This is a genomic window from Pseudoduganella umbonata, from assembly GCF_014192225.1.
GTDB classification, from domain to species: domain Bacteria; phylum Pseudomonadota; class Gammaproteobacteria; order Burkholderiales; family Burkholderiaceae_D; genus Rugamonas; species Rugamonas umbonata.
Window position 1 is genome coordinate 56,622 of record NZ_JACHXS010000013.1, and the last position, 113,471, is coordinate 170,092.

103 protein-coding genes and 1 riboswitch (2 of these 104 cut by a window edge) are annotated in these 113,471 nt (G+C 65.2%); of the genes, 59 read left to right on the forward strand and 44 right to left on the reverse strand.

What is annotated here, in order from left to right; genetic code table 11:
* The 7 genes in view from FHS02_RS26655 to argS are tightly spaced (at most 47 nt apart) and all read right to left on the reverse strand, a layout consistent with a single transcriptional unit that may run on beyond the window.
* Window positions 1-609, reverse strand: the 5' portion of a protein-coding gene (locus FHS02_RS26655; RefSeq protein ID WP_137316074.1) for an SPOR domain-containing protein. It extends 75 nt beyond the left edge of the window; 609 of the gene's 684 nt are visible here — the first part of the coding sequence; the start codon lies at window positions 607-609; the stop codon falls past the left edge of the window.
* Between the two features lie 7 nt (window positions 610-616).
* Window positions 617-1,396, reverse strand: coding sequence for a type III pantothenate kinase (locus tag FHS02_RS26660; RefSeq protein WP_137316075.1), 780 nt, complete (start codon window positions 1,394-1,396; stop codon window positions 617-619).
* Window positions 1,393-2,190, reverse strand: a complete 798-nt coding sequence (locus tag FHS02_RS26665) for a biotin--[acetyl-CoA-carboxylase] ligase (RefSeq protein ID WP_137316076.1) — start codon at window positions 2,188-2,190, stop codon at window positions 1,393-1,395. Before FHS02_RS26665 ends, FHS02_RS26660 begins: the two co-directional genes overlap by 4 nt.
* Window positions 2,187-2,993, reverse strand: a complete 807-nt coding sequence (locus FHS02_RS26670) for an SDR family oxidoreductase (RefSeq protein ID WP_137317662.1) — start codon at window positions 2,991-2,993, stop codon at window positions 2,187-2,189. Before FHS02_RS26670 ends, FHS02_RS26665 begins: the two co-directional genes overlap by 4 nt.
* A gap of 47 nt (window positions 2,994-3,040) precedes the next feature.
* Entirely contained in the window at window positions 3,041-3,724 is a 684-nt protein-coding gene (locus tag FHS02_RS26675) for a thiol:disulfide interchange protein DsbA/DsbL (RefSeq protein WP_137316077.1), read from the reverse strand.
* 22 nt (window positions 3,725-3,746) lie between these two features.
* Complete coding sequence (locus FHS02_RS26680; RefSeq protein WP_137316078.1) at window positions 3,747-4,430, reverse strand: SPOR domain-containing protein; 684 nt, start codon at window positions 4,428-4,430, stop codon at window positions 3,747-3,749.
* Window positions 4,431-4,457: 27 nt separating this feature from the next.
* Complete coding sequence (gene argS / locus FHS02_RS26685; protein WP_137316079.1) at window positions 4,458-6,170, reverse strand: arginine--tRNA ligase; 1,713 nt, start codon at window positions 6,168-6,170, stop codon at window positions 4,458-4,460.
* A gap of 517 nt (window positions 6,171-6,687) precedes the next feature.
* Here argS and rsmB point away from each other — a divergent pair.
* From rsmB to FHS02_RS26735, 10 genes are all read left to right on the forward strand, one after another.
* Window positions 6,688-8,079 (forward strand): 16S rRNA (cytosine(967)-C(5))-methyltransferase RsmB, encoded by a 1,392-nt coding sequence (gene rsmB, locus FHS02_RS26690; RefSeq protein WP_137317663.1) that lies wholly within the window; start codon window positions 6,688-6,690, stop codon window positions 8,077-8,079.
* A 177-nt stretch (window positions 8,080-8,256) separates the two neighbouring features.
* Window positions 8,257-8,793 carry a DUF4390 domain-containing protein gene (locus FHS02_RS26695; RefSeq protein WP_137316080.1) on the forward strand — a complete coding sequence of 179 codons (537 nt, stop codon included), beginning with the start codon at window positions 8,257-8,259 and terminating at the stop codon, window positions 8,791-8,793.
* The gene (locus FHS02_RS26700) at window positions 8,794-11,088 is read left to right on the forward strand and encodes a sensor histidine kinase (RefSeq protein ID WP_137316081.1); all 2,295 of its coding nucleotides are present in this window, start codon (window positions 8,794-8,796) and stop codon (window positions 11,086-11,088) included.
* 81 nt (window positions 11,089-11,169) lie between these two features.
* Window positions 11,170-11,892, forward strand: coding sequence for a response regulator (locus tag FHS02_RS26705; RefSeq protein ID WP_137316082.1), 723 nt, complete (start codon window positions 11,170-11,172; stop codon window positions 11,890-11,892).
* Between the two features lies 1 nt (window position 11,893).
* On the forward strand, window positions 11,894-12,307 hold the full coding sequence (locus tag FHS02_RS26710; protein WP_137316083.1) for a GTPase: 414 nt from the start codon (window positions 11,894-11,896) through the stop codon (window positions 12,305-12,307).
* A gap of 111 nt (window positions 12,308-12,418) precedes the next feature.
* Window positions 12,419-12,676, forward strand: a complete 258-nt coding sequence (locus FHS02_RS26715) for a BTH_I0359 family protein (protein ID WP_130186215.1) — start codon at window positions 12,419-12,421, stop codon at window positions 12,674-12,676.
* 90 nt (window positions 12,677-12,766) lie between these two features.
* Window positions 12,767-13,573 (forward strand): class II glutamine amidotransferase, encoded by an 807-nt coding sequence (locus tag FHS02_RS26720; RefSeq protein WP_137316084.1) that lies wholly within the window; start codon window positions 12,767-12,769, stop codon window positions 13,571-13,573.
* Window positions 13,574-13,599: 26 nt separating this feature from the next.
* A complete protein-coding gene (locus FHS02_RS26725; protein WP_137316085.1) occupies window positions 13,600-14,892 on the forward strand; it encodes an EAL and HDOD domain-containing protein in 1,293 nt (430 codons plus the stop codon).
* A gap of 65 nt (window positions 14,893-14,957) precedes the next feature.
* Entirely contained in the window at window positions 14,958-15,899 is a 942-nt protein-coding gene (locus FHS02_RS26730) for an ABC transporter ATP-binding protein (RefSeq protein ID WP_137316086.1), read from the forward strand.
* A 10-nt stretch (window positions 15,900-15,909) separates the two neighbouring features.
* Window positions 15,910-17,067, forward strand: a complete 1,158-nt coding sequence (locus tag FHS02_RS26735; RefSeq protein ID WP_137316087.1) for an ABC transporter permease — start codon at window positions 15,910-15,912, stop codon at window positions 17,065-17,067.
* Between the two features lie 136 nt (window positions 17,068-17,203).
* On the opposite strand, the gene metH is transcribed toward FHS02_RS26735, so the two are convergent.
* The 4 genes from metH to def form a co-directional block, all read right to left on the reverse strand.
* Window positions 17,204-20,974: a methionine synthase gene (metH, locus tag FHS02_RS26740; protein WP_137316088.1), complete on the reverse strand. Its 3,771-nt coding sequence runs from the start codon at window positions 20,972-20,974 to the stop codon at window positions 17,204-17,206.
* Window positions 20,975-21,240: 266 nt separating this feature from the next.
* The gene (locus FHS02_RS26745; protein WP_137316089.1) at window positions 21,241-21,828 is read right to left on the reverse strand and encodes a PEP-CTERM sorting domain-containing protein; all 588 of its coding nucleotides are present in this window, start codon (window positions 21,826-21,828) and stop codon (window positions 21,241-21,243) included.
* A gap of 329 nt (window positions 21,829-22,157) precedes the next feature.
* Window positions 22,158-23,114 carry a methionyl-tRNA formyltransferase gene (gene fmt / locus FHS02_RS26750; RefSeq protein WP_137316090.1) on the reverse strand — a complete coding sequence of 319 codons (957 nt, stop codon included), beginning with the start codon at window positions 23,112-23,114 and terminating at the stop codon, window positions 22,158-22,160.
* A gap of 11 nt (window positions 23,115-23,125) precedes the next feature.
* Entirely contained in the window at window positions 23,126-23,665 is a 540-nt protein-coding gene (def, locus tag FHS02_RS26755; RefSeq protein WP_137316091.1) for a peptide deformylase, read from the reverse strand.
* 492 nt (window positions 23,666-24,157) lie between these two features.
* Between def and FHS02_RS26760 the strand changes: the two genes are divergently transcribed.
* The 4 genes from FHS02_RS26760 (at window position 24,158) to FHS02_RS26775 (ending at window position 30,140) form a co-directional block, all read left to right on the forward strand.
* Entirely contained in the window at window positions 24,158-25,252 is a 1,095-nt protein-coding gene (locus tag FHS02_RS26760; RefSeq protein ID WP_137316092.1) for a LysM peptidoglycan-binding domain-containing protein, read from the forward strand.
* A 244-nt stretch (window positions 25,253-25,496) separates the two neighbouring features.
* A complete protein-coding gene (gene dprA / locus FHS02_RS26765) occupies window positions 25,497-26,486 on the forward strand; it encodes a DNA-processing protein DprA (protein ID WP_371870590.1) in 990 nt (329 codons plus the stop codon).
* Between the two features lie 54 nt (window positions 26,487-26,540).
* Window positions 26,541-27,017, forward strand: a complete 477-nt coding sequence (locus FHS02_RS26770) for a Smg family protein (protein ID WP_137316093.1) — start codon at window positions 26,541-26,543, stop codon at window positions 27,015-27,017.
* A 453-nt stretch (window positions 27,018-27,470) separates the two neighbouring features.
* Complete coding sequence (locus tag FHS02_RS26775; protein ID WP_137316094.1) at window positions 27,471-30,140, forward strand: DNA topoisomerase III; 2,670 nt, start codon at window positions 27,471-27,473, stop codon at window positions 30,138-30,140.
* A gap of 103 nt (window positions 30,141-30,243) precedes the next feature.
* On the opposite strand, the gene FHS02_RS26780 is transcribed toward FHS02_RS26775, so the two are convergent.
* From FHS02_RS26780 to FHS02_RS26795, 4 genes are all read right to left on the reverse strand, one after another.
* Window positions 30,244-30,693, reverse strand: a complete 450-nt coding sequence (locus FHS02_RS26780; RefSeq protein WP_137316095.1) for a DUF3597 domain-containing protein — start codon at window positions 30,691-30,693, stop codon at window positions 30,244-30,246.
* A 98-nt stretch (window positions 30,694-30,791) separates the two neighbouring features.
* The gene (locus FHS02_RS26785; RefSeq protein ID WP_137316096.1) at window positions 30,792-31,298 is read right to left on the reverse strand and encodes a hypothetical protein; all 507 of its coding nucleotides are present in this window, start codon (window positions 31,296-31,298) and stop codon (window positions 30,792-30,794) included.
* 153 nt (window positions 31,299-31,451) lie between these two features.
* Window positions 31,452-35,033: an ABC transporter permease/M1 family aminopeptidase gene (locus FHS02_RS26790; RefSeq protein ID WP_137316097.1), complete on the reverse strand. Its 3,582-nt coding sequence runs from the start codon at window positions 35,031-35,033 to the stop codon at window positions 31,452-31,454.
* A gap of 9 nt (window positions 35,034-35,042) precedes the next feature.
* Entirely contained in the window at window positions 35,043-35,933 is an 891-nt protein-coding gene (locus FHS02_RS26795; protein WP_137316098.1) for an ABC transporter ATP-binding protein, read from the reverse strand.
* Between the two features lie 265 nt (window positions 35,934-36,198).
* On the opposite strand from FHS02_RS26795, the gene FHS02_RS26800 reads away from it, so the two are divergent.
* From FHS02_RS26800 to ypfJ, 3 genes are all read left to right on the forward strand, one after another.
* On the forward strand, window positions 36,199-36,645 hold the full coding sequence (locus tag FHS02_RS26800) for a hypothetical protein (RefSeq protein WP_137316099.1): 447 nt from the start codon (window positions 36,199-36,201) through the stop codon (window positions 36,643-36,645).
* A 299-nt stretch (window positions 36,646-36,944) separates the two neighbouring features.
* A complete protein-coding gene (gene coq7 / locus FHS02_RS26805) occupies window positions 36,945-37,592 on the forward strand; it encodes a 2-polyprenyl-3-methyl-6-methoxy-1,4-benzoquinone monooxygenase (protein ID WP_137316100.1) in 648 nt (215 codons plus the stop codon).
* 97 nt (window positions 37,593-37,689) lie between these two features.
* Window positions 37,690-38,571 (forward strand): KPN_02809 family neutral zinc metallopeptidase, encoded by an 882-nt coding sequence (gene ypfJ, locus FHS02_RS26810; protein WP_137316101.1) that lies wholly within the window; start codon window positions 37,690-37,692, stop codon window positions 38,569-38,571.
* Window positions 38,572-38,674: 103 nt separating this feature from the next.
* Here the strand turns inward: ypfJ and FHS02_RS26815 are convergent, their stop codons facing one another.
* The 4 genes from FHS02_RS26815 to FHS02_RS26830 form a co-directional block, all read right to left on the reverse strand.
* A complete protein-coding gene (locus FHS02_RS26815; RefSeq protein ID WP_137316102.1) occupies window positions 38,675-39,097 on the reverse strand; it encodes an OsmC family protein in 423 nt (140 codons plus the stop codon).
* 80 nt (window positions 39,098-39,177) lie between these two features.
* Window positions 39,178-40,422, reverse strand: a complete 1,245-nt coding sequence (locus tag FHS02_RS26820; RefSeq protein ID WP_221403958.1) for an ABC transporter permease — start codon at window positions 40,420-40,422, stop codon at window positions 39,178-39,180.
* Window positions 40,419-41,153: an ABC transporter ATP-binding protein gene (locus FHS02_RS26825; RefSeq protein ID WP_137316104.1), complete on the reverse strand. Its 735-nt coding sequence runs from the start codon at window positions 41,151-41,153 to the stop codon at window positions 40,419-40,421. The genes FHS02_RS26820 and FHS02_RS26825 overlap by 4 nt, the downstream gene beginning before the upstream one ends.
* 22 nt (window positions 41,154-41,175) lie before the next feature.
* Complete coding sequence (locus FHS02_RS26830) at window positions 41,176-42,609, reverse strand: alpha/beta fold hydrolase (protein WP_137316105.1); 1,434 nt, start codon at window positions 42,607-42,609, stop codon at window positions 41,176-41,178.
* A 310-nt stretch (window positions 42,610-42,919) separates the two neighbouring features.
* On the opposite strand from FHS02_RS26830, the gene rplM reads away from it, so the two are divergent.
* From rplM to erpA, 4 genes are all read left to right on the forward strand, one after another.
* Window positions 42,920-43,348, forward strand: a complete 429-nt coding sequence (rplM, locus tag FHS02_RS26835) for a 50S ribosomal protein L13 (RefSeq protein ID WP_107140762.1) — start codon at window positions 42,920-42,922, stop codon at window positions 43,346-43,348.
* Between the two features lie 9 nt (window positions 43,349-43,357).
* On the forward strand, window positions 43,358-43,750 hold the full coding sequence (gene rpsI / locus FHS02_RS26840; protein WP_107140763.1) for a 30S ribosomal protein S9: 393 nt from the start codon (window positions 43,358-43,360) through the stop codon (window positions 43,748-43,750).
* Window positions 43,751-43,920: 170 nt separating this feature from the next.
* The gene (gene argC, locus FHS02_RS26845) at window positions 43,921-44,958 is read left to right on the forward strand and encodes an N-acetyl-gamma-glutamyl-phosphate reductase (protein ID WP_137316106.1); all 1,038 of its coding nucleotides are present in this window, start codon (window positions 43,921-43,923) and stop codon (window positions 44,956-44,958) included.
* 119 nt (window positions 44,959-45,077) lie between these two features.
* Window positions 45,078-45,440, forward strand: a complete 363-nt coding sequence (gene erpA, locus FHS02_RS26850; RefSeq protein WP_137316107.1) for an iron-sulfur cluster insertion protein ErpA — start codon at window positions 45,078-45,080, stop codon at window positions 45,438-45,440.
* 134 nt (window positions 45,441-45,574) lie between these two features.
* Here the strand turns inward: erpA and FHS02_RS26855 are convergent, their stop codons facing one another.
* A complete protein-coding gene (locus FHS02_RS26855; protein WP_137316108.1) occupies window positions 45,575-45,988 on the reverse strand; it encodes a DUF2061 domain-containing protein in 414 nt (137 codons plus the stop codon).
* 240 nt (window positions 45,989-46,228) lie between these two features.
* Here FHS02_RS26855 and FHS02_RS26860 point away from each other — a divergent pair, with 240 nt between their 5' ends.
* Window positions 46,229-46,438 (forward strand): DUF4287 domain-containing protein, encoded by a 210-nt coding sequence (locus FHS02_RS26860; protein WP_137316109.1) that lies wholly within the window; start codon window positions 46,229-46,231, stop codon window positions 46,436-46,438.
* Window positions 46,439-46,441: 3 nt separating this feature from the next.
* Here the strand turns inward: FHS02_RS26860 and FHS02_RS26865 are convergent, their stop codons facing one another.
* Both FHS02_RS26865 and FHS02_RS26870 read right to left on the reverse strand, forming a co-directional pair.
* Entirely contained in the window at window positions 46,442-47,539 is a 1,098-nt protein-coding gene (locus tag FHS02_RS26865) for an anhydro-N-acetylmuramic acid kinase (RefSeq protein ID WP_137316110.1), read from the reverse strand.
* Between the two features lie 175 nt (window positions 47,540-47,714).
* Window positions 47,715-49,100, reverse strand: a complete 1,386-nt coding sequence (locus FHS02_RS26870; protein WP_137316111.1) for a M23 family metallopeptidase — start codon at window positions 49,098-49,100, stop codon at window positions 47,715-47,717.
* 323 nt (window positions 49,101-49,423) lie between these two features.
* On the opposite strand from FHS02_RS26870, the gene tyrS reads away from it, so the two are divergent.
* From tyrS to FHS02_RS26890, 4 genes are read left to right on the forward strand one after another with little or no spacing between them, the layout of a single operon-like run.
* Window positions 49,424-50,584 (forward strand): tyrosine--tRNA ligase, encoded by a 1,161-nt coding sequence (tyrS, locus tag FHS02_RS26875; RefSeq protein WP_371861433.1) that lies wholly within the window; start codon window positions 49,424-49,426, stop codon window positions 50,582-50,584.
* Window positions 50,581-51,030 (forward strand): D-aminoacyl-tRNA deacylase, encoded by a 450-nt coding sequence (gene dtd / locus FHS02_RS26880; RefSeq protein WP_137316113.1) that lies wholly within the window; start codon window positions 50,581-50,583, stop codon window positions 51,028-51,030. Before tyrS ends, dtd begins: the two co-directional genes overlap by 4 nt.
* A gap of 23 nt (window positions 51,031-51,053) precedes the next feature.
* Window positions 51,054-51,692 carry a YbhB/YbcL family Raf kinase inhibitor-like protein gene (locus tag FHS02_RS26885; protein WP_137316114.1) on the forward strand — a complete coding sequence of 213 codons (639 nt, stop codon included), beginning with the start codon at window positions 51,054-51,056 and terminating at the stop codon, window positions 51,690-51,692.
* On the forward strand, window positions 51,689-52,330 hold the full coding sequence (locus FHS02_RS26890) for a histidine phosphatase family protein (RefSeq protein WP_137316115.1): 642 nt from the start codon (window positions 51,689-51,691) through the stop codon (window positions 52,328-52,330). The genes FHS02_RS26885 and FHS02_RS26890 overlap by 4 nt, the downstream gene beginning before the upstream one ends.
* A 242-nt stretch (window positions 52,331-52,572) precedes the next feature.
* On the opposite strand, the gene FHS02_RS26895 is transcribed toward FHS02_RS26890, so the two are convergent.
* Window positions 52,573-54,957: a glycoside hydrolase family 31 protein gene (locus FHS02_RS26895; protein WP_217496857.1), complete on the reverse strand. Its 2,385-nt coding sequence runs from the start codon at window positions 54,955-54,957 to the stop codon at window positions 52,573-52,575.
* A gap of 274 nt (window positions 54,958-55,231) precedes the next feature.
* Between FHS02_RS26895 and dusB the strand changes: the two genes are divergently transcribed.
* From dusB to FHS02_RS26935, 8 genes are all read left to right on the forward strand, one after another.
* Window positions 55,232-56,248 (forward strand): tRNA dihydrouridine synthase DusB, encoded by a 1,017-nt coding sequence (gene dusB / locus FHS02_RS26900; RefSeq protein WP_137316116.1) that lies wholly within the window; start codon window positions 55,232-55,234, stop codon window positions 56,246-56,248.
* Between the two features lie 42 nt (window positions 56,249-56,290).
* Entirely contained in the window at window positions 56,291-56,524 is a 234-nt protein-coding gene (locus tag FHS02_RS26905) for a helix-turn-helix domain-containing protein (RefSeq protein WP_131147721.1), read from the forward strand.
* Between the two features lie 91 nt (window positions 56,525-56,615).
* Window positions 56,616-58,214, forward strand: a complete 1,599-nt coding sequence (gene purH / locus FHS02_RS26910; protein WP_137316117.1) for a bifunctional phosphoribosylaminoimidazolecarboxamide formyltransferase/IMP cyclohydrolase — start codon at window positions 56,616-56,618, stop codon at window positions 58,212-58,214.
* Between the two features lie 117 nt (window positions 58,215-58,331).
* Window positions 58,332-58,862: a crossover junction endodeoxyribonuclease RuvC gene (ruvC, locus tag FHS02_RS26915; protein WP_137316118.1), complete on the forward strand. Its 531-nt coding sequence runs from the start codon at window positions 58,332-58,334 to the stop codon at window positions 58,860-58,862.
* A 35-nt stretch (window positions 58,863-58,897) separates the two neighbouring features.
* Entirely contained in the window at window positions 58,898-59,479 is a 582-nt protein-coding gene (gene ruvA, locus FHS02_RS26920) for a Holliday junction branch migration protein RuvA (RefSeq protein ID WP_137316119.1), read from the forward strand.
* A 15-nt stretch (window positions 59,480-59,494) separates the two neighbouring features.
* Complete coding sequence (ruvB, locus tag FHS02_RS26925; protein ID WP_137316120.1) at window positions 59,495-60,544, forward strand: Holliday junction branch migration DNA helicase RuvB; 1,050 nt, start codon at window positions 59,495-59,497, stop codon at window positions 60,542-60,544.
* A gap of 13 nt (window positions 60,545-60,557) precedes the next feature.
* Window positions 60,558-61,010 carry a YaiI/YqxD family protein gene (locus tag FHS02_RS26930; RefSeq protein ID WP_137316121.1) on the forward strand — a complete coding sequence of 151 codons (453 nt, stop codon included), beginning with the start codon at window positions 60,558-60,560 and terminating at the stop codon, window positions 61,008-61,010.
* Between the two features lie 40 nt (window positions 61,011-61,050).
* A complete protein-coding gene (locus FHS02_RS26935) occupies window positions 61,051-61,821 on the forward strand; it encodes a glutaminyl-peptide cyclotransferase (protein WP_217496858.1) in 771 nt (256 codons plus the stop codon).
* Window positions 61,822-62,241: 420 nt separating this feature from the next.
* Here the strand turns inward: FHS02_RS26935 and FHS02_RS26940 are convergent, their stop codons facing one another.
* The 4 genes from FHS02_RS26940 to FHS02_RS26955 form a co-directional block, all read right to left on the reverse strand.
* Window positions 62,242-62,700: a DUF2147 domain-containing protein gene (locus FHS02_RS26940; RefSeq protein WP_137316122.1), complete on the reverse strand. Its 459-nt coding sequence runs from the start codon at window positions 62,698-62,700 to the stop codon at window positions 62,242-62,244.
* A gap of 99 nt (window positions 62,701-62,799) precedes the next feature.
* Window positions 62,800-65,613 (reverse strand): valine--tRNA ligase, encoded by a 2,814-nt coding sequence (locus FHS02_RS26945; protein WP_137316123.1) that lies wholly within the window; start codon window positions 65,611-65,613, stop codon window positions 62,800-62,802.
* Between the two features lie 280 nt (window positions 65,614-65,893).
* Complete coding sequence (locus tag FHS02_RS26950; RefSeq protein WP_137316124.1) at window positions 65,894-67,495, reverse strand: methyl-accepting chemotaxis protein; 1,602 nt, start codon at window positions 67,493-67,495, stop codon at window positions 65,894-65,896.
* Between the two features lie 194 nt (window positions 67,496-67,689).
* The gene (locus FHS02_RS26955; protein ID WP_137316125.1) at window positions 67,690-68,358 is read right to left on the reverse strand and encodes a hypothetical protein; all 669 of its coding nucleotides are present in this window, start codon (window positions 68,356-68,358) and stop codon (window positions 67,690-67,692) included.
* Between the two features lie 97 nt (window positions 68,359-68,455).
* Window positions 68,456-68,562: riboswitch (TPP riboswitch) on the forward strand.
* Window positions 68,563-68,626: 64 nt separating this feature from the next.
* Here FHS02_RS26955 and thiC point away from each other — a divergent pair.
* The 9 genes from thiC to FHS02_RS27000 all read left to right on the forward strand — a co-directional run bounded on the left by thiC (window position 68,627) and on the right by FHS02_RS27000 (window position 78,365).
* Complete coding sequence (thiC, locus tag FHS02_RS26960) at window positions 68,627-70,507, forward strand: phosphomethylpyrimidine synthase ThiC (protein ID WP_137316126.1); 1,881 nt, start codon at window positions 68,627-68,629, stop codon at window positions 70,505-70,507.
* Between the two features lie 98 nt (window positions 70,508-70,605).
* Window positions 70,606-70,806 carry a sulfur carrier protein ThiS gene (thiS, locus tag FHS02_RS26965; protein WP_137316127.1) on the forward strand — a complete coding sequence of 67 codons (201 nt, stop codon included), beginning with the start codon at window positions 70,606-70,608 and terminating at the stop codon, window positions 70,804-70,806.
* 17 nt (window positions 70,807-70,823) lie between these two features.
* The gene (locus tag FHS02_RS26970; RefSeq protein WP_175424909.1) at window positions 70,824-71,615 is read left to right on the forward strand and encodes a thiazole synthase; all 792 of its coding nucleotides are present in this window, start codon (window positions 70,824-70,826) and stop codon (window positions 71,613-71,615) included.
* Between the two features lie 10 nt (window positions 71,616-71,625).
* Complete coding sequence (thiD, locus tag FHS02_RS26975) at window positions 71,626-72,429, forward strand: bifunctional hydroxymethylpyrimidine kinase/phosphomethylpyrimidine kinase (RefSeq protein ID WP_137316129.1); 804 nt, start codon at window positions 71,626-71,628, stop codon at window positions 72,427-72,429.
* A gap of 12 nt (window positions 72,430-72,441) precedes the next feature.
* The gene (gene thiE, locus FHS02_RS26980) at window positions 72,442-73,056 is read left to right on the forward strand and encodes a thiamine phosphate synthase (protein ID WP_137316130.1); all 615 of its coding nucleotides are present in this window, start codon (window positions 72,442-72,444) and stop codon (window positions 73,054-73,056) included.
* Window positions 73,057-73,230: 174 nt separating this feature from the next.
* Window positions 73,231-73,860 carry an ANTAR domain-containing response regulator gene (locus FHS02_RS26985; protein ID WP_137316131.1) on the forward strand — a complete coding sequence of 210 codons (630 nt, stop codon included), beginning with the start codon at window positions 73,231-73,233 and terminating at the stop codon, window positions 73,858-73,860.
* Window positions 73,861-74,077: 217 nt separating this feature from the next.
* Window positions 74,078-74,476, forward strand: a complete 399-nt coding sequence (locus FHS02_RS26990) for a response regulator (protein ID WP_221403959.1) — start codon at window positions 74,078-74,080, stop codon at window positions 74,474-74,476.
* Between the two features lie 108 nt (window positions 74,477-74,584).
* Window positions 74,585-75,691, forward strand: coding sequence for an S-(hydroxymethyl)glutathione dehydrogenase/class III alcohol dehydrogenase (locus FHS02_RS26995; RefSeq protein WP_131147700.1), 1,107 nt, complete (start codon window positions 74,585-74,587; stop codon window positions 75,689-75,691).
* Between the two features lie 349 nt (window positions 75,692-76,040).
* A complete protein-coding gene (locus FHS02_RS27000) occupies window positions 76,041-78,365 on the forward strand; it encodes a M56 family metallopeptidase (protein ID WP_137316133.1) in 2,325 nt (774 codons plus the stop codon).
* 160 nt (window positions 78,366-78,525) lie between these two features.
* On the opposite strand, the gene FHS02_RS27005 is transcribed toward FHS02_RS27000, so the two are convergent.
* The 4 genes from FHS02_RS27005 to FHS02_RS27020 all read right to left on the reverse strand — a co-directional run bounded on the left by FHS02_RS27005 (window position 78,526) and on the right by FHS02_RS27020 (window position 83,140).
* Complete coding sequence (locus FHS02_RS27005; protein WP_137316134.1) at window positions 78,526-80,832, reverse strand: UvrD-helicase domain-containing protein; 2,307 nt, start codon at window positions 80,830-80,832, stop codon at window positions 78,526-78,528.
* Window positions 80,833-80,917: 85 nt separating this feature from the next.
* Window positions 80,918-81,697 carry a BPSS1780 family membrane protein gene (locus FHS02_RS27010; protein WP_137316135.1) on the reverse strand — a complete coding sequence of 260 codons (780 nt, stop codon included), beginning with the start codon at window positions 81,695-81,697 and terminating at the stop codon, window positions 80,918-80,920.
* Window positions 81,694-82,653 (reverse strand): homoserine kinase, encoded by a 960-nt coding sequence (locus FHS02_RS27015; RefSeq protein ID WP_137316136.1) that lies wholly within the window; start codon window positions 82,651-82,653, stop codon window positions 81,694-81,696. The genes FHS02_RS27010 and FHS02_RS27015 overlap by 4 nt, the downstream gene beginning before the upstream one ends.
* A 70-nt stretch (window positions 82,654-82,723) precedes the next feature.
* Window positions 82,724-83,140 (reverse strand): hypothetical protein, encoded by a 417-nt coding sequence (locus tag FHS02_RS27020; RefSeq protein ID WP_175424910.1) that lies wholly within the window; start codon window positions 83,138-83,140, stop codon window positions 82,724-82,726.
* A 167-nt stretch (window positions 83,141-83,307) separates the two neighbouring features.
* Here FHS02_RS27020 and polA point away from each other — a divergent pair, with 167 nt between their 5' ends.
* The 4 genes from polA (at window position 83,308) to FHS02_RS27040 (ending at window position 90,257) form a co-directional block, all read left to right on the forward strand.
* A complete protein-coding gene (gene polA, locus FHS02_RS27025) occupies window positions 83,308-86,058 on the forward strand; it encodes a DNA polymerase I (protein ID WP_137316137.1) in 2,751 nt (916 codons plus the stop codon).
* 262 nt (window positions 86,059-86,320) lie between these two features.
* Complete coding sequence (locus tag FHS02_RS27030; protein WP_137316138.1) at window positions 86,321-87,196, forward strand: dienelactone hydrolase family protein; 876 nt, start codon at window positions 86,321-86,323, stop codon at window positions 87,194-87,196.
* A 178-nt stretch (window positions 87,197-87,374) separates the two neighbouring features.
* Window positions 87,375-88,127 (forward strand): ZIP family metal transporter, encoded by a 753-nt coding sequence (locus tag FHS02_RS27035; protein WP_137316139.1) that lies wholly within the window; start codon window positions 87,375-87,377, stop codon window positions 88,125-88,127.
* Between the two features lie 462 nt (window positions 88,128-88,589).
* Window positions 88,590-90,257, forward strand: coding sequence for a subtype B tannase (locus FHS02_RS27040; protein WP_137316140.1), 1,668 nt, complete (start codon window positions 88,590-88,592; stop codon window positions 90,255-90,257).
* Between the two features lie 64 nt (window positions 90,258-90,321).
* On the opposite strand, the gene FHS02_RS27045 is transcribed toward FHS02_RS27040, so the two are convergent.
* From FHS02_RS27045 to FHS02_RS27055, 3 genes are all read right to left on the reverse strand, one after another.
* Window positions 90,322-91,176, reverse strand: a complete 855-nt coding sequence (locus FHS02_RS27045; protein ID WP_137316141.1) for a sulfurtransferase — start codon at window positions 91,174-91,176, stop codon at window positions 90,322-90,324.
* A gap of 9 nt (window positions 91,177-91,185) precedes the next feature.
* Window positions 91,186-92,109, reverse strand: coding sequence for a DMT family transporter (locus FHS02_RS27050; protein ID WP_137316142.1), 924 nt, complete (start codon window positions 92,107-92,109; stop codon window positions 91,186-91,188).
* Window positions 92,110-92,285: 176 nt separating this feature from the next.
* Entirely contained in the window at window positions 92,286-93,386 is a 1,101-nt protein-coding gene (locus FHS02_RS27055) for an aromatic ring-hydroxylating oxygenase subunit alpha (protein WP_137316143.1), read from the reverse strand.
* A gap of 308 nt (window positions 93,387-93,694) precedes the next feature.
* Here FHS02_RS27055 and FHS02_RS27060 point away from each other — a divergent pair, with 308 nt between their 5' ends.
* The 3 genes from FHS02_RS27060 to dxs are packed head-to-tail and all read left to right on the forward strand — an operon-like array spanning window position 93,695 to window position 96,726.
* Window positions 93,695-93,961: an exodeoxyribonuclease VII small subunit gene (locus FHS02_RS27060; RefSeq protein ID WP_137316144.1), complete on the forward strand. Its 267-nt coding sequence runs from the start codon at window positions 93,695-93,697 to the stop codon at window positions 93,959-93,961.
* Window positions 93,958-94,854, forward strand: coding sequence for a polyprenyl synthetase family protein (locus FHS02_RS27065; RefSeq protein WP_137316145.1), 897 nt, complete (start codon window positions 93,958-93,960; stop codon window positions 94,852-94,854). Before FHS02_RS27060 ends, FHS02_RS27065 begins: the two co-directional genes overlap by 4 nt.
* Window positions 94,855-96,726, forward strand: coding sequence for a 1-deoxy-D-xylulose-5-phosphate synthase (gene dxs / locus FHS02_RS27070; RefSeq protein ID WP_137316146.1), 1,872 nt, complete (start codon window positions 94,855-94,857; stop codon window positions 96,724-96,726).
* Between the two features lie 128 nt (window positions 96,727-96,854).
* On the opposite strand, the gene FHS02_RS31730 is transcribed toward dxs, so the two are convergent.
* Both FHS02_RS31730 and FHS02_RS27080 read right to left on the reverse strand, forming a co-directional pair.
* Window positions 96,855-97,580, reverse strand: coding sequence for a PEP-CTERM sorting domain-containing protein (locus FHS02_RS31730; RefSeq protein ID WP_229422346.1), 726 nt, complete (start codon window positions 97,578-97,580; stop codon window positions 96,855-96,857).
* A gap of 167 nt (window positions 97,581-97,747) precedes the next feature.
* Window positions 97,748-99,055, reverse strand: a complete 1,308-nt coding sequence (locus FHS02_RS27080; RefSeq protein ID WP_137316147.1) for an SGNH/GDSL hydrolase family protein — start codon at window positions 99,053-99,055, stop codon at window positions 97,748-97,750.
* A 103-nt stretch (window positions 99,056-99,158) separates the two neighbouring features.
* On the opposite strand from FHS02_RS27080, the gene FHS02_RS27085 reads away from it, so the two are divergent.
* The 4 genes from FHS02_RS27085 (at window position 99,159) to FHS02_RS27100 (ending at window position 103,042) form a co-directional block, all read left to right on the forward strand.
* Complete coding sequence (locus FHS02_RS27085; RefSeq protein WP_137316148.1) at window positions 99,159-100,064, forward strand: LysR family transcriptional regulator; 906 nt, start codon at window positions 99,159-99,161, stop codon at window positions 100,062-100,064.
* A gap of 259 nt (window positions 100,065-100,323) precedes the next feature.
* A complete protein-coding gene (locus FHS02_RS27090; protein WP_137316149.1) occupies window positions 100,324-101,493 on the forward strand; it encodes a sialidase family protein in 1,170 nt (389 codons plus the stop codon).
* On the forward strand, window positions 101,490-102,197 hold the full coding sequence (locus FHS02_RS27095; RefSeq protein WP_137316150.1) for a hypothetical protein: 708 nt from the start codon (window positions 101,490-101,492) through the stop codon (window positions 102,195-102,197). The genes FHS02_RS27090 and FHS02_RS27095 overlap by 4 nt, the downstream gene beginning before the upstream one ends.
* An 11-nt stretch (window positions 102,198-102,208) precedes the next feature.
* Window positions 102,209-103,042 carry a hypothetical protein gene (locus FHS02_RS27100; protein WP_137316151.1) on the forward strand — a complete coding sequence of 278 codons (834 nt, stop codon included), beginning with the start codon at window positions 102,209-102,211 and terminating at the stop codon, window positions 103,040-103,042.
* A gap of 19 nt (window positions 103,043-103,061) precedes the next feature.
* On the opposite strand, the gene FHS02_RS27105 is transcribed toward FHS02_RS27100, so the two are convergent.
* Window positions 103,062-103,616 (reverse strand): cob(I)yrinic acid a,c-diamide adenosyltransferase, encoded by a 555-nt coding sequence (locus FHS02_RS27105; protein WP_137316152.1) that lies wholly within the window; start codon window positions 103,614-103,616, stop codon window positions 103,062-103,064.
* 186 nt (window positions 103,617-103,802) lie between these two features.
* On the opposite strand from FHS02_RS27105, the gene FHS02_RS27110 reads away from it, so the two are divergent.
* A complete protein-coding gene (locus tag FHS02_RS27110; protein WP_137316153.1) occupies window positions 103,803-105,305 on the forward strand; it encodes an FAD-linked oxidase C-terminal domain-containing protein in 1,503 nt (500 codons plus the stop codon).
* A 4-nt stretch (window positions 105,306-105,309) separates the two neighbouring features.
* Here FHS02_RS27110 and FHS02_RS27115 read toward each other — a convergent pair whose 3' ends face one another.
* The 3 genes from FHS02_RS27115 to FHS02_RS27125 all read right to left on the reverse strand — a co-directional run bounded on the left by FHS02_RS27115 (window position 105,310) and on the right by FHS02_RS27125 (window position 108,072).
* The gene (locus FHS02_RS27115) at window positions 105,310-105,789 is read right to left on the reverse strand and encodes a glutathione peroxidase (protein WP_137316154.1); all 480 of its coding nucleotides are present in this window, start codon (window positions 105,787-105,789) and stop codon (window positions 105,310-105,312) included.
* Window positions 105,790-105,882: 93 nt separating this feature from the next.
* Window positions 105,883-107,019 (reverse strand): PilT/PilU family type 4a pilus ATPase, encoded by a 1,137-nt coding sequence (locus FHS02_RS27120; protein ID WP_137316155.1) that lies wholly within the window; start codon window positions 107,017-107,019, stop codon window positions 105,883-105,885.
* 9 nt (window positions 107,020-107,028) lie between these two features.
* On the reverse strand, window positions 107,029-108,072 hold the full coding sequence (locus FHS02_RS27125) for a type IV pilus twitching motility protein PilT (RefSeq protein WP_137316156.1): 1,044 nt from the start codon (window positions 108,070-108,072) through the stop codon (window positions 107,029-107,031).
* Window positions 108,073-108,097: 25 nt separating this feature from the next.
* On the opposite strand from FHS02_RS27125, the gene FHS02_RS27130 reads away from it, so the two are divergent.
* The 3 genes from FHS02_RS27130 to FHS02_RS27140 are packed head-to-tail and all read left to right on the forward strand — an operon-like array spanning window position 108,098 to window position 109,973.
* On the forward strand, window positions 108,098-108,829 hold the full coding sequence (locus tag FHS02_RS27130) for a YggS family pyridoxal phosphate-dependent enzyme (protein ID WP_371861434.1): 732 nt from the start codon (window positions 108,098-108,100) through the stop codon (window positions 108,827-108,829).
* 50 nt (window positions 108,830-108,879) lie between these two features.
* Entirely contained in the window at window positions 108,880-109,716 is an 837-nt protein-coding gene (gene proC / locus FHS02_RS27135; RefSeq protein ID WP_137316157.1) for a pyrroline-5-carboxylate reductase, read from the forward strand.
* Between the two features lie 32 nt (window positions 109,717-109,748).
* A complete protein-coding gene (locus FHS02_RS27140) occupies window positions 109,749-109,973 on the forward strand; it encodes a hypothetical protein (RefSeq protein ID WP_137316158.1) in 225 nt (74 codons plus the stop codon).
* 71 nt (window positions 109,974-110,044) lie between these two features.
* Here FHS02_RS27140 and FHS02_RS27145 read toward each other — a convergent pair whose 3' ends face one another.
* The 3 genes from FHS02_RS27145 to FHS02_RS27155 all read right to left on the reverse strand — a co-directional run bounded on the left by FHS02_RS27145 (window position 110,045) and on the right by FHS02_RS27155 (window position 112,391).
* Window positions 110,045-110,413, reverse strand: a complete 369-nt coding sequence (locus tag FHS02_RS27145; protein WP_137316159.1) for an ElaB/YgaM/YqjD family protein — start codon at window positions 110,411-110,413, stop codon at window positions 110,045-110,047.
* 121 nt (window positions 110,414-110,534) lie between these two features.
* Window positions 110,535-111,428: a 4-hydroxybenzoate octaprenyltransferase gene (ubiA, locus tag FHS02_RS27150; RefSeq protein WP_137316160.1), complete on the reverse strand. Its 894-nt coding sequence runs from the start codon at window positions 111,426-111,428 to the stop codon at window positions 110,535-110,537.
* Window positions 111,429-111,440: 12 nt separating this feature from the next.
* Window positions 111,441-112,391 (reverse strand): hydrogen peroxide-inducible genes activator, encoded by a 951-nt coding sequence (locus FHS02_RS27155; RefSeq protein WP_137316161.1) that lies wholly within the window; start codon window positions 112,389-112,391, stop codon window positions 111,441-111,443.
* 207 nt (window positions 112,392-112,598) lie between these two features.
* Here FHS02_RS27155 and rfaE2 point away from each other — a divergent pair, with 207 nt between their 5' ends.
* Complete coding sequence (gene rfaE2, locus FHS02_RS27160; RefSeq protein WP_137316162.1) at window positions 112,599-113,096, forward strand: D-glycero-beta-D-manno-heptose 1-phosphate adenylyltransferase; 498 nt, start codon at window positions 112,599-112,601, stop codon at window positions 113,094-113,096.
* On the opposite strand, the gene FHS02_RS27165 is transcribed toward rfaE2, so the two are convergent.
* Window positions 113,071-113,471, reverse strand: the 3' portion of a protein-coding gene (locus FHS02_RS27165; protein ID WP_137316163.1) for a DUF421 domain-containing protein. The gene runs 64 nt beyond the window's last position; the window shows 401 of its 465 coding nt (coding positions 65-465); the start codon falls outside the window, past its right edge — the gene reads right to left on this strand; it ends in the stop codon at window positions 113,071-113,073. The genes rfaE2 and FHS02_RS27165 overlap by 26 nt on opposite strands.

The following is a 113,471-nucleotide window of genomic DNA, read 5'->3' on the forward strand; positions in this document are numbered from 1 at the left end:
GATGTCGCGGAACTGAAACACGAGCTGTTTCGACGGCACGTAGCGCGGCGTGATGCGCACGCCGGCGACGCCTTGCTTGACCAGCGCGGCGAGCTGCGTTTGCGCGGCGGCTTCCTGCTTGAAGACGCCCAGCGAAATCGCCAGGTGCATCGGCTGGCCGTCGGGGATGATGTAGAAGTTGTCGATGCCCTTCGCGCGCAGGTCGGCGGCCCTGCGGTTGGCTGCTTCGCGGTTGGCGAAGGGCGGGATATTGACCACGTAGCTGGAGATATCCTGGCCCGGCACGTTGCGGCGCGACTGGCGGTCGCCCAGTTGCAGCGCCGCCAGCTCGGCCTCGAAGCGGCGCGCGTCGGCCAGCAGGAAGTTGCCGACCTCGATGCAGGCGACGGCCACCGCTTCATTCTTGGGCGGCGGTCCGGGCGGCGCGGCGGCTGCGGCGGTGGCATTGGCCTGCGCGGGAGGAATCACTTTCAGCGCCCTGGCATTGAGCTGCTTCGCCAGGCGCGCGGGCTCCCGTTCGCCATCGGCCATGTTGCCCACCAGGCCCTGGCCCAACGCAAACACCGCCACGTTCGCGGCCAGCAGCGCAAAGAAGCAGAACTTCAGCATCGCAAACTCAGCATGTCTGGTCCATTCCCCCGTCCAGCAGCGCCGCGTGCAGGCCGAGCATCACGATATTGTCCACGTGGCGCGCCGGTACCGTCAGTACCGGGGCGATCAGTGGAGCGGCTCCGCCGGAAATGATACATGGCGCGCCGCCGTGCGCGGCAATCGCGCGCTCGATCGCGCCGGCCTGCGCCGCCAGGCAGCCGGACAGGATGGCGTCATGGGTATTGTCGGCGAACGTGGCAGGCAAAGCGGTGTCCGCATCGATCTGCGGCAATTGCGCCGTATTGCGCGCGAGCGCGCCGGACATCAGCCGCAGCCCGGGCAGGATCATGCCGCCGATGAAGGCGCCATCCGCCGTGATCGCATCGACGGTGGTCGCCGTGCCGCAATTGGCGATGACCAGGTCCTGCCCCGGCGCCAGCGCGCGTGCGCCGATGGCGGCGGCAAAGCGGTCGCAGCCCAGTTGCGCGGGATTGGCATAGCCGTTCCGGATGCCCGCGCGCGACGGCACGGAGGCGAACCATTCGACCGCGGCATCCGGCGCGCAGACCCGCAGCGCGCCTTCGATCGCCGCGCGCACGGCGCCGCCCGCCACGTTGGCCGCCAGCACGCGCGCAGGCTCGAGGCCCGCCTCGCGCCAGGTGTCGATCAGCGTATCGAGCATGCCTTGCGCCATCGCGCCCTGCAGGCGCCACCGACCCACGGGTGCGCCGGCATCGGCCAGCGCCCACTTGACGCGGGTGTTGCCGGCATCGATCACGAGCCAGGTACCGGCGCCAGCGCTCATGCGAGCCTCAGCGAAACGTCGCCGGACAGTACCGCCACGCGGCCGGCCGGCGTATCGAGCAGCAGCCGGCCGGCGTCGTCGACACCGGCGGCCAGTCCCTGCTGCACCACGCTGCCGTTGTCGAGGATATTCACGGGCTGGCCGCGCCAGGCCTGCAGCGCGTTCCACCGGTCGCGGAACGGCGCAAAGCCGGTGTCGTCGAACTCCGCCAGCACCGCGGCAAGGCGCGACAGCAGCAGCGCCACCAGTTCGTTGCGGTCCATCCGCGCCAGCCAGGGCGCCGACGATACCGCGCGCCCGATGGCTGCCTCCATCTCGTCCGGCATCGTCAGGTTCATGCCGCAGCCGATCACGGCCCACGGCGTGCCATCCGGCGCGGTACCCGTTTCAACGAGGATGCCGGCCAGCTTGGCGCCATCCTTCATCAGGTCGTTCGGCCATTTCAACTGCACCGGCACGTCCAGCGATGTGACCGTTTCGGCCAGCGCCACGCCGACCGCCAGCGGCAGCCCGGCCAGGCGGTGCAGCGGCCCCTTGAACGGCCACGCCAGCGAGAACGTCAGCGATGCGCCGGCTGCCGACAGCCACGGCCGGCCGGCGCGGCCACGGCCCGCGGTCTGTACCTCGGCGATGCGCAGTACAGGGCCGGACAGCTCGCCGGCAGGCAGCCGCGCCAGCAGGTCGGCATTGGTGGAACCCGTCTGCGGCACCGCTTCGATGGCGACGTGGGAAGCGCTGGTGGCGCAGCGTGCGCCGATCCTGGCGGCGTCGAGGAGGGCAGTGGAATCGTTCATGGTGCGCTCTTGCGCGCCTTGCGGGGCGCGCGGGCAAAGGCGAGATCATACAGCGCGTCCGGCAGCCAGCGCAGCAGCTTCGCCACGACCCCCATCTGCCACGGGATCACGCGGTAGCGCACGCCGCCGCCGATGGCCCGTACCGCCCGGTCGGCGAAGCGTTCCGGCGCCATCAGGAACGGCATATGGTACTTGTTCTGCCGCGTCATCGGCGTGTCGATATAGCCGGGCGCGATGGTCACCACGCGGATGCCGTGGCGGCGCATTTCCAGGCGCAGCGCTTCGCAATACGTGACGACGGCAGCCTTCGACGCGCTGTAGCCGCCGCCACCGGGCAGTCCGCGCACGCCGGCCACGCTGGCGATGCCGACGAGCGTGCCGTGGCCCTGCTCGCGCATCGCCTCGATGAACGGAGCGAACGTGGCTACCGTGGCGGTGACGTTGGTGGCGATGATGGCTTCGAATACCGGCAGGTCTTCCGCCACTTCGGTCAGGGTGCCGTGCGAGATGCCGGCATTGGCGATCACGATGTCGATGCCGCCCGCATGGGCGATGAAGTCGTGCGCCGCGGCGGCAAGCGCCGCATGGTCGCAGACGTCGCCGGCATAGATGCGGTGCTGGCTGGAAGAGGGAAGCGAGGCGGCCAGTTCGCGCAGCGCCGTTTCGCGGCGCGCAAACAGCCCGATGGTGGCACCATCCCGGGCATAGCGCACCGCCAGGGCCGCACCGATACCGCTCGAAGCGCCCGTGATGAAGACGCGCGGCCCGCTGGAGGCCGCAGTTTCGGCTACCGCGCCGGCCAAGGTATCGGCCACAGTATCGGCCACAGTATCGGCCACAGTAACGGTCACTACTTCTTCTCGGCCTTTGCCTTTGCTACCAGGAAGTCGAGCACCTGCGTGGTGGCCTGCTGCTGCGCGGCTTCGGTGGTCAGGTTCTTGTTGGCCTCGCCCGTCAGGCTCGGCGACGCCTGCCAGCGGCCGTCGACGATGATCAGCGGCCAGTACTCGACCTTGTAGTTCTCCATCAGCGCGGACGAACGGCGCACCTTGCCGGCCACGCCGAACGAGCGGTACGCATCGATGAACTTCTGCCTGTCGACGCCGTTCTGCGCCACCCAGTCGAAGACTTCGTCGTCGCTGGTGAACCGCTGGCCGCCACCATGCAGCGCGGCCAGTACCTTCGCCTGCAGCGCGTCGGCCAGGCCGAGCGATTCGAGCGCGTAGTACAGCTTCTGCTGCGGCGCCAGGCGCTCGTTGTATGGCACGTGTACGCGCTTGAAGACGATGTTGTCGCCCTGTTTCTTCACCCAGGCCGAGAGGATCGGGTCGAACGTGTGGCAGTGCGGGCACCAGTACGCGAAGAACTCGATCACTTCCACCTTCTTGCCGGTGTCGGTCGGCTGCGGCGCAGGCAGCGCCTTGTACTCGGCGCCTTCCTTCGGCGCGGCGGGCGATGCGGCCGCGCCGCCGGCAAAGGCCAGGCCGACTGCGCAAAACACGGTGGCGGACAGGATCTGTTTCAGTAAGCGCATAGATTCTCCAACATTCGCTCCATCATTTCTGGTTGCGGACCACGGCGACGTCGACGCCGTTTTCGGACAGCTTGCTGCGGACCTTGTTCATGGTCTCGACCTGCGTGAACGGGCCCACGCGCACGCGGTGCAGCACGCCCGAATCGGTGGTGCGGTCGGTCACGGAGGCTTCGAAGCCCAGCAGCGCCAGCTTGGCGCGCACGGCTTCGGCATCGGCTGTTTCTCGGTAGGCGCCGGCCTGCAGGTAATACACCCACTTGTCTTCACCGGCCGGGGAAGGCGCCGGGGCGGCCGACTGGGTCGGTGGCGCGGCCGTATTCGGCGGTACCGGTGCAGCCGGTGCCGCGGCTTTCTGCTCGGCGCCGTTCTGGATCCGGTCCACCACGGCTTGCAGCGGATCGGCGGCCGGCGCCGGCTGCCGGTCTTCCTGCGGCGCCTGCTTCTGCTCGCGTTCGAAGTCGCGGTTGGCGCTACGCGCCGCTTCGCGGTTGCCGTACATCGGCTTGTTCGGATCGGCGATCTGGCCGGAGGATTCGGCCGGCTTGCTGGCGCGCGCCGTGCGTTCGGTGAACGGGGACTGCCCCTTGGTGATCATCAGCGCCACGATCACCGCGATGACCAGGCCGATGACGAGACCGATGATGATGCCGACCAGCGTGCTGCCCTGCTGGCGCAGCGGCAGCCGGGGGGAAGAGCGGAAACTCATTGTGCGGGAAGTCCTTTTCAGATCGTCTTACATTTTCTCCGGCGCGGATACGCCGATCAGTGCCAGGCCGTTGCGCAGCACCTGGCGGGTGGCGAGCGCCAGCGCCAGGCGGGCCAGCTTCAGCGCTTCGTCGTCGTCGAGCAGCCATTTGTGCGCGAAGTAGTAGCTGTGCAGTTCGCTGGCCAGGTCGCGCAGGTAGAACGCGACCTGGTGCGGGCCCAGCTCGGCCTGGGCGCGCTGCAGCATTTCCGGGTATTCCGCCAGCTTGGCCAGCAGGCTGGCTTCATGCGGCTGGGTCAGCAGCGACAGGTCGACATCGGCCAGCTGCGCTTCGTCGCCACCCCAGTTCGCCAGCGCGGAGCAGATGCGCGCATGCGCATACTGCACGTAATACACCGGGTTCTCGTCATTGGTCTTCAGCGCCACGTCGACGTCGAACACGAATTCGGTATCGGCCTTGCGCGAGATGAGGAAGAAGCGCACGGCGTCGCGGCCCCTGGCGATGTCGCCGCCGCCGGACCACTCGATCAGGTCGCGCACGGTCACGTACGAACCGGCGCGCTTGGAGATCTTCACCTCGGCGCCATCCTTCATCACGGTGACCATCTTGTGCAGCACGTAGTCCGGGTAGCCCTGCGGGATGCCCATGCCGACCGCCTGCAGGCCGGCGCGCACGCGGGCGATGGTGCCGTGGTGGTCGGAGCCCTGCACGTTGATCGCCTGGGTGAAGCCGCGCTGGAACTTGACGATGTGGTAGGCCACGTCCGGCACGAAGTACGTGAAGGTGCCGTCGGTCTTGCGCATCACGCGGTCCTTGTCGTCGCCGTAGTCGGTGGTGCGCAGCCACAGCGCGCCGCCGTCCTCGTACGTGTGGCCGTTGGCCACCAGCGCGCCGACCGCCGCTTCCACCTTGCCGTCCTTGTACAGCGACGATTCCAGGTAATAGTTATCGAATTTGACGCCGAAGGCCTGCAGGTCGATGTCCTGCTCGTTGCGCAGGTAGGTCACGGCAAAGGCGCGGATCGATTCCAGGTCGTCCACGTCGCCGGAAGCGGTGACGGGGGCGCCATCGCTGGCCGAGACGGTCTTCTTCAGCAGGAAGTCGGCGGCGATGTCGGCGATGTAGTCGCCGTTGTAGGCCGGTTCGGGCCACTCGGCATCGCCCGGCTTGAAGCCGCGGGCGCGCGCCTGCGTGGAGGTGGCCAGCGTGTGGATCTGCACGCCCGCATCGTTGTAATAGAACTCGCGGGTCACGCCGAAGCCCTGCGCCTCGAACAGCGACGACAGCGCGTCGCCCAGTGCCGCCTGGCGGCCATGGCCGACGTGCAGCGGGCCGGTCGGATTGGCCGACACGAACTCGATGATCACGCTCTTGCCGGCGCCGGCTTCGCTGCGGCCGTAGACGGCGCCCTGCGCCAGCACGGCCTTGACGACGGCCTGCTTGGCCGCGTCGGCCACGCGCAGGTTGATGAAGCCGGGGCCGGCGATGTCGGCCGAGGCGACCAGCGCCTTGCCGTCGGGGTTCTCCAGCAGCGCGCCGACGATTTTCGTGGCCAGCTCGCGCGGGTTCATTTTCAGCTGCTTCGCCAGTTGCATGGCGATGTTGCAGGCGACGTCGCCATGCGCCGGGTCGCGCGGGCGCTCGAGCACCACGTTGGCGGTCACGGAAGTGCCTTCCAGGAGCGGGGCGAGGGCGGCCTGGAACAGGGCGGCGATCTGTTGTTTTTGTTGGGCGAGCATGGCGGATTCGGTCGGATCTGGACGGAAGTAAATCGGTGTAAAAAACGCGCAAAACGCGTCTCGAAGATCGGACATTATACCGGTTTGCGTTCCCCTTTGATAATTGACAAGTGCCGTCCGGAAGTCGCTGCACTGCTACAATCCTGCCCTTGACAGAGCACCACGAAAGTACACGATGAACAAGCGCCCGACGCTGTCGCTGAAGAATAAGCCAGCCCCGGCCACGAAAAAGCCGGCCGCCCGCAAGCCGGCGGCCGCCAAAACCGCCGGCGCCGCTCAACCGGGAGGCAAGCCTGCCGGGAAACCGGTGGCGCGGCCCGCTGTCAAGCCGGCCGCGCCGGACGCCGCGCAGCGGGTCGCGCCCGCCGCCGCGCCGGCCGGGCGCCCGCAGCCGGCTTCGCGGCCCGTGGCCGCATCGGGGCCCTGGGACGCCACGCGGCCCAAGGGCGCGGCGCGCAAGGCCGAATCCCGTCAGGGAGAGCAAGCAAGGGACGAGCAACCCAGGGACAAACAACCCATGGACGAGCAACGCCGGGCCCGGTCCGAAGCGCCGTCCGGCCCGCGCGCCAGCCACCACCGCGACCTGAAGCCGCGGCTGCAAACGGAATTCCAGGCCGAGCTGAAAGCCGATTCGCTGGCCTTCGCGCTGCTGGGTGCGGCGACCGCCGTGGTGCAGGTCCGCGCCGGCATGGCGCTGCCTCAGGCGCTGGCCGGCGCGTTCGCCAATCCCGCCGCCACGCCGCAGGCGCGCGGCGCGATCCAGGACGTGGCCTACCGCGCGATGCGCCAGCTGGGCCGCAGCGAAGCACTGGTGGCCGCGATGGCGCCGAAGGCGCCCGATCCGCTGGTCGGCGCGCTGCTGGCCGCCGCGCTGCCGCTGATGGGGGCGGGCGAGGATGGCCCGGCGCCGTACGAAGCCTTCACCGTCGTCGACCAGGCCGTGACCGCGGCCGGCGCCCACCCGGATACCGTGCGGGCGAAAGGCATGGTCAACGCGCTGCTGCGCCGCTTCCTGCGCGAACGCGAAGCGCTGCTGGCCGACGTGCTGCAACAGCCGCAGGCGCGCTGGAACTACCCGCAATGGTGGGTCGATGCGGCCATCACGGCGTATCCCCAGGAGTGGCAGCAGGTGCTCGAGGCCGGCAACGTGGCGCCGCCGCTGACATTGCGCGTGAATACCCGCAAGGGCACGGTCGAGGCTTACCTGGAGCAGCTGGCGCAGGCCGGCATCGGCGCGCGCCGCATCGGCCCGTCCGCGGTAAGGCTGGACAAGCCGGTCGGGGTGCACCTGATTCCCGGCTTCGACAGCGGTCTCGTGTCGGTGCAGGATGCCGCCGCCCAGCTCGCCGCGCAACTGCTCGATGTCCATGACGGCATGCGCGTGCTGGACGCGTGCGCCGCACCCGGCGGCAAGACCGGCCACATCCTCGAACTGGCCGACGCGGACGTTACCGCGCTGGACGTCGACCCGCAGCGGCTGGCCCGCGTGCAGGAGAACCTGGACCGGCTGGAACTGTCGGCCACGCTGCGGGCGGCCGGGGCCCAGGGCCGCGACTGGTGGGACGGGCAGCCGTTCGACCGCATCCTGGCCGACGTGCCCTGCACGGCGTCCGGCATCGTGCGCCGCCACCCGGATATCCGCTGGCTGCGCCGCAAGGGCGATACGCTCCAACTTGCAACACTTTCCGCGCAAATTCTCGACAATCTTTGGCAGATGCTGCAGCCCAATGGTAAATTGCTGTTCGTGACATGTTCGTTGTGGCCGCAGGAATCCGAGGCGCAGGCGGCCGCTTTCGCGGTGCGCAATCGCGCCACGCGACTCGATGCGCCCGGTCAGCTGCTGCCTGCGGGCGGTGCCGAACAGGATCACGATGGACTGTTTTACGCGTTGTTCCAGAAGGATGCATGAAGTTGCGGATACATGATCCGCAGAAGCATGACTTCAGGGGATGCGTAGCAATTCCGGCCAGCCAGCGGGGTGCATTTGCTGTATCACCGCTGCGTCAAGTTCCTGGCTCCTGTTTTCGGCCCTAACCACATACAAGCGCAAGTGATCCCCCGATTCGTTCGATTCCTCTGCTGGCAAATGCTGCTGATGCTGGCCTGCGCCCTGCCGCAGGCTGCCCGTGCGGAAGGAACCGTCGAAATCACCCGCGCTTACATCGAAGCGGCGGAAGAGGGCTACCGCTTGTCCGCCGCGTACTCGTTCGACCTGAATCACGGGCTGGAAGATGCGCTGCAATATGGCGTGGCGCTGAACTTCGCGACGCAGATCACGTTCACGCGGCCGCGCTGGTACTGGTTCGACGAGAAGGCGGTGACCGCCAGGCGCACCCACAAGCTTTGGTATGATGTGCTGACGCGCCAGTACCACGTGCGCATCGAAGGCAGCGTGCGGCAGAATTTCGATTCGCTGGAGGACGCGCTCTTCTTCATCCGCCGGCCGACGCGCTGGGTGGTGGCGCCGCGCGGCGCGCTGAAGGTGGGCGAAATCTACAACGTCACTCTCAGCATGGGCATGGACCGCGATTACCTGCCCAAGCCGATCCAGGTGAATGCCTTCAACAACCGCGACTGGAACCTGGCTTCGCAAAAGAGAACCTTCCAGTACAGGGCGGAGTAAGTGACCAAGGCATTGCGGTATCTGTTCGTCGTTGCAGGCGCCGTGTGCAGCATCCTGCTGTTCCTGCTGGCGTCCGCTTCCGACAGTTCCGGGTTCTTCGAGCGGCATTATTCCTGGCTGCTGGGCCTGAATGCGGCGGTGGCCGTCGCGCTGCTGCTGCTGGTCGGCGTTTCCCTGTTCCGGCTGTATTCACGCTACAAGAGCGGCAAGTTCGGCTCGCGGCTGATGACGCGGCTGGTGATGCTGTTCGCCGCCATCGGCGTGCTGCCGGGGCTCGTGATCTTCCTGGTTTCCGTGCAGTTCGTGTCGCATTCGATCGACTCGTGGTTCAACGTGCGCGTCGAGGAGGCGCTGGAGGCCGGCCTGGACCTGGGCCGCTCGGCGCTGGACGCGTCGCTGACGGAGCTGAAGGTGGAGGCCGACAAGACGGCGCAGGAACTGGCGGCGCTGCCGTTCTACGCGGCGCCGTCGGCGCTGGCGCGCTTCGTCAAGGAACACCCGCGCACGCAGAGCGCGATCATCGTCGACGCTGAAGGCGGCCTGGTCGTGTCCGCCATCGGCGAGCGCCGTACCAACCTGTCCGGCGACCTGCCGAGCGCCGCCATGATGGCCAAGGCGCAGCAGGAGCCGCCGTACGCGGTGCCCGAGGGTGGCAGCGAAGCGCGCGACGAACGCACGACCGCTACGCTGCCCGATCCCAACAACGTGCTGCGACTGCGCGTGCTGATGCCGGTGCCGGACCCGGTGCAGCCATCCGGCGGGCGCCTCGCGCCGCGCTACCTGCAGATCATCCAGGCCGTCGCGCCGCAGCTGGCGAACGACGGCGAAATGCTGCGCACCGCCTACAGCGAATACAAGGAGCGCTACGTGGCCCGCCGCGGCTTGCGCAACATGTACATCTACACGCTGACGCTGACGCTGCTGCTGGCCGTGTTCGGCGCGATCGCCGCCGCCTTCCTCATCGCCAATGACCTGGCACAGCCGCTGCTGCTGCTGGCCGAGGGCACCCGCGCGGTGGCCGAGGGCGACCTGTCGCCGCGCCCGATCGTCGCCAGTTCCGACGAACTGGGCACGCTGACCCAGAGTTTCAACACGATGACGCGCCAGCTCTCCGAGGCGCGCAGCGCGGTGGAGCGCAACCGCATCGCGCTGCAGAACGCCAAGGCCCACCTGGAATCGGTGCTGGCCAACATGTCCGCCGGCGTGATGGTGCTGGACTCGGAATTCCGGCTCGTGACCTGCAACGACTCGGTCGAACGGATCCTGCAGAAGGCCGGCGTGACGCTGATCGGCAAGCCGCTGGCCGACGTGGACGGCATGCACGAATTCGCCGGCGCCGTGATTGCCGCGTTTTCCGCCCAGAGCGCGCAGTCGGCCGCCGGCCGCAACGTGCAGCGCCTGCACTGGCAGCGCCAGATCGAAATCCCGCGCCTGGCCAGCAACCCGGACGACAGCGACCTGATCCTGCTGACGCGCGGCTCGCGCCTGCCGCTGGAAGGCGGCGGCGGCTACATCGTGGTGTTCGACGATATTACCGACGTGATTTCCGCGCAGCGTTCGATCGCCTGGGGCGAGGTGGCGCGCCGGCTGGCGCACGAGATCAAGAATCCGCTGACGCCGATCCAGCTGTCGGCCGAGCGGCTGCAGATGAAGCTCGAAAGCAAGCTGGGGCCGGCCGACGTGGAGTTGCTCAACAAGAGCGCCGGCACCATCGTCAACCAGGTGGCGGCGATGAAGCGGATGGTCGACGACTTCCGCGATTACGCGCGCACGCCGCCGGCCCAGCTCGAACCGCTCGACCTGAACGACCTGGTCGAGGAAATCCTGCACCTGTACGTGGCCGGCGACGGCAACGACATCATCCACCCGCACCTGGCGCCGTACCTGCCGATGGTGATGGGCGACCAAACCCAGCTGCGGCAGGTGATCCACAACCTGCTGCAGAACGCCCAGGATGCGCTGGCCGACCTGCCCGAGGTGCTCGACGGCAGCCGCGCGCCGCGCGTCGACGTCGTCACCGAGGCGATCCACTACCAGAGTGCCGACGGCGGCACGCGCATCGCGGTGCGGCTGTCGATCTCGGACAATGGCCCGGGCTTCGCGCCGAAGATCCTGGCGCGCGCCTTCGAACCGTACGTGACGTCGAAAGCGCGCGGCACGGGCCTGGGCCTGGCCATGGTGAAGAAGATCGTCGACGAGCATGGCGGGCGCATCGACATCCAGAACCATCCGGACGGTTGTGGCGCTTCGGTACTGATTTTGCTGTTAAAGTTGGCACCGGTGCAGTTGGCATAATATTGAAGGACACATAAAATCGTTGTCACGACCAGCACAATGCCGGGCAACCGGTGCAAAAGAACAGAAGGGCAGGGATAGATGGCAAACATTCTCGTAGTTGATGATGAAATGGGTATCCGGGAGCTGCTCTCGGAAATCCTCGGTGACGAGGGGCATGCGGTGACGCTGGCGGAGAACGCCCAGCAGGCGCGCCAGGCCCGCGCGGCCGGGGCCCCCGACCTGGTCCTGCTCGACATCTGGATGCCGGATACGGACGGCGTCACGCTGCTGAAGGAGTGGCAGCGCGACGGCCTGCTGACGATGCCGGTCATCATGATGTCCGGCCATGCGACGATCGATACCGCAGTCGAGGCCACCCGCATCGGCGCGCTCAATTTCCTCGAAAAGCCGATTGCCATGCAAAAGCTGCTGAAGGCGGTGCAGGCCGGCCTGGCGCGCGGCCAGGAAGTGGTGCGCGCGCCCGTGATGGCGCAGCGGCCGGCCGCCTTGCCGCCCGTCGAGGAAGCGGCACCGCCCAGCTTCGGCGTGCCGCCCCTGCCGCCGCAGGGCGCGCACGGCATCGCGGTGGCGCGCGGCAGCGGTGGCGAAGGCCACATGTTCAGCCTGTCGTTCGACCTGCCGCTGCGCGAGGCGCGCGACGCGTTCGAGCGCATGTACTTCGAGCACCACCTGGGGCGCGAAGGCGGCAGCATGACGCGCGTGGCCGAAAAGACGGGCCTGGAACGCACCCACCTGTATCGCAAGCTGAAGCAGCTGGGCGTGGAGCCGGGCAAGCTCGCCAAGAAAAACCAGCAAGCCTGATTTGTCGTCCCCCGTCATTACCACGTTGGTGACCGGCCGGCGTGCCGTCGATCGTGAAACCGCGATCGCGGCGCGCCTTGCCGCTCTTTACGTGGGCGGCAGCGCCGCCACCGGCGCTGCCCCTTCCCAGCCAGTGGCCATTGTCATCGAAGGCCTGGCCGATCCGCATTCCCCGCTCGCCGATGCAGCGGGCGTGCAATTGCACCGCATCGCCCCCGGCTGCCTATGCTGCGCCGGTAACGTGGTTTTGCGTGTTACATTGAATCGTCTCTTGCGGCGCCCGCCGGCGCAGCTTTTTATCAGCCTGGCTGATGCCACCCATGTCGGACAGTTGCGTGCCATGTTGTCAGCGCCGCCCTACGATACGCTGCTGTCCCTGTGCGACGACGTCGCGGCACCTGCCCTCGCTTCCTGACTTCGCCGGCTCGCCTCTTGAAATGGGCTGCCACAGCCCCACCTCGAAAGTGAAATGGAAAGCCCAACAATACGGAACCCGCCGGTTTCGTCCTTGAGAGAAGGAAGCGACATGAACCTCATCTACAACAGCGAGCAGTACAGCGTCGTCGAGTTCGGACCGGATCGCGATCTCGAATCCTTGCGCTTTGGCGGCTATGAAATCGTCGACAAGGGTGGCAAGCGCGAAATCTTCATTGCCGGCGTACTGGCGCAGAACTTCCGGCGCGACGTCAACCAGCTGATCGCCAACGAACCGACGATGGAAGAGATCGACGAATTCCTCGGCAACTATGATTCACTGATGAGTCAACCCGTGCTGCTGCATTGAACGCCTTCCGCGAACCATATCCGGCGCCCGGATCCCCAGTGGCGCACCTGTGGTAAGGTGACGGTCGGCAATACCTTACCACGTCATACCATGTGCCAACTCCTGGGAATGAACTGCAATGTGCCGACCGACATTGTGTTCAGCTTTACCGGCTTCGCCCTGCGCGGCGGCCAGACCGATGTCCACCACGATGGCTGGGGCATCGCGTTTTTCGAAGGCGCCGGCGTGCGCCACTTCGTCGATCACCAGAGGGCCGTCGATTCGCCGGTGGCCACGCTGATCAAGACCTATCCGATCAAATCCCGCAATGTCATTGCCCACATCCGCAAGGCGACGCAGGGCGAAGTAGCGCTCGAGAACTGTCATCCGTTCATGCGCGAGCTGTGGGGCCGTTACTGGGTCTTCGCCCATAACGGCGACCTGAAGGCATTCAATCCCGTACTCGACGGCCCATACCGCCCGGTCGGCACCACCGACAGCGAGCGGGCATTTTGCTGGCTGCTGCAGGAATTGCGCAGCCGCTTCGGCGATACCCGCCCGGCACTGGCCGATCTCGGCGCGGCGCTGGGCGAACTGGTACCCGCCATCGCGGCCCACGGCACGTTCAACATGATGCTTTCCGATGGCTCGGCGCTGTTTTCGCATTGCTCCACCAACCTGTTCTGGCTGGTGCGCCAGCACCCGTTCGACACCGCCATCCTGTCCGACGAAGACGTACGGGTGGATTTTTCGCAGGTGACCACACCGCACGACCGGGTCGCCATCATCGTCACGCAACCGCTGACGACGAACGAGCGCTGGACCGCTTGCGCAGCCGGGGAAATGCTGTGTTTTGTGGATGGATTACCTCAGAAAAACATATTTCCGCCCCCTGTGGCGCCGGGGCTGTCAAAATAACAAAAAAATAGAGAGAACGTTTTCCCATGATCGACCTGTCCGGCGCCAGCCTGTCTCCCAGCCTGCGCGTGCGCGAGTTCTATCTCGGCCGCCAGCCCATTCTCGACCGCAGCGGTGCGCTGTTCGGCTATGAGCTGCTGTTTCGTAACGGCCCGGTCGGGCCGGCGCAAATCGATACCAGCGAACTTTCCGCCACCGCGGCCGTGATCGCCCATGCCTCGCAGCTGGGCGTGGAGAAGGTCATCGGCGACGGGCTGGGCTTCGTCAACGTCGACGAACATGCGCTGAACAGCGACATCTTCGGTTTCCTGCCCCGCGAGAAAATCGTGCTGGAAATCGTCGAGACGCTGGAGCCGACGCCTGCCGTGCTGGCGCGGATGGCCGACCTGGCCAGCCACGGCTTCCAGTTCGCACTGGACGACGTGCGCGGCGACAGCGCGCAATTGCAGGCGATGCTGCCGATGACGCAATTCGTCAAGATGAGCATGCGCGGCTGGCCGGTCGATACGCGCCCCGCTGCGCTGGCCACGCTGGCTGCCCGCCTGAGGGGAGACGGTAAACGGCTGGTCGCGGAAAAAGTGGAAACGCGCGAGGAATTCGCGGCATGCCTGGACCTGGGTTTCGATTATTTCCAGGGCTATTATTTCGCCAGGCCCGCCATCATGAGCGGCAAGAAGCTGTCGCCGTCGCAGCTGGCCGTGATGGAGCTGATGACGCTGGTGGTGTCGGACGCCGACAATATCGAGATCGAACGGGCGGTCAAGCGCGATGCCTCGCTGGCGATCAACCTGCTGCGCCTGGTGAACACGCCGGCGGTGGGGGCGCGGCAGCGCATCGATTCGCTGAGCCAGGCCGTGACGATCCTCGGCCGCCGACAGTTGCAGCGCTGGCTGCAGATCATGCTGTATGCCGAACCGGGCAAGCGCGGTGGCCACCAGACCCCGCTGCTGATGCTGGCGACCACCCGTGGCCGGCTGCTGGAGCTGCTGGCCCACAAGCTGCGCCCGGCGCACCGTCATGTGGCCGACATCGCGTTCACGGTGGGGATCATGTCGCTGATGGATACGCTGTTCTCGATCCCGATGGCCGAATTGCTGACCCAGATCGCGGTCGGCGACGAAGTGGCCGAGGCGCTGCTCTACCGCACCGGCTTCTTCGGCGAGCTGCTGAAGCTGGCCGAATGCATCGAGCGCATCGAGGACATGGAAGATGCCATCATGCCGGTACTGCTCGACCTCGAGATGTCCACCGAGGAACTGGTGGAGCTGGAAATGTCCGCCTTCGAGTGGAGCGACAACGTGGTGCGCTACGCGATCTGACCGCGCGCGGGGCACGAGTACAGGACGGCATCGCGGCGCGGTGCCGTTTTCAATTGAGGAGAACGATGCGGGACGTATTGCTCGATGTGCGCAATCTGGTGAAATCCTACGGCAAGCGGCGCGCCGTGGACGATGTGTCGTTCCACGTGCGGCGCGGCCAGACGGTGGGCCTGTTGGGGCCGAACGGTGCCGGCAAATCGACGACTGTCGGCATCCTCGCGGGCATCCTCGATGCCGACGCCGGCACGGTGCTGCTGGATGGCGAGACGGTCGGCACGCGCCATCACGATACGCGGCGCCATATCGGCCTGGTGCCGCAGGACCTGGCGCTGTATGACGACCTGCCGGCGATCGACAACCTGAAGCTGTTCGGCGCGCTGTATGGCCTGAAGAACGCCGCCCTGGCGGCACGCTGCGCGGCGGTGCTGGAACTCGTCGGCCTGGTCGACCGGGCACGCGACCGGCCCTCCACCTTTTCGGGCGGCATGAAGCGGCGCCTGAACATCGCCGCCGCGCTCTTGCACGAGCCGGCCCTGCTGATCCTCGACGAGCCGACGGTCGGCGTCGACCCGCAAAGCCGCAACGCGATCTTCGACACGCTGGCGACGCTGCAACGCGCCGGCACGGCGCTCGTGTACACCAGCCACTATATGGAAGAAGTCGAGCGGCTGGCCGATCACGTCGTCATCATCGACCACGGCAGGGTGCTGGCCGACGAGAGCCCGGCGGCGCTGTACGCGCGGCTGCCGGCCCGCGCGGCGCTGCATGTCGACCTGGCGGCGCCGCTGTCCGGCGAGCTGGCCGGCGGGCTTGCCCAATTGCCGGGCGTGGCCGGGGTGCAGGGCGGCGGCACGGAATGGGACGTGCGGCTGCAGGACGGCGCGCAGGCCGTTGCCGTGCTCGACTGGCTGCGCGACCGGGGCCAGGTGCCGGTGCATTTCGCCACCGCCCGCGCGCGCCTCGAGGACGTCTTCCTCGATCTCACCGGCCGCTCGCTGCGCGATTGAAGGAGCCACGATGACCGCCCTATTCGCCCTGATCCGCAAGGACCTGCTCCTGTACGTCAACGACCGCCGCGCGCTGGCGATCCACCTGCTGGTGCCGGTCATCGTGGCCGCGTTCTTCGGCTCGCTGTTCGGCGGCACCGGCAACGGCAAAACCGGCAGGATCGACATCGCCGTCGTGCTGCAGGACGACTCGGTCCTGGCCGCGAACCTCGTGGCCAGCCTGCAGGCCGATTCGAACCTGCGCGTGCAGGTACTGCCGCTCGCCGCCGCGCGGGGAAGGGTGGCCGCCGGCAAGGCAACCGTGGCCGTGGTCATCCCGCCGGGATTCGGCAACGCCGCTTCCGGCGCCCTGACCGGCACGGCGCTCGCGCCCACGCTGCCGCTGCTGTTCGATCCTTCGCAGACGGCCGTGCTGGCGATGGTGAAAGGGCTGCTGACGCATCACGCCATGCAGCATGTGAATGCCGACATGATGGGCCGGGCCTCCGGCCTGGGCGCGGCGCTGCCGGCGGGCGCGGGGATGCCGTTCGCCATGCGCGACGAAGCCGTCAGCGCCGGCCCCGTCTACGATGCCTACGCCCATTCGTTTGCCGGCATGGGCGTGCAGTTCATCCTGTTCATGGGGGTGGACTGGGGCATCGGCCTGCTGGCGGCACGGCGTTCCGGCATCTGGAGCCGGCTGCTGGCCGCGCCCGTCACGCAGGGGCAGGTGCTGCTGTCGCGGCTGCTCTCCGGCACGATCATCGCGGCGGCCCTGCTGGTGGCGATCTTCCTGTGCGCCGTCGTGCTGTTCGGCGTCACGATCACCAACCCGGCCGGCTTCGTGCTCGTCACGCTGAGTTTCGCCTTGATGACGGCCACGTTCGGGCTCCTCGTGGCCGCACTGGGCCGCACGCCGGAAGCGACGCGCGGCATCGCCACGTTCGCCACGCTGATGATCGTAATGCTGGGCGGCGCGTGGGTGCCGTCGTTCATCTTCCCGGAATGGCTGCAGCAGGTGTCGCTGGCCGTGCCGGCCCGCTGGGCGATCGACGGTCTCGACGCGGTGACATGGCGCGGCCTCGGCATCGAAGCCGCGCTGCGCTGCGCCGGCGTGCAGCTGGCGTTTGCCGCGCTGTTCGGCGCACTGGCGGCATGGCGTTTCAGCGCCGCAGCGCGGGAGGGCTGAAGAACTGAAGAACCAAAGGGGGACAGGCACCTGTTATTTTGCAACACGCGTGTTGCAAAATAACAGGTGCCTGTCCCCGGTTTTAAAATAACAGGTGCCTGTCCCCGGTTTTCACCCCGGCAGGCTGTTGGCCGTCTTACAGGTTGGGCGCCAGCCAGCTTTCCAGCTGGGCCTTCGGCACGCCGCGGCGCGCGGCCATGTCGTTCAGCTGGTCTTCGTTGATCTTGCCGACCGTGAAGTACTTCGACTGTGGATGGGCGAAATAGAAGCCGGCCACGGCGGCGCCGGGGAACATCGCGAACGATTCCGTCAATTCCATGCCGATCTCCTCGGCGCCGGTCACGCGGAACAGGTCGGCCTTCACCGTGTGTTCCGGGCAGGCCGGGTAACCGGGGGCAGGGCGGATGCCCGCGTATTCTTCGCGGATCATCTGCTCGTTCGTCAGCCGCTCGTCCGCCGCATAGCCCCACAGGTCCTTGCGCACGCGCTCGTGCAGGTATTCCGCGAACGCTTCGGCCAGCCGGTCGGCCAGGGATTTCAGCATGATCGACGAGTAATCGTCGTGGGCATCCTCGAAGCGCTTTTCGTACTTCTCGATGCCCAGGCCGGCCGTGACAGCGAACATGCCGAGATAGTCCTTCACGCCCGAAGCCTTCGGTGCGATGAAGTCGGCCAGGCACTGGTTCGGGCGCTGCACGCCGTCAATCACCGGCTTCACGCCCTGCTGGCGCAGGCCGTAATAGGTGAATGCCACTTCGCTGCGCGTATCGTCGGTGTACACCTCGATGTCGTCGTCGTTCACGCTGTTGGCCGGCAGCAGCGCGACCGTGCCGTTGGCGGTCAGCCAGCGGCCCTCGATGATGCGTTTGAGCAGCGCCTGGCCTTCCTCGAAGACCTTGGTGGCCGCTTCGCCGACCACTTCGTCGGTCAGGATCGCCGGGAACGGGCCGGCCAGGTCCCAGGTCTGGAAGAACGGACCCCAGTCGATGTATTGCGCGATCAGCGCGAGGTCGACGTTGCGGAACAGGCGGCGGCCCACGAACTTCGGCCGGACCGGTGCGAAGTCCAGCCTGGCCTTGTTCGCGCGGGCGGCCGCCAGCGTCACCGTCGGCAGCGCCTTCTTGTTGGCGTGCTGTTCGCGGATGCGCGCGTAGTCGGTATCGAGTTCCTGCACGTAGCGGTCGCGCGCTTCGGGCGTCAGCAGCGACTGCGCCACCGAGACGGAGCGCGACGCGTCCGGTACATACACGACCGGGCCGTCGTAGTTGTGGGCGATCTTCACGGCGGTGTGCGCGCGGCTCGTGGTGGCGCCGCCGATCAGCAGCGGGATCTTCAGCATGCGGAAGTGCTCGTCGCGCTGCATTTCCTTGGCCACGTGCGCCATCTCCTCGAGCGACGGCGTGATCAGGCCCGAAAGGCCGATGATGTCGGCATTCTCCACCTTGGCGCGCGCCAGGATCTCGGAGGCGGGCACCATCACGCCCATGTTCACCACTTCGAAGTTATTGCACTGCAGGACCACGGAGACGATGTTCTTGCCGATGTCGTGCACGTCGCCCTTGACGGTGGCGATGACGATCTTGCCCTTCGGCTTCGCGACGATGCCGGTACGCTGTTCCTCGGCCAGCTTTTCTTCCTCGATGTACGGGATCAGGTGGGCCACGGCCTGCTTCATCACGCGCGCCGACTTCACCACCTGCGGCAGGAACATCTTGCCCTGGCCGAACAGGTCGCCGACGATGTTCATGCCATCCATCAGCGGGCCTTCGATCACGTTGATCGGCCGGCCGCCGCTGTTGAACACCTGCTGGCGCATTTCCTCGGTATCCTCGGTGATCCACTGCGTGATGCCGTGCACCAGCGCGTGCGCCAGGCGCTTTTCCACCGGCGCTTCGCGCCATTCGAGGTTGGCTTCCTGCTGCTTGCCGCCGGCCTTCAGCGTGCCGGCGAATTCGATCATGCGTTCCGTCGCGTCGGGGCGGCGGTTCAGCACCACGTCCTCGACGCGCTCCTTCAATTCGGCCGGCAGGTCGTCGTACACGCCGACCATGCCCGCGTTGACGATGCCCATCGTCATGCCGGCCTTGATCGCGTGGTACAGGAACACGGTGTGGATCGCTTCGCGCGCCGGGTCGTTGCCGCGGAACGAGAACGAGACGTTCGACACCCCGCCACTGATCTTCGCGTGCGGCAGGTTGTCCTTGATCCAGCGCGTGGCGTTGATGAAGTCCACCGCGTAGTTGTTGTGCTCGTCGATACCGGTGGCGACGGCGAAGATGTTCGGGTCGAAGATGATGTCCTCGGCCGGGAAGCCCACTTTTTCCGTCAGCACCTTGTAGGCGCGCTCGCAGATCTCGATCTTGCGCTCGAAGGTATCGGCCTGGCCCGTTTCGTCGAACGCCATCACAATCACCGCGGCGCCGTAGCGGCGGCACAGGCGCGCCTGGCGGATGAACTCCGCCTCGCCTTCCTTCATCGAGATCGAGTTGACGATGGACTTGCCCTGCACGCATTTCAGGCCGGCTTCGATGACCGACCATTTCGACGAGTCGATCATGATCGGCACGCGCGAGATGTCCGGCTCGGAAGCGATCAGGTTCAGGAAGCGCGTCATCGCCGCCTGCGAATCGAGCATGGCCTCGTCCATGTTGATGTCGATGACCTGGGCGCCGTTCTCCACCTGCTGGCGCGCGACGGACAGCGCTTCGTCGTACTGCTCGTTCAGGATCATGCGCGCGAATGCCTTCGAGCCGGTGACGTTGGTGCGTTCGCCCACGTTGACGAACAGCGAGTCGTCGTCGATCGTGAACGGCTCCAGGCCGGACAGGCGCTGCGCCACGGGAATGCGCGGCAGGGCGCGCGGCGTCATGTCCTTGAGCAGGTCGACGATGGCGGCGATATGGTCCGGCGTGGTGCCGCAGCAGCCGCCGGCCATGTTGATGAAACCGGCATCGGCGAACTCGCGCAGCAGCGCCGACGTATCGGCCGGCAATTCGTCGAAGCCGGTGTCGCTCATCGGATTGGGCAGGCCGGCATTGGGGTAGATGCACACGAACGTATCGGCGATCTGCGACAGCTCTTCGGCGTACGGGCGCATCAGCGCCGCGCCCAGTGCGCAGTTCAGGCCGATGGTCAGCGGCTTTGCGTGGCGCACCGAATTCCAGAAGGCCGGCACGGTCTGGCCGGACAGGATGCGGCCGGACGCATCGGTGACGGTGCCGGAGATCATCAGCGGCAGCCGCTCCTGTTCCGGATGGTCGTCGAAATACTGGTCGATCGCGAACAGGGCCGCCTTGCAGTTCAGCGTATCGAAGATGGTTTCCACCAGCACCACGTCGATACCGCCCTCGACCAGCGCGCCGAGCTGCTCGTAATACGACGTCACCAGCTGGTCGAACGTGACATTGCGGGCAGCAGGATCGTTCACGTCCGGCGAGATCGACGCGGTCTTCGGCGTCGGGCCCAGTGCGCCGGCCACGAAACGCGGCTTGTCCGGCGTGCTGTACTTGTCGACTGCCGCGCGGGCCAGCTTCGCGGCCTGCAGGTTCATCTCGTAGACGAGATGCGCCATGTGGTAATCGTCCTGGGCAATGCCGGTAGCGCCGAACGTGTTGGTTTCAATCAGGTCCGCGCCGGCTGCCAGGTAGCGTTCGTGGATTTCCTGGATGACGTGCGGCTGCGTCAGGTTCAGCAGCTCGTTGTTCCCTTTCACAAACAGCTCGCGCGCGCCGCTGCCGGCCGGTGCCGCGAAGTCCGCGAAGCGTTGGCCGCGGTAGGCCGCTTCATCGAGCTTGTATTGCTGGATGATCGTGCCCATTGCCCCGTCGAGGAACATGATGCGGCGCGACAGGATGTCGCGCAATTGCGCTTCGGTCTGGGAGGCGGGGCGGCTGGCGGGCTGGTTCATGGGTATCGGTCTGGAACGGACAGGGGGTACAGATTATACGGTAAAGCGGCATTCCCACCCGGCCGCGGCCCGGCCGCGCTCCCGCCATGAATTCGGCTGTACCCGCTTGATTGACTGGGGAGCGCCAGATGCGCGGGCGCAGCCGGTATCGGCTGGCAAGGCGTGCGGGAAGGAATGAATACGGCGTCCGGGCAGGTTGCCGCGAACTTGCGCCGGGCAGGCCGGCGCGGCAGGTGGCGGGTGGCGGCCGCAGGCCGCCGGGAACGTCAGCGGCGGACTGCTGCAGTCTTGCGGCGCCGTGCCGCGCCCGTCACCAGCAGCAGGCCGGTGGCCAGCATCGCCCACGTGCCCGGTTCCGGCACCGTCAGCACCGGCGCATCGAGCACGATGCCCTTGCCGATGGCGAACTCGGTCTGGTCGGTCCACAGGTAGGCATTGTAGGACGACGAAAACGGCGTGAAGCTGTAGTCGAATTCCTGGTCGCCAGAAATATAGTAGTGACCGCTGCGGAAAGATCCTTCCGGATCGGAGCCACGCTCCCCGGCGGAAAAGTCGAGCGCGCCACCAAGCTGGTATTGAAAGGCTTCAGTGCCGCACTGGTAGAAATCATTACTGTTTCCAGCGCAGCCGAGATAGTCCATGCCATTCACGAAAAATGACGTTATCTCGTCCTTTTTCACATAGCCGTCGCCATTGATATCGTGACCGGAGAATGACCCCTGCAGCGCGCGGCTCGTGTCGAACACGCCCGTGTTCGCGTCCTGGAACCCGGTGTACGAAAAGGTCCACGTCGTTACTGCATGGGCGCCGCAGCTGGCGGTGATCAAAGTGGCAAAGGCAATTGTCTTAAACATGATTCTTCTCAACAAAGGTGAAGAGGAGTAAACATAGTAACTTGCCGGGCTTTGCGGGGAAACAATTTATCGTCGGCTTTTGTGCCGAAACAACGCAATAATTTATCCAGCTGCCATCTGAATTATTAATTTCAATCTATTGGTATAAAAAGATAGTAGACAATCTTTTATAAATTATGGCAAACAGGAAATTATTATTATTAATTCGAAATCTTCATTGAGGATTATCAAGCGCCGGGAAAACTGCTGGGAATATGTTGAAACGCGGCGGCCTCGCGCTGTTCTTTTTCCGGGCGGTGCGGCAGGCATGCCGTCCCGCCCGGGACGGTTCATTCGAAGCGCAGGCCGTCGAGCGAGAAGCCCTTGATGAACTCCGCGGCCGGCAGGCGTTTGCCGCCCGGCTTCTGCAAATGCGTCAGGCGCAGTGCGCCACTGCCGCAGGCCACCACGATGCCATGTTCGGCGTCGGCTGCCAGCACCTGGCCGGCCGGGGCCGTGCTGTCCGCATCCAGCAACTCCGCGCCCCACAGCTTGATGACAATACCGTTCACGATCGCGTGGGCACCGGGAAACGGATTGAAGGCGCGGATCTTGCGGCCGATGTCGCGCGCGGGCAGGCTGAAGTCCAGCGCGGCTTCTTCCTTGGCGATCTTGGCGGCATAGGTGACGCCCGCTTCCGGCTGCGGCACCGCTTCGATCACGCCGTGCTCCATCTTGCGCAGCACCTTGACCACCATGTCGGCACCCAGGGCCGCCAGGCGATCGTGCAGCGTGGCCGTCGTGTCCTGCGGACCGATCGGCGTGCGTTCGATCAGCAGCATCGGGCCGGTATCGAGCCCTTCTTCCATCTGCATGATGGTCACGCCGGTTTCATGGTCGCCCGCTTCGATCGCGCGATGGATCGGCGCGGCGCCACGCCAGCGGGGCAGCAGCGACCCGTGGATATTGATGCAGGGCCTGATGTCGAGCGTGCTGCGCGGCAGGATCAGCCCGTAGGCCGCCACCACCATCGCGTCGTAATCGGTGCCGAGCAGGAGTTCGTGCGCCTGTTTTGCTTCCAGCGCGCGCTGCGGATCCTTGGCATCCATCCGCAGCGACAGCGGTTGCGCCACCGGAATGCCATGGGCCACCGCGTACTGCTTGACGGCAGACGGTTGCAGCTGGAGGCCGCGGCCGGCGGGGCGGTCAGGCTGCGTCAGCACCAGCGGGATCTCGAACCCCGCGGCGTGGATGGCCCGCAGCGCCACGGCTGCAAACTCGGGAGTACCGGCAAAAACGACCTTCATCGGGCGCCCGGTCAGCGGCGGTCGGCGGTGCGCAGCTGGCGTCCGCGTTCCATGCCGCGTTCTTCCTTCTGCAGCTTGGTCTTGATGCGGTTGCGCTTCAGCGGCGACAGGTACTCGACAAACACCTTGCCCATCAGGTGATCCATTTCATGCTGGATGCACACGGCCAGCAAGCCATCCGCATCCATCTCGAAGAACTCGCCTTTTTCGTTCTGGGCCCGCACCTTCACCCTGGCAGGGCGCTCGACATCGTCGTAGATGCCGGGTACCGACAGGCAGCCTTCGTCGTAGACCTGCTTCTCGTCGCTGGCCCACAATATTTCCGGATTGATGAAGACCGTCAACTGGTCCTTGGTTTCGCTGATGTCGATGACGACCACGCGCTCGTGTACATCGACCTGCGTGGCGGCCAGGCCGATGCCGGGCGCGTCGTACATCGTCTCGGCCATGTCGGCAACGAGGCGCGCGATGCGCTCGTCGAACACGGTGACGGGCTTGGCGACCTTGGACAGGCGCGGGTCGGGATAGCGGAGGATGTTCAGTTTCGACATGGGTAATCTGGTATGAAGGCTGGAGCGGGATGCAAAAAAATGGATGCGAAACGCGGGATACTGAATGACAACGCAGTGAATGACAACGCAGGCTTCAGTATAAATTCAGTGGGAAAAACGATCAAAAAAGCCTGACGATCAAAAAGCCTGACGATCAAAAAAGCCTGCGGTACCGGCGTCGTCGATTCTTCATGACTCGGCTTGGTAACAAGGCAACGCCAACAAGCGAACCAAGCAGCGCGAACGAGCAACGCTAACAAGCAACGCCAACAAAGCAACGCCTGAACCATGCCACCACGCATTGCAGCGTCGTTCGGCTTGTCAGGTCAGGGTAAGTTGGGCAGAATGATTCTGTTCGGCAACTTCTTCGGGCGCTTTGCTTTCTCCCATGGTGACTTCGTCAAGCAGGATGGAAGAACGATATGAGAAAACAAAGGCTTCGAAGAAACAATGACCGGGCATTTTCTGGTGCCGAATCAACGGACATATTCAATGAAAAATTTTAGCACAGTCGGGGCGTGCCTGTTGGTCGCCGCGGCGTTTTGCGGATCCGCCGCCATGGCCGTCGCGGCACCGCAAACCGGCTGCGAATTCCGGGCGGACGCGCCGGACCAGCATACCGTTATCAAAGGCGACACCCTGTGGGACATCGCCGGGACATTCCTGCGCAAACCGTGGTGCTGGCCGCAGGTATGGGGCATGAACCGCGCCGAGATTGCCGATCCTCACTGGATCTATCCCGGCCAGGTGATCTGGTTCGATCGCGCCGCGGGGCGCCTGCGGCTGGGTAACAAGCTGGGCGGTAATGAGCCGGGATTGACGAAGCTGTCGCCACGGGCACGCACCGAAGGCCTGGGCAAGGATGCCATTCCAGCCATTCCGCCCGGGGTGATCGAACCGTTCCTGGCGCAGCCGCTGATCGTCGAGGAGGACGAGCTGAAGGATGCGCCACGTATCGTGGCCACCGCGGGCAACCGGGTCTTCCTGGGCAAGGATGACAAGGCCTACGTGCGCGGCAACCTGAAGGGTGCCACGTCATTCCAGGTATTCCGTCCCGGCAAGGCACTGACCGATCCCGTCACCAGGGCGGTGATAGGACAGGAAGCGCATTACCTCGGCACGCTGGCATTGCAGAAAGAAGCGGGGCCCGGCGCGGACGTGCACACGTTCATCGTCACCGGAGCCAGGGAGGAGATGGGGGTGGGCGACCAGCTGATGCGTACCGAACCGGTGCCGATGCAAAGCTATGTGCCGCACCCGCCGGCGCAGCCGGTGGAGGCGCGCGTGCTGGCCATCTACGACGGCGTGGCGCATGCGGGCCAGAACCACGTGGTCTCGATCAATCGCGGAAAGCTTGATGGGCTCGACGTCGGCGCCACCCTCCAGTTGTACCATGTCGGGCAGACGGTAACCGACAAGTCGGCCAGCAAAGGCTGGCACAATCTCGGCAATCCGCAGGTCAGGCTGCCGGACGAACAGGTCGGCACCCTGTTTATCTTCCGCGTGTTCAAGCGCATTTCCTATGGCCTGATCATGCAGGCGACCGAACCGGTAGTGGTGGGCGACGTCGCCAGAACGCCGGAGTGACCCCGCCGTGCAAGACACGGAATCCCTCTTTACGCATGACGCCGCACCGGCCCCCGGCAGCAGCGTGCAGTGCACCGATGCTGGTACTGCTCCCGGTGCCGCGCCTGGTGCCACGCTTGGTACCGCGCTTGGTGTCGCGCTTGATGTCGATCAGCTGCTGGCCTGGCTGCGCCTGGCAATGTTGCCGGGCCTGCCGCGCCACGCGGCCGCGCGGTTGATACACGCGCACGGCACGGCGCCCGCCGTGATCGAAGCGGCGCGCGAACAGCGTCTCGCCGACGTCGGTGTCGACTTGCCGATCGTGGCCATCGCCGCGCCGTTCGCGCCGCGCGCACGCGCGGTTGCCGAAGCCACGCTGCACTGGGCCGGCCAGCCAGGCAATCACCTGCTGACGCTGAACGACGCAGCCTATCCGCCGCAACTGAAAGAGATTGCCGATCCGCCAGTACTGCTGCATGTCCAGGGCAATCTCGCGCTGCTGTATGGCAAGGCGATCGGCATCGTCGGCAGCCGCACCGCCACGCAGCAGGGCAAGGCCAACGCCGGCAACTTCGCGCGTGCCTTGTCGGAAGCCGGCTTCACGATCGTATCGGGCCTTGCGCTCGGCATCGACGCCGCCGCGCACCTTGGCGGCATGGCAGGCCCGGGCTCGACCGTGGCGGTGGTCGGCACCGGCATCGACGTGGTCTATCCGGTATCGAATGCCGCCCTCGATGCGCGTGTTCGCGAAGCCGGTTGCATTCTCAGCGAATTCGCGTTGGGCACGCCTGCACGCAAGCAGAATTTCCCGATCCGCAACCGCATCATCAGCGGCTTGTCGCGTGGCGTGCTGGTGGTCGAGGCGGCGGAGCAATCGGGCTCGCTGATCACCGCGCGCCTTGCCAACGAACAGGGCCGCGATGTGTTCGCGATTCCCGGTTCGATCCATTCGGCGCTGGCGAAAGGCTGTCACAAGCTGATACGCGATGGCGCCCGGCTGGTCGAGACCGCACACGATATCCTGGAAGCATTCGGTATCGGCAATGCGTACTGCGCGGAAGCGATGTTCGACGAATTGACGCACGCGGCCGATGTGTTGTTAACGGCATTGTCGTACGATCCAGTGGGCGCCGATGAACTGGCGGCAAGGCTGAAACTGGATCCGGCTGACACACAGGCAAGTTTGCTTGCACTAGAGTTAGCAGGTGTTGTGGAACGGCTGCCTGGTGGTGTTTTTCAGCGACTCAAAAGGTGAAAAGCAAGGGTGCGGGTCTTGTGCCGCGTCGATTTATGCTGATAGAGTAGCGCCATGTTCGACATCCTTGTTTATCTCTACGAGACCTATTATCGCCCCGACGCATGCCCCGAACCGGCCGCGTTGGCGAAGAAGTTGTCCGCTGTCGGTTTCGACGACGTGGAGATTTCCGAGGCGCTGGTCTGGCTCAACGACCTGACCGAGATGGCCGGTGAAATGGCGGGTGTCGAATCGGCATCGACGGCGGCATCGACCGGCACGCGGTTCTATGTCGAGGAAGAACAGGATGTCCTGGGCACGCAAGCCATCGGCTTCATCGCCTTCCTGGAAAGCGCGCGCGTACTGTCGCCGCTGCAACGCGAGATCGTCATCGAACGCGCGCTGGCGCTCGAGGAATCGCCCGTCAACCTGGGCAAGCTGAAGATCATCGTACTGATGCTCCTGTGGAGCCAGGGCAAGGAGCCGGACGCGCTGATGTTCGACGACCTGTTCGGGTCGGACGAAGAACAGGCGCCGCGCCTGCTGCACTGAACCGCCTGCACTGAACCGCCTGCACTGAACCGCCTTCGCTGAACCTTCCACCGGCGCGAGCCGTCTCATTCATTGACCGGATGCGTGATGCACTGCCCGACGCAGTTGCAGGCGCCATGCCGACGCAGTGTTCGAAGCGGTGCCCGGCGTAGTGCCTGAATTGCGTCGTCCACGCAATCCCGTCTTCTCGGGCTCATCACTAATAAAGAAGTATCGGGACGTATCCTCGCCGGCCACTTTGCGGCCGGATTGCATTGGTGTGCATGCTTGCGGTTTTGCCGCCTGCGCGATTATGATTGGCCCCTTGACAATAATGCCCGGGGCGAAAAATCCGGCACGAAGCGCGATGCCCATGTATCATGCGCCTGCCATACCCCCGGAGGCCGGCCGACGCGCCGCGCGCGACGCTGGCCCCCGCAGCAACCGAGCATAAGCAAACCGAGAACAACAATCATGAGCAAAACCCTCATCATCGCCGAGAAGCCTTCTGTCGCGAACGATATCGCGAAGTCGCTTGGCGGCTTCACCAAGCACGATGAGTATTTCGAGTCCGAAGAATACGTGCTGTCGTCCGCCGTGGGCCACCTGCTGGAAATCGCGGTGCCGGAGGAGTACGACGTCAAGCGCGGCAAATGGAGCTTCGCGCACCTGCCGATGATCCCGCCGTACTTCGCGCTGAACCCGATCGCCAAGACGGAAAGCCGCCTCAAGGTTCTGAACAAACTGATCAAGCGGAAAGACGTCACGGCCCTGATCAACGCATGCGACGCGGGCCGCGAAGGTGAACTGATCTTCCGCCTGATCGCGCAGAACGCCAAGGCCAAGCAGCCGGTCAAGCGCCTGTGGCTGCAGTCGATGACGCCGAACGCGATCCGCGACGGCTTCGCGCACCTGCGCAGCGATGACGAAATGCTGCCGCTGGCCGACGCGGCACGCTGCCGCTCCGAAGCCGACTGGCTGATCGGCATCAACGGCACCCGCGCGATGACGGCCTTCAATTCGAAAGAGGGCGGCTTCTACCTGACCACCGTGGGCCGCGTGCAGACGCCGACGCTGTCGATCGTCGTCGAGCGCGACGAGAAGATCAAGAAGTTCGTGCCACGCGATTACTGGGAAGTGCGCGCCGAATTCGTCTGCGCCGCCGGCGTGTATGAAGGCCGCTGGCTCGACACGGGCTTCAAGAAGGACGAGAACGATCCCGAGAAGCGCGCCGAGCGCCTGTGGAGCAAGGCGGCCGCCGATTCGATCGCACTGGCGTGCAAGGGCAAGCCCGGCATCGTCAGCGAGGAATCGAAGCCGACCACGTCGATGGCCCCCGCGCTGTTCGACCTGACCAGCCTGCAGCGCGAGGCCAACGGCCGCTTCGGCTTCTCGGCCAAGAACACGCTGGGCCTGGCACAGGCGCTGTACGAGAAGCACAAGGTGCTGACGTATCCGCGTACCGATTCGCGCCACCTGCCGGAAGACTACCTGCCCACCGTGAAATCCACGCTGGAAGTGGTCAAGCAGAACCCGAACTACCACCAGTTCGCCAAGCAGATCCTGGACAAGGGCTGGGTCAAGCCGAACAAGCGCATCTTCGACAACACGAAGATCTCGGACCACTTCGCGATCATCCCGACCGGCATCGCGCCGAAGGGTTTGTCGGAACCGGAACAAAAGCTGTACGACCTCGTCACGCGCCGCTTCATGGCAGTGTTCTTCCCGGCAGCCGAATTCCAGGTAACCACGCGCTTCACCGAAGTGTCGGGCCACCAGTTCAAGACCGAGGGCAAGGTCATGACGAACCCCGGCTGGCTGGCCGTGTACGGCAAGGACACCACCGACGACAAGGAAGGTGGCGGCAACCTGGTGCCGGTGGCGAAGGGCGAGAAGGTACAAACCGACAAGGTGAATGCGAACGGCCTCGTGACGAAGCCGCCCGCGCGCTACACGGAAGCGACGTTGCTCTCCGCGATGGAAGGCGCCGGCAAGCTGGTCGACTCGGACGAATTGCGCGATGCGATGGCCGGCAAGGGCCTCGGCACGCCGGCCACGCGCGCGGCGATCATCGAGGGCCTGCTGACGGAAAAATACCTGATCCGCGAAGGCCGCGAATTGATGTCCACGGCCAAGGCATCGCAGCTGATGACGCTGCTGCGCGGCCTGGGTGTCAGCGAACTGACCGCGCCGGAACTCACCGGCGAGTGGGAATACAAGCTGTCGCAGATGGAAAAGGGCCGTATCTCGCGCGAAGAGTTCATGCGCGAGATCGCGCAGATGACGCAGATTATCGTCAAGCGCGCCAAGGAATACGACAACGACACGATCCCCGGCGAATATGCGACGCTGCAAACGCCCTGCCCGAACTGCAGCAGCGTGGTCAAGGAAAACTACCGCCGCTTCGCCTGCACGAAGTGCGAATTCTCGATGACGAAAACACCGGGCAGCCGGCAGTTCGAAATCGCCGAAGTGGAAGAGCTGCTGAAGAACCGCACCATCGGTCCGCTGCAGGGCTTCCGCTCGAAGATGGGCCGGCCGTTCGCGGCGATCCTGCGCATCGCACGCGACGAGGACATCAACAACTACAAGCTTGAATTCGACTTCGGCCAGAACGACGAGGAAGGCGAAGATGGCGAAGGGGTGGACTTCTCCGGCCAGACGCCGCTGGGCCCGTGCCCGAAGTGCAATGGCGGCGTGTACGAAATGGGCCTGGCCTATGTGTGCGAACACAGCATGGCAAAGCCGAAGACGTGCGACTTCCGCAGCGGCCGCATCATCCTGCAGCAGGAAATCCTGCCGGAACAGATGGCCAAGCTGCTGAACGACGGCAAGACCGACCTGCTGCCGGGCTTTATCTCGCAGCGCACGCGCCGGCCGTTCAAGGCGTTCCTGGTACGCGGCAAGGATGGCAAGATCAGCTTTGAATTCGAGCCGCGCAAGGAAAAGCCGGGTGCGAAGCCCAAGGCGGCACCGGAAGGCGCGGAAACGCAGGACGGCGAGGCCGCACCGACGAAGAAGCCGGCGGCGAAGAAAGCCGCGGCGACGAAGACTGCCACGGCTAAATCCGCCACGAAGACCACGGCGGCGAAAAAAGCACCGGCCAGGAAGGCGGCGGCGAAGAAAGCCGTGACGACAGAGTAAAACGCACTGCCGAAACGAGAAACGGGGCCACATGTGGCCCCGTTTTGCTTTGCGGCGTGCGGTACTGGCCGTCTCCAGCCAGCATCCACGTCGGCTACCGGCATCAATCCTTCAGATCGGCCGGAACCTTGCCGCCGTTGGCGGCCAGCTTGTTCATCACCTGCCGGTGCAGCCACACGTTCATCGTGGCCGAATCGCCGGTGTCGCCCGTGTAGTTCAACTCCTGTGCAAGTTCCTTGCGCGCCTGCAGGCTGCTATCCAGGTCCAGCAGTTTCAGCAGGTCGACGATCGAGGTACGCCAGTTCAGCTGCTGGCCGGCCTGCTGCGCCTTGCCGTTCAGGATCGCTTCCACGTCCACTTCCGACAATGCTGCCGGCTGTGCCGGTGCGGCCGGAGACTGCGCCGCGGTCGCGGTGGCCGGCGAAGCCGGTGCTGCCTGTGGCTTGGCGGCGGGGGCCGCGGCAGGAGCCGGTGCCGGTGCCGTTTTCTGCTGTGCCACGGCCGGGTGCGACGACGGGAAGATCTTGTGGAAAATATTGCTGAGGATACCCATGTGATGCCTCCATGAAAGTAGGACGAGTGCGAGTGGAACGATTGCAAGAGGCCCTGTTGCAAGAGGCTCGCTTGCACGGTGGCCCGATGGCGGGTGGATCAGTTGCGGTTGGCCTGGGCGATCTTGCCGAGCACGATCGCCAGCGCGGCGCCACCCAGTGCCTGCACCAGTTGCGGGTGCTCGGCATAGAAGTCGCCGATGCGGTCGACGATGCCGGGGTTGTGCTGCTCGGCCGTGGTGGCGATTTCCTCCACCTGCTGCGGCGTGATCTTTTCCGCCTGTTCAGGCGTCACCTGGGGCTGGCCGTTCTGGCCGAACAGGTTGCCCACGCCGCCAGCCAGCGCCGCGAGCATGGCCGGGCTGACGTTGCCGAGCAACTGGTTCAGCATGCCGGCGCGCTGTTGCGGATCGCTGCGGCCGAACAGCTGGCTGACCATCTGCGCGAACGGCGGGGTCTGGTCGGAACGAAGCGCTTCCGTGACACCTTGGGCCATTGCGCCACGCGGCGCCTGCTGTGCCGCTTGTGGAAAGTCCTGTTCCGCGCGGGCAGGGTCGATAGCCCCGCCGATATATTGCTGTAACAGATTACCGAGATCGAATGCCATTGCCGTCTCCTGTGTGAAGGACAGCCGCCAGCATAGCGGCGATGGCGGCGCGGGTCTGTTCGCGGCTTAACCGTATCTGGCTCACCGTATCTGGCTCACCGTATCTGGCTCACCATTTCGGCTGCGGTATCGCCGGCGCTGCCTTTCATCCCGTCACTCCGGCGCGACCATTTCCACGGCAATCATGTTGTCGTCCGGCTTGCGATCGATCAGCTTGTTGTCCGGATCGATGCCGGCACGGTCCGGGCGGCCGGCGACCACCAGCGTCACGGTGGTTTCGCGGCGGTCGATCAGGCGCCGTTCGCGCAGCAGCGGCTTGCCATCCTTGTCGTCGATGCCGATGTCGATCGGTTCGGCCAGCCGGGTCTCCTTTTCCGCGCCCAGTTCGTCCGCGCGCAGCTTCGCCGCATGCATCGTCAGCCGCACCTCGTAGCGGCCGTCGCTGCGGCGCGACGCCGTGGCCGACAGCGCCCGGTTGTCGTACAGGACGATCGCATTGAACAGGTCGTCGATCAGGTAGGCGTGGGCCGGCGGCACCACGGCGCGCAACCCGTCCACCAGCGCCGTCACGCTGGGGTAGGGATCGCCGCGGTAGGCATACTGCTTCAGCAGGCCGCGCAGCACGGCGTTGACGCGCTCCTCGCCGATCACGTCCTGCAGCTGGTACATCGCCAGGCTGCCCTTGCGGTAGTGGATATAGTCCTGGTCCTCGTTGTCCGCCAGCGGCAGCTCCTTCTTGTTTTCCATGGCACGGCCATGCAGGTACATGTCCAGGTCGTAGCGCAGGAAGCGGCGCATGCGGCTTGGGCCGAACGTGCGCTTCATGACCATCAGCGCCGAATACTCCGACAGCGTTTCGGACAGTACCGTGGCGCCACGCGTGTTGCCGCCCACCAGCTGGTGCCCCCACCACTGGTGGGCTAGTTCGTGCGCCGTCACGTAGTAAGGATAGTCGATGTCCTTCGGGTCGTCGTCGTCGACTTCGGCGATGAAGCCCATGCCTTCCGAGAACGGAATCGTGTTCGGATAGGACTGCGCATACGACCGGTAGCGGGGGAATTCGACGATACGCAGGATCTTGTGCTGGTAAGGTCCGAAGTTGCGCGTGTAGTAGTCGAGCGCATCCTTCACGCCTTTCGTCATCCGGTCCAGGTTGAACTCGTGGCCGGGATGGTAGTAGATCTCGATGCCCACGTCCTGCCACCAGTCATGCTTGACCACGTAGCGGGCCGACTGGAACGAATAGAAGTTCAGGATCGGCTTGTCCATCCGGTAGTGGAACCAGCGGCGGCCATCCTTCGTCCATTCCTTTTCCAGCGTACCGGGGGCGATCGCCGTCTGGTCCGCATCCGTGCCGATCACGGCGTCGAAGGTGACCCAGTCCGCATCGCTGCCCAGCATGTTGTCGGCCAGGCCCTTCGGATCGTCGCGCGGCAGCGCCCGGTCCTGCGCCGGCAGGTCGTGCCGCTTGCGGTCGCGCGGGTCGGCCAGTTCGCGGTCGCGCTGGTAGCCGATGTGCGGCAGGATCGTATTGTTGAAGAAGGTGCCGTTGGCCAGCACCGGCGTATCCTTGCCGAGGCCGAAGAAGCCATGCGGCGCCCAGGACATCTCGAAATCCAGCGCCAGCGTGGCGCCTGGGGCCAGCGGCTGCGCCAGCGCATGGCGATAGAAACCCAGTTCCCGGTCCGCCAGCGTGATTCGGCTGGCGGTACCGAACGCCAGCGAACGCATCTCGGCCTGCGGGTCGGTACTGACATGGACCGCGGTGATCGGCGTGCTGCCGCGGTTGGCCAGCAGGTAGCGGCCCCTGACCAGCAGCTTGCGTTCGGCCGGCATGATCTCCATGCGCAGCTTCACCTCGGTGATGCGCGGCTGCGCCAGGCTGGCCGTGGCCTTGTACCGGCGCTCATAGTCCGCGCGGTCGGCATCGCGCCGGAATGGCGACTGGAACTCGTTGGCCATGTTCAGGTTGTAGTACAGGACCGCGCCGGTCGCCGCCATCACGGCCAGGCCGATGCCGAAGCCGGCCAGCACCGGCAGGGTCAGCGCGCGGCGCGCCAGTTGCAGCCTGGTCTTCCATTCGTCATTGGCGCCGCGCGGCCAGAACACGCGCGTGGCCACGGCCAGCATCAGCGCCGCGCCGGCCCAGTACAGGTGATACCAGTGCTCGCGCACCAGGTAATGCCCGAAGCCGTTCATGTCCGAATAGCGCATCGCCGGCGTCCACGCATACAGCACCATCGGATGGTCGTAGCCCGCAGTGGGCATCACGATCGTGGCCACGTAGTACAGGATCATCACGAAGAACGCCACGTACTTGTGGCCGATCAGCACCTGCATCGCGATCGCCAGTACCGCCAGCAGCGCATAGAACGGCAACTGCACCGCGTACAGGTTTTGCAGGTACTGCATCGGTTCAAGGTGGAAGTAGCCGTGGAACACCTGCACCGACATGCCGCATGCCATGACCAGCAACAGCAGCAGCGCCTGCAGCGCGACCAGTGCGATGAGCTTCGATGCCATCGGCAGCCAGCCCGGAACCGGCAGCGCATCGAGCATCAGCGCCATGCGGTGCTCGCGTTCGCGCCAGACCATCTCGCCCGCGTAGAACGTGGTCACCACCAGCATCACCAGCGAGAATGCCTGCGACATCGTTTCGACCACCATGTACGTGACCGGGTAGGTGGAGGTGCCCCACATCGATCCCAGTTTCAGCGTGCTGGCATACATCAGCAGCACGCCGGCCAGCACGAGCACGAAGAAGTACACGTTCTTCATCGTTTCGCGCAGGTTCAGCCAGCTGAACTGGAACAGCAGCAGCGTCAGGCTGCGCGACCTGAAATCCGGCGTTTCGGCGGTGCGGGCCGCGGTGGTGCTGATCCGCAGCGGCACGTCGCCTTCGCCGCGCGCCGCGCCATGATTGTCGACGTTGCCGACGAAATGGAAGCGCCAGTAGCCGAGCAGCAGCGCCACCAGCGCGAACGAACACCAGATCGCGCGGTTCAGCAGGTACACGCCTTCGGGCAGCACCAGCCGCGTACTGCGTTCGGCCACCGGCCAGTATTCGGTCAGGCGCAGCAGTGCGGCGGTGCCGAACGGATCGATCAGCGCGGCCAGCATCTTGTAGTCCAGGTCGCGCGCCAGGCCGGGCGCCACGATGTACCCGATCAGCATGACCACGCTGCTGATGTACACCGGCAGCATGCGCCGCGTCAGCGCCGCCAGCACGAAGAAGATGGCACCGAAGATGAACAGATTCGGCAGCAGGATCAGGACGTAGGGCAGCAGGTAGGCCTCGGGCACGAAGGGGCCGAGCCGCTCCGGGTCCATGCCCGGCAGCCAGCTGCCCAGCAGGATGCCCAGCAGGATGCTGGAAAAGATCACCGCCAGCACCAGCCAGGAGCCGAGGAAGCGGCCGAACATGTACGCATACTTCCTGATCGGCGCCGAGAAGAAGAAGTGGTGCATGTCGTATTCGAAATCCTGCTGCACTGCCCGGCCCATCACGGCGGCCACCACGATCACGCCCAGGCAGCCCAGCGCGCTGGTGGTCAGCATGATCGAGCGCGGCCCGTTGATCAGCACCTTGCCGCCGAACGTCACGGTGAAGTCCTTGAACACGCCGCCGGCGCCGGCCATCCACAGCATCGCCAGTGCCAGGAACATCACGAAGTACACCCACGTCGACAGCAGCCGCATGCGCTGCTTCGCTTCGAAAAGCGCGATTTCCAGCATGGCGCCCTTTCAGTCGCACGCGTCGGCCGCATGGCGGCCGGCGATGGTGGCGAAGTAGACGTCTTCCAGGTCGCCGATGGCTTCCTCGAAGCCATCGCCCGGGTCGTCGTCGCTGTAGGCATGGATCAGCGTGCGGCCGGACAGCAGCCGCGTGGAGATGATCGTGTGGCGCTGCTGGAAGTAGGCCAGTTCGCGCTTGTCGATGAAACGCGCCCAGATCTTGCAGCTGATGTCGTCGATCAGCCCCTGCGTGGCGCCGGTGAGCAGCAACTGACCCTTGTTGATGATGGCCATGTTCGAGCACAGGTCGGCCACGTCGCTGACGATGTGCGTGGAGAGGATCACGGTGCGCTCGTCGCCGATGTCGGACAGCAGGTTGTGGAAGCGCACCCGTTCCTGTGGGTCGAGGCCGGCGGTCGGCTCGTCGACGATGATCAGCCTGGGGTCGCCCAGCAGGGCCTGGGCGATGCCGAAGCGCTGGCGCATCCCGCTGCTGAAAGTGCCCAGCCGCTGGTTGCGCACGTCGAACAGGTTGGTCTGCTGCAGCAGGCCGTCGACCACTTCGCGCCGGCGCGCGCGCTGCGACAGGCCCTTCAGCACGGCGAAGTGGTCCAGCAATTCGTAGGCGGTGACTTTCGGGTACAGGCCGAAATCCTGGGGCAGGTAGCCGAGCAGGCGGCGCACTTCATCCTTTTCGTCGAGCACGTCGAGGTCGCCGAAGAACACCGAGCCGGTATCGCATTCCTGCAGCGTGGCGAGGATGCGCATCAGCGTCGACTTGCCGGCGCCGTTCGGCCCCAGCAGGCCGAACATGCCGCCGGGGATGTCCAGCGTGATGTTGTCCAGTGCCACCACGCCGTTCGCGTAGGTCTTCGACAGGTTCCGGATGCGTAGTTCCATGCTTACTCCTGGGTTGTGCGGCGCAGCATGGCGCCGTCGCTGCCATCCGTTCCTCTTTACGGCATTGTATTGAATCGTCGACATAAGGGTTGCCGCCTTGCGACAGCCCGCGCAATCGGGGCGCCAGAGTGCACGAATACGTGCCTGGCAGGTACCGCCAACTTACTGCCGAGCTGAAAGGTGGCAAAGGGTAGCAAGGGTAACCGTTGGTGACAAGGCGCAAAAACGTTCCGGGCCAGCCATGGGCTTGTTATATAGTTGCGCCATGAGTCACGAGAACAGCAAACTCGATAGCGCACTGCAGGAACAGATCCTGACAGTCACGCGTTGCGGCCTCTCCGCGGGCGAAGCCACGGACTTCTTCCGGCTGGCGCTCGGCCTGTGCTACCTGGCGACCCTGATGACGAAGGAAACGCTGGACTTCAAGAAGCTGGACAAGGCCTTCAACCGTTTCATCTACCGTTCGATCGGCCCGGGCCACAGCATCACCAGCATCCTGCAATGGATGAGCGGGGAGGGCGTGGTCGCCGTGCTCGATTCGAAGCGGTTCACGCGGGCATTCGGCGACTACCTGCCGCACGTGCCGGTGGAGTCGATCCCGTTCCTGCTGGGCCTGAACCTGGGCGTGGCGAAGGATTTTTCCGGGCTCGACGTGCGCGGTCCGGTGGCCGACTGGATCGAGCGCCAGCGCATCTTGCGAGAAGGCGAATAACGCCTTCGAGCGGGCACCGATTCCATCTTTCGCCCACGAGAAGGCGAATAACGCCTTCGAGCGGGCACCGATTCCATTCTTCGCCCACGGGAAGGCGAATAACGCCTTCGAGCGGGCACCGATTCCATCTTTCGCCCACGGGAAGGCGAATAACGCCTTCGAGCGGGCACCGATTCCATTCTTCGCCCATGTGAAGGCGAATGAAGGCGGCTGGGACGATTTGTCCGGCCCATCGTGCGGCATCCGCGACGGACCGGCCCTTATAATCGTGCTTGTTCGAACAAGATGGATCGCCCGCCATGAGCTCCAAATTCCATTTCCACACGCCCCTCGACCGCTTCATCTGCAGCACCGACAAGGCGCTGCGCGTGCTGGCCGGCGTGTCCTCCGCTTCGCGCCCGACCCCGGCCGCGCACGTGGACGACGCCACGCTGACCGACGAGGAGCGCAAGCACAGCGCCGGCCTGATCCGCGTCGACCACGTGGGTGAGGTGATGGCGCAGGCGCTGTACAACTCGCAGGCCCGCTTTGCCAAGAGCGATGCGCTGCGCGAGAAATTCGAGGAAGCGAGCCGCGAGGAAGAAGACCACCTGGCCTGGACAGCCCAGCGCCTGAAGGAATTGAATTCGCAGACCAGCGTGCTGGCGCCGCTGTTCTATGCCGGCGCCTACGCGCTGGGCACCGTGGCCGCCAGGATGGGCGACCCGCACAGCCTCGGCTTCGTGGTCGAGACCGAGCGGCAGGTCGAGAAGCACCTGGAAAACCACCTGGCGAGCCTGCCCGCCAACGATGCCAAGTCGCGCGCCATCGTCGAGCAGATGCGTGTCGACGAGATCGCGCACGGCAAGGCCGCGCAGGAAATGGGTGCCGCCCAGACCCCGTTGCCGGTGCGCGTGGCGATGACGGCGATGTCGAAACTGATGACGGGGACGACGTACCACATCTGATCGGTATTGCCCCACGCGGTATTGCCGAAAGCTAACATGCGCTGACTCCGTCGCTTGCCATCGTATAGTGTGGTCAAAATGATCACGGAGAAACATCATGAAATGGGAAGGCAACCGGGAAAGCGATAACGTGGAGGACCGCCGCGGCGGCGGTGGCGGTGGCGGCGGAGGATTCGGCTTTGGCGGCGGCTCGCTGTCGATCGGCGGCGTGGTCATCGCGCTGATCCTCTCCTTTGTGTTCGGCATCAATCCGCTCACGCTGCTGGGCATGGCGGACGGCGGCGCGCCGCAGCAGTCGGCCGGCCAGCAGGCGGCCGGGCCGACGGCAACCGCCAACGATCCCGAAACCCGCTTCATGAAGACGGTGCTGGCCGATACCGAGGATACCTGGGGCGCGCTGTTCAGCGCCCAGGGCGCGCAATACCAGCCGCCCAAGCTGGTGCTGTTCACCGGCCGCACCTCTACCGCGTGCGGTACCGGCCAGTCGTCCACCGGCCCGTTCTACTGCCCGGCCGACCGCAAGGTGTACATCGATCTCGCTTTCTACCGCCTGATGAAGGAGCGCTTCCACGTTTCCGGCGAATTCGCGCAGGCCTACGTGATCGCCCACGAAGTGGGGCACCACGTGCAGCACCTGCTGGGCGTATCGGACCAAGTGCACCAGGCGCAACAAAACACCAATGAGACGGAAGGGAACGCGCTGTCGGTGCGGCTGGAACTGCAGGCCGACTGCTTTGCCGGCGTATGGGCCTTCCATGCGAACAGGTCGCGGCAGATCCTGGAGCAGGGCGATGTGGAAGCGGCGCTGTCGGCCGCCACCGCGATCGGCGACGACGCACTGCAGCGCCAGGCGCAGGGCTACGTGGTACCCGATTCGTTCACGCACGGCACCTCGGCGCAGCGCACGCGCTGGTTCCGCACCGGCCTGGAGTCGGGCGACGTGGCGCAGTGCGATACCTTCAAGGCGCGGCAGCTGTAGTGCCGCTCAGGTTCAAGGCGCGGCGGCTGTAGTGCCGCTCAGGTTCAAGGCGCGGCGGCTGTACTGCCGCCCGGCCTCGCGGCGCGGTAGCGCCGATGCCGGCTTACGCTTCGACGATCTCGAACGAGTGCGTGATCTCGGCCGTCTTCGCCAGCATGATGCTGGCCGAGCAGTACTTGTCGTGCGACAGGTTGACGGCCCGTTCCACGGCTTCCGGCTTCAGGTCCTTGCCGGTGACGACGAAGTGAAAGTTAATCTTCGTGAAGACCTTCGGGTCGGTATCGGCACGTTCGGCCTGCAGCGTCACGTCGCAGCCCCGCACGTCGGCGCGGCCGCGCTTCAGGATCAGGACCACGTCGTAGGCCGTGCAGCCGCCGGTGCCCAGCAATACCATTTCCATCGGCCGCGGCGCCAGGTTATGGCCGCCGCCCTCCGGCGCGCCATCCATCACGACCATGTGGCCCGATCCCGTCTGCGCGCGAAAACTCATGCCCGACGGGCCGTTCCAGCTGACTTTGACTTCCATTTCGATCTCCGATTAATGATCGCGCCATTGTAAAGCAGGGCGGCGCGGGCTGCCGGCGCTGCCGCTCCACAGACGCTCTTTCAGACGCCCATCAAGTAGCGCTCGCTCTTCATCCGCCACGTGGTGAAGCCGACGCACAGCAGCGCGAGCAGCAGGCTGCTGCCGAACGTCAGCAGGAACGGCAGCGGGCCCACGGCCTGGCCCTTGGCCAGTTCGCTCAGCAGGGTCTGGTGCGCCAGCAGCGGCACCAGGTACATCCACGTTTGCGTCGCCAGGTCCATCATCGGCACCACGATCACCGGGATCATCGGCACGAGCATGGCGAAGCTGGCCGTGGTCTGCGCTTCCTTGAACGTTTTCGCATTGATCGCCAGCGCGATTTCCATCGCGGCGGCGAACAGCGGCAACGACAGCGACACCACGCACACCAGCGCCAGGTCGCCCCATGACAGCCGCCATGACATGCCGATTTCCTCGAGCGGCAGCCATTTCAGGATGCCATGGGCGATGCCCAGTTCCAGCACCAGCCCGGCCAGCGCCACGGCCGACGCGGCCAGCCACTTGCCGGCGACGAGGTCGATCGTGCGCGCCGGCTGCGCCAGCAGCACTTCCATCGAGCGGCGCTCGCGTTCGCCGGCGGTGCTGTCGACGGCAGGGCTCAGCGCAAAGAAGAACGCGGGGATGAAGAACATGCCCAGCATCGTGCCGATCATCGAGGCCGAGCGCGACGCGCTGCTGCCCGTGTCGTAGCGCTGCACCTGCACCGGGAACAGCGTGGCCGGCGATACGCCATGCGCCAGCAGGCGCGCACCGGCGATCGTGTTGCCATAGCTGCGCAATACGCCTTCGATTTCGCCCATCTGACGGTAGTTGGCGCTGGCCGAGTCGAACCACAGTTCGATCCGCGCCGGGCGCATGTCGCGATAGTCGCTGCCGTAGGTGTCGGACAGGCGCAGCACGGCGGCCACCGCCTTCGTGCGCAGCAGGCCGGTGATCTGCTCGTCCGTCATCGGCCCGCCTTCCGTCACGTTGATGTTCTTCTGCTTCAACTGCGTCATCAGCGTGGGCGCCCGCTGCGCGCCGATCACGGTCAGTTCGATGCCTTCCTTCTGCGGTGCGGTGGCGCGGCTGATCTGCTGGGACAGGATGCCGCCCACCATGACCGGATACATCAGCACGAACAGCAGCAGCAGCGACAGCGCGCGGCGGTCGCGCAGCGTGTCGCGCAACTCCTTCATGAAGACGACGAAAAAGAGCGGCTTCACGCGGGGATTCAAGCCGGGCTTGAGGCTGGGCTTCAATACGGGCTTCAATACGGGCCTCATGCGGAAATCCCTTCATCGGTGCCGACCAGCTTGACGAACGCGTCCTCCAGGCTGGCGATACCGGTGCGCTCGCACAGCGATTGCGGCGTGCCCTGCGCCACCGTGGCGCCGCGCGCGATGACGATCACGTCGTCGCACGAATTCGTTACTTCCTGCATCACGTGCGTGGCCATGATCACGCAGCAGCCGTCGGCCCGCAGCGCGGCCAGCGCGCGGCGCAGCGCTCGGGTGCTCATCACGTCCAGCCCGCGGCTCGGCTCGTCGAGCAGCAGGTTGCGCGGGCGGTGCAGCAGCGTACGCGCCAGTGCCACCTTGATGCGCTGGCCCTGCGAAAAGCCCTTTGAACGGCGCTCCACGATATCGTCCATGGCCAGCAGCGCCGTCACCTCGTCGATCCGGGTGTCGATGGCGCGGCGCTCCATGCCGTTCAGTTCGCCGAAGTAGCGCAGGTACTCGCGGGTCGACATTCTTTCGTACAGCCCGAACTGGTCCGTCAGGAAGCCGATACTGCGGCGCGCGGCCAGCGGATCGATGCCAGGGTCGATACCGTCGATCAGGATGGTGCCGCGGTCGCGCCCCAGCAGGCCGACCAGCAGGCGCAGCAGCGTGGTCTTGCCCGCCCCATTCGGGCCCAGCAGGGCGGTGACCTGGCCGTCGCGCGCCGTGAAGCTGGCGCCGGCCAGCGCCTGCACCTTGCCGAAGTGTTTCGTTACATCGTGGACTTCTATCATCGTTGGTCTGCCATTGATCCGTTCAGGGTTGCGGGCCGGCGCTGTTCAGCTGGAACGTGGGGGCGGGAATCTCGTCCAGGCAGCGCGCTTCCACGCGCTGGTGTGGTGCGTCCAGGAATTCGCGCATCAGCCGCGGTGCGCAGCCCAGCGGCGAAACGATGTGACCGCCGTTCTTCACCACCAGGTGCTGGGCCGCTTTCATCAGCTTCGCCGCCGCTTCGGCGCGGCGCGGCGGCGTCACCGGATCCAGAGCGCCGGACAGCAGCAGTGCCGGCGCATCGATGCGTGCCGGCGCCGCATAAGCGACCCGCTTGACGTTCACGGCCGGGCACAGCGTGGCCAGTTGCGTGGACACTGCCGCGCCAAGGAAGGAGCCGGGCGTGTCCTCGGCCACCAGCTGCGGCGTCAGGCGCGGGACATCCTCGGCGCAGACCACGGCGAGGTACAGCGGGCCGGCCATTGCGCCGTCGGTGGAAAAATCGCTGTCGCGGTTGCTCTGGGCGATGAACGGCTCCCAGCGGCCGCCATGGGCGCTGTGGATCAGGAACGGCAGCGTGTGCGCATCCGCCTGCGAATACAGGATGCGGTGCACGGTGGCGGTGAAGCGGCGCAGGCTGATGGTAACGGGGCGCAGCGCGGCCGTGCGCGGATCGGCCATCTCGATCCTGGCGGGTGCCTTGGCCAGCTGCGCCGCCAGCGCGGCGAATTCGGTGCGCAGCGCCGGGAAGGCGCGTGCGCAGGCCGCTTCCTTTTCGCACTGGCGGAACGTGGTCTCGAGCGCGGCCTGGGCATCGCGGCCGCCGGCGGGAATCACCTGGTCCGGCGCGGCCACGCCGTCGAGCACCAGGGCCCGCACGTTCGCCGGGAACAGCCGCGTGTAGTGCTGCGCAAGGCGGGTACCGTACGAGCCACCCCACAGGTTGACCTGGCCGTAGCCCAGCGCCAGCCGCACGCGTTCGATGTCCCGCGCCGCCGCATCCGTTGTATAGCTGCCGTAGGAAGCGCCCAGCGATTCGATGCAGCGCCGGGCGTCCGCGTCGAGCTGTTCTTCCGTCATCGTGTCGATCTCGGGCGGCGATTTGCAATCGAGCTTGCCCGACAGGCCGGTGCCCCGCTGGTCGATCAGCACGATGTCGCGGGTGGCGCGCACGCGGCGGAATGCGGCGTGCACGAGCGGCAGGATATCGCTGCCGGCCTGGCCAGGACCGCCGGCCAGCACGAACAGCGGATCGCTGCGCGCCGCTTCGCGAAAGGCCGGGGCCACCGTGGCGTGGATCGCGAGCGTCCTGCCGGACTTGGCGTAGTCGAGCGGCACCGGCACGCTGATGCAGCGCAGCGCCTCTTCGATGCCCGGCAGGTGGCAGGTGCGGCCGGCCTGCGGCGCGGGTGCCGCATGTGCCGCCGGCAGGACCAGCTGCGTGGCCAGCAGCAGGGTGGAGACAATGGTCGATCGCACTGCAAGCCCTCTCGATGATATCGGTGGGCAATACTAGCGCGGGAATTGCCGGATGGGCAACTGCGGCGCGGCTGAGCCGGCAACCGGCCGGAAATCGAGCACTGCAGTGAGGGCAGGCCGGACCGGCGCCGGTAAAACACGCCGCCGGGCGGCTTGACCCGGCTGTGCGCAACACGCTATAATCGCCAGCTTTCCGTTCGCTCAGGAAAAGTCATAAGAAGGCTGCGTCCGTTGCAACAGGTGAGTACACCCAGGGCGGAACCACCGTTTTGAGCGTTTATATATTTATTTCTTCATTAGGAAGTCAAACATGAAAACTTTTTCCGCTAAGGGCCATGAAGTCCAGCGCGACTGGTTCGTGATTGACGCGACGGACAAAGTCCTCGGCCGTGTTGCCAGCGAAGTGGCACGCCGACTGCGCGGCAAGCACAAGCCAGAATTTACCCCTCACGTCGACACCGGCGACTTCATCGTCGTCATCAACGCAGGCAAACTGCGCGTGACCGGCACCAAGGCCACCGAGAAGACGTACTACCGTCACTCCGGCTACCCGGGCGGTATCTACGAAACGAACTTCCTGAAAATGCAACAGCGCTTCCCGGGCCGCGCCCTGGAAAAAGCCGTCAAGGGCATGCTGCCGAAGGGCCCGCTGGGCTACGCAATGATCAAGAAGCTGAAAGTGTACGCGGAAGGTTCGCACCCGCACGCTGCCCAGCAACCCAAAGCACTCGAATTCTAAGGAACTGACATGATCGGTAACTACAACTACGGCACCGGCCGTCGCAAGAGTGCAGTGGCTCGCGTGTTCATCAAGGTCGGCACCGGCCAGATCATCGTGAACGGCAAGCCTGCTTCCGAGTACTTCTCCCGCGAAACCGGCCTGATGGTGATCCGTCAGCCGCTGGAACTGACCGGCAACGTCGAGCGTTTCGACATCAAGGTCAACGTGCATGGCGGCGGCGAGTCCGGCCAGGCAGGTGCAGTGCGCCACGGCATCACCCGCGCGCTGATCGACTACGACGCAGGTCTCAAGGGCGATCTGGCACGTGCCGGCTTCGTTACCCGTGACGCCCGTGAAGTCGAGCGTAAGAAAGTCGGCCTGCGTAAAGCACGTCGCGCAAAGCAGTTCTCGAAGCGTTAATCGGTTTCCGATTCGCGTTTCCTGTCCTGCCGCAGCCCGGTTTTCCGGGCTGGATCGAAAAGCCGCTGGTCTCCAGCGGCTTTTTTGCATTTCGGCAGGGGTAAGACGCCTGTCACCGTAGGCTGATAAAATTCGCTCTCACTCATTCATCTTTTGCAAGGAACAAGAACATGATCAAAGTTGGCATCGTCGGCGGCACCGGCTACACCGGCGTGGAACTGCTGCGATTGTTGGCAGTCCATCCCGAAGTGCAGCTGACGGCAATCACGTCGCGCAAGGAAGATGGTCTGCCCGTGGCCGACATGTATCCGTCGCTGCGCGGCCGCGTGAACCTGGCGTTTTCCGCGCCGGACAAGGTGGACCTGACGCAATGCGACGTCGTGTTCTTTGCCACGCCGCATGGCGTGGCGATGGCGCAGGCGCCGGAACTGCTGGCCAAGGGCGTCAAGGTGATCGACCTGGCCGCGGATTTCCGTATCAAGGACCGCGCCGTGTTCGAGAAAACCTACAAGATCGACCACACCGCGCCGGAACTGCTGGAGCAGGCCGTGTACGGGCTCGTCGAGCTGAACCGTGAAGAGATCAAGGGCGCCAGCCTGATCGCCAATCCCGGCTGCTACCCGAACACGATGCAGATCGGCTTCGCGCCGCTGCTGAAGGCCGGCGTGATCGATGCGGGCAACCTGATCGCCGACTGCAAGTCCGGCGTGTCCGGTGCCGGCCGCAAGGCCGAGATCGGCATCCTGTTTTCCGAGTCGAGCGACAACTTCAAGGCCTACGGCGTGGCCGGCCACCGCCACACGCCGGAAACCACCGCCCAGCTGCAGCGCCTGACGGGCGACAAGGTATCGCTGGTCTTCACGCCGCACCTGGTGCCGATGATCCGCGGCATGCATTCCACGCTGTACGGCAAGCTGACCACGGACATCAGCAACGAGGAACTGCAAAAGCTGTTCGAGGACGCCTATGCCGGCGAGAAATTCATCGATGTGATGCCGTTCGGCTCGCACCCGGAAACCCGCACCACCAAGGGCTCGAACATGCTGCGCCTGGCCGTGCACCGTCCGGACAATGGCAATACCGTGATCGTGCTGGTGGTGCAGGACAACCTGGTAAAAGGCGCCTCCGGCCAGGCCGTGCAGTGCATGAACCTGATGTTCGGCCTGGAAGAAAGCCTGGGCCTGGACACGATCGCGCTGCTGCCGTGACCTTTTGCCATTGAAGTGGTGTATCCACGCCTCATATCTCTAGAGAAATGGGGCGGGCCGGAGCAGGGCTTCGCGCAAAGGTCTATAATGACCGGAACGATTTTTAGTGGGAGTTTCCAATGAATGCAGTAGCCGAAGCGCAAGAAGTAATCCCGGCACCGATCGTCTTTTCCGACAGCGCCGCCGATAAAGTGGCCCAGCTGATCGAGGAAGAAGGCAATCCCGACCTGAAACTGCGCGTGTTCGTGCAGGGTGGCGGCTGTTCCGGTTTCCAGTACGGTTTCACGTTCGATGAAATCGTCAACGAAGACGACACCACGATGGTCAAGAACGGCGTGCAGTTGCTGATCGACTCGATGAGCTACCAGTACCTCATCGGCGCCGAGATCGACTACAAGGATGACCTGGAAGGTGCCCAGTTCGTGATCAAGAACCCGAACGCCCAGTCGACCTGCGGCTGCGGTTCCTCGTTCTCGGTCTAAGCCTTTTCAGCCTGGACAAAAAGGCGGTCAGCGCGAGCTGACCGCCTTTTTTCGTTCCGGGATCGGGAAAGGCGCCCGATGACAGGAGCTTTTCCAGGGGGAGACCCTTCCGGGGAAGGCGGATCCTTTCCGGATCAGGCAGCCGCGGCAAGGCGTGCATTCGCGGCCAGGCGCTCTTCCAGGCGGTCCCACAGCCGGTCGTGGTACGGCAGCGCGATCACGTTCAGGATCGGCTCCAGCACGGCGGCCACGCCGCCGAAGGCCGCCGAGCCGGTGGCCCAGTACATTACGCCGAAGGCAACCGCCATGTGGAACAGCGTCTGGCTCAGCTTCTCGGCAGCCAGCAGGGCGGTCGCGTTGTATGCGGAGCGCGCCCTGATGCGGCGCCAGAAGCCTTCGTGGATCGGCAGGAACGCCACGTTGATGACCGGCTCGAGAATCGCCGCGAGGCCGCCGAACGCCACCGATCCCGTCATCACGTACATCAGCGTGAAGGCGATGGCCATGTGGGTGGTGACCTGGCTGAGTTTTTTTGCTGCGACGATCATGGCTGCCTCTGCATTGGATAACTGTTGAGAAAGATGATAACGATTCTCGTTCAAATTTCAAAATTGATTGTTCTCACCGGTGCGATTAGTTTTTACTATGAGAACATTGTCGATCATAGTGCCGCTCGAACGTCGTACGCAGGAGTAAGCCATTTTGGAGGCAATGTTTCCTGAAAAATGGGGTACGTCCCCATTTTCCACACGTCGTCGCCATGAAACCCACTACCAAGGAGAGCACCTATGTCCGACCAACCCAAGGGTCCCGCGTCCTATTTCCCGTCGATCGAACAGCGGTACGGCCATCCGGTGGCCCACTGGTTCGCCCTGCTGGGCGAGCAGGGCAGCGGCCGCAAGCACATGGAACTGGTGACTTGGCTGAAGAAGGAGCACGGGCTCGGCCATGGGCATGCGAACGCGCTGGTGGCCCATCACCTCGCGCAGGCGAAGTAGCGCTCAGCGCGGATACAGGGCACCCAGCACGCGTTCGCCGCGCGCGCCGGTGACCGAGGGCAGGTTGCCCGTCTTGCGCTCATCGAAGCGCCATGCGAGCCAGGCCCAGCACAAAGCCTCGACGTGGGACGGATCGGCGCCCAGTACCGCCGTTGTCTGCACCTTTACGCGCTCGCCCAGTTCTTCCGCCAGCATGCGCAGCAGCGTACCGTTGAATGCGCCGCCGCCGCAGACGTACAGCGCATCGGTCTCCGGGGCATGGGCGTGGATGCCGCGTGCCAGCGATGCCGCGGTGAAGCGCGTCAGCGTCGCGGCCACGTCGGCCGGCGCGGCGCCGGAAAAGCCGGCCAGGCGCGCGCGCAGCCAGTCCAGGTGGAACAGGTCGCGGCCCGTGCTTTTCGGCGGCGGCAACGCAAGATAAGGCTCCGACAGCAGCACGGCCAGCAGGTGCGGCAACTCCTGGCCGGTGGCCGCCCAGGCGCCGTCCGCATCGTACGGCTTGCCAAGGTGGAGGCGGGTCCATTCGTCGATCAGCACGTTGCCGGGACCGGTATCGAAACCCGTCACGTGCCCGCTCGCCTGCAGGATGGAGATGTTGCCGATGCCGCCGATATTGGCCAGCACCCGCGTCCTGCCAGGCTCGCCGAACAGCGCATGGTGTGCCGCCGGCACCAGCGGTGCTCCCTGGCCGCCGGCCGCCACGTCGCGCGAACGGAAGTCCACGATCGCATCGATGCCGGTCAGCTCGGCAAGCAGGGCGCCATTGATCGTCTGCCGCGTGAATCCCAGCTCCGGGCGATGGCGGATCGTCTGGCCATGCGCGCCGATCGCGCGCACGTCGGCCGCCTGCATGCCGGACTGTTCCAGCAACGCCGCGGCGCATTCCGCGTACACGCGCGCAATGCCGTTGCCGGCCAGCGCTTCGCGTTCCACTTCATTGTCGCTGGCCGCCTGCAAGGTACGCAGTTCGGCCAGCAGCGCGGGCGGGTAGGGCACGTGGTGGGCCGCCATCGTGCGGGCCGCGCCGGCCCAGAAGTCGACCAGCACGCCGTCGACACCGTCGAGGCTGGTGCCCGACATTAATCCTATGAACAAGCTCATCGTGTAACGCGAAAGCGCGCAGGGGGGAAGATTGCGCCATTGTGCCCGATGTGGTCCAGTGTTAGCCAGCTAACGGTCGGGGCCACGGCCGCGGCGTACACTGGTTTCACAGTGAGGGAGGAAGGAAAAACGGCGCCCCTCGGGGCGCCGTCTTTCTACCGGACTAGGGTGTGATTTACTTCTGCGCCAGCGTATCGGTCGACGCAGCGCCTTGCGGGCGCAGCAGTGCGAAACGGTGGGCGATTTCGCTGGACACCATCTTGAAGCGCGCCATCTCGGCGGCGGTCAACGGTGCCTGCGTGATGGAGCCGAGCTTGGTCGGATCCTTCGACTGGCCACCCACGCGGAACTCGTAGTGCAGGTGCGCGCCGGTCGACCAGCCGGTCGAACCCACATAGCCGATCAGTTCGCCCTGGCGGATTTTCTGGCCCTTCTTCAAGCCCGAGGCAAAGCGGCTCATGTGTGCATACGCGGTGGTGTAATTGTTCCAGTGCTTCAGCACCACGACATTGCCGTAGCCGCCCTGGGTGCCCGCGAAGTCGACGACGCCATCACCCGCGGCGCGGATCGGGGTGCCGGTCGGCGCAGCGAAATCGATCCCCTTGTGCGCTTTCCAGTTGCCCGAGATCGGGTGTACGCGCATCGAGAAACCGGACGAGATACGGGAGAACTCCAGGGGCGACTTCAGGAAGCCTTTTTTCAGCGCCTTGCCGTCCAGGCTGTAGTAACCGCCACCCTGCTTGCTGACCGGATCTTCATACCAGACGGATTGATGCGTCACGCCGCGGGTGGTGAACTCGCCGGCCAGGATACGGCCAGCCTTGACGAATTCGCCATCCTGCCAGAACGTTTCGTAGACCACGTTGAAGCGGTCGCCCCGCTTCACGTCGGAGCGGAAGTCGATATTGTTCGAGAACATTTCCACGATCTGGCGCACGACGGCATCGGGCAGGCGCGCACCGTCCGCATCGGAATCGGTGGCCGCGAACAGCGTGGTCTTGATTTCACGCGCATGCATTTCCACGCGGCGTTCCAGCTTCACGGGCGACTCTTCCGCCACGAAGCTTTCGCCCTTGCGCTTGACAGCGATGTTCTTGACCGGCACGTCCTGGCCGTCGACGACGCTGGCGCGCAGCCACAGCAGCTGGCCGTTGTCATCCGTTTGCGCCAGTACGCGCTTGCCGCTGCGCAGCTGCATGATGGCCTTGGCGGTCTTGTCCTTCTTGATGAAGGTCTCGGCAGCGGTGTCGTCGACACCCAGGCGATGCAGCAGCGTAGCCAGCGTGTCGCCGGCACGGATGCGCTCTTCGCGCATGTACTTTTCCGTGCCGTCCTGGGCTTCGAGTGCGTTGATCTGGGAAGACAGGTTCGGAGAGGCGAGATCTTGCGTGACTGTGGTCACCGGCATGTCGCCGGCATCCGGAGCAAGCGGAGCCACGCCGGCGGCGCCGAAGGCGCACAAGGCGAGGGCCACTGCGGACGCGCTGACGATGCGGGCCTTGCGGGTCGAACCTAGCAGATGGTACAAGCGCGAGCTTGTGAACTTATGTATAGGGTTCATGCAATCAGTTAAAATTTGCCGCTTGAACTGTTGAATTTTTGCTTTTTTGTTCTAACTTGTTGATTTATTTAGTTTTCGTTGGGCAAGATTGACGGGATCGGGCATTATAACAAACTCCTGCGCAACGCCAACATATTGAGAAAATTTTCGGATACATGGATACAAATTCCCCGGCGCCAGGCGCTTCAGCTTCAGCATCAGGACCAGCTTCAGGACCAGCTTCAGTTCCAGTTTCGACCGCGGCTTCCGCTACTTCCGCTTCCAATCCGCCATTGCCTCTTAGTGACACCGTACTAGAAGCACTCGCCATTGCCAAGAGGGGCGTGGACGAATTGCTGATCGAAAGCGAGTTCGCTCAGAAACTTGCGCGTTCCGAAGCGAGCGGCGTGCCGCTGCGCATCAAGCTGGGCCTGGACCCGACGGCACCCGACCTGCACCTGGGCCACACCGTGGTGCTGAACAAGATGCGCCAGCTGCAGAACCTGGGCCACCAGGTGATCTTCCTGATCGGCGACTTCACGTCGATGATCGGCGACCCTTCGGGCCGCAATGCCACGCGTCCGCCGCTGACCCGCGAGCAGATCGAACTGAACGCCCAGACCTACTTCAAGCAGGCTTCGCTGGTGCTCGATCCCGCGAAGACGGAAATCCGCTACAACTCCGAATGGTGCGACCAGCTCGGCGCGCGCGGCATGATCCAGCTGGCTTCGCGCTACACGGTGGCGCGCATGATGGAACGCGACGATTTCGCCAAGCGCTTCAAGAATGGGACACCGATCTCGGTCCATGAGTTCCTGTACCCGCTGATGCAGGGCTACGATTCGGTGGCGCTGAAGAGCGACCTGGAACTGGGCGGCACCGACCAGAAGTTCAACCTGTTGGTCGGCCGCGAACTGCAGAAGGACTGGGGCCAGGAGCCGCAGTGCATCCTGACGATGCCGCTGCTGGAAGGCCTCGACGGCGTCGACAAGATGTCGAAGTCGAAAAACAACTACATCGGCATCACCGAGCCGGCCAATACGATGTTCGCCAAAGTGATGAGCATTTCGGACACGATGATGTGGCGCTACTACGAGCTGCTGTCGTGGCGCTCGCTCGACGACGTCGCGGCGCTGAAGAAAGCCATCGAAGGCGGCGCCAACCCGCGCGATGCGAAAGTGGCGATCGCCCAGGAAATCGTCGAGCGCTTCCACTCGCGCCAGGCGGCCGAGGATGCGCTGGCCGACTTCGTCAACCGCTCGAAGGGCGGCATTCCGGACGACATCGCCGAAATCGCCGTCGGCGGCGCGCCGCTGGGCGTGGCGCAACTGCTCAAGCAAACCGGACTGTGTGCATCGACCTCCGAGGCGATGCGCATGATCGACCAGGGCGGCGTGCGCATCGACGGTACCGTCATCAGCGACAAGGCGCTGAAGGCCGAAGCCGGCACGTTCGTGCTGCAGGTCGGCAAGCGCAAGTTCGCCCGCATCGTCCTGTCGGCATGATCGCCCTGCTGCAACGGGTGACGGCGGCGCAGGTCGTCGTCGACGGCGCCGTGGTCGGTGCCATCGATGCGGGGCTGATGGTGCTGGTCTGCGCCGAGAAGGGCGATACCGAGAAGGACGCGGACGCGCTGCTGGCCAAGCTGCTGGGCTATCGGGTCTTCGCCGACGACGCCGGCAAGATGAACCGCAGCGTCGCCGACGTGGCCGGCGGCCTGCTGCTGGTGCCCCAGTTCACGCTGGCCGCGGACACCCGTTCCGGCACCCGGCCTTCGTTCTCGCCGGCCGCCGCGCCGGAAGACGGCAAACGCCTGTTCGACCATTTCGTGCGCCAGGCCGGCTTGCGCCATGCGATCGTCGAGACCGGGCGGTTCGGTGCCGACATGAAAGTGACGTTGACCAACGATGGTCCGGTAACCTTTTGGCTCCAGACAGGTCCAAGTAAATAATAACGAACCCAAAGGACAAACTCATGAAGCTGTGGAGCGATTCATTCAAGAATGGCGCCGCGATTCCCGCCGAATACGCGTTCGCCGAGCCCGATCCGGAAACCCGCGTGCGCCTGGCGGGCAACCGCAACCCGCACCTGGCCTGGGACGATATTCCGCCCGGCACTACCTCGCTGGTGCTGTTGTGCATCGACGGCGACGCGCCGACGGTCGGCACGGACGTCAACCAGGAAGGCCGGACGCTGCCGCTGGAGTTGCCGCGCGGCGACTTCTATCACTGGGTACTGGTGGACATTCCGCCATCGCTGTCCAGCCTGCCCGCCGGGTCGCACTCGGCCGGCGTCACGCCGCGCGGCAAGCAGGGCCCCATCATTGCCAACGGCGGCACGCACCTGCGCCACGGCCTGAACGACTACACCGGCTGGTTCGCCGGCGATCCGGACATGAACGGGCGCTACTTCGGCTACGACGGCCCGTGCCCGCCGTGGAACGACGAGCGCGTGCACCATTACATTTTCCGGCTTTACGCGATCGACGTGCCGCAACTGCCCGTCGACGGCGATTTCACGGCCCAGCAGGCGCTCGCGGCGCTGCACGGCCATATCCTCGACGAGGCGCAGATCATCGGCACGTACACCTTGAAAAGCGTCCAGCGCGCATGACGACCGAACTGCTGCTGATCCGTCATGGCGAGACGGCATGGAATGCCGTGCGCCGCCTGCAGGGGCACCTGGACATCGGCCTGAACGACGCGGGCCGCCGCCAGGCTGCCGCGCTGGCGCGGGCATTGGCCGCCGAACCGCTGGCGGCCATCGTGGCTTCGGACCTGCAGCGCGCGATGCACACCGCCGAGGCGGTCGCTGAATATCATCACGTGCCGTTCCACACGGACCGCGAACTGCGCGAGCGCGGCTATGGCGTGTTCGAAGGCCTGCTGTATACAGAGATCGAAGAGCGCTACCCGGACCACTTCGCCGCATGGCAGGGACGGCACGTGGATTCCATCATGCCGCACGGCGAACGCCATGCGGAAAGCTTCCGGCATTTCTACGAGCGCTGCATCGCCGCCATCGGGCGCTGGGCCGCGCAGTATCCCGGCCGGAAGATCGCCATCGTCGCCCATGGCGGCGTGCTGGAATGCGCCTACCGCGCGGCCCGCGGCATGTCGCTCGACAGCCCGCGCGACTTCCAGGTCCGCAACGCCAGCATCAACCGCTTCACCTGCGCCGACGGCAAGCTCGCGCTCACGCACTGGGGCAACGTCGACCACCTGGCCCAGGCACTCGACGACATCGTCTGAAAAGTTGCCCGAAAAATGGGGACGGACCCTGTTTTTCAGGCAACATCCAACGCCAAAACCGGTGACAGGCACCTATTAATCTGGAATATTTTCGTGCACCCACCAGCTCGTGGAGGCCAAGACATGTTTCCAGAAAACCGGAGCCTGTCACCGGTTTTGAGAAATGTTTCCAAAAAACCGGAGCCTGTCACCGGTTTTGAAGAAATGTTTCCAAAAAACCGGAGCCTGTCACCGGTTTTGCCTTAGCGGCCGATCACCTTGACCAGCTTCGGTGCCGCGGCGGAGAAGCCGGAGGGGCCGCCGCTGGCGCTCAGCGTGCCGTCCGACTGCTTCCAGCGCAGCTTGCCGCTGACCACGCCCTTGCCCTTCTCGTAGTCGTACGACAGGCCGTCGTCGTCGTACAGCGTGAACTCGGCATCGCCGGCGCCCGGGTAGACGAGGATCTGCTCGATCGCCTGCTTGCCGGCGGTCGACTGCACGGCGGCGCCCAGCGGCACGATCGAGCCGGCCTTGACGAAGACGGGGATCCGGTCGATCGGTGCGGCCACCTTCACCCACTGCCCGCCGGCCAGCTTTTCATTGGTCCACCAGTCATACCAGTCGGTGCCCGCCGGCAGGTAGACATTCTTTTCCGTCTGCCCCTGCTCCGTCACCGGCGCCACCAGGAACGCCGGGCCGAACATGTACTGCGTGCCGATGTTGGCCACGTTCGGATCGGTGCCGAAGTCCATCCACAGCGGGCGCATGAACGGCGCACCGGTGTCGTACGTCATCTTCGCCTGGCTGTAGATATAGGGAATCAGCTGGTAGCGCAGGGCGTTGAACTTCGCCATCACCGCCTCGGCCTGCTTGCCGAACGACCACAGTTCCGCTTCCTTGCGCGAGCCGTGCAGGCGCAGGGTGGGCGTGAATGTGCCGTACTGGAACCAGCGGGTGTGCAGTTCCGGGTAGTCGTGGTTCTGGCCGACGACATTGCGGGCATCCGACGGATCGAGCAGCGGCGCCTTGGTGGCTTCGGTCGTCTGCGGCAGGTTTTGCCAGCCGCCGATGTCGTTGCCCCAGTAGGCGATGCCCGAAGCGGTCATGTTCAGGCCGGCCGGAACCTGGCGCGCCAGTGCTTCCCACGTGGATTTGATGTCCGACGACCAGAACAGCGCACCGGTCCGCTGCGAGCCGAGATACGCGGCGCGCGACAGGATCAGCACGCGGCGGTTCGGCTTCCACGCGCGCATGCCCTCGGCAAAGCCTTCGGTGTGCACCAGCGGATACAGGTTGCGGTAGCGGTCGCCTGTCCCGATCGAATAGCGGAAGCCGTCCGGTACCAGGTCCGGTTCGGTTTCGTCCAGCCACGGGTAATCGAAGCCGCGCGACAGCACGTTGTCGCGCACCTTTTCAAAGAACCATTTGCGGGCAGCCGGGTTGGTCGAGTCGATCAGCCCGCCGGTACGGTCGGAACGGAACGGCAAGCCGTCCTGCGTCTTGCCGTCCTTGTCCTTCAGCATGTAGCCCTTGGCGTCCAGCTCGTTAAAATAGCGGCCCGCCGTCTCGAAGCGGGGCCAGATCGAGATGATCGACTGCATGCCCATGTCGTGCAGCTGCTTGTTCATGCCTTCCGGATCGGGGAACTGCGCCGGGTCGATGTCGAGCTGGCCCATCCGCGTCCAGTAGAACCAGTCGACCACCATGATGTCGAGCGGGTAGCGCTTCTCGCGGTAAGTCTTGGCGATGCGCAGCACCTGGTCCTGGCTGTCGTAGCGCGCCTTCGACTGGATCAGGCCGAACGCGGCCTTGGGCGGGATCGGCGTCTTGCCCGTCACCCGCGCGTAGCCGGAATACAGTTCGTCGGCGTTCTTGCCGGTAATGATGAAGAAGCTGACCCGTTCGCCCACGTTGGACTGGAAGCGCGTGGTACCCAGCACGCCTGCGCTGAACCGCGTGGCGGACGGGTTGTCCCACACGATGCCATACCCTTTCGACGACACCATGAACGGCACGCACACGGTTTCGCCGCCGGGCGCGTCGTACCAGTGCTTGCAGTCGAGCGTGCGGCCGCGCAGGTCCAGTCCGGACAGCGATTCCTGGTTCTGGCCCATGCCGTAGTAATGCTCGTCGGCCGGCGCGTGGAACTCGGCGCCGACCTGCCAGGTTTTTTCTTCATTGACGGTTTGCGGCGACATCTCCCAGCCCGTCATCTTCAGGATCTGCTGCCCCTGCGCGTTGCGCACGTCCAGCCCGACCGGCGCCAGCGACGGCGCGAAGTATTTCTGGCTTTGCGTGGGAATCGACGGCACCGCCGGCGGGTTGATCCGCAGCGTCATGCCGCTCGACGTGAACGTGTCGCCATCGGCGGCCGGGCGATGCTGGAAGGCCTTGTTATCGGCGTGCTGCGCGATGATCCCGTACCCCGGGCCTTTCAATACCTCGGCCTTGTCCACCGCGATCGTCACGTGCACGATGTTCGGGCCATAGGCCTCGACCGACACGAACGCGCCGTTGCGGTCGAGTGTCGCGAGCGGCGCAGCGCTGGCAGTGGCCGCCATGCCGGCCAGCAGGAAGGCGGAAGCAATGGCCGAGGCCAGCCGGGTAGGGGGGCTGCCGGCAGGGCGCCGCGCGGTCAGGGGCATCATCGTCATCTCCGTGCTCATCTCCATGATCGTTTTTGTTAGCTACCACGCCAGTGTTAGCGCTATCGCGATGATCGGACAGCATTGGCGTTATGTCAACCACGATTGGGCAGGGCCGGCACCGGCACGTTCGTCCGAAAAATTTCCCTATATAACTCCTTGTTTCATAACCGGAAAGCTGCACACTTGTCCGTTTAATACAGATTCGTGCGTATTAATTGAGCAGCGCTTGGGTTAGAATTGCAGGTTCCTCTGGCAAGTCTCCTTTGATACCCAAGTGCAAATCGGTCCTTATCAACTGCGCAACAACGTGTTCGTGGCCCCAATGGCGGGCGTGACGGACAGGCCATTCCGGCAACTCTGCAAGGAACTCGGGGCCGGCTATGCCGTCTCGGAAATGGCCGCGGCCAACCCGCGCGTATGGGCCAGCGAGAAAAGTGCTCGCCGTACCGACCACACCGGCGAAATGGAGCCGAAGGCGGTGCAGATCGCCGGTTCCGATCCGCAGGAACTGGCCGATTGCGCCCGGTTCAACGTGGACAAGGGCGCCCAGATCATCGACATCAACATGGGCTGTCCCGTGAAAAAGGTGTGCAACAACTGGTGCGGCTCGGCGCTGTTGCAGTTCGAGGACCTGGTCGAAAAGATCCTGCATGCCGTGGTCGGCGCGGTCGATGTGCCCGTCACGCTGAAGTTCCGCACCGGCTGGGACCGCGCGAACAAGAACGCACTGAACATCGCCCGCATCGCCGAGGATGCCGGCATCCGCATGCTGACGCTGCACGGCCGCACCCGCGCCGACGGCTATACCGGCGATGCGGAATACGACACCATCGCCGCCGTCAAGGCAGCCGTCGGCATCCCGGTAGTGGCCAACGGCGACATCACCACGCCCGAAAAGGCCCGCTTCGTGCTGGACCGGACGGGCGCCGATGCGGTGATGGTCGGCCGCGCCGCCCAGGGCCGGCCCTGGATTTTCCGCGAGATCGACCATTACCTGCGTACCGGCACGCACCTGCCACCGCCGCTGGTGGCCGAAGTGCGCAAGCTGATGGACGAACACCTGCGCGCCCACTACGCCTTCTATGGCGAATACCTGGGTGTGCGCACCGCGCGCAAGCATATCGGCTGGTATGTGCGCGACCTCCCGGGCGGGGAGGATTTCCGGCAGGAGATGAACCGCCTCGAGTCCACCACCGACCAATTGCGCGCCGTGGACGGCTTCTTCGAATCCCAGTGGAAGCATGGCGAGCGGTTACAATACCGCCTCGCCGAAGACATGCTGGCCGCCTGACATGGCGCCAGATCGGCAAATTATTACGTTAAATAGAAGAACATGAGCAAAGAAAGTATCCAGGAAGTTGTCACGAAGAGCCTCGAAGAGTATTTCAACGACCTGGGCGAACAGCAACCGTCGAACATCTACGACATGGTCGTGATGACCGTCGAACGGCCGATCCTGCAAGTGGTGATGCACCGCGCCGACGGCAACCAGTCGCATGCCGCGCAAATGCTGGGCATCAACCGCAATACGCTGCGCAAGAAGTTGCAGGAGCACGGCCTGCTGTAAGGCTTTTCGTCCGGCCCTTGGGAGTGGCTGCGGCGGCCACTTCGTGCCGGCGGGCGCTCGATAACAAGAATTTTCAACCTGGACTACAGCCATGATCAAACAAGCTCTCCTTTCCGTTTCCGACAAGACCGGCGTTCTCGATTTCGCCCGTGCACTGTCGGCGATGGGCGTCAAACTCCTGTCCACCGGCGGTACCGCCAAGCTGCTGCAGGAAAACGGCCTGGTCGTGACCGAAGTCGCCGACTACACCGGCTTCCCGGAAATGCTCGATGGCCGCGTGAAGACGCTGCACCCGAAAGTACACGGCGGCATCCTTGCCCGCCGCGACTTCCCGGAACACATGGCCAAGCTGGATGAACATGGCATTCCAACGATCGACATGGTCGTCGTCAACCTGTACCCGTTCCAGGCCACGGTGGCCAAGGATGACTGCACGCTGGACGACGCCATCGAGAACATCGACATCGGCGGCCCGGCCATGCTGCGCTCCGCGGCGAAGAACCACAAGGATGTCGTGGTGATCTGCGACCCGGCCGACTATGGCCACATCCTGGCCGAGATGAAGACCACGGATAACTCGCCGGGCTACATCAGCTACGAAACGCGCTTCAACCTGGCAAAGAAGGTGTACGCGCACACCGCCGCCTACGACGGCGCGATCACGAACTACCTGTCCAGCCTGGGCCCGGACCGCTCGCACGCCAGCCGCGGCGCGTTCCCGCAGACGCTGAACGTGGCGTTCGAGAAGGTGCAGGACATGCGTTACGGCGAAAACCCGCACCAGGGCGCCGCGTTCTACCGCGATACGAAGGCCGTGCCGGGCGCGCTGGCGAACTACCGCCAGCTGCAGGGCAAGGAGCTGTCGTTCAATAACATCGCCGACGCCGACGCGGCCTGGGAATGCGTGAAGAGCTTCACCGGCATGGACCAGCCGGCAGCCTGCGTGATCGTCAAGCACGCCAACCCGTGCGGCGTCGCGCTGGGCGGCTCGGCCGTGGAAGCCTACAGCCGCGCGCTGCAGACCGACCCGACTTCGGCGTTCGGCGGCATCATCGCCTTCAACGTGGAAGTCGACGCCGCGGCGGCAACCGAACTGGCCAAGCTGTTCGTCGAAGTGCTGATCGCGCCGTCGTTCACGGAAGAAGCGAAGAAGATCATGTCCGCCAAGCAGAACGTGCGCCTGCTGGAGATCGCCCTGCCAAGTGAGCAAATGAGGGGTGTCAACCCGTTCGACTTCAAGCGCGTGGGCGGCGGCCTGCTGGTGCAGTCGGCCGATGCCAGGAACGTGCTGCTGGCCGACACCCGCGTGGTGACGAAGAAGCAGCCGACCCCGCAGCAGCTGGCCGACCTGATGTTCGCCTGGAAAGTGGCGAAGTTCGTGAAGTCGAATGCGATCGTCTTCTGCGGTAACAACATGACGCTGGGCGTGGGCGCCGGCCAGATGAGCCGCATCGATTCGGCCCGCATCGCCTCGATCAAGGCGCAGAACGCCGGGCTGGCGCTGGCCGGTTCCGTGGTGGCTTCCGATGCCTTCTTCCCGTTCCGCGACGGCCTGGACGTGGTGGTGGACGCCGGCGCGACCTGCGTGATCCAGCCGGGCGGCTCGATGCGCGACCAGGAAGTGATCGATGCCGCCGACGAGCGCGGTGTCGTGATGCTGTACACCGGCACGCGTCACTTCCGCCATTGATTCACTGCCGGGCCCGTGTCACCGTGCCTGGCACCGGGACACGGGCCCGACAGTAGTTTCTGCACCATTCGGCGCCCGCGAGTAGCGGGCGCTTTCTTTCCTGCATATAATCCCCAGATGATCATTCTCGGCATCGACCCCGGCCTGCGTACCACCGGCTTTGGCGTCATCCACAAGCAGGGCACCAAGCTGCGCTACATCGCTTCCGGCACCATCAAGAGCGGCGAAGGGGATTTGCCCACGCGCCTGAAGGTCATCCTCGACGGCGTCATGGAACTCACGGCCACTTACCAGCCGGACTGCGCCGCCATCGAAAAAGTGTTCGTCAACGTCAATCCCCAATCCACGCTGCTGCTGGGCCAGGCCCGCGGCGCGGCCATTTGCGGGCTGGTCAGCGGGGCGCTGTCGGTGGCCGAATATTCGCCCACCCAAATCAAGCAGGCCGTGACCGGCACCGGCAAGGCCGCCAAGGAACAGGTGCAGCAGATGGTGGCGCGCCTGCTGACGCTGCCCGGGCTGCCCGGCACCGACGCGGCCGACGCGCTCGGCGTCGCGATCTGCCACGCCAATTCGCACGACACGCTGGCGGCCATTGCCGCCACGGGCATGACACAACTGCACATGAAGCGCGGCCGCCTGGTCGGCTAAACTCTTCCCATCTTTTGAAAACGTAAGGCTGCGCCATGATCGGACGTCTCTCCGGTGTTCTGCTTGAAAAAAATCCGCCCCAGTTGCTGATCGACGTGCAAGGGGTCGGCTACGAGGTCGACGTGCCGATGAGCACCTTCTACAACCTGCCGCACACGGGCGAGCGCGTGATGCTGTTCACCCATTTGACCGTGCGCGAGGATGCCCACCTGCTGTACGGCTTCGGCCATGCGGAGGAACGCGTCGTCTTCCGGCAGCTCATCAAGATCAGCGGCATCGGCGCGCGCATGGCGCTGGCCATCCTGTCCGGCATGTCGATCGCCGACCTGTCGCAGGCCGTCACGCGCCAGGAAGCGGGGCGCCTCGTCAAGATACCCGGCATCGGCAAGAAGACCGCCGAGCGCCTGCTGCTGGAACTGAAGGGCAAGCTGGGCGCGGACCTGGGCAGCGTGGGCGGCGTTGCCGCGGTGCCGGATGCGCAGACCGATATCCTGAACGCGCTGATCGCGCTCGGTTATTCGGACAAGGAAGCGCTGCTGGCGCTGAAGACCGTGCCGGCCGGCGCCTCGGTGTCCGATGGCATCAAGCAGGCGCTGAAAGCACTGTCGAAGGGTTGATGGGGAAAATGAGCGATGAGCATTCAGACAGATAGTTTCACCGAACAGCGCATCATCGATGCCGCCCCCTCGTCGCCGAACGAGGAAGCGATCGAACGCGCGCTGCGCCCCAAGCTGCTCGACGAATACGTGGGCCAGCAGAAGATCCGCGAACAGCTCGAGATCTTCATTTCCGCCGCCAAGAAGCGCAGCGAGGCACTGGACCACACGCTGCTGTTCGGCCCGCCGGGCCTGGGCAAGACCACGCTGGCCAACATCATTGCCCGCGAGATGGGCGTCAACCTGCGCCAGACGTCCGGCCCCGTGCTGGAGCGCCCCGGCGACCTGGCCGCGCTGCTGACCAACCTCGAAGCGAACGACGTGCTGTTCATCGACGAGATCCACCGCCTGTCGCCGGTCGTCGAGGAAATCCTCTATCCGGCGCTGGAGGATTACCAGATCGACATCATGATCGGCGAAGGCCCGGCCGCCCGCTCCGTGAAACTGGACCTGCAGCCGTTCACGCTGGTGGGCGCCACCACCCGCGCCGGCATGCTGACCAACCCGCTGCGCGACCGCTTCGGCATCGTCGCGCGCCTGGAGTTCTATACAACCGAGGAACTGGCGAAGATCGTCACGCGCAGCGCCGCGCTGCTGAAGGCAAACATCGACGACACGGGCGCGCATGAAATCGCCCGCCGCGCGCGCGGTACGCCGCGCATCGCCAACCGCCTGCTGCGCCGCGTGCGCGATTACGCGGAAGTGAAAGGCAATGGCGACATCACGAAGGACGTGGCCGATGCCGCGCTGGTGATGCTCGACGTGGACACGGTCGGTTTCGACGTGATGGACCGCAAGCTGCTCGAAGCCGTGCTGTTCAAGTTCAACGGCGGCCCGGTCGGCATCGGCAACCTGGCTGCGGCGATCGGCGAAGCCGCCGACACGATCGAGGACGTGCTGGAACCCTACCTGATCCAGCAGGGCTATCTGCAGCGCACGCCGCGCGGCCGCGTGGCAACGCCGGCCGCCTACGAGCACTTCGGCCTGAAGCCGCCGCGCACCAGCCTCACCGGCGAACTGTGGTAATGCGAGGGATGCCATGAGGATCTGGGTCGATGCCGACGCCTGCCCGGGCGCCGTCAAGGAAATCCTGTACCGCGTGGCCGACCGCGTGCAGGTCGACGTCACGCTGGTGGCCAACCAGCTGCTGCGGGTGCCGCCGTCGAAATATGTGCGCTCGGTGCAGGTGCCTGCCGGCTTCGACGTGGCCGACCGCGAAATCGTGCGCCTGGCCGAAGCGGGCGACCTGGTGATTACGGCTGACATTCCGCTGGCGGCGGATATACTGGAAAAAGGCGCCCATGCGCTCAACCCGCGCGGCGACTTCTATACGCCGGACAACATCGCGCAACAACTGACGATGCGCGCCTTCATGGACGAACTGCGTGGCAGCGGCGTCGATACGGGCGGCCCGTCGGCATATGGGCAGGCGGACCGCCAGCGTTTTGCCAACGCGCTGGACGGCCACCTGCGCCGCCATTTGAAGAAATAATGGTTCAATAAGTAATTCACCCGATCGCCGGAGGCCGACCATGCTGATGAAAACATTCGTTGCCGCGCTGGCGCTGGCCTGCAGCGCTGTCGTGCAGGCCGCCGTGCCCGTCTATGGCTATGTTGTCAAGAACACCTATCCGCACGACGCGGCCGCCTTCACGCAGGGCCTGTTCTATCGCGACGACGTGCTGTACGAAAGCACCGGCCAGTATGGCGCCTCGTCGATCCGCAAGGTGGAACTGGAAACGGGCGAGGTACTGCAAAAACGCGACTTGCCGGCCAATTATTTCGGCGAGGGCATCGCCCCCGTCGGCGAGCGCATCTTCAGTCTCACGTGGACCAACGAACAGGGATTCGTCTTCGACATCGACACGTTCGAGCAGGTGGGTTCGTTCGGCTACCAGGGCCAGGGCTGGGGGCTGACCGGCGACGGCAAGGTGCTGTACATGAGCGATGGCACCGCCTTCCTCCGCGTGCTCGATCCGGCCACGATGGGCGTGCTGCGCCGCATCCGCGTCACGGCCGACGGCATTCCGGTGGCGCAGATCAACGAACTCGAATGGGTGGGCAACGAGATCTTCGCCAACATCTGGCAGACCGACCGCATCGCCCGGATCGATCCGTCGACCGGCCAGGTGCGCGGCTGGATCGACCTGAGCGGGCTCGACGAACTGGCCGGTACCGCGCCGGGTTCGGACAATGTGCTGAACGGCATAGCCTGGGACAGCAAGGGCCGCCGCCTGTTCGTCACCGGCAAGCGGTGGCCGAAACTGTTCGAGATCCGCCTGACGAGACGCCTGGGCAAATAGCGCCCGGCCGGATAGCTGCAGGACGGCTGCCGGGCGCCCGGCCTGCCTTCAATTGTCGTGCCCGGGCTGACAAGTTCCGGGCAATTCGCCTATGGACGCCATTGTCCGTCTCTGATATTTCGTGGCAGCGCGGTTTGTCGCGGGCCGCTTACAAATTTGCGGCAATCTCACTGAACCCTTATGCGATGCCGATGCCCATAATGAAAGCATCACACGATGAAAGCATCACACGAACGTTCGTCGCTTCGCGGACAGGGGCGGCGGATACCAGACAGGAGCCGGTTTCACGGGTCGGCCGGAAACGGCTCCGCCAGCGCCAAGTGGCAGGAAGTGTTGTAACTTTGGGGGCTTCGGCCCCCGTTTTTTTGCCGGCTCTTCAGCCTCCGCGGTGCCCGTTCCTGCCTGTATGCCCCTGCCTGCCTACTCCTGCCTGATCCACGTCTGCGACCGGCCCAGCGCCGGTATGCCGATATAGCCGCGCACTTCCAGCTTCGCGCCGCCTTCCAGCAGCTTCATCCTGCTCTTGTAGACCTTGCCGTTTTCCGGGTCGAGGATGGTGCCGCCGCCGTAGGCGTCGCCATCCTTCTTCATGCCGTCGATGATCGACAGCCCGATGACGGGCCGGCCCTTGTCCTCGCCCTTGCAGTTGTCGCAGGTCGGATGCTGGTCTTCGCCAGGGGCGCGGTACAGCTTTTCGACGCGCCCCTTCAACACGCCGTTCGACTCGCTGATGCGGATGTCGGCCTTCGGCTTGCCGGTCTGGTCGTCGATGCTTTTCCACAGGCCGACGGCGGAAGCGTTACCGGCAAGCGCGGGCAGGGCGGTGGCAAGAAGGGAAAGGGTGAAAAACAGCGGGGCGGTGCAGCGCGCGGCTCGCATCGGCGTCTCCTTGGAATGATTGTCCGCGCAGTGTAGCGCAGCCGACAAAAAAGCCGGAGCGGGCGAACCCGGTCCGGCTTTGCAAACCGAAAAAAAAACTTACTCGGCCGGCAGTTTGGCGAATTGCTCGCGCAGCTTGTCGAGCGTGGCCGAGAAGGTGGCGACGCGTTCCTTCTCCTGCGCCACCACGGCAGCAGGGGCACGCGCCACGAAGCTCTCCGAGGACAGCTTGCCGGAAGCCTTGGCCACTTCGCCTTCCAGGCGGGCGATTTCCTTCGACAGGCGCTCGCGTTCGGCCTTCACGTCGATCTCCACCTTCAGCATCAGCTTGGTGGTGCCGACCACGGACACGGCGGCCGGCGACTCCGGCAGCGCATCGACGATCTGCACTTCGGACAGCTTGCCCAGCATCTGGATGTACGGTGCGAAGGCGGCGACCTTGTCCTTGTCGGCAGCGGTGGCTTCGACGATCAGCGGCACGCGCACCGACGGCGACAGCTTCATTTCGCCGCGCAGGTTGCGCGTCGCATCGGTCAGGCCCTTCAGCTCGGCGATCCATGCCTCGGCGGCCGTATCGATGGCGGCTTCGTTGGCGATCGGGTACGGCTGCACCATGATCGACTTGCCTTCGGTGTCGCCTTCATTTTTCCCATTATCAGCGAGAGGCGCAACCGTCTGCCACAGCTGTTCGGTCACGAACGGGATCACCGGGTGCGCCAGGCGCAGCACCACTTCCAGCACGCGCAGCAGCGTGTTGCGGGTGGCGCGCTGCTGGCCCTCGGTGCCCTGCTGTACCTGCACCTTGGCCAGTTCCAGGTACCAGTCGCAGTACTCGTCCCACACGAACTTGTAGATCGCCGTGGCGATATTGTCGAAGCGGTAGTCGGCAAAGCCCTTCGCCACTTCCTGCTCGGTGCGATTGAGCAGCGAGACGATCCATTTGTCGGCCGGCGACAGGTCCGCATCGCTGGCGCTGCAATCCTTGCCTTCCGTGTTCATCAGCACGAAGCGGGTGGCGTTCCACAGCTTGTTGCAGAAATTGCGGTAGCCTTCGGCGCGGCCCAGGTCGAAGTTGATGTTGCGGCCCAGCGAAGCATAGCTGGCCATCGTGAAGCGCACCGCGTCGGTACCGTAGGCCGCGATCCCTTCCGGGAATTCCTTGCGCGTGGCCTTGGCGATCTTTTCCGCGGCCTTCGGATTCATCAGGCCCGTGGTGCGCTTGGCCACCAGTTCCTCGATGCCGATGCCGTCGATCAGGTCGATCGGGTCGAGCGTGTTGCCCTTCGATTTCGACATCTTCTGGCCCTGCGAGTCGCGCACCAGGCCGTGCACGTACACGGTCTCGAACGGCACCTTGCCGGTGAAGTGGGCGGTCATCATCACCATCCGGGCGACCCAGAAGAAGATGATGTCGAAGCCCGTCACCAGCACGGAGGAGGGCAGGAACGCCTTCAGGTCAGGGGTCTCTTCCGGCCAGCCCAGCGTGGAGAACGGCACCAGCGCGGACGAGAACCACGTGTCCAGCACGTCGCTGTCGCGGCGCAGCGCGCCGGTGCTGCCGGCCGCCTGCTGCTTGGCCAGTGCCTCTTCCTCGGTGCGTGCGACGAAGATATTGCCGGCTTCGTCGTACCACGCCGGGATCTGGTGGCCCCACCACAGCTGGCGCGAGATGCACCAGTCCTGGATGTTGTTCAGCCACTGGTTGTATGTCGTGGTCCAGTTTTCCGGCACGAATTTGATTTCGCCCGAGGCGACTTTTTCCAATGCCACGTCGGTGATCGACTTGCCCGGATTGAACGTGCCTTCCGGTGCCGGCTTGCTCATGGCGACGAACCACTGGTCCGTCAGCATCGGTTCGATGACCACGCCGGTACGGTCGCCGCGCGGCACCATCAGCTTGTGCGGCTTGACCTGTTCCAGCAGGCCCAGCGCTTCCAGGTCGGCGACGATCTGCTTGCGCGCGGCGAAGCGGTCCAGGCCACGGTAGGCTTCCGGCGCGTTGTCGGCGATCTTCGCATCCAGCGTCAGGATCGACGGCATGTCCAGGTTGTGGCGCTGGCCCACCGCGTAGTCGTTGAAATCGTGCGCCGGCGTGATCTTCACGCAGCCGGTGCCGAACGCCTTGTCGACATAGGAGTCGGCGATGACGGGGATTTCGCGATCGGTCAGCGGCAGCTTGAGCAGCTTGCCCACCAGCGCTTCATAGCGCTCGTCGGTCGGGTCGACTGCCACGGCCACGTCGCCCAGCATCGTTTCCGGGCGGGTGGTCGCCACCGTCAGCGTGCCGCTGCCGTCGGCCAGCGGGTACTTGATGTACCACATCGAGCCGTCTTCTTCTTCCGATACCACTTCCAGGTCGGAAACGGCGGTGCCCAGCACCGGATCCCAGTTCACCAGGCGCTTGCCGCGGTAGATCAGGCCCTGTTCGAACAGGCGCACGAACACTTCCGAGACGACCTTCGAGCGCGGCTCGTCCATCGTGAAGTACTCGCGGTTCCAGTCCGGCGAGGTGCCGAGGCGGCGCATCTGGCCGGTGATCGTCGAACCGGATTTTTCCTTCCACTCCCAGACCTTTTCAACGAACTTTTCGCGGCCCAGGTCATGGCGCGAGATCTTCTGCGCGTCGAGCTGGCGCTCGACGACGATCTGCGTGGCGATGCCGGCGTGGTCGGTTCCCGGAATCCATGCCGTGTTATGGCCCAGCATGCGGTGGTAGCGGGTCAGGCCATCCATGATCGTCTGGTTGAACGCGTGGCCCATGTGCAGCGTGCCGGTCACGTTCGGCGGTGGCAGCTGGATGCTGAAGGAGGGCTGCGAGAGGTCCATCGAAGCGGCGTAGTAACCGCGCTTCTCCCATTCGCTGCGCCAGAACTGTTCAATGTCGGCAGGCTCGAAAGACTTGGCTAATTCCATGATCCGGGATGTAATTTTGGCGAAAACGACCATTATAAAGCGGCCGGCGTACCCCGATGCCGCGGAAAAAAGAAAACCGGTGACAGACACCGGTTTTCTGGGAATATTTCCGCAGCGCAGCGCAGCGCTGCGGCGTGCTCTCATTGGCGTCGATGAAATGTTTCAGATTAACAGGAGCCTGGGAGGAGAGAAGGCCTGCAGGCCTTCCGCGCTACGCAGGCGAGGAGCGATGCTCCCCGCAACCCCTGCTTCGCCACCGGTTTTGCCGGTTTTGTCGGCTTCAGGCGGCCAGCCTGGCGCGCTCGCGGGGCTGCTGGCCGGCGCGCCGGGCTTCCACCTTGAACACGGCAATGGCCTGCGCCACGCAGCGCGTTTGCTGGACCAGCTCGCCGGCCGCCGCCGCGGCCTGTTCGACCAGCGCGGCGTTCTGCTGCGTGATGTCGTCGATCGAGGCCACGGCCTGGTTGACCTGGCCGATGCCGAGGCTTTGTTCCGACGCCGTGTTGGAGATTTCGTTCATCACCTGCTTCACCTGGGCGACGGAGGCGATGACGTCGGCCATGATCGTGCCGGCGCTGCTGGTGAGCCGGGTGCCGGCGTCCACCTTGTCGATCGACTGGTCGATCAGCGTCTTGATCTCCTTGGCCGCGGATGCGGAACGCTGGGCCAGCGCGCGCACTTCGGAAGCCACCACGGCGAAACCGCGGCCCTGTTCGCCCGCGCGGGCCGCTTCGACAGCCGCGTTCAGCGCCAGGATATTGGTCTGGAAGGCGATGCCGTCGATGATGCCGATGATGTCGAGGACCCGGTGCGAGGAAGCACTGATGCCTTCCATCGTGGTGACGACCTGCGAGACCACGTCGCCGCCCTGGCCGGCCATTTCCGAGGCGCGCTCGGCCAGCCGGTCGGCATCCGCCACGTTGGTGGCGCTTTGCCGCACGGTGGAGTTCAGCTGTTCCATGCTGGCCGCGGTTTCCTGCAGGCTCGATGCCTGCGACTCGGTGCGGCCCGACAGGTCCATGTTGCCGCTGGCGATTTCGCCGGTGGCCCGCTCGATCATGGCGAAATTGCTGCGCACGTCGCCGATGATGCTGCGCAGGTTGATGCTCATCTGGCGCAGCGCGGCCAGCAGTTCGCCCGTTTCATCGTCGCGCGCGGCCTCGAAGGTGGCGGTCAGGTCGCCGCCGGCCAGTTGCCGCGCCAGGCCCGTGGCCGTGCGCAGCGGTGCGGCGATCGCGCCATGCAGCGTCCAGCCCAGGTACAGCGAAGTTAGTGCCGCCAGCGTGGCAATCGTGGCCAGCAGATTGCTGCCGTTGCCGAACAGACTGGCCGCGCAGGCCGCCAGCACCACTGCCGGCAGCGCGCCGGCCAGCACCAGCCGGGCCGGCAGCGACAGGCGCATGCGCGCAACCAGCCGGTGCAGCGGTCGATCCGCTGTCACCTTGCCGCGGCTGATCTTCAATCCCTGCGCCTTGCCGTTCCTGAACGCGGCGTAAGCCTGCGCGGCCTGCTCGACCATCTCGCGGCTGGGCCGCGTGCGCACCGACATGTACCCGACCGGCTTGCCGTTCTCGATCACCGGCGTGACGTTGGCCAGCACCCAGTAGAAGTCGCCGTTCTTGCAGCGGTTCTTGACCATGCCGGTCCACGGATAGCCACGGCAGATCGAGCGCCACATGTCGGCGAAGGCTTCAGCCGGCATGTCCGGGTGGCGCAGGATGTTTTGCGGCGCGCCGATCAGTTCTTCCTCGGTGAAGCCGGAAATGTGGATGAAGTACGGATTCGCGTAAGTGATGTTGCCTTGCAGGTCCGTCGTCGAAACGATGGTCTTGCCTTCCTGGAGAAGGACTTCATGGCCGGTAACAGGCAGGTTGGTCCGCATGGGCCCTCGCTTTCTCATGGTCTGGATAAGGATGCCGGGGGCATCGCATGCGTCGCACTGGCTGGGGGACGGTGGGTGATGCCTCGGGCATCGATGACGGCTGGGACCGGGCCGTCGGAAGTCAGCCGCAAGCTTAGCAGACAGAAGTAGCGAAGAATAGTGGAATGTATCCTATAGGCAACAATCGTCGGCGCCTAACTGCCCGCTGGACACGTCACGCTCCACGGCAGCAGTTCGTTGCGGGTGCGCCGCACCGAGACGCGGGCTTCGCCGGCGATGTCGTTCTCGAACACGAGCACCGGCAAGCCATCCTTGCCACGATCGAGTCCGGTGAGCCGGTAGCCGCGCGAGCGCGACGGCGCGCACGACGTGTTACCCGCCATCAGCAGGCGCGCGCTGCCGAGGATGCCGGGGTGTTGCTGAAGCAGCATCAGGATGTCCATCTCCGCCAGCGGCTGGAACAATCGTACCGGCGTGTCGGGCTGGGCGCCGCATTGGGGAGCGTGATGGATCCAGACCAGTGTCTGCGGCGGGCCGGCTTCGCGCCAGCGTGTTTCCTTGCCGGCGCGCGGGTCGTATTCGTACACGGAGCGCGGCTGGCGGCACAGCGGCAGCACGGCGCGCTGTGCCGGTCCGTCGACGGTGGCGGTGACGCGGCGCTTGCCGCGTTTTCCTTTTTCACGGCTCACGTTGAACTGCGGCCGGAGCAGGCCACGGCCTCCCTGCGCGGCGGCATGCGTGTTGTACCAGTCGAAGAACGACTCCTGTTCGGCCGGCGTGGCCGTCCTTGGTTCCGGTGCGGCCGCGATCGCCGCCTCCGCCTGCATCGCTGCCGCCAGCGCGGCGGCTACCCACTTGCGCATCGTTATCCTTTCGTCGAGATACCGATTATAGGCGTTAGTGCTTGCAGTAAAGGCACGGTTCATGTCTATAATGACGCCGCTGCCTTCATCGAAGGCGGCAAAACGCTAGGGGTCCTGCGCATGGCTACAGCCGTGCACGGGTGAGAAATACCCTCCGAACCTGATCTGGATAATGCCAGCGAAGGGAAGCTTAAGGATCGTTGCACCCATGTCTTCGGGTGCGCTCGTCCTCATCTCCTTTGCTGGCTCCTGCCCAAAGGAGCCAAAATTGAACGCCCATCAAAAGTTCCTCGCCAGTACCGCCGAGGTAGACAGTGCCGCCATCGCGCCGCTGCCCAATTCCCGCAAGATCTACGTGACCGGCAGCCGCCCGGACATCCGCGTGCCGATGCGCGAGATCAGCCAGGCCGATACGGCCGCCTCGTTCGGCCATGAAGTCAATCCGCCGGTGACGGTGTACGACACCTCCGGCCCGTACACGGATCCGGACGTGTCGATCGACATCCGTGCCGGCCTCGCGCCGGTGCGCGCCGGCTGGATCGACGCGCGCGGCGATACCGAGGAGCTGGCCGGTCCGACCTCCGACTACGGCAAGGCGCGCCTGGCCGATGCGTCGCTCGACGCGCTGCGCTTCGACCTGCACCGCACGCCGCGCTGCGCCAAAGCCGGCGCCTGTGTGACGCAGATGCATTACGCGCGGAAGGGCATCGTCACGCCCGAAATGGAATACGTGGCGATCCGCGAAAACATGCGCCGCCGCGAGTACCTCGAAGCGATGCGCGCCGCCGGCCCGCTGGGCACCAGGATGGCCGAGCTGCTGGGCCGCCAGCACCGCGGCGAGTCGTTCGGTGCTTCCATCCCGCAGGAAATCACCGCCGAATTCGTGCGCGACGAAATCGCCCGCGGCCGCGCGATCATCCCCGCCAACATCAACCACCCGGAACTGGAGCCGATGATCATCGGCCGCAATTTCCTCGTGAAGGTCAATGCCAACATCGGCAACTCCGCCGTCACCTCGTCGATCGGCGAGGAAGTGGAAAAAATGACGTGGGCGATCCGCTGGGGCGGCGACACGGTGATGGACCTGTCCACCGGCAAGCATATCCATGAAACGCGCGAATGGATCGTGCGCAACAGCCCGGTGCCGATCGGCACGGTGCCGATCTACCAGGCGCTGGAAAAGGTCAATGGCAAGGCCGAGGACCTGACCTGGGAAATCTTCCGCGACACGCTGATCGAACAGGCGGAGCAGGGCGTCGACTACTTCACGATCCACGCCGGCGTGCTGCTGCGCTACGTGCCGCTGACGGCGAACCGGCTGACCGGCATCGTCTCGCGCGGCGGCTCGATCATGGCCAAGTGGTGCCTCGCACACCACAAGGAGAATTTCCTGTACACGCACTTCGAGGACATCTGCCAGATCATGAAGGCGTACGACGTGTCGTTCAGCCTGGGCGACGGGCTGCGTCCCGGCTCGATCTACGACGCCAACGACGCCGCGCAACTGGGTGAACTGAAGACGCTCGGCGAACTCACGCAGGTCGCCTGGAAACACGACGTGCAGGTGATGATCGAAGGCCCCGGCCACGTGCCGATGCAGCTGATCAAGGAAAACATGGACCTGCAGCTGGAGCAATGCGGCGAGGCGCCGTTCTATACGCTCGGCCCCCTGACGACCGACATCGCACCCGGCTACGACCACATCACGTCCGGCATCGGCGCCGCGCAGATCGGCTGGTACGGCACCGCGATGCTGTGCTACGTCACGCCGAAGGAACACCTGGGCCTGCCGAACAAGGACGACGTCAAGGAAGGCATGATCACCTACAAGATCGCCGCCCACGCCGCCGACCTGGCCAAGGGCCACCCGGGCGCGCAGATCCGCGACAACGCGCTGTCGAAAGCGCGCTTTGAATTCCGCTGGGACGACCAGTTCAACCTGGGCCTCGACCCCGACCGCGCACGCTCGTTCCACGACGAAACGCTGCCGAAGGAATCGTCGAAGGTGGCGCACTTCTGCTCGATGTGCGGCCCGCATTTCTGCTCGATGAAGATCACCCAGGAAGTACGCGAGTACGCCGCCAGCGGCATGCAGGAAAAAGCCATCGAGTTCGTCAAGACGGGCAGCCAGCTGTACCAGAAGGCCTAGAAACATTTCCAGGAACCGGGGTCAGACCCCGATTTTTGGAAGCATTTCTTAAATTCGGGGTCTGACCCCGGTTTAAGGCAACTTTCGGATACACGACTATGGAAATCGTATTGAACGGCGCGCCGCGGCCGTTGCCGCCGGGGCAGACGCTGGCGGAGCTGGTGGCGGCGCTGCAACTGGAAGGGCAGGCGCTGGCGCTGGCGGTCAATCGCAGCGTGGTGCCGCGGCAACGCTGGGCCGACGTGGCACTGAGCGCGCAAGACCGTGTGGATATCGTCCGCGCCATCGGCGGCGGATGAACAACAGGAGAGAGACGATGCAAACGAACGATGAAGACCTGCTGACCATCGCAGGCAGGCAATACCGCTCGCGCCTGCTGGTGGGCAGCGGCAAGTACCGCGACCTCGACCAGACCCGTGCCGCCACGCTGGCGGCCGGCGCGGAAATCATCACCGTGGCGATCCGCCGCGTCAACATCGGCCAGGATCCGCATGCGCCGAACCTGCTGGACGTGGTGCCGCCCTCGGAATTCACGATCCTGCCCAACACGGCCGGCTGCTACACGGCGAAGGATGCGGTCTACACGCTGCACCTGGCGCGCGAGCTGCTGAATGGCCACAAGCTCGTCAAGCTCGAAGTGCTGGGTGACGAGCGCACGCTGTTCCCCAACATGCCGGAAACCCTGGTGGCCGCCAGGGAGCTGGTGAAGGACGGTTTCGACGTGATGGTCTACTGCAGCGACGATCCGATCCAGGCGCGCATGCTGGAAGACATCGGCTGCGTGGCCGTGATGCCGCTGGCATCGCTGATCGGTTCCGGCATGGGCATCCTGAATCCGTGGAACCTGTCGCTGATCATCGAGCAGGCCAGCGTGCCGGTGCTGGTCGATGCCGGCGTGGGGACCGCATCGGATGCGGCGATCGCCATGGAGCTCGGCTGCGACGGCGTGCTGATGAACACGGCCATCGCGGCGGCCGGCGACCCGGTGCGGATGGCGCGCGCCATGCGCCTGGCGGTGGAGGCAGGGCGCGATGCGTACCTGGCCGGACGCATGCCGCGCAAGTTCGCGGCATCGCCGTCATCGCCGATGGCCGGCCGGCTGGCGTGAGAGGCCGGCCATGAGCGGGCGCCCGTGCGTGCTGGTGTTTGCCGGTGCCGATCCTTCGGGCGGTGCCGGCATCGCCGCCGACATCGGCGCCATCGCGGCACTCGATGCCCATCCACTGCCGGTGATCACGGCGCTGACGGTGCAGGACAACAACCGCGTGCACGAAGTCATGCCGGTGGAGCACGACCTGGTGATGCGCCAGGCGCTCGCGGTGGCCGCGGCGTTCCGCATCGCCGCCGTCAAGATCGGCATTCCCGGCAGTGCCGAGAATGCGCAGGCGATCGCCCGCGTGATCGCCGGTCTGCGCGACGGGAACCCGGCGCTGCCGGTGGTGCTCGATCCGGTACTCGCCAGCGGCCATGGCGACCGGCTCGGCCGCGGCAATGCGATCGCCGCGCTGGCGCCGCTGCTGCCCTTGACCACCGTGATCACGCCGAACGGTCCCGAGGCGGCGGCGCTGGCGAGGGCGCACCAGCAGCACGTTCCACCGCCGTCGAGCGACGTGGCGGAGCTGGCGCATGCCCAGGTGCTGCGGCAGCTCGGCTGCGAGCACGTGCTCGTGACGGGCGGACATGCCGGCGGCGATACCGTCGTCAACCGCTGGCTGGGCCCGGCGCGCCAGCAGAACTGGCACTGGCCAAGGCTGGAAGGCGGCTTTCATGGCAGCGGCTGCACGCTGGCCGCCGCCGTGGCAGCGCTGCTGGCCCAGGATTGCCCCGTTGCGCAGGCGCTCGCGCGGGCCCAGGCCTACACCCACCGTACGCTGGAGGCCGCGTATGCGATCGCCGCCGGCCAGCGCATACCGTTGCGCTAAAGGAGAAACATCATGCAGGGACTCTATCTCGTCACGCCCGACTGGGACGATACCGCCGCGCTGCTGGCGCGCACCGAGGCGGCGCTGGGCGCCGGCCTGGCACTGCTGCAGTACCGGCACAAGACGGCCACGCCGGAACTGCGGCGCGAGCAGGCCGCCGCGCTGCTGGCGCTGTGCCGCCGCCATGGCGTGCCGTTCATCGTCAACGATTACGTGGAGCTGGCCCGGGAGCTCGATGCCGACGGCGTGCACGTGGGCGGCACCGACATCTCGGTGGCGCAGGCCCGCGACAGCGTCGGTCCCGGCAAGATCGTCGGCGCCTCGTGCTACGGCGACCTGCAGCTTGCCGTCGACGCGGCACGCGCCGGCGCCAGCTACGTGGCATTCGGCGGCTTTTATCCGTCGCGCGTCAAGCGCTACGCGGTAACGACGCCGCCATCGATCGTCGACGACGCACGGGCCGTCGTGCGCGTGCCCTGCGTGGTCATCGGCGGCATGACACCGGAAAATGCCGCGCCGCTGGTGGCCCGCGGCGCGCACATGGTGGCGGCGATCAGCAGCGTGTACGGCGCGCCCGACGTGGCGGCCGCCGTCGGCGCGTTCGGCCAACTGTTCGGGAAGCGCTGACGGTACCCTGGCTGCGCGGAAATTCCCGTGCAAGCCGGAGAGAGGCGTGGCGGGGGCATGCTGCCGGCAGTGTGGTAGCGGCCCATCGGCCGATCCGTGTAACCATGAATCTCCCTTGCCGATGAAATAAAGGCCCGTATAATCGGTTCACGTTCACTTACCCGATTGCCCGACATGCCCGCACCAGCCGCCGCGAAACGCCTGATTTTGATCGTCGACGACGACCAGCTCCTTGCCGAATTCCTCAGCGTCGTGCTGCGCAACGCCGGCTATGAAACAGTGCAGGCACACTCGGCCGATCATGCGTTGCGCCTGGTCGCCGAGCGCGAGCCGGACATGGCGCTGCTGGACATCCACATGCCCGGCATGTCCGGCCTGGAACTGGCCAAGCAGCTGAACCGTGAAACGTCGGTGCCGTTCATGTTCCTGTCCGGCCGTGGCGATGCCGATGCGGGCAAGCAGGCGGCGGCCTATGGCGCGGTCGGCTTCCTCGTCAAGCCGGTCGATGAAAAGCAGCTGATGCCGGCCTTCGAAGCGGGGCTGGCGCGGGCGGACGAGATTCGCCAGCTGCGCCGCACCGAACTGAATCTGAATGCCGCGCTGGCCGCCGGCCGCGAAACCAGCCTGGCCGTGGGGCTGTTGATGTGCAAGTTCCAGACCGACCGCAATACCGCGTTCGAAGTGCTGCGCGACCATGCCCGCTCGAGCCGGCGCAAGGTCAACGAAGTGGCGGACCAGCTGCTTGCCGCCGAGGAAACGTTGAACAGCCTGCATGCGGCTTTCAATGCGCGACTGAGGAAATAATTGTTTCCAAAACGCACTGAAATGCGTTAAGCTCGCTTCTGTGCATCGGCTTGGCCGGTGCCGCTCACTGTTACGGCTGCCCCGCCACCGCAGCCGTCTTTCGATTGTCATCGGCCCAACTCCGCCGACCAGCAGCCCGGATACCAACCGACCCCGCATCAGCGGCGCATGGCTCCAGGTTCCTGCATCATCCCCCGCGGAGAAAAAAGCGATGAACATGACCGAAGCCCTCGAGGCTTGCAAACCAATGGCCCCCGCTCCCCACGTGCTGCACGTGGACGCCGACGATTCCACCGCCCTGATCCTGGCCACGCTGCTGGTGCCGGAAATCCGCGTCAGCCGCGCGGGATCGATGGAACACGCCGCTGCGCGGCTGGACAAGGAAAAATTCGACCTGATCATCGTCGACGCCGACCTGCCGGACGGCGACGGCCAGGTGCTGGTGGATGCCATGCGCGCGCGCGGCTGCCACATGCCCGTGCTGCTGTACTCGGCGCGGCAGCCCAGCCTGCACCACCAGGCCCATGCCTACCTGCCGAAACCGTGGACGTCGCCGCGCCAGCTGTGGCAGGCCGTATGCCGCCTGCTGGAACTCGATCTGGCCGTGCCGCGCTGAGCGCCAGGCATCCTCGATTGCACGGGCGGCGTTCACGTGTCGCCCCCAACCAGTGCCTTGCATCGTTTGCTATGATGGCGGTTTTTCACCATCCAGGAAACGCGAACGATGAAAACCAGGGCAGCAGTGGCATGGAAAGCGGGTGCTCCGCTGACGATCGAAGAAGTCGAGCTGGGCGGACCGAAGGAAGGCGAAGTCCTCGTCGAGATCAAGGCCACCGGCATTTGCCATACCGACTACTACACGCTTTCCGGCGCCGACCCGGAAGGCATTTTCCCGGCCATTCTCGGCCATGAGGGGGCCGGCGTCGTCGTCGACGTCGGGCCCGGCGTGAAAAGCCTGAAGAAGGATGACCACGTCATCCCGCTGTACACGCCGGAATGCCGGCAGTGCAAGTTCTGCCTGTCGCAAAAGACCAACCTGTGCCAGGCGATCCGGTCCACGCAGGGCCGCGGCCTGATGCCGGATGCGACCAGCCGCTTCTCCCTCGACGGCAAGCCCATCTTCCACTACATGGGCACGTCCACCTTCTCGAACTACATCGTGGTACCGGAAATCGCGCTGGCGAAGATCCGTGAAGACGCGCCGTTCGACAAGGTCTGCTACATCGGTTGCGGCGTCACCACGGGCGTGGGCGCCGTGCTGTTCACGGCCAAGGTGGAAGCGGGCGCCAACGTGGTGGTATTCGGCCTGGGCGGTATCGGCCTGAACGTGATCCAGGCCGCGAAAATGGTCGGTGCCGACAAGATCATCGGCGTCGACATCAACCCGGGCCGCGAAGCGATGGCACGCCAGTTCGGCATGACCCACTTCATCAATCCGAACGACGTCGAGAACGTCGTCGACAGCATCATCCAGTTGACCGACGGCGGCGCCGACTACAGCTTCGAGTGCGTGGGCAATACCACGCTGATGCGCCAGGCGCTCGAGTGCTGCCACAAGGGCTGGGGCAAGTCGATCATCATCGGCGTGGCCGCGGCCGGCCAGGAAATCAGTACCCGTCCATTCCAGCTGGTGACCGGCCGCGAGTGGAAAGGTTCCGCGTTCGGCGGCGCGCGCGGCCGCACCGACGTGCCGAAGATCGTCGACTGGTACATGGATGGCAAGCTCAACATCGACGACCTGATCACCCACAAGCTGTCGCTGGACCAGATCAACGAAGGCTTCGACCTGATGAAGAAGGGCGAGTCGATCCGCTCGGTCGTGATGTATTGATGTGTTCGGTGCCTGTTGCCGTATTATCGCAACAGGCACTTCCTCCTGCTTCGGTGGCAATTTCGTCTCCTGCGCTGCCGAGCAACCATCGCCCTGAGCGTTCAACGGGCTTGATGCGTGCAGCACGACTGAAGCATTCCAGCCCGCATATCCAGCAGTCCGTCGCAAATCCCCCGCAACCGCGCGTGCATTGAATATAGTGCAATGACCCCGTCGCATCCCAATGTAGACAAAAAGTTCTAGACAAACTTTTCTACATAAATTAATCTGGTTTCCACTTCACCAGGAGCCGCCCCATGAACAACGACCACCGGTCCGCGATCGCCCACGCCGCCACAGGAGACCCGGCATGACTATTCCGTTCGAGACGCTGGTGCCGGCGATCGGCTGGTCGCTGCTGCATTTCGTCTGGCAGGGCCTGCTGATCGGCTGGGCTGCGGTGCTGGTGCTGCACCTGCTGCGCAATGCGCGGCCGCAGGCCCGTTACGCCGTCGCGTGTGCGGCGCTGCTGCTGTGCGCGGCGCTACCGGTGGGCAGCATCGCCTGGCGCGTGCAGGAAGCGCTGCAGGCAGGCTATTCGGCACCGGTGCCGTTCGATCCGCTGCTGGGAGCTGTCGGGGCAGGCGCGATTCCCACGGCACACGTGCCGGTGCTCGTCGATGCCGACCAGATGACGTCCTTCGAGTACCTGCTGCGGGCGCAGATGCCGTGGCTGGTGCTGCTGTGGGCCGGCGGCGCCGCACTGATGACGCTGCGGCTGTCGCTGGGCCTGCAGTGGGTACGCCAGCGTACGCTGGCCGGACATTACCGTCCCGATCCCGAGTGGCAGCAGCGCCTTGACCGCCTCGCGCTGCGCATCGGCATTGCCCGCCCGATCCGGCTGGGCATCTCCGGCGAAGACCTGGAAGGGCCGATGACGGCCGGCTGCTGGCGCCCGATCGTGCTGCTGCCGGCGTCGCTCGTCACCGGCATGCCGCCACACCTGCTGGAAGCCCTGCTGGCGCACGAACTCGCCCATATCCGGCGCCACGATTACCTGGTGAACCTAGTGCAGAGCGCGATCGAGATCCTGCTGTTCTACCACCCGAGCGTGTGGATGCTGAGCAATCGCATCCGCATCGAGCGGGAACAGGTCGCCGACGACCTGGCAGCCGGTGCGCTGGGCGAACCGCGGCGCCTGGCCCTGGCATTGTCCGAGCTGGACAAGTTCCAGTTCTCAACCTCGCATTTCGCCCCTGCGGCCCACGGAGGAGACCTCATGTCCCGTATCAAACGCCTGGTGCGCCCCGACGCGCAACCGCTCAGCTGGAAAATCGCCGCGCCCCTGCTGGGCCTGTGCACGGCCTGCGTGATGCTGTATGCCCATGCGCAGCCGGAACCGTCCGCCACGGCGCCACGGGCGGGCAACTACACCGGCGGCACTGGTGCCGAGCCGCGTAAAGCAGCCGAGGCCGCGAAGGCGGCGACCGCTGCCGCTGCGGTGCAGGCCGCCGCCGCCGAGCAAGCCTCGAAGGCTGCCGATGCCGCGGCGGCCGCCGGTGCCGAGGCGGCCAGCGCGGCGGCGGAAGCCTCCCGGGCAGCCGCACTGCACGATGCGGATGCCGGCTGGTCCGCGCCTGTTCCGCCCGCGCGTCCGGCACCACCCGCTGCGCCCGATGCACCGGACGCGCCGCCCGCTCCACCGATGGCAAGGATGGCCGTCCCGCCCGCTCCACCGATGGCAAGGATGGCCGTCCCGCCCGCGCCGCCAGCGCCACCGATGGCGAAGATGGCCGCCCCCGCCGCGCCTGCCGTGCCCATGCTGGCCGCGCCGGCACCCGCTCCGGCCGCGCACCCGGCACCGCCTGCGCCGCCGGCCCCACCGGCACCACCGGCGCCACCGGCACCGTCGATCGGGATGCATGATGGCGTGCACATCGTTCATCCGGGCCACTCGCTTGAATCCTATGCGGTCGTGCGCGGCGGTAACGCGCCGATGCGGGTCTCCGCGCTCGACACGCGCGACATCCAGGATCTGCAGTGCGTGAAAGAAGGCTTCAAGGGCGACTTCATCTGGTTCAAGAAAGACGGCAAGTCATATGTCGTCAAGGACCCGGCGCTCGTCGCCAGGGTGCGCGCGGCCTGGGCGCCTTCCGAGAAACTGGGAGCCGACATGGAAAAGCAGGGCGCCGCGATGGAGCAGCAGGGCAGGCAACTGGAAGCGGTTGGCGAAGAGATCGGCGCCCGGATGGCGGCGGTGTTCGAGACCGACATGCAACGCAGCGTCGAGCGCCAGATGGCCGTGGTGGGGCGCGCGCAGGAGCGCCTGGGCAATCGCATGGGGGAGCTGGGCGAGCGCATGGCCACGGCCGACAGCGAGGCCCGGCGCGAAGCGCTGTCGCGCCAGATGGCGGCACTGCAGAAGCAGATGGAACCGCTGCAGGAGCGGATGAGCCGCCTGTCCGGACAGATGGCGCGCGACCATGCCAAGGTCGATGCCAGCCGCGAACCGATGAAGTCCCTGCATGCCCGGATGGCCGAGCTGACGAAGCCGATGGAGGAATTCGGCCGCAGGATGGGCCAGCTCGGCCGCGAACAGGGCCGGCTCAGCCGGGAGGCCGACAAGTCCACCCGCGCGCTGATCGACGAAGCGCTGCGCAAGGGGCAGGCCACCGAGGTGGGCGCGCAAGGCTGACGCCGCCCTGAAAGCATAAAAACCGGTGGCGAAGCGGGATCGAAAACCGGTGACAGGTTCCGGGTTTTTGGAAATATTTCCCAGAAACTGGACGGTCCGCCGCAGCGGCCTGTCACCGGTTTTCGAGAAACATTTCCCGGCGCCGGCTTTCTTGCAGGTTTTACCTGCCCAGCCGCTCCAGCTTCGCCACCGACAGGTCCAGCACCTTCATGCCCGCGCTGCCGAAGTTGATCTGCGCCCGGCAGTTGGCGCCGCTGCCTTCGATGTTGACGATTACGCCTTCGCCGAACTTGGCGTGCGATACCGATTCGCCGATGCGCCAGGCCGAGCCGGAGGCCGACTTCTGGGCGATGCGCTGGGCGATCGCATTGTCGCTTCCCCCATTGATCTGTACGTCATCCCACTGGGCCTTCTTGTTGGCGAACCAGTGCGTCTGCACGCGCGGCGACAGCCACTTCAGCGATTCTTCCGGCAGTTCGTCGAAGAAGCGCGATTTCATGTTGTAGCGCGTCTGGCCGTGCAGCATGCGGGTCTGGCAGAAGCACATGTACAGGCGCTTCCTGGCCCGCGTGATCGCCACGTACATCAGCCGCCGCTCTTCCTCGACGCCGCCTTCTTCCTTCGAGCTGCTTTCGTGCGGGAACAGGCCTTCTTCCAGCCCGGTGATGAACACGTTGTCGAATTCCAGGCCCTTGGCCGAGTGCACCGTCATCAGCTGCATCGCATCCTGGCCGGCCTGCGCCTGGTTGTCGCCCGCTTCCAGCGACGCATGCGCGAGGAAGGCCGACAGCGGCGACATCACGGTGGCCAGCGGCGCATCGGCATCCATGATTTCCACGCCATCGGCATTGATGATCGCCGCACCCGCCTGCGCATCGGCCGGCGGGCCGAGGTGCGCCGGCGCGCCCTGGCCGTAGCCTTCCTCGCCGACGAACTGGGTGGCCGCGCTGACCATCTGTTCCAGGTTTTCCACCCGGTCGGCGCCTTCCTTCTCGTTGGCGTAGTGCTGCAGCAGGCCGGACGATTCCAGCGTGATGCGCACCAGTTCCGGCAGCGCCATCTGCTGCGTTTCGAAGCGCACGCCTTCGATCAGCTTGACGAAGGCGCCAAGCGACGCACCGGCCTTGCCGACCATGTACGGCACCGCCGCATACATCGAGATGCCATAGGTCTCGGCGGCGTTCTGCAACTGTTCCAGCGTGCGCGCGCCGATGCCGCGCGCCGGGAAATTCACCACGCGCAGGAAAGCCGAATCGTTGTGCGGATTGTCCATCAGCTGCAGGTACGCGATCGCGTGCTTCACCTCGGCGCGCTGGAAGTAGCGCAGGCCGCCGTACACGGTGTACGGAATGCCGGCCGAGAACAGCGCATGCTCGATCACCCGCGATTGCGCGTTCGAGCGGTACAGCACGGCGATCTCGCTGCGCCGCGTGCCTTCGCCGATCAGGTTCTTCGCTTCGTCGACCAGCCATTGCGCTTCCTGCAGGTCGGACGTGGCCTCGTACACGCGCACCGGTTCGCCATGGCCCGCGTCCGTGCGCAGGTTCTTGCCCAGGCGGCGGCTGTTGTTCGCGATCAGCACGTTGGCCGCATCGAGGATGTGGCCGTGCGAGCGGTAGTTCTGTTCCAGCTTGATCAGGTTCTTCACGCTGAACTCGGACTCGAACGCCACCATGTTGCCCACGTTGGCGCCGCGGAACGCATAAATGCTCTGGTCGTCGTCGCCGACGGCGAACAGTGCGCCGCCATGCCCGGTGCCGTGGCCGGCGATCAGCTTCAGCCACGCATATTGCAGGTTGTTGGTGTCCTGGAACTCGTCGACGAGGATGTGTCGGAAGCGCTGCTGGTAATGCTCGCGCAGCGGCTGGTTGCGCGACAACAGTTCATACGTGCGCAGCAGCAGTTCGGCGAAATCGACCACGCCTTCGCGCTGGCACTGGTCGTCGTACAGCCCGTACAGCTCCACCAGCTTGCGCTCGTTGGCGTCGTAGGCCTCGACCTGGCTGGCACGCAAGCCCTGGTCCTTGTTGTTATTGATGAAATACATCACCGATTTCGGCGGGAACTTTTCATCGTCCACGTTGTTCGCCTTCAGCAGGCGCTTGATCATCGACAGCTGGTCCTGCGTGTCGAGGATCTGGAACGACTGGGGCAGGGCGGCATCGCGGTAGTGGGTGCGCAGCAGCCGGTTGCACAGGCCGTGGAAGGTACCGACCCACATGCCGCGTGTATTAATCGGCATCATTCCCGACAGGCGCGCCAGCATTTCCTTGGCCGCCTTGTTGGTGAACGTGACGGCCAGGATGCCGCCCGGCGACACCTGCCCGGTCTGGATCAGCCAGGCGATGCGCGTAGTCAGCACGCGCGTCTTGCCCGAGCCCGCGCCCGCCAGGATCAGGGCGTTTTGCGGGGGCAGGGTGACGGCGGCGAGTTGTTCGGGATTGAGATTGTGGAGGAGATTCTGCATCCCGCCATTATATCGTTCGACGCGCTTGCGCACCCCGTCCGTTCACGGCGGCGCGCCCGCAACGGCGCGCCTTTCGCCAGGATTCTCAGGGTTTGTCGAGTGAAACGGTGTCGGCCGGCGGCGCCGCGAAAATGTGCGCGTAGGCCACGTACAGCGCGCAATGCGCCACGCCGTACAGCACTTCGGAAAGCATCCGCATCAGCGCGAAGCCCATCGTGCCGAAGCCGAACACGGCGCGCACCAGCAGCAGCACGAGCACCGTGATCGCAAACAGGCTGACGGCGAACATGAAGAAGGCGCCGGCCGCCCGCTTGATCGCGAAGAAGCTGTAGAACAGCGCCTTGCCGGCACCCATGCCGTTCCAGTGGACCAGCGGTGCGGCAAAGCTGATCACCAGCAGCGCCGGGATGTACAGCACGGCGGTGGCCAGCATCGTCGGCACCAGGCCGGACTCCAGTACCAGCTGCCGGTTTGTCTGCAATTCGGCCAGCGTGGCGTCGCGCAGCGCATCGGTATTGGCAAACAGCATCACGCCGATGGCGCCGGCGGCCAGGAACACCAGCAAGTGGATCACGCCGAGCATGCACAGCTTGCGCAGCGCCGGGCCGCGGAAACCGGCGACAAGCAGGCCGGGCGTGACCGGCTTGCCGGCGCCGATCTCGCGCGCCGCCGCCATGAAGCCGATCGCGAACACGGGCATCAGCACGCTGTGCGCGACCTGCCCGAGCAGCGGCACCACGAGCAGCAGCGTGGTCAGCAGCATGTAACCGAAGAACAGCGTCGACAGTCCGGCCGGCTGCTTTTTCAGCATGCCGAAGCCCTGTTTGACCCATTCCCATCCTGATCTTGCTGGTGTCTGATTCATCGGTACAGGCTTGGTGCGGGGGTGGCGATGCGCTCACGGAGGATGCGCTCGAAGTGGGTGGGATCGTGCGGCGTCAGCATTTCGGCCTCGCGCGGCTGGTGCAGGTCGTACAGGCGCGACAGCCAGAAACGCAGCGCGCCGGCACGCAGCATCGGCTGCCAGGCTTCCTGCTCGTCGGCCGTGAACGGCCGTACCGCGTGGTAGGCATCGAGGAAGGCGCGCACGCGCGCTTCGTCCAGCACGCCGGTGTCCAGGTCCACGCACCAGTCGTTGATGGTCACGGCCACGTCGAACAGCCAGGTGTCGCAGCCGGCAAAGTAAAAGTCGAAGAAGCCGGTCAGGCGTTCGCCGTCGAACATCACGTTGTTGCGGAACAGGTCGGCGTGCACCGGACCCTGCTGCAGGCGCGAGTAGAGGCCGCTGGCATGGAACGCCTGCTGGAAATCCATCTCGGCGCGCAGCAGCGCCGCTTCCGGCCCGGCCATGTGCGGCAGCACGGCCGGGGCGGCACCATGCCACCAGGCCAGGCCGCGCAGGTTCGGCTGGTGCAGCGGAAAGTCGCGGCCGGCCAGGTGCATCTTCGCCAGCATCGCGCCCACTTCCGCGCAGTGCACGGGCCGGGGTGCCAGTTCGGAGCTGCCGACCAGCTTCGACACGATCGCCGCCGGCTTGCCGTGCAGCGGCACGCACAGCTCGCCCTTGTCGTTCGCTACCGGCGCCGGCACCAGCACGCCGCGCGCCGCCAGGTGCTCCATCAGCCGCAGGTAGAACGGCAACTGCTCGAAGCTCAGGTTTTCAAAGATGGTGAGGACGTATTCGCCGCGTTCCGTCGTCAGGAAGAAATTGCTGTTTTCGATGCCGGATGCGATGCCTTTGAGGGCCACCGCACGGTCGAGGGGGAATTGCGCGATCCAGGGCTGGACATCGTCCAGGCTGACCGAGGTAAAGACTGCCATGAGAATCTATCAGGTTCGAGGATGGATGAGCTGCGCCGGGCACGCCTTCCGCCCGGGCGGGAACGCGGCTTCACTCCGTTACGGGTGGCATCGGAGGAGGCGGCGGCACTTCTGCCGCGTTGTCCGCCGCGGCGGCTGCCGCGGCATCGGCACTGCGCTGTTTTTGCTTTTTGGCGATATCGAATTCCATCACGGTCCACTGCGGGCCGCGCACCTGCGGGCCGCCGGCATCGCCCGGCAACTGCGTGCTGTTCGGATTGGCCGGCTTCACCGTGTAGGTGCTGCCGCCGGCCTGCACCGTTTCTTCCGCGATACGGCCGCCTTCGCGCCGCACGGTGGTGCTGGTCCCGCGCTCCGCTCTCGGCGTGACCGTGATCGGCGTGTCGGTGTCCGGCACCGGTTCCAGCTTCGGCGGCGTGCCGCTCTGGGCACTGGCGGTGCCTGCGGCCAGGGCCAGCAGGATGGCGGGAACGATCGAGGGGCGCATGATAGGAGCCTTTTCGGAAAAACCGTGATATTGGTGTACGGATCATTGTAACAAACTGACACCCGTTTCCGCTGCGAACGCCGATTTTCGCGGCGGCGCCGCACGATTCGCCGCCCCGTGTTCTCTGCGATAATGCCGGATTCGCATCAGACTACTCACTTGCAAACATGCAAAAGACCTTGCTGCTGGTCGACGGTTCCAGCTATCTCTACCGTGCCTTCCACGCATTGCCCGACCTGCGCAGCCCGGACGGCCACCCGACCGGCGCCATGCACGGCATGGTCAATATGCTGCGCCGCCTGCGTGCCGATTACCCGGCCGCCTACATCGCCTGCGTGTTCGATGCCAAGGGCAAGACCTTCCGCGACGACCTGTATCCGGAATACAAGGCGACGCGCGCCTCGATGCCATCCGACCTGTCGCTGCAGATCGAGCCGATCCATGAAGCGGTGAAGGCGATGGGCTGGCCGATCCTGATGGTCGAAGGGGTCGAGGCCGACGACGTGATCGGCACGCTGGCTGTCACGGCCGAGAAGAGCGGCATGGACGTGATCATCTCCACCGGCGACAAGGATCTGGCGCAGCTGGTCACGCCGCACGTCACGCTGATCAATACGATGAGCAACGAAAAGCTCGATGAAGCGGGCGTGCTGGCGAAATTCGGCGTGCCGCCGAACCGCATCATCGATTACCTGACGCTGATCGGCGATACCGTCGACAACGTGCCGGGCGTGGCCAAATGCGGGCCGAAAACGGCCTGCAAGTGGCTGGCGCAGTACGACAGCCTGGAAGGCGTGATCGCCAATGCCGACAAGATCGGCGGCGCGGTCGGCGCCAACCTGAAGGCGGCGCTGCCGTGGCTGCCGAAAGGCCGCGAGCTGATCACCGTGAAAACGGATTGCGACCTGGCGCAGCACATGATGTCGATCTCGGAAACGCTGGTGGCGCGCGAGGAAGACCATGAATCGCTGCTGGCGTTCTTCAACAAATACGGTTTCAAGACGCTGCTGCGCGAGCTGAAGGCGCTGACGCCATCGGCGCAGGTGCCCGGCCAGACCGGCCCGGCCGCGCCGGAAGGCCCGACCGGCGACATGTTCGCCCAGCCGCCCGCCAACGTTCGCTACGATACCGTGGTGACCGCGGCCCAGCTCGACGAATGGATCGCCCGCATCGAGGGCGCCGAGCTGGTGGCGCTCGACACGGAAACCACGTCGCTCGAACCGATGAATGCGCAGCTGGTCGGCATCTCGCTGGCCACCGAGCCGGGCCTGGCGTGCTACATCCCGGTGGCGCACCGCTATGCGGGCGTGCCCGAGCAGCTGTCGCGCGACGAGGTACTGGCCAGGCTGAAGCCATGGCTGGAAGATGCCGCGAAGCCGAAGCTGGGCCAGAACCTGAAGTACGACGCGCACATCTTCGCCAACCACGGCGTGACGCTGCGCGGCATCGTGCACGACACGCTGCTGCAGTCGTACGTGTTCGAATCGCACCGCACGCACGACATGGACAGCCTGGCGATGCGCCACCTGAACCACAAGACCATCGCCTATGAAGAGGTGTGCGGCAAGGGCGCAAGCCAGATCTGCTTCGACCAGGTGGAACTGCAGCGAGCCACCGACTATGCGGCGGAAGATGCCGACATCACGCTGCGCCTGCACCTGGCGATGCACGGCCACGTGACGGGCGACGAAGGCCTGACGGCCGTGTACAGCAAGATCGAGCTGCCGACCGCCGTGGTGCTGCAGAAGATCGAGCGCAACGGCGTGCTGATCGACGCCGGCCTGCTGGCCACGCAGTCGAACGAGCTGGGCGCGCGCATCGTCGAACTGGAACAGAAGGCGTATGAACTGGCCGAAGGGCCGTTCAACCTGGGTTCGCCAAAGCAGATCGGCGAGATCTTCTTCAACAAGCTGAAACTGCCGGTCGTCAAGAAGACGCCGAGCGGCGCGCCCTCCACCGACGAGGAAGTGCTGCAGAAACTGGCCGAGGATTACCCGCTGCCGAAAGTGCTGCTGGAATACCGCGGCATGGCCAAGCTGAAGTCCACGTACACCGACAAGCTGCCGAAGATGATCAACCCGCAGACGGGCCGCGTGCACACCAACTATGCGCAGGCCGTGGCGGTGACGGGGCGCCTGGCGTCGAACGATCCGAACCTGCAGAACATCCCGATCCGCACGGCCGAAGGGCGCCGCATCCGCGAAGCGTTCATCGCGCCGGAAGGCAGCCATCTTGTCTCGGCCGACTATTCGCAGATCGAGCTGCGCATCATGGCGCACATCTCCGAGGACGAAGCCATGCTGCGCGCTTTCGCCGAAGGGGTCGACATCCACCGCGCCACCGCCGCCGAGATCTTCGGCGTGCCGCCGGACGAAGTGAACAGCGAGCAGCGCCGCTATGCCAAGGTGATCAACTTCGGCCTGATCTACGGCATGAGCGCGTTCGGCCTGGCCGCCAACCTGGGCATCGACCGCACCGCCGCGCAGAACTACATCGACCGCTACTTCCAGCGCTTCCATGGCGTGAAGCGCTACATGGACGAAACGCGCCTGGAAGCCAAGGCGAACGGCTATGTGAAGACGGTCTTCGGCCGCCGGCTGTGGCTACCCGAGATCAATTCCCCGAACGGCCCGCGCCGGCAGGCCGCCGAACGGGCCGCGATCAACGCGCCGATGCAGGGCACCGCGGCCGACCTGATCAAGCTGGCGATGATCGCCGTGCAGGACTGGATCGAGAAGGAAAACCTGAAGTCGCGCATGATCATGCAGGTCCACGACGAACTGGTGCTGGAGGTGCCGGACGACGAACTGGCCCTGGTACGCGACACGCTGCCGAAGCTGATGGCCGGCGTGGCCGAGCTGAAGGTGCCGCTGGTTGCCGAAGTCGGGGTCGGGAAGAACTGGGAGGAAGCTCACTGAAAACGCATGCGTTTTCAGGCGCTTCCGCGCACCCGGCCCTTCGCGCCACCACGTTCGCTGAAAACCGGTGTCAGACACCTTTTCCGTTCCGGAAAAGTGTCTGACACCAGATGCTGGTTGAAGTCTCGAATAGCACCCGCGTACCGGTGTCGGACACTATTTTTCGCCAGAAAAATGGTGTCGGACACCGGTTTTCATTAATAATTGGCTTTTCACTACCACTGTGTTTCAATTTCCTGATAACACACTTCCCGGAGAATCCATGAAAGATCTGCACAACGATGCCGCCAGCCTGATCGGCGAAGCGGAAGGCATCAGCCGCCGCGACCTGCTGAAGGCGGCCCTTGGTACCGGGTTCGCCGCCGCGGTGCTGCCCGTCAGCGCCGAGACCGTGGTGAAGACCGATACCGACGGCCTCACGGCCGGCACCGTGAACGTGACGGTCGACGGCTACCCGGTGCCCGTATACCGCGCCCAGCCCGCGGGCAAGACGGGCTTGCCGGTGATCCTCGTGATCTCGGAAATCTTCGGCGTGCACGAACACATCGCCGACGTGGCGCGCCGCTTCGCCAGGCAGGGTTACCTGGCGCTGGCGCCGAACCTGTTCGCGCGCCAGGGCGACCCGCAGAAGGAAGCGTCGATCGCCGACCTGCAAAAGAACATCATCAGCAAGACGCCGGACATCCAGGTCTTCAAGGACCTCGACGCGATCGTCGCCTGGGCCGGCCAGAACGGCGGCGCGGTGGACAAGCTGGGCATCACCGGCTTCTGCTGGGGCGGCCGAATCACGTGGCTGTATGCCGTGCACAACCCGGCCGTCAAGGCCGGCGTGGCCTGGTACGGGAGGTTACTAGGGGAAGCCACTGCCAATACGCCTCGCCATCCTGTCGACGTGGCTGCCACGCTGAAAACGCCCGTGCTGGGCCTGTACGGCGCCAAGGACACCGGTATTCCCCTCGATTCCGTGGAAAAGATGAAGGCCGAGCTGGCGAAAGGGAAGTCCGGTTCCACCTTCGTCATCTATGAAAATGCCGGCCACGCTTTCCATGCCGACTACCGCCCCAGCTATGTGGAAGCGGACGCGAAGGATGGCTGGAAGCGCGCGCTGGACTGGTTCAAGCAGCACGGCGTGGCCTGATCCGTTCCCCTGTTAGCCCTGGTTTTCGCCTTATTTTCGGCTTATTGATACTGTATTTTCAGCAGAAGCGCGAGCTGGACGGTAAAATGTCCGGTTTGCGCGCTGCCCGGGTCCCCGAGCCGCGCGCGCGGTAAAGCGCACGAGAGGCTCCAAAATCGATCCGGTACTCACTTCCATTCTGCTGGCAACCACGCTCGCCGGCGCCGCCAGCATCACCGCTGCGGCGCTGTTTTCGTTCACGCTGCTGTCGAAGGTCGTCGAGCGGATGGTCAGCCTGTCGGTCGGCATCATGCTGTCGACGTCGCTGCTGCATGCGTTGCCGGAAGCCTTCGAATCGCACGCCGATCCGCGCACGCTGTTCGCCACGCTGCTGGCCGGCCTGCTGACGTTCTTCATGCTGGAGAAGCTGGCGATCCTGCGCCACTCGCACCACCACGAGGGCGACGGCCACCACCACGCCCATGGACACGACAAGCACGAGGCCGGCCGCGCCGGCTGGATGATCCTGGTCGGCGACGGCATGCACAATTTCACCGACGGTATCCTGATTGCCGCCGCGTTCCTGGCCGACCCGCACCTGGGCATCGTCGCGGCCGTGGCCATCATCGCGCATGAAATCCCGCAGGAGATCGGCGACTTCATCGTGCTGCTGAATGCCGGCTTCTCGCGCACGCGGGCCTATGTCTATAACTTGCTGTGTAGCCTGCTGGCTGTCGCCGGCGGACTGCTCGGCTACTTCACGCTGGACCGCGCCAGCAACCTGATTCCGTATGTGCTGGTATTCGCATCGTCGGGCTTCATCTACATCGCCGTCAGCGACCTGATGCCGCAGATGCAGCGCCGTTCCACGCTGAAGGAAACCGTGCCCCAGGTGCTGCTGGTCGCGCTGGGCGTCGGTATCGTGCTGTTCCTGACGGCGGGGCGGCACTGATCACCGCGGGATCGCGCCGGTGGCATGAGGATGGACGTCGCTCATGCCGCACCGGATGCATGGCGTCCGTCGTGATTCAAAGGCATCCCACGATGCCTTTTTTTTCGCCCATGCCGGCGACGTGCTGCCGATTCCAAGGCCACGCCGATAAGTAAAAAGCACTCTTCAAGCAGAGAAACGCAATCCTGGCGCGGCAGGGCCCCGCATATACTTTCCTCGACATTGCCGGACCGCAGCGGCGGCACCGCGCACGAACACCGGCAGCCGGCCGGCAGCCGCCAGGAGACGATCATGACACCGCAGTTCCATCACATCGCTTCGATTCCGCCGCCGGAGCACGCCTCCGCCACGTAGCCGCTCTCCGCCCGGCTCGCCCTTTCCCGTTTCGCTGTTTTTCGCCAGGCACCCCGTGCCAGGGCAACGTGCGCCCGCGCGCATCACCATCCACAACCAGGAGACTCCATGCATCACAAGAACACACCACTGAAAGCCTGCGCCGCCGGCGCGGCAATGCTGCTGGCGCTGGCCGCCTGCGGTTCCGATACCGAGAGCGTGAGGGAATCGGCCGGCGCCTTCGACAGCGCACTGGCCTTCGACAGCGCGAAGTACACCACGATCGACGTCACCATCGATGGCGTGCAGGTGCCGGTGCGCTGGTACAAGGAAGTGTGCTACGTGGCCAAGCCGACCGCGGTGTCCGCCACGCAGGCCACGCTGTCCGGTGCCACCAATACGATCACCAACACGGCGTGCGGCTACCAGAGCATGAACATCTTCGTGCCGGAAACCACGGCGGCCAGCAATGACGCGGCGCTGTACTTCGCCGTCAACAACGGCGGCTGGTTCGCCAGCTACATCAAGGCCAGCGTCGCCGACGGCGCCAGCTTCAACAGCGCCACCAGCAACGTCGGCGCGGCGCTGAAGGCGGGCTATGTGTACATCGACGTGGCCACGCGCAGCCGCGGCCTGACCGCGGCCGACGGCAGCTATCCGGGAAAGGCACCGGCCCCGGTGGTCGATGCGAAGGCGGCGATCCGCTACCTGCGCCTGAACGATGCGCGCATGCCGGGCAATGCCAACCGCATCGTGGTGAACGGCACCAGCGGCGGCGGCGCGCTGTCGTCGATCATCGGCGCCTCCGGCAACAGCGCCGACTACCTGCCTTACCTCGCATCTGCCGGCGCGGCCGGCATCGACGCCAACGGCCGCAGCACGCTGCGCGACGATGTGCTGGCGATCAACGCGTATTGCCCGATCACGGACCTGGGCAACGCCGACCTGCACTATGAATGGCTGTACACGCTGTACGGCACGCGCGCCGCGGTGGGCCGCAACCCGAATCCCGACGGCAGCGCGCAACTGGCCGCGAAGTTCGCGGCATACCAGCAGGGCCTGCGCTTGTCGAACGGCAGCGGCACTGCGCTCACCGCCGACAACATGATCGACCAGATCCGCCAGGAAGTGATCCGCTCGGCCGAGGTGTACATGGCGGCCGGCGGCACGATCCCCGACCTTGGCGAGGAAATGCCGTACACCAGCGGTGGCGCCACGAGGACCTACACCAACGACTGGCTCGACGTCGACAACGGCACTAAAAAGGTGGTGTCGATCGACATGCCGAAATACCTGAAGTTCGTCGCCACGCAAGCCGCGCCGAAGGCGGCGCCGGCGTTCGACCAGACCGGCATGTCGGTCACCGCGGCCAGCGGCGAATCGAACCTGTTCGGTACCAGCAGCCAGAAGTACAGCAACTTCACCGAGTACGGCTGGGACAACAACGACGCGCACGGTGACGGCATCGGCTACGACGATACCGGCATCACCGGCAGCCGCCACTTCGCGCTTGCCACCACGCCGGTGATGAACCAGGTGAAGCTGGTCAACCCGATGGCGTATATCGGCGGCGCCGATACGGCCCCTTACTGGTACGTGCGGCATGGCACGCGCGACCGCGATACCGCGTTCACCGTGTCGATCAACCTGACGCGTGCGCTGCAGGCCGATCCGAAAGTGCAGGAAGTGAATTACCGGCTGTCGTGGAACCAGCCGCACGCCGGCAATTACGACGTGCCGGAAGCGATGGCGTGGATCGAGCAGACGCTGAAGGCTGCCGCGGCACGGGGACTGTAAGCCGCCCGAATACGGGCCGGCGGCATCGCACTGCCGGCCCGCCGCGGCTAGGGACTCTCCAGCGTTACGCCCCGGTCGCGACCGGCCGTTCCGCCACCGCGCACCATTCCGACCACGAGCCGGGATACAGCGCGGCGCCCGGCAAACCGGCCACCTCCAGCGCCAGCAGGTTGTGGCAGGCGGTCACGCCGGAGCCGCACTGCATGACCGCGGAAGAGGGCGACGCGAACAGTGGCGCGAACTCGTCCTTCAACCGGGCGGCCGGCTTGAACTTGCCGTCGGCCCCGAGGTTGTCCTTGAAGAAGCGGTTCTTCGCGCCCGGGATATGGCCGCCGACCGGGTCGATGGTCTCGTTCTCGCCGCGGAAGCGATCGTTCGCGCGGGCATCCACCACCGTAAAGCCCTGCGTGGACAGGTTCGACACCACGTCGTCCACCGACACGGTGCGCGTCAGCGACGGGCGCTCGGCGATCCGGCCGGGGGCGCGCGGCGGCGCCAGGTCGGCCGTCACGGGCTGGCCGGCGGCCTGCCATGCGGGCAAGCCGCCATCGAGCACGGCTACCCCTTCATGGCCGATCCAGCGCAGCAGCCACCACAGCCGCGCCGCGTACATGCCGCCGTGCGCATCGTACGCCACCACCTGGCTGTCGCCGTCGATGCCGAAACGGCGCAGCGCCTCGACCAGCGCGGCGCGTTCCGGCAGCGGGTGGCGGCCGCGGAACGTGCTGCCGGCGCCCGTTTTCGGGCCGGACAGGTCGTCGTCGATGCTGGCGAACTGCGCGCCGGGGATGTGGCCGGCGGCGAAGGCTTCGCGGCCGAAGGCGGGATTCAGCAGGTCATGGCGGCAATCCAGGACGACCCACTTCGGGTCATCGGCATGGCGGGCAAGGGTGGCGGCGTCGATCAGGGTGCTGTACATGGAGTCTCCTCAAACTTCGCTGGCGATGGGATCGGTCGAGGCAACGGCCTTGCCGCGCTCGGTGTTCCGGGTATTGTAGAACGTCGCGGCGCTGCCGGAGGCGAGGATGATGCCGATGCCCAGCCAGCTGTGCCAGTCGAAGGAATCGGAAAACACGAGCACGCCCCAGATACTGGAAAACACGATGCCGGTGTATTGCAGGTTGGCGACCACCAGCGTGTTGCCGAGGCGGTAGGCGCGCGTCATCGATATCTGCGCGGCGGTGGCGAACAGGCCGATACCGAGCAGCAGCAGGAAACCATGGCCCGTGTTCAGCGAATGGAATACCGCCGGGCCGCCGCCCGCTTCGGCAAACGTGCCGAGCAGGCCGGCCACCACGTTCGACACGGCGAAATAAAACACCACGCGGTTTTCCGGCTCGCCGGCCAGGCCCAGCTTGCGCACCTGCATGTAGGCCACCGCCGTGAGGATCGACGAGAAGATCGCGATCAGCGCGTACACCAGCTGGTCGGACTGGAACGCCGGCTGCAGCAGCAGCACGACGCCGACGAAGCTCATGCCCACCGCCACCAGCAGCGGCCATGCCACCTGGTTCTTCGCCTGCCACCAGCCATGCGCGAACAGCCACACGGCAATCCAGATCGGCGACAGGTAGTTCAGCGTCATCGCCGTGGCCAGCGGCAGCTTGGCGATCGAGTAGAACCACAGCCACAGCGAGATCACGCCGACGATGCTGCGCCACAGGTGGCCCATCGCGAAGCGCGTCTTCAACGTGCCGCCCTGCAGGCGGATCAGGATCAGCAGCACGGTCACGCCCACGATGCCGCGGTACATCACGATTTCCGAGGTGGAGAACATGTCCGAGGCGAGCTTGACGCACACGCCCATGGCGGCAAACAGGAAACTGGCGAACAACATCCACAGCGATTGCATTACGTTCCTTCCCAAAGCCGCCGGCACAAAACCGCCAAGGATGCGTGGCATTCGTCTCGCCGTACCTGAGTACTGTCTTCGGCGATGTGCCATGCCCGGTGGCGCGTGTCCGCGGCTTCAAATAGATAAGGGGACAGTCCGTTGCGATCCGGATCTGTCCCCTCGTTGTCGATTATTTATACGGCGATTTTACTTCGATACCATTCGTGGAAGTGCTGCATGCCGTCTTCCATCGGGCTCTGGTACGGCCCCGCGTCCGATGTGCCCCGGTCCAGCAGGATCTTGCGGCCGGCATCCATGCGCTGCGCGATCTCGTCGTCCTCGACACAGGTTTCCATGTAGGCGGCGCGTTCCGCATCCACGAAGTCGCGTTCGAACAGCACGATCTCTTCGGGATAATAGAACTCCACCACGTTCTTGGTGCGGTTCGGGCCTTCCGGCCACAGCGTCGACACCACCAGCACGTGCGGATACCACTCCACCATGATGTTCGGATACAGCGTCAGCCAGATCGCGCCATACGGCGGCGCCTCGCCGTTGCGGAACTTGAGCACCTGTTCCTGCCAGCGCTGGTATACGTCCGAACCGGATTTCTTCAGGCCGCGGTTCACGCCCACCGTCTGCACCGAGTAGTCGGCGCCGAATTCCCAGCGCAGGTCGTCGCAGGAAACGAAGCCGCCCAGGCCGGGATGGAACGGCTCGACATGGTAATCCTCGAGATAGACCTCGATGAAGGTTTTCCAGTTGTAGTCGCAGTGGTGCACTTCCACGTGATCGAGCATGTAGCCCGAGAAGTCCAGGTCCTTCGTGACGGACATGTCCTTCAGCTTTTCCATCACGTTGTAGCCGTTCTGCTCGAACAGCAGGCCGTTCCAGCTTTGCAGCGGCGCTTTCGGCAGGTTCAGGCACGGCGTTTCGGGGAAATGCGGCGCGCCGATCAGCTCGCCCTTCAGGTCGTAGGTCCAGCGGTGCAGCGGACAGACGATCGTGTTGGCATTGCCGCGTCCATTGAACATCAGTGCCTGGCGATGCCGGCACACATTCGACAGCAGTTCGATACCCTGGGCGTTACGGACCAGCATGCGACCCTCGTTTTCCGAAGCGAGCGTCGTAAAGTCGCCGATATTCGGCACCATCAGTTCATGGCCCACGTAGCGTGGGCCGTTCTGAAACAATTGCTGCATTTCACGCTGCAGTAGCGCTTCGTCAAAATAGACGTGGACCGGAAGTTGCGCGTTCGAACGCGCCAGCCTGGCGTGGGTACCCAGATCGGACATCCCAACCCCCCTTAATTAAAGTACTGCAAACCAAGAAGAGACAGAATCCGCAAAGACCTGAATTCAGAGTATGAGAACGGTATTTCGGACAGAACCGGAGATTATAGCGTGAACGGCGTGATTCCGCCGATAAATCTTCGTTACATACCCCCGGGTGACCGGCATTGTGATCCCTTTTATCCGGCAAGGGAGCCGCGCTGGATACAATTGCAACGGAGCACGGTTGGCCGGGTTGCCATTTTGGACCGTGCGGGACACTTTGTTCTAAAATAACGGGCTACACTCCAGCACTGAGTCAAAATCAAGTCATGGTCAATAAAACAAACAGCGCTGAAAATGCCGCGCCAGCTTCCGCGCCCGTCTCCTTTGAAGCGGCGATGGCCGAGCTGGCGCAGCTCGTCACGCAGATGGAATCCGGGCAACTGCCGCTGGAGGCATCCGTCGCGGCCTACGCGCGCGGTTCGGAACTGGTGAAATACTGCGCCACCCAGCTGGACAAGGTGGAATCGCAGGTCAAGGTCCTCGAAGGCGACATGCTCAAGCCGTTCGCCGACGGCGACGAGGGCGCGCCATGACGGAAGCGGTCACGTTCCAGGACTGGATGCGCGGTATCCAGGCGGTCATGGAGGCGGACATGTCCGCCTACCTGCCTGCCGACACCGCGGAACCCGCGAAACTGCATGGTGCGATGCGCTATGCGCTGCTGGGTGGCGGCAAGCGCGTACGCCCGTTGCTGGTGTACGCGGCCGGCGCGTTGTTCGGCGCCGATGCGCAGGCGCTGTCGCGTGCGGCGGCCGCGGTGGAAATGATCCATGCGTATTCGCTGGTGCACGACGACATGCCGTGCATGGACGACGACGCGCTGCGCCGCGGCAAGCCCACCGTGCACGTGGCTTACGACGAAGCGACCGCGCTGCTGGTCGGCGATGCGCTGCAATCGCAGGCGTTCACGGTGCTGGCCGGCGTGGAGGGTATTGCGCCCGCGCGCCTGCTGGCCATGGTGCGGCTGCTGGCCGACGCGGCTGGCTCCGCCGGCATGTGCGGCGGCCAGGCGATCGACCTGGACAGCGTAGGCCTGCCCCTGACGCTCGAACAGCTGGAGCGCATGCACCAGCTGAAGACGGGCGCGCTGCTGCGTGCCTCCGTGGTGCTCGGCGCGCTGGCCGGCAAGGACCTGTCGGCAACCGAACTGGAAGCACTGCATGCGTACAGCCGCGCGATCGGCCTGGCTTTCCAGGTCGTCGACGACGTGCTCGACGCCACCGCCGATTCGGCGACCCTCGGCAAGACGGCCGGCAAGGATGCCGCCGACAACAAACCCACCTACGTCTCGATCCTCGGGCTCGACCAATCCGTCGCCCTGGCCGAACAATTGCGGCGCGACGCCCACGCGGCGCTTGGCGCCTTCGGCGACGGCGCGCTGCGCCTGCGCGAACTCGCGGACCTGATCGTGCAGCGGAAGGCATAAATGAACCTGCTTCAAACCATCAACAACCCGGCCGAGCTGCGCAAGCTGCCGCGCCACCAGCTGGCACCGCTGGCCGACGAACTGCGCAGCTTCCTGCTCGATTCCGTGTCGAAGACGGGTGGCCACCTGTCGTCGAACCTGGGCACCGTCGAACTGACCGTGGCATTGCACTATGTCTTCAACACGCCGCACGACCGCATCGTTTGGGACGTGGGCCACCAGACCTACACGCACAAGATCCTGACCGGCCGGCGCGAGCAGTTCCATACGCTGCGCCAGCAGGGCGGCATTTCCGGCTTCCCGCGCCGTGTCGAAAGCGAATACGACACCTTCGGTACCGCGCACTCGTCCACGTCGATCTCGGCCGCGCTGGGCATGGCGCTGGCGGCCCGGATCAAGGGCGAGCAGCGCCATGCGATCGCCGTGATCGGCGATGGCTCGATGACGGCCGGCATGGCCTTCGAAGCGCTGAACAACGCCGGCGTGGAAGAAGACTGCAACCTGCTGGTGATCCTGAACGACAACGACATGTCGATCTCGCCGCCGGTGGGCGCGCTGAACCGCTACCTGGCGCGGCTGATGTCCGGCCAGTTCTACGCGGCCGCGAAGAACGTCGGCAAGTCGGTGCTGCCGGCGCCGATGCTGGAACTGGCGAAGAAGCTGGAAGAGCATGCCAAGGGCATGGTGGTGCCTGCCACGATGTTCGAGGAATTCGGCTTCAACTACATCGGCCCGATCGACGGCCATGACCTCGATTCGCTGATCCCCACGCTGCAGAACATCCGCAACCTGAAGGGGCCGCAGTTCCTCCACGTCGTGACCAAGAAGGGGCAGGGCTACAAGCTGGCCGAAGCGGAACCGATCCTGTACCACGGCACCGGCAAGTTCAACCCGGCCGAAGGCATCAAGCCGGCCGCGGCGCCGGCCAAGATGACGTACACCGAGGTGTTCGGCAACTGGCTGTGCGACATGGCGGCGCACGACGAACGCCTGGTCGGCATCACGCCGGCGATGCGCGAAGGCTCCGGCATGGTGCGCTTCCATGCCGAATACCCGAAGCGCTACTTCGACGTGGGCATCGCCGAGCAGCATTCCGTCACCTTTGCCGGCGGCCTGGCCTGCGAAGGCCTGAAGCCGGTGGTGGCGATCTATTCGACGTTCCTGCAGCGCGCCTACGACCAGCTGATCCACGACGTGGCGCTGCAGAACCTGGACGTGACGTTCGCGCTGGACCGCGCCGGCCTGGTGGGCGCCGACGGTGCCACGCACGCCGGCAACTACGACCTGGCGTACCTGCGCTGCATCCCGAACCTGGTGGTGATGGCCGCATCGGACGAAAACGAATGCCGCCAGATGCTGACGACCGCTTACCAGTATCCCGGCCCGGCCGCGGTGCGCTATCCGCGCGGCGCCGGCATCGGTGCGGCCATCGCGCCGGCGCTCACCACCATCGACCTGGGCAAGGGCGAACTGCGCCGCCAGGGCGAACGCGTGGCGATCCTGGCGTTCGGCGCGATGGTGGCGCCGTCGCTGAAGGCCGGCGACGCGCTCAATGCCACGGTGGCCAACATGCGCTTCGTGAAGCCGCTGGATGTGGAGCTGGTGAAGGAACTGGCCGCCTCGCACGACTACCTGGTCACGGTGGAAGAGGGCTGCGTGATGGGCGGCGCCGGCGCCGCCGTGGCCGAGGCGCTGGCCGAGGCGGGCATCGCCAAGCCGCTGCTGATCCTGGGCCTGCCCGACCAGTTCATCGACCACGGCGACCCGGCCAAGCTGCTGGCCAGCGTGGGGCTCGACGCGGACGGCATCGCCAGATCGATCAAGACGCGCTTCCTCGGCGGCGAGCCGCGGCTGGTGGTCAGCAACGGCTGACCTGCCTGGCGGGAAAACAAAAAGCGGCGCATTGCGCCGCTTTTTTATTGACTCCGCTGCACCTGCTGCAAGCGCCGAGGTACGCGCCTCGGCGTTGCCTCAGCTGCCTGCGTGGTGCATGGCCAACTTCAGGCCGCGATCCGTTTCGCGTCGCCTGCCTTGCGGCGCCGTGCCACCGCGCCAAGGACGAACAGGCCGGCAGCGGCCATGGCCGCGGTCGATGGTTCCGGTACCGGGCTCACATTCTGGAAGTCGTCGATGCTCAGGTCACCACCCCAGAAAAACTGCTCAGATCCAAATTCGGTCTCGGTAAAGTACTCGCCTCTGAACGTGGCCTGCGTGAGTGTAAAGCCCGTACCGAGGAATACCTGGTCCAGCACATCGCCGAAATATGTTGCATTGTCGAGAGAGTGCGCCGCGCCCCGGAAGTCCAGGCGAAAACTGTAGTTTCCCGAATTACTCAGACTGACAAACACACCGTCGGCACGGCTGTCGATATCGATTCTCGCGTCGTAGTAAAAGGGGCTGTGCTCCCAATAACCGAGGTTCCCCAGCTCGATGGCATATGTGCCTTGCACATGCATGCTATCGGCCCACCAGTAAGTGGGGTCGGGGGAATCGCCGTTGTGCCAGACCTGATTGCCCGGCCCCTGGAGATCGTAGGTGAATTTTCCCGGCAAGACCGAGCCGTTGGCATAGGTGGAATGACTGCCGAGGTTGACGGAGGAAACCGGTTGGCCGTCCTTTTTAAGGTTCTCGATCTCCGCCGAGAAAGTGACTTCCGTTGGTGCTGCAGCGGCATGAAGCGAAACGCCCAAGGCGAGCATGGCGATGGAATGGCGCAGGATATACATGGGGCCCTCGAGTGATGATGGAATTCTTATATTATCAAAAAAATATCATGCATCGGGCCGATTCAAGAAGCTGGAATTACTTTCAAATCAGAAGCTTGTTGGCGTTCAGCCCTTTGCTGGCCGGCCATGAAGGCCAGCGGCAGAGATCATCGCGTGGCGCCGAAGCCTTACCTCGCCGGCAACGATCTGGACGGTATTGACCGATCCTGGCGCCCCAGGTCGACGGCATGGTGCCAGGCTTGCATGGCCGCCAGACCGGCTACAGTCCGTGCCATCGCCGCGAATCCCGCATCGCCCGGATGCAGATGGTCACCCGAGTCATATTCCGGCCGCAGCCGCGATGCATCGGCCGGGTCACGCAGCGCCGCGTCGAAATCGGCCACGGCGTCGAACTCGCCGCTACCCCGGATCCAGGCGTTGACTTCAAGTCGCACCGTTTCCTTGGCCAGTGTCCAGTACCCCGCGAACGGCGTGCCCGGCAGCGCATTGCCGAACGGCGGCAGCGTGCCGCCGATGACCTGGACGCCGCGTGCATGGGCGCGGGCGATCAGCGCGCGGTAGCCGTCGACCAGCCGCTCCGCCGTCATCGGCGGGTCCTGCGGCGCGAACGCGGTACCGGGCCAGCCGATATCGTTCGTTCCCAGCAGCACGACGACGGCCGCCACGCCGGGCTGGTCCAGCACGTCCGCGTCGAACCGTTCGATCGCCTTGACGCCCATTTTCGACGACAGCAGCCGCGCGCCGGAAATCCCGGCATTGGCGACTGCGATGCCTTGCGGTGCGAGCCGTTCGGCCAGCATGTCCGGCCAGCGGCGGTGGCGGTCGGGCGTCGACCCGTTGCCGTCCGTGATCGAATCGCCCAGTGCAACGATGGTCCCGCCCTGGCCGTCGACGTGGACCGCGGCAAGGAAGGCGCGGCCCTGCAAGTGCTGCGCAGCGTCCAGCCTTGCCGCCGCCGTGGCATTGCCGGGGGCGATGTAGCCGGTCTGCTGGGCGCCCCAGTGGAAGCTCGCCAGCCGTGCCGTGCCGGGGTACCACGCGGACACGGTCAGGCGTTCCAGTGCCGCCACCGGGAACCCGACAGGGTCGCTGGTGGCCGTGCCGCCGGGCGGTATCGTGACCTCCGTGCGGCTGGCGAACGTCAACGCCCGGTCGCTGGCGGTGTCGATGGCCGACGTGGCTCCAGGTTCGCCCGCCGTGCGGGCAATGCGTACGGCGCCGACCACAAGCGGCTCGCTGCCATAGCGGTTCGACAGCACCACGCGCACATTGCCGCCGCCGGTGGAAAGCCGCAGCACTTCGCGCACCGTGCTGCCGGCTACCGTGGCCGGTACATTGGTGGCGAGGGCAAAACCGGGTGACCAGGCCGGTTGCGGTGCCGCGTACCAGCTGGCCTGCCAGCCGGGCGACGCATGGGTGGGCATGGCCAGGACCGTGGACAGGACGGCCGCGCCGAGGGATCGGATGGTGAACATGGTGGCTCCTTGCGAATGGAAGGTGACATGGTCAGTCATTCCACCCTGGCGTGGTAGCCATGGAAATCGACTATAGTTCATTCCAAAATGGAATGAGAACGTCATGGATACGATTCGTTCGCTGCAGTACTTCGTGCGCGCCGTGGAGCTGGGCAGCCTGTCGGCCGTCGCCCGCGAGGAGGGCACCACGCAACCGACCGTCAGCAAGGTCATCGCGGCGCTGGAACGCGATGTCGGCGTCCGGCTGCTGGAGCGCTCGACCACCAGCCTGGCGCCGACCGTCGAAGGGCGGCGATTTCACGAGCGGGCGCGCGGCCTGCTGGCCGAATTCGATGCCGCCGTGACCGAGGCACGCGGCGGCGGCGCGGCGTTGCGCGGGCTGCTGCGCGTCAGTGCTCCGGTAGCGCTGGGGCAGTTCCGGCTGAACGCGCTCGTGCTGGAATTCATGGCGCTGCATCCCGGCATCGAGCTGGAACTGATCCTGAACGACCGGATGGTCGACCTGGTGGAAGAGGGCGTCGACGTCGCGGTCCGCCTGGGCGGCGAGCTGCCACAGGACATGGTGGCACGCAAGGTCGCGGTATCCGCACGGCTGCTGGTGGCCGCGCCGGCGTACCTGGCACGCCGTGGGCTCCCGCAAACCCCGGATCAGCTGGCGCAACACGATTACGTGCGCTTCGCCTGGCTGCCGGCCGGCGATGTCGTCACGCTGCATGACGGCAGCCGCAGCGTGGCGGTCACGGTGAAAAGCCGCTATCGCGTGAACCACGCGCTGGCGATCCGCGACAGCCTGGTGCAGGGCGCAGGCATCGGACTGTGCCCGCAATGGCTGGTCGGCGACCTGCTGGAAACCGGCACGCTGCTGCACGTGCTGCCGGGCTGGCGTGGCATGCCGCAGGAAGTGCATTTGCTGGCCGGCCGGCACCGCAACGCGCGGGCGCGGGCGTTCATCGACTTCCTTGGCGCGCGCTTGCCGGCACTGCCCGGCTTCGGCAAAACCGCCGCCTGAACGGGCATGGCCAAGGTGGCAATGGAAACATTTCTGGCCGTTTAATGAATCGCTCGCTGCATGCAATTTACTCAGGGCGACGAGCGGCTGACTTACCCCCTCCTTTACTTTTTCCTGTAGGATACCGTCTTTCGTTCGCGCAAAACGCTTGGCGAAGATCAAGGCAGAGCTTGCGGTATATCAAGGCGCGGGCTGGTATTCATACTGGGCAGGAACACACGCGGCATCCGTTCTCATGTCCATCTTTTTCGGAGACGGAATGGGAGCAGCACGCCCATCTGTCCAGCGCACCGGCAAGCTGGTCGCGCTGGCTTGCATCATTGCGGTGGCCAGTGCCGCCGCCGCGGAAGCACTGCGCTGGTCCGGCAGTACGCAGCAGGTCGAGCAGCCCGCCATCGCGAGCACGGTCACCGTACCGGCCCCCGTCACCATCAACCAAGTCAGCCATTCGATCATCCCGATGCCGGCCGGCGTGCCGTCCGCGCACGCGAGCGCGCTGGCGGCACTGCCCGGCGGCGACCTGCTGTCGTTCTGGTGGGCCGGCAGCCGCGAAAGCGGGCCGGATGTGAAGGTGTACGCATCGCGCTGGTCGAACGGCACCTGGAGCGGCAACTGGGTAGTGGCCAGCCGCGAATCGCTGGGGCGGGCGCTGGGCTTCGGCGTGCGCCGCATCGGCAACCCGGTGGCCTGGACGGCGCCCGACGGCACGGTGCACCTGTACGTGGTGGCGACCGGCCTGGGCGGCTGGGCCGCTTCCCGCATCGTCCAGTTGCAATCGCATGACGATGGCGCCACCTTCGCGGTGCGCCGCGTGCTGCCGCTGTCGCCGCTGTTCAATACCAGCACGCTGGTGCGGACGTCGCCGGTGGCGCTGGCCGACGGCGGCTGGTGGCTGCCGGTCTATTTTGAAATCGGCAACAAGTACCCGATGCTGCTGGCGTTCGACGCCGGCGGCGAACCGCGCCGCATCGGCCGTATCGGCAGCGGCACCTCGTCGCTGCAGCCGGCCATCGTGCCGGTATCGGCCACCGAAGTACGGGCCTGGATGCGCGATGCCGGCGAAGGCCAGCGCGTGCAGCAGGCGCTGAGCCGGGATGGCGGCAACAGCTGGGAAGACCTGGCGCCGTCGCAGGTGGCCAACCAGAGCACGTCGCTGGCCGCGCTGCGCCTGTCCAGCGGCAATTTCCTGATGCTGTACAACCACGTGGCGGCGGGCGGCTCCGACCGCAACGTGCTGTCGCTGGCGCTGTCGACCGACGCGCGCACGTGGCGTCCGCTGGCCGACATCGTCAGCGGCAAGCCGGGCGACGAGTTCTCCTACCCGACCATGCACCAGGTGGGCGACAAGCTCCATATCACCTATACGCACCAGCGCCAGGCGATTGCCCATCACCTGCTGCGCATCACCCCTGGAAAGGACCCGCTATGACGCTGCCCGGTCTTGCGCTGCAGATCGCCTATGGACACGTGGCCTGGGCGCTGGTGCTGCTGGCATTGCTGCTGGCCTGCATGCCCGGCCTTGCGCGGCGTCATGGCCGTGCGCTTGCCGCCGGCTTCGTCGTGCTGTGCGCGCTGCCCGGCGCATGGTCGCCGTCCTGGTGGCTGACGCTGGCGTTCCAGTATCCGAGCGGCCTGCTGGTCGGGCTCAGCCTGATGTCGCTGGAGCGGCGCCGCCAGGGCGCCAAGCCGCGCCCCGTGCTGCCGCTGGCGATGGCCCTGCCGCTGGCGCTGGCCGGCGCGATCCTCTACCTGGACACCTTTGGCGTGCTGGCCCTGGGCCTGTACCATGGCGGCTTCGGCACCGTCGGCGCGCCGCTGCTGGGCTTCGCGGCGATCGCGGCGTGCGCATTCGCCATCTGGCGCGGCCATGCGCTGCAGCCGGCGCTGGCGCTGCTGACCGGCCTGCTGCTGTACGCGCTGTTGCGCCTGCCCACGGGGAACCTGTGGGATGCGCTGCTGGATCCGCTGCTGTGGATGTGGGCACTGGGCTCGGCGGTTGCTGCCGGCGTGCGCCAGGCCGCCGGCGCGCGCGCACCGGCCGTTCAGCCGCAGCCGGCGCCTGTGCCTGTTCCGGTGCTGGCGGCCGAGCCGGTGCCCGTGGCCGGGCAGCAATCGAACAACTTCAAACGGTAAGGGAGTAATACGTGGTTCAGAACAAGTGGTATGTCCACCCGGCGATCGTGGTGGCGGTGCTCATCAATGTTTTCGTGATGGGGCTTGCCATTGCATGGTCCGGCGACGGGGCAAAGCTGCAGCGCCTGCTGGTGGAGGACGGCATCGTCGAATGGATGCAGTTCCTGTGCTTCGCGGTGACTTCCGGCCTGCTGGCCTTTGCCACGGTCGAACACTGGCAGCGCGAGCGGCGCATCGACCTGCCGCTGCTGGTGCTGGCCGGCCTGGCCGGCATCGTGGCACTGGCCGCGCTGGAAGAAATCAGCTGGTTCCAGCGCATCCTGAACGTCGCCACGCCGGACTACTTCGCGCAGAACAACCGCCAGGGCGAAACCAACCTGCACAACCTGGCCATCGGCGAGAAGGGCAGCATCCACAAGACGATCCTGCTGAAGCTCATCGCCATTGCCGGCCTCACGCACAATATCGTGCTGCCGCTGCTGGCCCGCAAGCGCCCCGCGGTGCGCGACTTCGTCGAGCGTTTCGGCCTGTACCTGCCGCCGCTGTCCGCATCGGTGATCTACATCGTGCTGGTGGCGATTTCCCACCTCGTGATCGACCATCCGCGCAAGGGCGAACTGGGCGAGATGTTCGGCGCGGTCCACTACCTGGCCACCGTCTTCGCGGCCTACTTCATCGGCGTCGGCTACGGCAAGCGGCCGATTTTTGAAACGCCGGCCGACAGCCGCCGCGCGGGCACGCTGTTCGCGATGCTGCTGGTGTTCCTGCTGATGACGGGCTGGCTGCTGAGCGCCGGCGCCGGTGCCGAACCGTACCTGGCATTGCACCCGAACGGCAAGGAGTGACCGGTCGGCGCGGCCGGGACTAGCTTTTCTTCCGGTCGTGATGCCACAGCACGTCGCTGCCGCCGGCAAAGCGGTTCAGCACGCGGGCCAGCACGAACAGCAGGTCCGACAAGCGGTTGACGTACTGGCGCGGGTGGTCGTGGATGGTTTCCTCGCTGCCCAGTGTGACGATGCTGCGCTCGGCGCGCCGGCACACCGTGCGGCACACATGCGCCAGCGCCGCGGCGCGCGAGCCGGCCGGCAGGATGAATTCCGTCAGTGCCGGCAAGGTGCCGTTGTATTTCTCCAGCAGCGCATCGAGCCGTTCCACGTGCTCTTCCTTGATCAGCTGGTAGCCGGGAATGCACAGTTCGCCGCCCAGGTCGAACAGGTCGTGCTGGATCGATACCAGTTCCTCGCGCAGGTCTTCCGGCAGCGCTTCGCACAGCAGCACGCCCAGGTTCGAATTCAGTTCGTCGACGTCGCCCATGGCGTGCACGCGCACGCTGTCCTTGCGGGTGCGGCTGCCATCGCCCAGGCCGGTGGTGCCATTGTCGCCCGTGCGGGTCGCGATCTTCGATAGCCGGTTGCCCATGCTCGTCTCCGTAGGTTGAAAGGTGCGAGCATACGCCAGAATCCTGCCATCGCGAAACTTGCACAAAAACCGGTGACAGACACCGGTTTTCCTGGAACATTTCTAGAAAACCGGTGACAGACACCGGTTATTTCGAAACATTTCCTCCGAGCGCAGTCTGCCAGCCGTTTGGCCTACAATCGGCCCATGACCACGCCACTCACGCCACTCGCCAGTGCAGCGCCGTTCACCGAAAGCCGCCAGCGCGACGTCGCACGCGCCCTGGGCGCCGTGTTGCCGCCCGGCTGCGTGCTGTCCCGCCTGGAAGATACCCGCCCGTACGAATGCGACGGCCTGTCCGCGTTCCGCCAGCCGCCGATGATCGTCGCGCTGCCGCAGGACGAGGCGCAGGTGCTGGCGGTGCTCGACGTGTGCCGCCGCATGAACGTGCCGATCGTGCCGCGCGGTGCCGGCACGGGTCTGTCCGGCGGGGCGATGCCGATCGCCGACGGCGTGGTGCTGTCCACCGCCAGGCTGAACCGCATCGTGCGGGTCGATGCCGAAGCGCGCACGGCCGTCGTGCAGCCGGGCGTGCGCAACCTCGCCATTTCGGAGGCCGCCGCGCCGTTCGGCCTGTACTACGCACCCGATCCGTCGTCGCAGATCGCCTGCACCATCGGCGGCAACGTGGCGGAAAATTCCGGCGGCGTGCACTGCCTGAAATATGGCCTCACCGTGCACAACGTGCTGCGCGTGCGCGTGGCCACCATCGACGGGCACATCGTCGAACTGGGCAGCGAAGCGCCCGACGCGCCGGGGCTCGACCTGCTGGCCGTGTTCATCGGTTCCGAAGGCATGCTGGGCATCGTGACCGAAGTCACGGTCAGGCTGGTGCCGAAGCCGGCGGTGCAGCGCGTGATCATGGCCTCGTTCGCCGACATCGTCGCCGGCGCCAACGCGGTGGCGCGCGTGATCGCGGCCGGCATCATTCCGGCCGGCCTGGAAATGATGGACCAGACCTCGTCGCGGATGGTCGAACCGTTCGTCCGCGCCGGCTACGATCTCGATGCGGCCGCGATCCTGCTGTGCGAGGCGGACGGCACGCCCGAAGAAGTGGAAGACGAGATCGCGCGCATGGCGGCCGTGCTGCAGGAAGCCGGCGCGACCGCGATCGCGGTGTCGGCCACCGAGGCCGAGCGGCTCCGGTTCTGGTCGGGCCGCAAGAACGCGTTTCCGGCCGCCGGCCGCATCTCGCCCGATTACTACTGCATGGATGGCACGATCCCGCGCAGGCACCTGGCGCAGGTGTTGTCCGGCATCGCACAGATGGAAGTGAAGTATGGCCTGCGCTGCGCCAACGTGTTCCATGCCGGCGACGGCAACCTGCATCCGCTGATCCTGTTCGACGCCAATGTGCCGGACGAACTGGCGCGCGCCGAGGCATTCGGCGCCGACATCCTGGCGCTGTGCGTGGCCGTCGGCGGCACGATCACCGGCGAGCATGGCGTGGGGATCGAGAAGATCGATTCGATGTGCGTACAGTTCGGTCCAGGCGAGTTGAACGCCTTCTTCGGCGTCAAGCGCGCGTTCGACCCACCGTCGCTGCTGAACCCGAACAAGGCCATCCCCACGCTGCAGCGCTGCGCCGAGTTCGGGCGCATGCGCGTGACGGGCGGCGTGTTGCCGCATGCCGACCTGCCCCGGTTCTAGGAGTCTAAAGCAGCGCCTCGATATCGGCGGCGATGTCTTCCGGCTTGGTGGCCGGCGCATAGCGTTTCGCCACGCTGCCGTCCCGGCGCACCAGGAACTTCGTGAAATTCCATTTGATGCCTTCGGTGCCCAGCACGCCGGGCGCCGTCTTCTTCAGGTGCTGGAACAGCGGGTGGGCGCCGGCGCCGTTGACGTCGATCTTGGCGAACAGCGGGAACGTGACGCCATAGTTCTTTTCGCAGAAGGCGCCGATCTCCTCGTGCGTGCCTTTTTCCTGTGCGCCGAACTGGTTGCACGGGAAGCCCAGCACTGCGAAGCCCCGCTCGCGGAACCGTTCATGCAGCTTTTCCAGGCCGGCGTACTGTGGCGTGAAGCCGCAGGCGCTGGCGGTGTTCACGATCAGCAGGACCTTGTCCTGGTACTGGGCCAGGTCGACGGGTTGCCCGGCCAGCCCGACAGCGGAAAAATCAAAGACGGTGCTCATGTGGTCTCCTCGGCCCGGTTCGGCGCGGATCGGTGCAAATGGACACACATCGCGCAGTCCAGCTCGGTTCGGTTCGGTTCAGCGCAGTTCAGCTCAGATCAGGCCAAGATGCTCGGTGCCGGCCGACAGGTCGCGGTTATGCGCGCCCTTGCCCTCGAGCTTGATGGCCAGGCGCAGGTCGTTGACGGAATCGGCGTTGCGCAGCGCATCCTCGTAGCTGATCTTGTCCGCCTCATAGAGGTCGAACAGCGACTGGTCGAAGGTCTGCATGCCCAGCTCGCGCGACTTCTTCATCAGCTCCTTGATCTCGTGGACCTTGCCCTGGAAGATCAGGTCGGAGATCAGCGGGGAATTGAGCAGGATCTCGATCGCCACCGCGCGCCCGCGGCTTTCCTTCAGCGGAATCAGCCGCTGCGAGATCATGCCTTTCAGGTTCAGCGACAGGTCCATCAGCAATTGCTGGCGGCGCTCCTCGGGGAAGAAGTTGATGATGCGGTCCAGTGCCTGGTTCGAACTGTTGGCGTGCAGCGTGGCCAGGCACAGGTGGCCCGTTTCGGCGAACGCGATCGCGTGGTCCATCGTTTCGCGATCGCGGATCTCGCCGATCTGGATCACGTCCGGCGCCTGGCGCAGCGTGTTCTTCAGGGCGATTTCCCAGTCCTCGGTATCGACGCCCACCTCGCGCTGCGTGACGATGCAGTTGCGGTGCGGGTGCACGAATTCGACCGGATCCTCGATCGTGATGATGTGGCCGTAGCTGTTCTCGTTGCGGTAGCCGACCATTGCCGCCAGCGTCGTCGACTTGCCCGAGCCGGTGGCCCCGACCATGATCACCAGGCCGCGCTTGGCCATGACGACCTCCTTCAGCACGGGCGGCAGGGCCAGCTCGTCCAGGTCGGGAATCTTGCTGTTGATGACCCGCAGCACCATGCCGGCGGCGCCCATCTGCACGAAGGCGGAGACGCGGAAGCGCCCCAGGTCGCCGGGGCTGATGGCGAAGTTCGCTTCCTTGGTCTGCTCGAACGTGGCGGCCTGCTTGTCGTTCATGATCGAACGGGCCAGGTCGGCCGTATGCGCGGCCGTCAGCGGCTGGGCGGAGACAGGCGTCAGCTTGCCGTCGATTTTCATCGCCGGCGGGAAGCCAGCGGTAATGAAGAGGTCCGATCCTTTTTTGCCGATCATCAGGCGCAGCAGGTCGAACATGAATTTACTGGCCTGGTCGCGTTCCATGCTGCTCACCTATCCGGGGAAGTTTTCGGGGATCTTGGCGGCCGAGCGCGCGGTGGCGGCCGAGATCACGTTGCGGCGTACCAGGTCGGTCAGGTTCTGGTCCAGCGTCTGCATGCCGGCATTGCTGCCGGTCTGGATCGCCGAATACATCTGCGCGATCTTCGCTTCGCGGATCAGGTTGCGGATCGCCGGCGTGCCCACCATGATTTCATGCGCGGCCACGCGGCCGGCACCGTCCTTGGTCTTCAGCAGCGTCTGCGAGATCACCGCCTGCAGCGACTCGGACAGCATGGCCCGCACCATTTCCTTTTCCTCGGCGGGGAACACGTCGACGATGCGGTCGATCGTCTTCGCGGCGGACGAGGTGTGCAGCGTGCCGAACACCAGGTGGCCCGTTTCCGCGGCGGACAGCGCCAGGCGGATCGTTTCCAGGTCGCGCAGTTCGCCGACCAGGATCGCGTCCGGGTCCTCCCTCAGGGCCGAGCGCAGCGCATTGCTGAACGACAGCGTGTGCGGCCCCACTTCGCGCTGGTTGATCAGGCACTTCTTCGATTCGTGGACGAATTCGATCGGGTCCTCGATGGTGAGGATGTGGCCGTATTCATGCTCGTTCAGGTGGTTCACCATGGCCGCCAGCGTGGTCGACTTGCCGGAGCCCGTGGGGCCGGTGACGAGCACCAGGCCGCGCGGCTTCAGTGCGAAATCGCCGAAGATCTTCGGCGCGTTCAGGTCTTCCAGCGTGAGGATCTTCGACGGAATCGTGCGCAGCACGGCCGAGGCACCGCGGTCCTGGTTATAGGCATTGACGCGAAAGCGCGCCAGGCCGGGAATGGCAAAGCTGAAATCGACTTCGAGCATTTCCTCGTAGGCCTTGCGCTGGGCATCGTTCATGATGTCATAGATCATGCGGTGCACTTCCTTGTGCTCCAGCGCCTCGACGTTCAGGCGGCGGACGTCGCCGTGCACGCGGATCATCGGCGGCAGGCCGGCCGACAGGTGCAGGTCGGAAGCCTTGTTTTTAACGGAGAACGCGAGCAGATCGGAGATGTCCATTTATAATCCCTGTGCCTAAAAAATAATGCCAGCTATGGTCCCCAAGCTGGCGCATCTGATTATGTCCGGAATCCCAGAGCGTTTGCAAGCTGTCGAAAATGCCATTGTGGCCGCGTGCGCCGAGGCGCGGCGCCCTGCTGCCGCCGTGCGATTGCTGGCCGTGTCGAAGACCTTCGGTGCCGATGCCGTGCTCGCCGCCGCCGCCGCCGGGCAGCGCGCGTTCGGCGAAAACTATGTGCAGGAAGGCGTGGACAAGATCCAGGCACTGAAAGACCACGATCTGGAATGGCACTTCATCGGGCCGATTCAGAGCAACAAGACGCGGCCCATTGCCGAGCACTTCGACTGGGTGCATGCGGTCGAGCGCGAGAAGATCGCCGTGCGGCTGTCCGAACAGCGCCCGCCGGCGCTGGGGCCGCTGAACGTGTGCGTGCAGGTCAACATCAGCGGCGAGACCAGCAAGAGCGGCGTCACGCCGGACGAGGTCGAGTCGCTGGCCGAGGCGGTGGCGCGCCTGCCGAACCTCCGGTTGCGCGGGTTGATGGCGATCCCGGAACCCGCGGACGACTTTGCGGCGCAGCGTGCACCCTTCGCTGCGATGCGTGAACTGTTCGAACGATTACGCGAAAAATTCGGGCCCGATTTCGACACTTTGTCGATGGGCATGTCCGCCGATATGCGTGCCGCCATCCTGGAAGGCGCCACCATCGTCCGCGTGGGCAGCGCCATTTTCGGCGCGCGAACCTATAACAAGTAACTGCGCAGGTAACTGAGCAAATAACCGAGACAGATAAAAAAGGGATATCCATGAAGATTGCATTCATCGGCGGCGGCAACATGGCCGCCGCGCTGGTCGCCGGCCTGGCCGGCAAGGTCACGCCGGGCGCCAGTATCCACGTCGTCGACCCGAACCCGGCCGCGCTGGAAGCGCTGCATGCGGGCCATGGCGTGACGACGGCCACGTCGATCGACGCGGCCGTCACCGCCGCCGAGGTGATCGTGCTGGCCGTGAAACCGCAGAACATGCGCGAAGCCGTGGCGCCGCTGGTGCCATTGCTGGCAAACGCGAATTCGCATGGAAAACATTCCCCGCTGGTGCTGTCGATCGCGGCCGGTATCCGCACCGCCGACCTGTCGCGCTGGCTCGGCGGCCATGACGCGATCGTGCGCTGCATGCCGAACACGCCGGCGCTGATCGGCATGGGCATTACCGGTGTCGTTGCCTCGGCGGGCGTGACCGCATCGCAGCGCCAGGCGGCCGACCAGATATTGCAGGCCGTCGGCGCCACCGTGTGGCTGGACGACGAAGGGAAGATCGACGCGGTGACCGGCCTGTCCGGCAGCGGCCCGGCCTACGTGTTCTATTTCATCGAGGCGATGCAGCAGGCCGCCGTCGAACTGGGGCTGACGGCCGAACAGGGGCTGGCGCTGGCGAAGGCCACGTTTACCGGCGCCGCGCAACTGGCCGCCCGATCGGACGAGCCGGTGGCGCTGCTGAGGGAGCGGGTCACGTCGAAAGGCGGTACCACCTACGCGGCGCTGACCAGCATGGAAGAGACGGGCGTGAAAGCCGGGATCGTCGCCGCCGTGAAGGCCGCCGCGGCCCGTGGCAGGGAACTGGGCGAGCAGATGGGCAGGGACTGAACGCCGCAACCACGACGATCCAGGGGGACAGGATGCAAAAGCTGGAAAGAAAACTGTGGTTCGTGATGCTTGTCAGCACGCTCTCGACGATGGTGACGCTGTACCTGACCGAGAGCGCCGGATTGCCGCGGCTGAGCGAGATGAGTCTCAGCCAGGGAATCCTGTACTTCCTCTGCTTCGGCGCGTGCTGGAAGCTGTTTTCGTTTGGCGGCTGGCTGCTGGCGCTGTGCTTTCACACGCCGGCCGAACAGCGCTGACACCGCTCTATGACGCGGCGATGACGAAAAAACGGCCCGCAGCGCGGGCCGTTTTCTTATCGGCGGCGATGTCAGTCGCGCGCGATGATCACGCCGGCCAGCAGGCCGACGACGGCACCGATGACAACCGAACGCCAGGGATTGTCGTGCACGTAGGTATCGGCGCACTGGGCGGCAAGCTTGCCTTTGGCCAGGGCCGTATCTTCCAGCGTCAGCAGGTTGGTTTTCGCGCTGCGCAGGGTTTCCTTGAACTGCGATTTGGCTTCCTCGGCGCCATCCGCGCTGGAGCTGGCCGCGCTGCGCAGCCAGTGTTCGGCCTCGCCGATGGCGTTCTTCAGGTCGCCCAGCAGGCGCTCGCGCGCCGCGCCCGTGTCGCTGCCGATGGTGCCGGTGCCAGCGGTGATGCCATTGCTTGCGGTGGGGTTGTTCGTCTGATCCATGGTCGCCTCGTGTTTGGATTGTTGGAGAAACTGACTGTAGGCGGCGGCAGCGGGCCAGGTTCTAGTCGCAAGATTGCATTTTTTGCAACTTTACGACAAAGGATCATCTGCGCGGCACTTGTCAGCGCAACGCATAATCCAGGGCGATCCCGGCAAATACCGCCGCTCCCAGGTAGTTATTGTGGCGGAATGCCGCAAAGCAGGGCGCACGCTCGCGTTCACGGATCAGGAAGTAGTGATAGACGGCGCAGGCGGCGGCCACCGCAAGGCCCGCCTTGTACCATGTGCCGAGGCCGAAATGCGCGCCGGCGGCCAGCAGGATCGCCAGGTGCACGCCGTAGCACAGCATCACGATCGCCACGTCGAAGCGGCCAAAGGTGATGGCCGAGGTCCGGATGCCGATCTTCAGGTCGTCGTCACGGTCGACCATCGCGTATTCGGTGTCGTAGGCCACGGCCCAGAACACGTTGCCCAGCAATAGGAGCCAGGCCCAGGACGGCACGGTGTCCTGCACGGCGGCGAACGCCATCGGAATGCCGAAGCCGAACGCGATGCCCAGGTAAGCCTGCGGGATCGCGAAGAAGCGCTTGAAGTAGGGATAGGTGCCGGCAATGATCAGCGCCGCCACGGACAACTGCTTGACGAGGGCATTCAGCGGCTGGATCAGCAGGAACGCCACCAGCGACAGGGCGGCGGCCAGGGCCAGCGCTTCCTTGCCGCTGATGCGGCCGCTGGTGATCGGACGGTCCGCGGTGCGCTTGACGTGGCGGTCGAAATCCTGGTCGGCATAGTCGTTGACGGCGCAGCCGGCCGAGCGCATCAGCAGCGTGCCGAGGCAGAAGATCGCCAGCAGGTGCCACTCCGGCACGCCGTTCGAGGCCAGCCACAGCGCCGACAGCGTGGGCCACAGCAGCAGCACGGTGCCGATCGGCTTGTCCAGCCGCACGAGACGGACGTACAGCTGCAGCTTGCTGGCGGCGGGGGCGGAAGCGGGATTGGGAGCGGGAGCGTGCATGATCGGTGTTCCTCAGGCGGCGGCTTCGGCCTTGTTCGAGCTGAGATTGATCACGCCGGGCAGGCGGATCTGGGCAATGGCATCGCATACCGCGTCGATCGCGGCCTTGCGGGTAAAGCTCTTGCGCCACAGGATGACGACGCGGCGCGACGGTTGCGGGTCTTCGAAATGGCGGAACTGCAGCATGCCGTCGGTGGCCTCCATGTCCGCCACCGAGGCGCGCGGCAGCACCGTCAGGCCGATGCCGGAAGCGACCATGTGGCGGATCGTTTCCAGCGACGAGCCTTCGAACGTGCGCTGCATGCCGTTGCCGGGCGTGGCGAAGCGCGCCATCTCCGGGCACACTTCGAGCACCTGGTCGCGGAAGCAGTGGCCGGCGCCCAGCAGCAGCATCGTTTCGCTTTTCAGGTCCTCGGCCGGGATGCGTTCGCGGGCCACCCACGGATGGCTGTTCGGCATCGCCACCACGAACGGTTCGTCGTACAGCGTCTGCATCGCCATGCCGTGCTCGGGCAGCGGCAGGGCCATGACCGCGGCATCGAGTTCGCCCTGGCGCAGCAGTTCCAACAGCTTGACCGTGAAGTTCTCCTGCAGGATCAGCGGCATCTGCGGGGTGTGCTCGATCATCGTCTTCACCAGCGGCGGCAGCAGGTAGGGGCCGATCGTGTAGATCACGCCGAGGCGCAGCGGGCCGGCCAGCGGGTCCTTGTTCTGCTTGGCCAGCTCCTTGATGGCGGCCGTCTGTTCCAGCACGCGTTCGGCCTGGGCCACGATCTGCGCGCCCAGCGGCGTGACGGAAATCTCGGCGCCGCCCCGTTCGAACAGCATCACGCCCAGCTCGTCCTCGAGCTTCTTGATCGCCACCGACAGCGTGGGCTGGGCCACGAAGCAGGCTTCGGCGGCGTGGCCGAAGTGCTTGGCGCGCGCGACGGCAACGATATATTTCAGTTCGGTGAGTGTCATAGGGTCAATGCGGTTCAATACACGCGGGGCGTTCCGGACGGGGTATTGTAACGGAATGCCTTCGCATGAATGGCCACCAAGGCAGCACTGGCTCCTTCGATGCCATGCGGTTGCCACTGTGGTTGCCAGGCCGGTTGCCAGGCCGCTTGCCGCCCGGGCCACGGCTGGACTTTATAATGGCGCCTTCCCCACTGACCGATTCTTTCCATGCCCTCGTTCGAAGACAAGATCTGCCCCCGCGACCAGTTGCGCGCCCGCGTTGCCGCCCTGCCCAAGCCGGTGGTGGTCACCAACGGCGTGTTCGATATCCTGCACCGCGGCCACGTGACCTACCTGGCGCAGGCGCGCGCACTGGGCGCCTCGCTGGTGGTGGCGGCCAATACGGATGCTTCCGTCAAGCGGCTGGGCAAGGGCGACGACCGCCCCCTGAATACGCTGGACGACCGGATGGCGGTACTGGCCGCACTGGAGGCGGTGGACCTGGTGGTGCCGTTCGACGAGGACACGGCCCTGGAGGTGGTGCTGGAAGCGCGCCCGGAAATCTATGCCAAGGGCGGCGACTACGACATGGCGGCGATCCCGGAAGGGCAGGCGGTGCTGGCCTACGGCGGCAAGGCCGTGGCGATCGATTTCGAACACGACCGCTCGACGACGAAGCTGCTGGCGAAGGTCCGCGAGTTCACTGCTCGTTCTGCAGAATCGTGATCTTGCCGTCCGGTTCCAGGAACGCGCACTTCATTTTCTGAACCGGGCAATCGGCTTCGCGCAGCGCCTGCTCGACGTCGCCTTCGGCCACCCGGCATTTCTTGACGATGTCCTCGAAGATCTTGCCGTCCCGGCCCAGCAGTACCGGGCGGCCGTCGACCAGGTCGGCGATCTTGCGGCTACGGGATGTGATCACCGCGAAGAAGACATTCAGCGCAATCAGCGTGCTCGCCACGATCATGCCGCCCTGCAGAGAATCGTCGCCGCCGGACAGTGAATTCGACACCGCTTCCGACAGCAGCATCACCACCAGCAGGTCGAACGGCGTGAACTGGCCGATCGTGCGCTTGCCCGTGATGCGCACCATCAGCAGCA

Excerpts from the sequence above, each read along its gene's own strand:
- FHS02_RS26735 (WP_137316087.1), top strand. The coding sequence starts at position 15,910 with ATGACCGCCCTATTCGCCCTGATCCGCAAGGACCTGCTCCTGTACGTC.
- FHS02_RS26785 (WP_137316096.1), bottom strand. The coding sequence starts at position 31,298 with ATGGCATTCGATCTCGGTAATCTGTTACAGCAATATATCGGCGGGGCT.
- FHS02_RS27120 (WP_137316155.1), bottom strand. The coding sequence starts at position 107,019 with ATGGAACGCGACCAGGCCAGTAAATTCATGTTCGACCTGCTGCGCCTG.
- thiD (WP_137316129.1), top strand. The coding sequence starts at position 71,626 with ATGAGCGGGCGCCCGTGCGTGCTGGTGTTTGCCGGTGCCGATCCTTCG.
- fmt (WP_137316090.1), bottom strand. The coding sequence starts at position 23,114 with ATGAAGGTCGTTTTTGCCGGTACTCCCGAGTTTGCAGCCGTGGCGCTG.
- FHS02_RS26870 (WP_137316111.1), bottom strand. The coding sequence starts at position 49,100 with ATGAACCCTATACATAAGTTCACAAGCTCGCGCTTGTACCATCTGCTA.
- FHS02_RS27095 (WP_137316150.1), top strand. The coding sequence starts at position 101,490 with ATGACGCTGCCCGGTCTTGCGCTGCAGATCGCCTATGGACACGTGGCC.
- FHS02_RS26815 (WP_137316102.1), bottom strand. The coding sequence starts at position 39,097 with ATGGAAGTCAAAGTCAGCTGGAACGGCCCGTCGGGCATGAGTTTTCGC.
- FHS02_RS26950 (WP_137316124.1), bottom strand. The coding sequence starts at position 67,495 with ATGCGGACCAACCTGCCTGTTACCGGCCATGAAGTCCTTCTCCAGGAA.
- FHS02_RS27010 (WP_137316135.1), bottom strand. The coding sequence starts at position 81,697 with ATGAATCAGACACCAGCAAGATCAGGATGGGAATGGGTCAAACAGGGC.
- FHS02_RS26725 (WP_137316085.1), top strand. The coding sequence starts at position 13,600 with ATGATCGACCTGTCCGGCGCCAGCCTGTCTCCCAGCCTGCGCGTGCGC.
- erpA (WP_137316107.1), top strand. The coding sequence starts at position 45,078 with ATGAATGCAGTAGCCGAAGCGCAAGAAGTAATCCCGGCACCGATCGTC.
- FHS02_RS26930 (WP_137316121.1), top strand. The coding sequence starts at position 60,558 with ATGAGGATCTGGGTCGATGCCGACGCCTGCCCGGGCGCCGTCAAGGAA.
- FHS02_RS27055 (WP_137316143.1), bottom strand. The coding sequence starts at position 93,386 with ATGTCCGATCTGGGTACCCACGCCAGGCTGGCGCGTTCGAACGCGCAA.
- ubiA (WP_137316160.1), bottom strand. The coding sequence starts at position 111,428 with ATGCACGCTCCCGCTCCCAATCCCGCTTCCGCCCCCGCCGCCAGCAAG.
- FHS02_RS26790 (WP_137316097.1), bottom strand. The coding sequence starts at position 35,033 with ATGCTGGAAATCGCGCTTTTCGAAGCGAAGCAGCGCATGCGGCTGCTG.
- ruvC (WP_137316118.1), top strand. The coding sequence starts at position 58,332 with ATGATCATTCTCGGCATCGACCCCGGCCTGCGTACCACCGGCTTTGGC.
- FHS02_RS27015 (WP_137316136.1), bottom strand. The coding sequence starts at position 82,653 with ATGGCAGTCTTTACCTCGGTCAGCCTGGACGATGTCCAGCCCTGGATC.
- ruvA (WP_137316119.1), top strand. The coding sequence starts at position 58,898 with ATGATCGGACGTCTCTCCGGTGTTCTGCTTGAAAAAAATCCGCCCCAG.
- FHS02_RS27110 (WP_137316153.1), top strand. The coding sequence starts at position 103,803 with ATGACCACGCCACTCACGCCACTCGCCAGTGCAGCGCCGTTCACCGAA.
- FHS02_RS27125 (WP_137316156.1), bottom strand. The coding sequence starts at position 108,072 with ATGGACATCTCCGATCTGCTCGCGTTCTCCGTTAAAAACAAGGCTTCC.
- FHS02_RS27060 (WP_137316144.1), top strand. The coding sequence starts at position 93,695 with ATGGTCAATAAAACAAACAGCGCTGAAAATGCCGCGCCAGCTTCCGCG.
- metH (WP_137316088.1), bottom strand. The coding sequence starts at position 20,974 with ATGAACCAGCCCGCCAGCCGCCCCGCCTCCCAGACCGAAGCGCAATTG.
- FHS02_RS26990 (WP_221403959.1), top strand. The coding sequence starts at position 74,078 with ATGACCGAAGCCCTCGAGGCTTGCAAACCAATGGCCCCCGCTCCCCAC.
- FHS02_RS26955 (WP_137316125.1), bottom strand. The coding sequence starts at position 68,358 with ATGCGCAAGTGGGTAGCCGCCGCGCTGGCGGCAGCGATGCAGGCGGAG.
- FHS02_RS26675 (WP_137316077.1), bottom strand. The coding sequence starts at position 3,724 with ATGCGCTTACTGAAACAGATCCTGTCCGCCACCGTGTTTTGCGCAGTC.
- FHS02_RS26905 (WP_131147721.1), top strand. The coding sequence starts at position 56,291 with ATGAGCAAAGAAAGTATCCAGGAAGTTGTCACGAAGAGCCTCGAAGAG.
- FHS02_RS26745 (WP_137316089.1), bottom strand. The coding sequence starts at position 21,828 with ATGTTTAAGACAATTGCCTTTGCCACTTTGATCACCGCCAGCTGCGGC.
- dxs (WP_137316146.1), top strand. The coding sequence starts at position 94,855 with ATGAACCTGCTTCAAACCATCAACAACCCGGCCGAGCTGCGCAAGCTG.
- FHS02_RS27130 (WP_371861434.1), top strand. The coding sequence starts at position 108,098 with ATGCCAGCTATGGTCCCCAAGCTGGCGCATCTGATTATGTCCGGAATC.
- FHS02_RS27140 (WP_137316158.1), top strand. The coding sequence starts at position 109,749 with ATGCAAAAGCTGGAAAGAAAACTGTGGTTCGTGATGCTTGTCAGCACG.
- FHS02_RS26855 (WP_137316108.1), bottom strand. The coding sequence starts at position 45,988 with ATGATCGTCGCAGCAAAAAAACTCAGCCAGGTCACCACCCACATGGCC.
- FHS02_RS27090 (WP_137316149.1), top strand. The coding sequence starts at position 100,324 with ATGGGAGCAGCACGCCCATCTGTCCAGCGCACCGGCAAGCTGGTCGCG.
- FHS02_RS31730 (WP_229422346.1), bottom strand. The coding sequence starts at position 97,580 with ATGTATATCCTGCGCCATTCCATCGCCATGCTCGCCTTGGGCGTTTCG.
- ypfJ (WP_137316101.1), top strand. The coding sequence starts at position 37,690 with ATGAAATGGGAAGGCAACCGGGAAAGCGATAACGTGGAGGACCGCCGC.
- FHS02_RS26890 (WP_137316115.1), top strand. The coding sequence starts at position 51,689 with ATGACGACCGAACTGCTGCTGATCCGTCATGGCGAGACGGCATGGAAT.
- FHS02_RS26860 (WP_137316109.1), top strand. The coding sequence starts at position 46,229 with ATGTCCGACCAACCCAAGGGTCCCGCGTCCTATTTCCCGTCGATCGAA.
- FHS02_RS27080 (WP_137316147.1), bottom strand. The coding sequence starts at position 99,055 with ATGTTCACCATCCGATCCCTCGGCGCGGCCGTCCTGTCCACGGTCCTG.
- FHS02_RS26800 (WP_137316099.1), top strand. The coding sequence starts at position 36,199 with ATGAGTCACGAGAACAGCAAACTCGATAGCGCACTGCAGGAACAGATC.
- ruvB (WP_137316120.1), top strand. The coding sequence starts at position 59,495 with ATGAGCATTCAGACAGATAGTTTCACCGAACAGCGCATCATCGATGCC.
- FHS02_RS26935 (WP_217496858.1), top strand. The coding sequence starts at position 61,051 with ATGCTGATGAAAACATTCGTTGCCGCGCTGGCGCTGGCCTGCAGCGCT.
- FHS02_RS26985 (WP_137316131.1), top strand. The coding sequence starts at position 73,231 with ATGCCCGCACCAGCCGCCGCGAAACGCCTGATTTTGATCGTCGACGAC.
- FHS02_RS27085 (WP_137316148.1), top strand. The coding sequence starts at position 99,159 with ATGGATACGATTCGTTCGCTGCAGTACTTCGTGCGCGCCGTGGAGCTG.
- FHS02_RS26775 (WP_137316094.1), top strand. The coding sequence starts at position 27,471 with ATGAGCAAAACCCTCATCATCGCCGAGAAGCCTTCTGTCGCGAACGAT.
- FHS02_RS26970 (WP_175424909.1), top strand. The coding sequence starts at position 70,824 with ATGCAAACGAACGATGAAGACCTGCTGACCATCGCAGGCAGGCAATAC.
- FHS02_RS26665 (WP_137316076.1), bottom strand. The coding sequence starts at position 2,190 with ATGAACGATTCCACTGCCCTCCTCGACGCCGCCAGGATCGGCGCACGC.
- rsmB (WP_137317663.1), top strand. The coding sequence starts at position 6,688 with ATGGACGAGCAACGCCGGGCCCGGTCCGAAGCGCCGTCCGGCCCGCGC.
- FHS02_RS26885 (WP_137316114.1), top strand. The coding sequence starts at position 51,054 with ATGAAGCTGTGGAGCGATTCATTCAAGAATGGCGCCGCGATTCCCGCC.
- FHS02_RS26660 (WP_137316075.1), bottom strand. The coding sequence starts at position 1,396 with ATGAGCGCTGGCGCCGGTACCTGGCTCGTGATCGATGCCGGCAACACC.
- FHS02_RS26940 (WP_137316122.1), bottom strand. The coding sequence starts at position 62,700 with ATGCGAGCCGCGCGCTGCACCGCCCCGCTGTTTTTCACCCTTTCCCTT.
- rpsI (WP_107140763.1), top strand. The coding sequence starts at position 43,358 with ATGATCGGTAACTACAACTACGGCACCGGCCGTCGCAAGAGTGCAGTG.
- FHS02_RS26865 (WP_137316110.1), bottom strand. The coding sequence starts at position 47,539 with ATGAGCTTGTTCATAGGATTAATGTCGGGCACCAGCCTCGACGGTGTC.
- FHS02_RS26715 (WP_130186215.1), top strand. The coding sequence starts at position 12,419 with ATGAACCTCATCTACAACAGCGAGCAGTACAGCGTCGTCGAGTTCGGA.
- rfaE2 (WP_137316162.1), top strand. The coding sequence starts at position 112,599 with ATGCCCTCGTTCGAAGACAAGATCTGCCCCCGCGACCAGTTGCGCGCC.
- FHS02_RS26695 (WP_137316080.1), top strand. The coding sequence starts at position 8,257 with ATGCTGCTGATGCTGGCCTGCGCCCTGCCGCAGGCTGCCCGTGCGGAA.
- FHS02_RS27005 (WP_137316134.1), bottom strand. The coding sequence starts at position 80,832 with ATGCAGAATCTCCTCCACAATCTCAATCCCGAACAACTCGCCGCCGTC.
- thiS (WP_137316127.1), top strand. The coding sequence starts at position 70,606 with ATGGAAATCGTATTGAACGGCGCGCCGCGGCCGTTGCCGCCGGGGCAG.
- FHS02_RS27040 (WP_137316140.1), top strand. The coding sequence starts at position 88,590 with ATGCATCACAAGAACACACCACTGAAAGCCTGCGCCGCCGGCGCGGCA.
- FHS02_RS27145 (WP_137316159.1), bottom strand. The coding sequence starts at position 110,413 with ATGGATCAGACGAACAACCCCACCGCAAGCAATGGCATCACCGCTGGC.
- FHS02_RS27155 (WP_137316161.1), bottom strand. The coding sequence starts at position 112,391 with ATGACACTCACCGAACTGAAATATATCGTTGCCGTCGCGCGCGCCAAG.
- coq7 (WP_137316100.1), top strand. The coding sequence starts at position 36,945 with ATGAGCTCCAAATTCCATTTCCACACGCCCCTCGACCGCTTCATCTGC.
- dtd (WP_137316113.1), top strand. The coding sequence starts at position 50,581 with ATGATCGCCCTGCTGCAACGGGTGACGGCGGCGCAGGTCGTCGTCGAC.
- purH (WP_137316117.1), top strand. The coding sequence starts at position 56,616 with ATGATCAAACAAGCTCTCCTTTCCGTTTCCGACAAGACCGGCGTTCTC.
- FHS02_RS26720 (WP_137316084.1), top strand. The coding sequence starts at position 12,767 with ATGTGCCAACTCCTGGGAATGAACTGCAATGTGCCGACCGACATTGTG.
- FHS02_RS27030 (WP_137316138.1), top strand. The coding sequence starts at position 86,321 with ATGAAAGATCTGCACAACGATGCCGCCAGCCTGATCGGCGAAGCGGAA.
- FHS02_RS26895 (WP_217496857.1), bottom strand. The coding sequence starts at position 54,957 with ATGATGCCCCTGACCGCGCGGCGCCCTGCCGGCAGCCCCCCTACCCGG.
- FHS02_RS26730 (WP_137316086.1), top strand. The coding sequence starts at position 14,958 with ATGCGGGACGTATTGCTCGATGTGCGCAATCTGGTGAAATCCTACGGC.
- FHS02_RS26780 (WP_137316095.1), bottom strand. The coding sequence starts at position 30,693 with ATGGGTATCCTCAGCAATATTTTCCACAAGATCTTCCCGTCGTCGCAC.
- FHS02_RS27045 (WP_137316141.1), bottom strand. The coding sequence starts at position 91,176 with ATGTACAGCACCCTGATCGACGCCGCCACCCTTGCCCGCCATGCCGAT.
- FHS02_RS27000 (WP_137316133.1), top strand. The coding sequence starts at position 76,041 with ATGACTATTCCGTTCGAGACGCTGGTGCCGGCGATCGGCTGGTCGCTG.
- FHS02_RS26995 (WP_131147700.1), top strand. The coding sequence starts at position 74,585 with ATGAAAACCAGGGCAGCAGTGGCATGGAAAGCGGGTGCTCCGCTGACG.
- polA (WP_137316137.1), top strand. The coding sequence starts at position 83,308 with ATGCAAAAGACCTTGCTGCTGGTCGACGGTTCCAGCTATCTCTACCGT.
- argS (WP_137316079.1), bottom strand. The coding sequence starts at position 6,170 with ATGCTCGCCCAACAAAAACAACAGATCGCCGCCCTGTTCCAGGCCGCC.
- FHS02_RS26795 (WP_137316098.1), bottom strand. The coding sequence starts at position 35,933 with ATGGAACTACGCATCCGGAACCTGTCGAAGACCTACGCGAACGGCGTG.
- FHS02_RS26820 (WP_221403958.1), bottom strand. The coding sequence starts at position 40,422 with ATGAGGCCCGTATTGAAGCCCGTATTGAAGCCCAGCCTCAAGCCCGGC.
- FHS02_RS27020 (WP_175424910.1), bottom strand. The coding sequence starts at position 83,140 with ATGCGCCCCTCGATCGTTCCCGCCATCCTGCTGGCCCTGGCCGCAGGC.
- rplM (WP_107140762.1), top strand. The coding sequence starts at position 42,920 with ATGAAAACTTTTTCCGCTAAGGGCCATGAAGTCCAGCGCGACTGGTTC.
- FHS02_RS26680 (WP_137316078.1), bottom strand. The coding sequence starts at position 4,430 with ATGAGTTTCCGCTCTTCCCCCCGGCTGCCGCTGCGCCAGCAGGGCAGC.
- FHS02_RS27115 (WP_137316154.1), bottom strand. The coding sequence starts at position 105,789 with ATGAGCACCGTCTTTGATTTTTCCGCTGTCGGGCTGGCCGGGCAACCC.
- FHS02_RS26770 (WP_137316093.1), top strand. The coding sequence starts at position 26,541 with ATGTTCGACATCCTTGTTTATCTCTACGAGACCTATTATCGCCCCGAC.
- FHS02_RS26825 (WP_137316104.1), bottom strand. The coding sequence starts at position 41,153 with ATGATAGAAGTCCACGATGTAACGAAACACTTCGGCAAGGTGCAGGCG.
- FHS02_RS26945 (WP_137316123.1), bottom strand. The coding sequence starts at position 65,613 with ATGGAATTAGCCAAGTCTTTCGAGCCTGCCGACATTGAACAGTTCTGG.
- proC (WP_137316157.1), top strand. The coding sequence starts at position 108,880 with ATGAAGATTGCATTCATCGGCGGCGGCAACATGGCCGCCGCGCTGGTC.
- FHS02_RS27050 (WP_137316142.1), bottom strand. The coding sequence starts at position 92,109 with ATGCAATCGCTGTGGATGTTGTTCGCCAGTTTCCTGTTTGCCGCCATG.
- def (WP_137316091.1), bottom strand. The coding sequence starts at position 23,665 with ATGTCGAAACTGAACATCCTCCGCTATCCCGACCCGCGCCTGTCCAAG.
- argC (WP_137316106.1), top strand. The coding sequence starts at position 43,921 with ATGATCAAAGTTGGCATCGTCGGCGGCACCGGCTACACCGGCGTGGAA.
- FHS02_RS26760 (WP_137316092.1), top strand. The coding sequence starts at position 24,158 with ATGAAAAATTTTAGCACAGTCGGGGCGTGCCTGTTGGTCGCCGCGGCG.
- thiE (WP_137316130.1), top strand. The coding sequence starts at position 72,442 with ATGCAGGGACTCTATCTCGTCACGCCCGACTGGGACGATACCGCCGCG.
- FHS02_RS27105 (WP_137316152.1), bottom strand. The coding sequence starts at position 103,616 with ATGGGCAACCGGCTATCGAAGATCGCGACCCGCACGGGCGACAATGGC.
- FHS02_RS26705 (WP_137316082.1), top strand. The coding sequence starts at position 11,170 with ATGGCAAACATTCTCGTAGTTGATGATGAAATGGGTATCCGGGAGCTG.
- FHS02_RS27065 (WP_137316145.1), top strand. The coding sequence starts at position 93,958 with ATGACGGAAGCGGTCACGTTCCAGGACTGGATGCGCGGTATCCAGGCG.